At 64.0% G+C, this 109,796-nt stretch carries 114 protein-coding genes and 1 tRNA gene (1 of these 115 running past the window's edge); 78 read left to right on the forward strand and 37 right to left on the reverse strand.

From position 1 onward, the window contains the following. Positions 1–333 precede the first annotated feature (333 nt). Entirely contained in the window at positions 334–1,254 is a 921-nt protein-coding gene (locus tag ACFX5Q_RS09065) for a LysR substrate-binding domain-containing protein (protein ID WP_404277149.1), read from the reverse strand. A gap of 113 nt (positions 1,255–1,367) precedes the next feature. Between ACFX5Q_RS09065 and ACFX5Q_RS09070 the strand changes: the two genes are divergently transcribed. The 7 genes from ACFX5Q_RS09070 (at position 1,368) to ACFX5Q_RS09100 (ending at position 6,940) form a co-directional block, all read left to right on the forward strand. Beyond that, complete coding sequence (locus ACFX5Q_RS09070) at positions 1,368–2,669, forward strand: MFS transporter (protein WP_404277152.1); 1,302 nt, start codon at positions 1,368–1,370, stop codon at positions 2,667–2,669. Between the two features lie 141 nt (positions 2,670–2,810). After that, the gene (locus ACFX5Q_RS09075; RefSeq protein WP_404277154.1) at positions 2,811–3,995 is read left to right on the forward strand and encodes a cell wall hydrolase; all 1,185 of its coding nucleotides are present in this window, start codon (positions 2,811–2,813) and stop codon (positions 3,993–3,995) included. A gap of 268 nt (positions 3,996–4,263) precedes the next feature. After that, positions 4,264–4,659 carry an AtpZ/AtpI family protein gene (locus ACFX5Q_RS09080; RefSeq protein ID WP_404277156.1) on the forward strand — a complete coding sequence of 132 codons (396 nt, stop codon included), beginning with the start codon at positions 4,264–4,266 and terminating at the stop codon, positions 4,657–4,659. Between the two features lie 67 nt (positions 4,660–4,726). Next, a complete protein-coding gene (locus ACFX5Q_RS09085) occupies positions 4,727–5,485 on the forward strand; it encodes a F0F1 ATP synthase subunit A (protein WP_404277158.1) in 759 nt (252 codons plus the stop codon). Between the two features lie 66 nt (positions 5,486–5,551). After that, complete coding sequence (locus ACFX5Q_RS09090) at positions 5,552–5,776, forward strand: F0F1 ATP synthase subunit C (protein ID WP_006206606.1); 225 nt, start codon at positions 5,552–5,554, stop codon at positions 5,774–5,776. Positions 5,777–5,841: 65 nt separating this feature from the next. Beyond that, positions 5,842–6,438, forward strand: coding sequence for a F0F1 ATP synthase subunit B (locus tag ACFX5Q_RS09095; RefSeq protein ID WP_404277163.1), 597 nt, complete (start codon positions 5,842–5,844; stop codon positions 6,436–6,438). 10 nt (positions 6,439–6,448) lie between these two features. Next, positions 6,449–6,940, forward strand: coding sequence for a F0F1 ATP synthase subunit B (locus ACFX5Q_RS09100; RefSeq protein ID WP_404277164.1), 492 nt, complete (start codon positions 6,449–6,451; stop codon positions 6,938–6,940). Between the two features lie 118 nt (positions 6,941–7,058). Here the strand turns inward: ACFX5Q_RS09100 and ACFX5Q_RS09105 are convergent, their stop codons facing one another. Together ACFX5Q_RS09105 and ACFX5Q_RS09110 are read right to left on the reverse strand one after the other, a co-directional pair. Further along, positions 7,059–7,754, reverse strand: a complete 696-nt coding sequence (locus ACFX5Q_RS09105; RefSeq protein ID WP_404277165.1) for a ribonuclease HII — start codon at positions 7,752–7,754, stop codon at positions 7,059–7,061. 159 nt (positions 7,755–7,913) lie between these two features. After that, entirely contained in the window at positions 7,914–9,068 is a 1,155-nt protein-coding gene (locus ACFX5Q_RS09110) for a PA0069 family radical SAM protein (RefSeq protein ID WP_404277166.1), read from the reverse strand. A 150-nt stretch (positions 9,069–9,218) separates the two neighbouring features. On the opposite strand from ACFX5Q_RS09110, the gene ACFX5Q_RS09115 reads away from it, so the two are divergent. After that, positions 9,219–9,722: a glycosyltransferase family 2 protein gene (locus ACFX5Q_RS09115; protein WP_404277167.1), complete on the forward strand. Its 504-nt coding sequence runs from the start codon at positions 9,219–9,221 to the stop codon at positions 9,720–9,722. Between the two features lie 204 nt (positions 9,723–9,926). After that, on the forward strand, positions 9,927–10,898 hold the full coding sequence (locus ACFX5Q_RS09120; RefSeq protein ID WP_404277168.1) for a hypothetical protein: 972 nt from the start codon (positions 9,927–9,929) through the stop codon (positions 10,896–10,898). A 9-nt stretch (positions 10,899–10,907) separates the two neighbouring features. Here the strand turns inward: ACFX5Q_RS09120 and moaB are convergent, their stop codons facing one another. The 6 genes from moaB to ACFX5Q_RS09150 all read right to left on the reverse strand — a co-directional run bounded on the left by moaB (position 10,908) and on the right by ACFX5Q_RS09150 (position 14,666). After that, positions 10,908–11,459 (reverse strand): molybdenum cofactor biosynthesis protein B, encoded by a 552-nt coding sequence (gene moaB, locus ACFX5Q_RS09125; protein ID WP_404277169.1) that lies wholly within the window; start codon positions 11,457–11,459, stop codon positions 10,908–10,910. Further along, positions 11,446–12,342 carry a 4-(cytidine 5'-diphospho)-2-C-methyl-D-erythritol kinase gene (locus tag ACFX5Q_RS09130; protein ID WP_404277170.1) on the reverse strand — a complete coding sequence of 299 codons (897 nt, stop codon included), beginning with the start codon at positions 12,340–12,342 and terminating at the stop codon, positions 11,446–11,448. The genes moaB and ACFX5Q_RS09130 overlap by 14 nt, the downstream gene beginning before the upstream one ends. A 25-nt stretch (positions 12,343–12,367) precedes the next feature. Continuing rightward, positions 12,368–12,553 carry a hypothetical protein gene (locus tag ACFX5Q_RS09135; RefSeq protein ID WP_006201979.1) on the reverse strand — a complete coding sequence of 62 codons (186 nt, stop codon included), beginning with the start codon at positions 12,551–12,553 and terminating at the stop codon, positions 12,368–12,370. An 83-nt stretch (positions 12,554–12,636) separates the two neighbouring features. Further along, a complete protein-coding gene (locus ACFX5Q_RS09140) occupies positions 12,637–13,500 on the reverse strand; it encodes a S49 family peptidase (protein ID WP_404277171.1) in 864 nt (287 codons plus the stop codon). A gap of 141 nt (positions 13,501–13,641) precedes the next feature. After that, positions 13,642–14,442 carry a tRNA1(Val) (adenine(37)-N6)-methyltransferase gene (locus ACFX5Q_RS09145; protein ID WP_404277172.1) on the reverse strand — a complete coding sequence of 267 codons (801 nt, stop codon included), beginning with the start codon at positions 14,440–14,442 and terminating at the stop codon, positions 13,642–13,644. After that, on the reverse strand, positions 14,442–14,666 hold the full coding sequence (locus ACFX5Q_RS09150) for a DUF2007 domain-containing protein (protein WP_404277173.1): 225 nt from the start codon (positions 14,664–14,666) through the stop codon (positions 14,442–14,444). Before ACFX5Q_RS09150 ends, ACFX5Q_RS09145 begins: the two co-directional genes overlap by 1 nt. A gap of 161 nt (positions 14,667–14,827) precedes the next feature. Between ACFX5Q_RS09150 and ACFX5Q_RS09155 the strand changes: the two genes are divergently transcribed. The 8 genes from ACFX5Q_RS09155 (at position 14,828) to ACFX5Q_RS09190 (ending at position 23,936) form a co-directional block, all read left to right on the forward strand. Then, entirely contained in the window at positions 14,828–15,844 is a 1,017-nt protein-coding gene (locus ACFX5Q_RS09155) for a polyprenyl synthetase family protein (RefSeq protein WP_006201983.1), read from the forward strand. Between the two features lie 81 nt (positions 15,845–15,925). Then, positions 15,926–16,594, forward strand: a complete 669-nt coding sequence (locus ACFX5Q_RS09160; protein ID WP_404277174.1) for a GntR family transcriptional regulator — start codon at positions 15,926–15,928, stop codon at positions 16,592–16,594. A 161-nt stretch (positions 16,595–16,755) separates the two neighbouring features. Next, complete coding sequence (locus tag ACFX5Q_RS09165; RefSeq protein WP_404277175.1) at positions 16,756–17,355, forward strand: biotin transporter BioY; 600 nt, start codon at positions 16,756–16,758, stop codon at positions 17,353–17,355. 6 nt (positions 17,356–17,361) lie between these two features. Further along, positions 17,362–17,778: a DUF1284 domain-containing protein gene (locus ACFX5Q_RS09170; protein ID WP_404277176.1), complete on the forward strand. Its 417-nt coding sequence runs from the start codon at positions 17,362–17,364 to the stop codon at positions 17,776–17,778. 179 nt (positions 17,779–17,957) lie between these two features. Next, complete coding sequence (locus ACFX5Q_RS09175; protein WP_404277177.1) at positions 17,958–19,733, forward strand: tetratricopeptide repeat protein; 1,776 nt, start codon at positions 17,958–17,960, stop codon at positions 19,731–19,733. A gap of 175 nt (positions 19,734–19,908) precedes the next feature. Next, positions 19,909–20,883: a glycine--tRNA ligase subunit alpha gene (locus ACFX5Q_RS09180; protein ID WP_006201989.1), complete on the forward strand. Its 975-nt coding sequence runs from the start codon at positions 19,909–19,911 to the stop codon at positions 20,881–20,883. Between the two features lie 402 nt (positions 20,884–21,285). Then, entirely contained in the window at positions 21,286–23,454 is a 2,169-nt protein-coding gene (glyS, locus tag ACFX5Q_RS09185; RefSeq protein WP_404277178.1) for a glycine--tRNA ligase subunit beta, read from the forward strand. A 155-nt stretch (positions 23,455–23,609) separates the two neighbouring features. Further along, on the forward strand, positions 23,610–23,936 hold the full coding sequence (locus ACFX5Q_RS09190; RefSeq protein ID WP_404277179.1) for an ATPase: 327 nt from the start codon (positions 23,610–23,612) through the stop codon (positions 23,934–23,936). Between the two features lie 89 nt (positions 23,937–24,025). Here the strand turns inward: ACFX5Q_RS09190 and ACFX5Q_RS09195 are convergent, their stop codons facing one another. Both ACFX5Q_RS09195 and ACFX5Q_RS09200 read right to left on the reverse strand, forming a co-directional pair. After that, positions 24,026–24,415, reverse strand: a complete 390-nt coding sequence (locus ACFX5Q_RS09195; RefSeq protein ID WP_404277180.1) for a hypothetical protein — start codon at positions 24,413–24,415, stop codon at positions 24,026–24,028. A 139-nt stretch (positions 24,416–24,554) separates the two neighbouring features. Continuing rightward, on the reverse strand, positions 24,555–25,037 hold the full coding sequence (locus tag ACFX5Q_RS09200) for a hypothetical protein (RefSeq protein WP_404277181.1): 483 nt from the start codon (positions 25,035–25,037) through the stop codon (positions 24,555–24,557). 165 nt (positions 25,038–25,202) lie between these two features. Here ACFX5Q_RS09200 and ACFX5Q_RS09205 point away from each other — a divergent pair, with 165 nt between their 5' ends. From ACFX5Q_RS09205 to ACFX5Q_RS09215, 3 genes are all read left to right on the forward strand, one after another. Next, positions 25,203–26,168, forward strand: a complete 966-nt coding sequence (locus tag ACFX5Q_RS09205) for an L-threonylcarbamoyladenylate synthase (RefSeq protein ID WP_404277182.1) — start codon at positions 25,203–25,205, stop codon at positions 26,166–26,168. Between the two features lie 18 nt (positions 26,169–26,186). After that, positions 26,187–27,617, forward strand: a complete 1,431-nt coding sequence (locus ACFX5Q_RS09210) for an FAD-binding oxidoreductase (RefSeq protein ID WP_404277183.1) — start codon at positions 26,187–26,189, stop codon at positions 27,615–27,617. Between the two features lie 183 nt (positions 27,618–27,800). Then, on the forward strand, positions 27,801–28,367 hold the full coding sequence (locus ACFX5Q_RS09215; protein WP_404277184.1) for a DUF6101 family protein: 567 nt from the start codon (positions 27,801–27,803) through the stop codon (positions 28,365–28,367). Positions 28,368–28,583: 216 nt separating this feature from the next. On the opposite strand, the gene ubiA is transcribed toward ACFX5Q_RS09215, so the two are convergent. Both ubiA and ACFX5Q_RS09225 read right to left on the reverse strand, forming a co-directional pair. Then, positions 28,584–29,567: a 4-hydroxybenzoate octaprenyltransferase gene (gene ubiA, locus ACFX5Q_RS09220; protein ID WP_404277185.1), complete on the reverse strand. Its 984-nt coding sequence runs from the start codon at positions 29,565–29,567 to the stop codon at positions 28,584–28,586. A gap of 51 nt (positions 29,568–29,618) precedes the next feature. Further along, positions 29,619–30,530 carry a LysR family transcriptional regulator gene (locus ACFX5Q_RS09225; RefSeq protein WP_404277186.1) on the reverse strand — a complete coding sequence of 304 codons (912 nt, stop codon included), beginning with the start codon at positions 30,528–30,530 and terminating at the stop codon, positions 29,619–29,621. A gap of 90 nt (positions 30,531–30,620) precedes the next feature. On the opposite strand from ACFX5Q_RS09225, the gene ACFX5Q_RS09230 reads away from it, so the two are divergent. Beyond that, complete coding sequence (locus ACFX5Q_RS09230; protein ID WP_404277187.1) at positions 30,621–31,412, forward strand: phytanoyl-CoA dioxygenase family protein; 792 nt, start codon at positions 30,621–30,623, stop codon at positions 31,410–31,412. Between the two features lie 162 nt (positions 31,413–31,574). After that, the gene (gene purD / locus ACFX5Q_RS09235; protein ID WP_404277188.1) at positions 31,575–32,858 is read left to right on the forward strand and encodes a phosphoribosylamine--glycine ligase; all 1,284 of its coding nucleotides are present in this window, start codon (positions 31,575–31,577) and stop codon (positions 32,856–32,858) included. A 127-nt stretch (positions 32,859–32,985) separates the two neighbouring features. Here purD and ACFX5Q_RS09240 read toward each other — a convergent pair whose 3' ends face one another. Then, the gene (locus ACFX5Q_RS09240; protein WP_404277439.1) at positions 32,986–34,101 is read right to left on the reverse strand and encodes a glycoside hydrolase family 25 protein; all 1,116 of its coding nucleotides are present in this window, start codon (positions 34,099–34,101) and stop codon (positions 32,986–32,988) included. 131 nt (positions 34,102–34,232) lie between these two features. Continuing rightward, positions 34,233–34,469, reverse strand: a complete 237-nt coding sequence (locus ACFX5Q_RS09245; RefSeq protein WP_404277189.1) for a hypothetical protein — start codon at positions 34,467–34,469, stop codon at positions 34,233–34,235. 194 nt (positions 34,470–34,663) lie between these two features. Between ACFX5Q_RS09245 and ACFX5Q_RS09250 the strand changes: the two genes are divergently transcribed. The 6 genes from ACFX5Q_RS09250 to ACFX5Q_RS09275 all read left to right on the forward strand — a co-directional run bounded on the left by ACFX5Q_RS09250 (position 34,664) and on the right by ACFX5Q_RS09275 (position 40,515). Beyond that, positions 34,664–36,433 (forward strand): acyl-CoA dehydrogenase, encoded by a 1,770-nt coding sequence (locus ACFX5Q_RS09250; protein ID WP_404277190.1) that lies wholly within the window; start codon positions 34,664–34,666, stop codon positions 36,431–36,433. 19 nt (positions 36,434–36,452) lie between these two features. After that, positions 36,453–37,208, forward strand: a complete 756-nt coding sequence (locus ACFX5Q_RS09255; protein WP_404277191.1) for a crotonase/enoyl-CoA hydratase family protein — start codon at positions 36,453–36,455, stop codon at positions 37,206–37,208. A gap of 242 nt (positions 37,209–37,450) precedes the next feature. Further along, complete coding sequence (locus ACFX5Q_RS09260) at positions 37,451–38,770, forward strand: hypothetical protein (protein WP_404277192.1); 1,320 nt, start codon at positions 37,451–37,453, stop codon at positions 38,768–38,770. Beyond that, complete coding sequence (locus ACFX5Q_RS09265) at positions 38,763–39,356, forward strand: hypothetical protein (RefSeq protein WP_404277193.1); 594 nt, start codon at positions 38,763–38,765, stop codon at positions 39,354–39,356. Before ACFX5Q_RS09260 ends, ACFX5Q_RS09265 begins: the two co-directional genes overlap by 8 nt. Beyond that, a complete protein-coding gene (locus ACFX5Q_RS09270) occupies positions 39,356–39,931 on the forward strand; it encodes a hypothetical protein (protein WP_404277194.1) in 576 nt (191 codons plus the stop codon). The genes ACFX5Q_RS09265 and ACFX5Q_RS09270 overlap by 1 nt, the downstream gene beginning before the upstream one ends. A 14-nt stretch (positions 39,932–39,945) precedes the next feature. Next, positions 39,946–40,515 (forward strand): hypothetical protein, encoded by a 570-nt coding sequence (locus tag ACFX5Q_RS09275; protein ID WP_404277195.1) that lies wholly within the window; start codon positions 39,946–39,948, stop codon positions 40,513–40,515. Positions 40,516–40,537: 22 nt separating this feature from the next. Here the strand turns inward: ACFX5Q_RS09275 and pdxH are convergent, their stop codons facing one another. Continuing rightward, positions 40,538–41,167: a pyridoxamine 5'-phosphate oxidase gene (gene pdxH, locus ACFX5Q_RS09280; RefSeq protein WP_404277196.1), complete on the reverse strand. Its 630-nt coding sequence runs from the start codon at positions 41,165–41,167 to the stop codon at positions 40,538–40,540. Between the two features lie 28 nt (positions 41,168–41,195). Between pdxH and ACFX5Q_RS09285 the strand changes: the two genes are divergently transcribed. The 4 genes from ACFX5Q_RS09285 to ACFX5Q_RS09300 all read left to right on the forward strand — a co-directional run bounded on the left by ACFX5Q_RS09285 (position 41,196) and on the right by ACFX5Q_RS09300 (position 44,318). Then, the gene (locus ACFX5Q_RS09285) at positions 41,196–41,657 is read left to right on the forward strand and encodes an RT0821/Lpp0805 family surface protein (protein WP_404277197.1); all 462 of its coding nucleotides are present in this window, start codon (positions 41,196–41,198) and stop codon (positions 41,655–41,657) included. 101 nt (positions 41,658–41,758) lie between these two features. Then, positions 41,759–42,688: a DnaJ C-terminal domain-containing protein gene (locus ACFX5Q_RS09290; protein ID WP_404277198.1), complete on the forward strand. Its 930-nt coding sequence runs from the start codon at positions 41,759–41,761 to the stop codon at positions 42,686–42,688. A gap of 109 nt (positions 42,689–42,797) precedes the next feature. Beyond that, positions 42,798–43,616, forward strand: a complete 819-nt coding sequence (gene fabI, locus ACFX5Q_RS09295) for an enoyl-ACP reductase FabI (RefSeq protein WP_404277199.1) — start codon at positions 42,798–42,800, stop codon at positions 43,614–43,616. A 114-nt stretch (positions 43,617–43,730) separates the two neighbouring features. Next, complete coding sequence (locus tag ACFX5Q_RS09300) at positions 43,731–44,318, forward strand: histidine phosphatase family protein (protein ID WP_404277200.1); 588 nt, start codon at positions 43,731–43,733, stop codon at positions 44,316–44,318. 10 nt (positions 44,319–44,328) lie between these two features. Here ACFX5Q_RS09300 and ACFX5Q_RS09305 read toward each other — a convergent pair whose 3' ends face one another. After that, positions 44,329–44,583: a DUF1344 domain-containing protein gene (locus ACFX5Q_RS09305; protein WP_006204310.1), complete on the reverse strand. Its 255-nt coding sequence runs from the start codon at positions 44,581–44,583 to the stop codon at positions 44,329–44,331. A gap of 183 nt (positions 44,584–44,766) precedes the next feature. On the opposite strand from ACFX5Q_RS09305, the gene aroC reads away from it, so the two are divergent. Beyond that, positions 44,767–45,867, forward strand: coding sequence for a chorismate synthase (gene aroC / locus ACFX5Q_RS09310; protein ID WP_404277201.1), 1,101 nt, complete (start codon positions 44,767–44,769; stop codon positions 45,865–45,867). 30 nt (positions 45,868–45,897) lie between these two features. Further along, on the forward strand, positions 45,898–46,998 hold the full coding sequence (gene ribB / locus ACFX5Q_RS09315) for a 3,4-dihydroxy-2-butanone-4-phosphate synthase (RefSeq protein ID WP_192183645.1): 1,101 nt from the start codon (positions 45,898–45,900) through the stop codon (positions 46,996–46,998). Between the two features lie 55 nt (positions 46,999–47,053). Here ribB and ACFX5Q_RS09320 read toward each other — a convergent pair whose 3' ends face one another. Next, entirely contained in the window at positions 47,054–48,277 is a 1,224-nt protein-coding gene (locus ACFX5Q_RS09320) for an MFS transporter (RefSeq protein ID WP_404277202.1), read from the reverse strand. A gap of 122 nt (positions 48,278–48,399) precedes the next feature. On the opposite strand from ACFX5Q_RS09320, the gene ACFX5Q_RS09325 reads away from it, so the two are divergent. The 10 genes from ACFX5Q_RS09325 to ACFX5Q_RS09370 all read left to right on the forward strand — a co-directional run bounded on the left by ACFX5Q_RS09325 (position 48,400) and on the right by ACFX5Q_RS09370 (position 57,195). Further along, on the forward strand, positions 48,400–49,017 hold the full coding sequence (locus ACFX5Q_RS09325) for a TetR/AcrR family transcriptional regulator (RefSeq protein ID WP_404277203.1): 618 nt from the start codon (positions 48,400–48,402) through the stop codon (positions 49,015–49,017). A gap of 106 nt (positions 49,018–49,123) precedes the next feature. Further along, on the forward strand, positions 49,124–50,119 hold the full coding sequence (locus ACFX5Q_RS09330; RefSeq protein WP_404277204.1) for a hypothetical protein: 996 nt from the start codon (positions 49,124–49,126) through the stop codon (positions 50,117–50,119). 71 nt (positions 50,120–50,190) lie between these two features. Then, positions 50,191–51,117 (forward strand): histone deacetylase family protein, encoded by a 927-nt coding sequence (locus ACFX5Q_RS09335; RefSeq protein ID WP_404277205.1) that lies wholly within the window; start codon positions 50,191–50,193, stop codon positions 51,115–51,117. Positions 51,118–51,120: 3 nt separating this feature from the next. Beyond that, entirely contained in the window at positions 51,121–51,372 is a 252-nt protein-coding gene (locus tag ACFX5Q_RS09340) for an exodeoxyribonuclease VII small subunit (RefSeq protein ID WP_192183651.1), read from the forward strand. A gap of 46 nt (positions 51,373–51,418) precedes the next feature. Beyond that, the gene (locus ACFX5Q_RS09345; protein WP_006204318.1) at positions 51,419–51,685 is read left to right on the forward strand and encodes a DUF2277 domain-containing protein; all 267 of its coding nucleotides are present in this window, start codon (positions 51,419–51,421) and stop codon (positions 51,683–51,685) included. A gap of 9 nt (positions 51,686–51,694) precedes the next feature. After that, the gene (locus ACFX5Q_RS09350; RefSeq protein ID WP_404277206.1) at positions 51,695–52,615 is read left to right on the forward strand and encodes a pirin family protein; all 921 of its coding nucleotides are present in this window, start codon (positions 51,695–51,697) and stop codon (positions 52,613–52,615) included. Between the two features lie 63 nt (positions 52,616–52,678). Further along, positions 52,679–54,637, forward strand: a complete 1,959-nt coding sequence (gene dxs, locus ACFX5Q_RS09355; protein WP_404277207.1) for a 1-deoxy-D-xylulose-5-phosphate synthase — start codon at positions 52,679–52,681, stop codon at positions 54,635–54,637. A gap of 149 nt (positions 54,638–54,786) precedes the next feature. Beyond that, the gene (locus ACFX5Q_RS09360; RefSeq protein WP_404277208.1) at positions 54,787–55,080 is read left to right on the forward strand and encodes a hypothetical protein; all 294 of its coding nucleotides are present in this window, start codon (positions 54,787–54,789) and stop codon (positions 55,078–55,080) included. A gap of 112 nt (positions 55,081–55,192) precedes the next feature. Continuing rightward, on the forward strand, positions 55,193–55,957 hold the full coding sequence (locus ACFX5Q_RS09365; protein WP_404277209.1) for a TlyA family RNA methyltransferase: 765 nt from the start codon (positions 55,193–55,195) through the stop codon (positions 55,955–55,957). Continuing rightward, positions 55,954–57,195 carry a class I SAM-dependent RNA methyltransferase gene (locus ACFX5Q_RS09370; protein WP_404277210.1) on the forward strand — a complete coding sequence of 414 codons (1,242 nt, stop codon included), beginning with the start codon at positions 55,954–55,956 and terminating at the stop codon, positions 57,193–57,195. Before ACFX5Q_RS09365 ends, ACFX5Q_RS09370 begins: the two co-directional genes overlap by 4 nt. 8 nt (positions 57,196–57,203) lie before the next feature. Here ACFX5Q_RS09370 and tldD read toward each other — a convergent pair whose 3' ends face one another. Both tldD and ACFX5Q_RS09380 read right to left on the reverse strand, forming a co-directional pair. Further along, on the reverse strand, positions 57,204–58,616 hold the full coding sequence (gene tldD, locus ACFX5Q_RS09375) for a metalloprotease TldD (RefSeq protein ID WP_404277211.1): 1,413 nt from the start codon (positions 58,614–58,616) through the stop codon (positions 57,204–57,206). A 135-nt stretch (positions 58,617–58,751) separates the two neighbouring features. After that, the gene (locus ACFX5Q_RS09380; protein WP_404277212.1) at positions 58,752–59,297 is read right to left on the reverse strand and encodes an invasion associated locus B family protein; all 546 of its coding nucleotides are present in this window, start codon (positions 59,295–59,297) and stop codon (positions 58,752–58,754) included. A gap of 387 nt (positions 59,298–59,684) precedes the next feature. Here ACFX5Q_RS09380 and coxB point away from each other — a divergent pair, with 387 nt between their 5' ends. The 13 genes from coxB to ACFX5Q_RS09445 all read left to right on the forward strand — a co-directional run bounded on the left by coxB (position 59,685) and on the right by ACFX5Q_RS09445 (position 69,925). Beyond that, the gene (coxB, locus tag ACFX5Q_RS09385; protein ID WP_404277213.1) at positions 59,685–60,590 is read left to right on the forward strand and encodes a cytochrome c oxidase subunit II; all 906 of its coding nucleotides are present in this window, start codon (positions 59,685–59,687) and stop codon (positions 60,588–60,590) included. A 38-nt stretch (positions 60,591–60,628) separates the two neighbouring features. Beyond that, positions 60,629–62,281, forward strand: coding sequence for a cytochrome c oxidase subunit I (gene ctaD / locus ACFX5Q_RS09390; protein WP_404277214.1), 1,653 nt, complete (start codon positions 60,629–60,631; stop codon positions 62,279–62,281). A gap of 73 nt (positions 62,282–62,354) precedes the next feature. After that, positions 62,355–63,299, forward strand: a complete 945-nt coding sequence (locus ACFX5Q_RS09395; RefSeq protein WP_404277215.1) for a heme o synthase — start codon at positions 62,355–62,357, stop codon at positions 63,297–63,299. Between the two features lie 2 nt (positions 63,300–63,301). Then, on the forward strand, positions 63,302–63,463 hold the full coding sequence (locus tag ACFX5Q_RS09400) for a hypothetical protein (protein ID WP_404277478.1): 162 nt from the start codon (positions 63,302–63,304) through the stop codon (positions 63,461–63,463). An 8-nt stretch (positions 63,464–63,471) separates the two neighbouring features. After that, a complete protein-coding gene (locus tag ACFX5Q_RS09405) occupies positions 63,472–64,095 on the forward strand; it encodes a cytochrome c oxidase assembly protein (protein WP_404277216.1) in 624 nt (207 codons plus the stop codon). Position 64,096: 1 nt separating this feature from the next. Then, positions 64,097–64,978, forward strand: coding sequence for a cytochrome c oxidase subunit 3 (locus tag ACFX5Q_RS09410; RefSeq protein WP_404277217.1), 882 nt, complete (start codon positions 64,097–64,099; stop codon positions 64,976–64,978). A gap of 84 nt (positions 64,979–65,062) precedes the next feature. Beyond that, the gene (locus ACFX5Q_RS09415; RefSeq protein WP_404277218.1) at positions 65,063–65,554 is read left to right on the forward strand and encodes a murein L,D-transpeptidase family protein; all 492 of its coding nucleotides are present in this window, start codon (positions 65,063–65,065) and stop codon (positions 65,552–65,554) included. Between the two features lie 3 nt (positions 65,555–65,557). Beyond that, a complete protein-coding gene (locus tag ACFX5Q_RS09420) occupies positions 65,558–65,944 on the forward strand; it encodes a DUF983 domain-containing protein (RefSeq protein ID WP_404277219.1) in 387 nt (128 codons plus the stop codon). Beyond that, entirely contained in the window at positions 65,941–66,696 is a 756-nt protein-coding gene (locus ACFX5Q_RS09425) for an SURF1 family protein (RefSeq protein WP_404277220.1), read from the forward strand. Before ACFX5Q_RS09420 ends, ACFX5Q_RS09425 begins: the two co-directional genes overlap by 4 nt. A gap of 70 nt (positions 66,697–66,766) precedes the next feature. Further along, complete coding sequence (gene ispH / locus ACFX5Q_RS09430) at positions 66,767–67,777, forward strand: 4-hydroxy-3-methylbut-2-enyl diphosphate reductase (protein ID WP_006206336.1); 1,011 nt, start codon at positions 66,767–66,769, stop codon at positions 67,775–67,777. A gap of 7 nt (positions 67,778–67,784) precedes the next feature. Further along, entirely contained in the window at positions 67,785–68,747 is a 963-nt protein-coding gene (locus ACFX5Q_RS09435; protein WP_404277221.1) for a homoserine kinase, read from the forward strand. Between the two features lie 5 nt (positions 68,748–68,752). Beyond that, positions 68,753–69,283 (forward strand): ribonuclease HI, encoded by a 531-nt coding sequence (rnhA, locus tag ACFX5Q_RS09440; protein ID WP_404277441.1) that lies wholly within the window; start codon positions 68,753–68,755, stop codon positions 69,281–69,283. Positions 69,284–69,322: 39 nt separating this feature from the next. Beyond that, positions 69,323–69,925: a histidine phosphatase family protein gene (locus ACFX5Q_RS09445; protein ID WP_404277222.1), complete on the forward strand. Its 603-nt coding sequence runs from the start codon at positions 69,323–69,325 to the stop codon at positions 69,923–69,925. Positions 69,926–69,927: 2 nt separating this feature from the next. Here ACFX5Q_RS09445 and ACFX5Q_RS09450 read toward each other — a convergent pair whose 3' ends face one another. The 3 genes from ACFX5Q_RS09450 to ACFX5Q_RS09460 form a co-directional block, all read right to left on the reverse strand. Continuing rightward, on the reverse strand, positions 69,928–70,404 hold the full coding sequence (locus ACFX5Q_RS09450) for a DUF2938 domain-containing protein (protein WP_404277223.1): 477 nt from the start codon (positions 70,402–70,404) through the stop codon (positions 69,928–69,930). Positions 70,405–70,503: 99 nt separating this feature from the next. Then, a complete protein-coding gene (locus ACFX5Q_RS09455; RefSeq protein WP_404277224.1) occupies positions 70,504–70,980 on the reverse strand; it encodes a peroxiredoxin in 477 nt (158 codons plus the stop codon). 124 nt (positions 70,981–71,104) lie between these two features. Further along, positions 71,105–71,911 carry a protein-disulfide reductase DsbD domain-containing protein gene (locus tag ACFX5Q_RS09460; protein WP_404277225.1) on the reverse strand — a complete coding sequence of 269 codons (807 nt, stop codon included), beginning with the start codon at positions 71,909–71,911 and terminating at the stop codon, positions 71,105–71,107. Between the two features lie 215 nt (positions 71,912–72,126). Here ACFX5Q_RS09460 and ACFX5Q_RS09465 point away from each other — a divergent pair, with 215 nt between their 5' ends. Further along, entirely contained in the window at positions 72,127–72,735 is a 609-nt protein-coding gene (locus ACFX5Q_RS09465; protein ID WP_040584182.1) for a YqgE/AlgH family protein, read from the forward strand. A gap of 3 nt (positions 72,736–72,738) precedes the next feature. Here the strand turns inward: ACFX5Q_RS09465 and ACFX5Q_RS09470 are convergent, their stop codons facing one another. Genes ACFX5Q_RS09470 through thrC form a run of 4 tightly spaced genes read right to left on the reverse strand, consistent with a single transcriptional unit; the run spans position 72,739 to position 78,947 of the window. Next, positions 72,739–75,627, reverse strand: a complete 2,889-nt coding sequence (locus ACFX5Q_RS09470; RefSeq protein WP_404277226.1) for an EAL domain-containing protein — start codon at positions 75,625–75,627, stop codon at positions 72,739–72,741. Positions 75,628–75,630: 3 nt separating this feature from the next. After that, a complete protein-coding gene (locus ACFX5Q_RS09475) occupies positions 75,631–76,227 on the reverse strand; it encodes a GNAT family N-acetyltransferase (protein WP_404277227.1) in 597 nt (198 codons plus the stop codon). A 15-nt stretch (positions 76,228–76,242) separates the two neighbouring features. Next, entirely contained in the window at positions 76,243–77,535 is a 1,293-nt protein-coding gene (locus ACFX5Q_RS09480; RefSeq protein ID WP_120014271.1) for a pitrilysin family protein, read from the reverse strand. A 14-nt stretch (positions 77,536–77,549) separates the two neighbouring features. Continuing rightward, positions 77,550–78,947, reverse strand: a complete 1,398-nt coding sequence (gene thrC / locus ACFX5Q_RS09485; protein ID WP_404277228.1) for a threonine synthase — start codon at positions 78,945–78,947, stop codon at positions 77,550–77,552. Between the two features lie 128 nt (positions 78,948–79,075). Here thrC and ACFX5Q_RS09490 point away from each other — a divergent pair, with 128 nt between their 5' ends. Next, positions 79,076–79,798: a hypothetical protein gene (locus ACFX5Q_RS09490; RefSeq protein ID WP_404277229.1), complete on the forward strand. Its 723-nt coding sequence runs from the start codon at positions 79,076–79,078 to the stop codon at positions 79,796–79,798. A gap of 30 nt (positions 79,799–79,828) precedes the next feature. Here ACFX5Q_RS09490 and ACFX5Q_RS09495 read toward each other — a convergent pair whose 3' ends face one another. Then, complete coding sequence (locus ACFX5Q_RS09495) at positions 79,829–80,518, reverse strand: HAD family hydrolase (protein ID WP_404277230.1); 690 nt, start codon at positions 80,516–80,518, stop codon at positions 79,829–79,831. A gap of 191 nt (positions 80,519–80,709) precedes the next feature. Between ACFX5Q_RS09495 and ACFX5Q_RS09500 the strand changes: the two genes are divergently transcribed. After that, positions 80,710–81,843 (forward strand): site-specific DNA-methyltransferase, encoded by a 1,134-nt coding sequence (locus ACFX5Q_RS09500; RefSeq protein ID WP_404277231.1) that lies wholly within the window; start codon positions 80,710–80,712, stop codon positions 81,841–81,843. 1 nt (position 81,844) lies between these two features. On the opposite strand, the gene ACFX5Q_RS09505 is transcribed toward ACFX5Q_RS09500, so the two are convergent. Both ACFX5Q_RS09505 and mutY read right to left on the reverse strand, forming a co-directional pair. Further along, on the reverse strand, positions 81,845–82,459 hold the full coding sequence (locus ACFX5Q_RS09505; RefSeq protein ID WP_404277232.1) for an HAD family hydrolase: 615 nt from the start codon (positions 82,457–82,459) through the stop codon (positions 81,845–81,847). Further along, the gene (gene mutY / locus ACFX5Q_RS09510) at positions 82,456–83,649 is read right to left on the reverse strand and encodes an A/G-specific adenine glycosylase (RefSeq protein ID WP_404277233.1); all 1,194 of its coding nucleotides are present in this window, start codon (positions 83,647–83,649) and stop codon (positions 82,456–82,458) included. The genes ACFX5Q_RS09505 and mutY overlap by 4 nt, the downstream gene beginning before the upstream one ends. 48 nt (positions 83,650–83,697) lie before the next feature. Between mutY and ACFX5Q_RS09515 the strand changes: the two genes are divergently transcribed. The 3 genes from ACFX5Q_RS09515 (at position 83,698) to smc (ending at position 88,660) form a co-directional block, all read left to right on the forward strand. Continuing rightward, positions 83,698–84,207, forward strand: coding sequence for a DUF721 domain-containing protein (locus ACFX5Q_RS09515; protein ID WP_404277234.1), 510 nt, complete (start codon positions 83,698–83,700; stop codon positions 84,205–84,207). Between the two features lie 142 nt (positions 84,208–84,349). Continuing rightward, positions 84,350–85,093, forward strand: coding sequence for a DsbA family protein (locus tag ACFX5Q_RS09520; protein ID WP_404277235.1), 744 nt, complete (start codon positions 84,350–84,352; stop codon positions 85,091–85,093). Positions 85,094–85,201: 108 nt separating this feature from the next. Then, on the forward strand, positions 85,202–88,660 hold the full coding sequence (gene smc / locus ACFX5Q_RS09525; protein WP_404277236.1) for a chromosome segregation protein SMC: 3,459 nt from the start codon (positions 85,202–85,204) through the stop codon (positions 88,658–88,660). 50 nt (positions 88,661–88,710) lie between these two features. Here smc and ACFX5Q_RS09530 read toward each other — a convergent pair. Together ACFX5Q_RS09530 and ACFX5Q_RS09535 are read right to left on the reverse strand one after the other, a co-directional pair. Continuing rightward, positions 88,711–88,785: transfer RNA gene (locus ACFX5Q_RS09530), tRNA-Gln, on the reverse strand. 121 nt (positions 88,786–88,906) lie between these two features. After that, positions 88,907–89,251, reverse strand: coding sequence for a VOC family protein (locus ACFX5Q_RS09535; RefSeq protein ID WP_404277237.1), 345 nt, complete (start codon positions 89,249–89,251; stop codon positions 88,907–88,909). Positions 89,252–89,500: 249 nt separating this feature from the next. Between ACFX5Q_RS09535 and ppdK the strand changes: the two genes are divergently transcribed. The 3 genes from ppdK to ACFX5Q_RS09550 all read left to right on the forward strand — a co-directional run bounded on the left by ppdK (position 89,501) and on the right by ACFX5Q_RS09550 (position 94,351). Then, positions 89,501–92,185 carry a pyruvate, phosphate dikinase gene (gene ppdK, locus ACFX5Q_RS09540; RefSeq protein WP_404277238.1) on the forward strand — a complete coding sequence of 895 codons (2,685 nt, stop codon included), beginning with the start codon at positions 89,501–89,503 and terminating at the stop codon, positions 92,183–92,185. Between the two features lie 105 nt (positions 92,186–92,290). Then, entirely contained in the window at positions 92,291–93,481 is a 1,191-nt protein-coding gene (locus ACFX5Q_RS09545; protein ID WP_404277239.1) for a glycosyltransferase family 9 protein, read from the forward strand. A gap of 132 nt (positions 93,482–93,613) precedes the next feature. Further along, positions 93,614–94,351, forward strand: a complete 738-nt coding sequence (locus ACFX5Q_RS09550; protein WP_404277240.1) for a polysaccharide deacetylase family protein — start codon at positions 93,614–93,616, stop codon at positions 94,349–94,351. 63 nt (positions 94,352–94,414) lie between these two features. Here the strand turns inward: ACFX5Q_RS09550 and ACFX5Q_RS09555 are convergent, their stop codons facing one another. After that, complete coding sequence (locus ACFX5Q_RS09555) at positions 94,415–94,804, reverse strand: DUF427 domain-containing protein (RefSeq protein WP_404277241.1); 390 nt, start codon at positions 94,802–94,804, stop codon at positions 94,415–94,417. Positions 94,805–94,929: 125 nt separating this feature from the next. Then, on the reverse strand, positions 94,930–95,286 hold the full coding sequence (locus ACFX5Q_RS09560; RefSeq protein ID WP_404277242.1) for a hypothetical protein: 357 nt from the start codon (positions 95,284–95,286) through the stop codon (positions 94,930–94,932). Between the two features lie 185 nt (positions 95,287–95,471). On the opposite strand from ACFX5Q_RS09560, the gene ACFX5Q_RS09565 reads away from it, so the two are divergent. Together ACFX5Q_RS09565 and ACFX5Q_RS09570 are read left to right on the forward strand one after the other, a co-directional pair. After that, complete coding sequence (locus ACFX5Q_RS09565; RefSeq protein ID WP_404277243.1) at positions 95,472–97,100, forward strand: fatty-acid--CoA ligase; 1,629 nt, start codon at positions 95,472–95,474, stop codon at positions 97,098–97,100. 82 nt (positions 97,101–97,182) lie between these two features. Continuing rightward, on the forward strand, positions 97,183–97,968 hold the full coding sequence (locus ACFX5Q_RS09570; protein ID WP_404277244.1) for a DUF1499 domain-containing protein: 786 nt from the start codon (positions 97,183–97,185) through the stop codon (positions 97,966–97,968). Between the two features lie 71 nt (positions 97,969–98,039). Here the strand turns inward: ACFX5Q_RS09570 and ACFX5Q_RS09575 are convergent, their stop codons facing one another. Next, complete coding sequence (locus ACFX5Q_RS09575; RefSeq protein WP_404277245.1) at positions 98,040–99,038, reverse strand: LacI family DNA-binding transcriptional regulator; 999 nt, start codon at positions 99,036–99,038, stop codon at positions 98,040–98,042. A 213-nt stretch (positions 99,039–99,251) separates the two neighbouring features. Between ACFX5Q_RS09575 and ACFX5Q_RS09580 the strand changes: the two genes are divergently transcribed. The 5 genes from ACFX5Q_RS09580 to ACFX5Q_RS09600 all read left to right on the forward strand — a co-directional run bounded on the left by ACFX5Q_RS09580 (position 99,252) and on the right by ACFX5Q_RS09600 (position 103,962). Then, entirely contained in the window at positions 99,252–100,295 is a 1,044-nt protein-coding gene (locus ACFX5Q_RS09580; protein WP_404277246.1) for an ABC transporter substrate-binding protein, read from the forward strand. Positions 100,296–100,324: 29 nt separating this feature from the next. Then, entirely contained in the window at positions 100,325–101,362 is a 1,038-nt protein-coding gene (locus ACFX5Q_RS09585; RefSeq protein ID WP_404277247.1) for an ABC transporter ATP-binding protein, read from the forward strand. Continuing rightward, entirely contained in the window at positions 101,359–102,243 is an 885-nt protein-coding gene (locus ACFX5Q_RS09590) for an ABC transporter permease (protein ID WP_404277248.1), read from the forward strand. The genes ACFX5Q_RS09585 and ACFX5Q_RS09590 overlap by 4 nt, the downstream gene beginning before the upstream one ends. Further along, positions 102,236–103,027, forward strand: coding sequence for an ABC transporter permease (locus tag ACFX5Q_RS09595; RefSeq protein ID WP_404277249.1), 792 nt, complete (start codon positions 102,236–102,238; stop codon positions 103,025–103,027). The genes ACFX5Q_RS09590 and ACFX5Q_RS09595 overlap by 8 nt, the downstream gene beginning before the upstream one ends. A gap of 74 nt (positions 103,028–103,101) precedes the next feature. Further along, positions 103,102–103,962 carry a 5'-methylthioadenosine phosphorylase gene (locus ACFX5Q_RS09600; protein ID WP_404277444.1) on the forward strand — a complete coding sequence of 287 codons (861 nt, stop codon included), beginning with the start codon at positions 103,102–103,104 and terminating at the stop codon, positions 103,960–103,962. 4 nt (positions 103,963–103,966) lie between these two features. Here the strand turns inward: ACFX5Q_RS09600 and ACFX5Q_RS09605 are convergent, their stop codons facing one another. After that, positions 103,967–104,887 (reverse strand): MBL fold metallo-hydrolase, encoded by a 921-nt coding sequence (locus ACFX5Q_RS09605; protein WP_404277250.1) that lies wholly within the window; start codon positions 104,885–104,887, stop codon positions 103,967–103,969. Between the two features lie 114 nt (positions 104,888–105,001). Here ACFX5Q_RS09605 and ACFX5Q_RS09610 point away from each other — a divergent pair, with 114 nt between their 5' ends. The 5 genes from ACFX5Q_RS09610 (at position 105,002) to rfbD (ending at position 109,287) form a co-directional block, all read left to right on the forward strand. After that, a complete protein-coding gene (locus ACFX5Q_RS09610; protein WP_192183690.1) occupies positions 105,002–105,595 on the forward strand; it encodes a biotin transporter BioY in 594 nt (197 codons plus the stop codon). Positions 105,596–105,834: 239 nt separating this feature from the next. Further along, positions 105,835–106,716: a glucose-1-phosphate thymidylyltransferase RfbA gene (gene rfbA, locus ACFX5Q_RS09615; protein WP_192183691.1), complete on the forward strand. Its 882-nt coding sequence runs from the start codon at positions 105,835–105,837 to the stop codon at positions 106,714–106,716. Continuing rightward, the gene (gene rfbC, locus ACFX5Q_RS09620; protein ID WP_404277251.1) at positions 106,717–107,271 is read left to right on the forward strand and encodes a dTDP-4-dehydrorhamnose 3,5-epimerase; all 555 of its coding nucleotides are present in this window, start codon (positions 106,717–106,719) and stop codon (positions 107,269–107,271) included. A gap of 25 nt (positions 107,272–107,296) precedes the next feature. After that, positions 107,297–108,394 carry a dTDP-glucose 4,6-dehydratase gene (gene rfbB, locus ACFX5Q_RS09625; protein WP_404277252.1) on the forward strand — a complete coding sequence of 366 codons (1,098 nt, stop codon included), beginning with the start codon at positions 107,297–107,299 and terminating at the stop codon, positions 108,392–108,394. Continuing rightward, the gene (gene rfbD / locus ACFX5Q_RS09630) at positions 108,391–109,287 is read left to right on the forward strand and encodes a dTDP-4-dehydrorhamnose reductase (RefSeq protein ID WP_404277253.1); all 897 of its coding nucleotides are present in this window, start codon (positions 108,391–108,393) and stop codon (positions 109,285–109,287) included. The genes rfbB and rfbD overlap by 4 nt, the downstream gene beginning before the upstream one ends. An 82-nt stretch (positions 109,288–109,369) precedes the next feature. Here rfbD and ACFX5Q_RS09635 read toward each other — a convergent pair whose 3' ends face one another. Further along, on the reverse strand, positions 109,370–109,796 hold the 3' portion of the coding sequence (locus ACFX5Q_RS09635) for an ABC transporter ATP-binding protein (RefSeq protein WP_404277254.1). The gene runs 317 nt beyond the window's last position; 427 of the gene's 744 nt are visible here — the last part of the coding sequence; the start codon falls outside the window, past its right edge; it ends in the stop codon at positions 109,370–109,372.

Consider the following 109,796-nt stretch of genomic DNA (forward strand, 5'->3'; position numbering starts at 1 on the left):
CTGCACTCGCGGCTCGCTCCGGATCAAAGAAACTCGCCATCGTCGCTGTCGCCAGAAAACTTCTGATCACTCTCAACGCCATCATTCGAGACAAAACCGCATTCGCATGAACATAGTTGCCATGCCGTGACGTCTGAGCGTCACTACCGTCCAGAATTCTGCTCCGCTGCATCCTTTGCGCGAGGTAACGGCATGGATCCCAGGGTCTTCGCGACGGAGCTCCGCTCCTGCTTCGCCCTGGGATGACGAAGTTGATGGGCTGCGGCCAACCTCCAGGGTACGGTGGGTTGGCGATTGACCAGTTTCGAACTGTGAAACCACCTCGTTAAGAGACTAAGCGACTTCCCGCAGCACCTCATCCGCCTCCGCACTTTCGGGCAGCGCCTGCAGCGTCGCCTGCAACAATATGTCGGCAAGGCGCGCCGCAACGGGATCGAGTTCGGCCTCCTTTTGATGCAGGACCAGCGCCATTTTCGGCAGCGCGGGCAGTCCAACCGCCTGTGGCGCCATTGCCCTGACATTGGCGGGCAGGCCGATATCGGTGCGGATCGTCAGTCCGAGCCCGGCGGCGACCGCCGCCCAGATGCCGCCAAGGCTGGGGCTGGAAAAGGCCATCCGCCACGACAGGCCGGCGCGGTCGAGCGTTTCCGTCGCCACCGTGCGCAGCAGGCAAGGCGCTTCCAGCGCCACCAGCGGCAGCGGCTCGCCTTGGCGCAGCCCGGCCTCGATCAGCCGTGCCATGCCGATCCAGCGCATCTGCACCTCGGCGACATGCCGGCTGTAGGGCAGCGTCGCGCCATTGTGCCAGGCCAGCGCAATGTCGAGGCTGCCCGCCGTGATCCGCTCGGCAAGTTCGTGGCTGCGTGCGATCCGCGCCTCGATCTTGACCTTGGGATGGGCGCGGGCGAAGCGCCCCAGCACTTCCGGCAGCACCGCTTCGCCGAAATCCTCCTGCAGCCCGAGCCTTACCCAGCCTTCCAACTCGACGTCGTGGATGGCCGACGCCGCCTCGTCGTTGAGCTCGATCAGCCGGCGCGCATAGCCCAGCATCGTCTCGCCGGCTTCGGTCAGCGCCAGGCCGCGCCCGGACTTACGGAAGATCGGTGTCGCCGCCTGCTCCTCCAGCTTCTTCAGTTGCGCACTGACCGCCGAGGTCGAGCGCCCCAGGCGATCGGCGGCCTTGGCGAAACTGCCAAGCTCCATGCCGGTGACGAAGCTTCTGAGGACGTCGAGGTCGAAGGTTACGCGTCGCATGATAACAATCCTGTTTTTCGGGAATGAATATCAAAAACTTCCCGATATTCAGGATGAAGCTATGGCGGTAGAGACGGTGCGTCAAGATCCTAGATCATCACAGGAGCCGCGCCATGTCGGTCATCGCCACACACGCAAACCGCCTCCAGGGCAGGCCTCGGCCGGGCATCGTCACGTCTGCCAACAAGGCTTCTCCCGATAGGAATCACCGCTGGAAGGTGCTCGGCATCGGCGTCGCCGCCAATGCCAGTTTCTCCACCATCTTCAGCGGCATTCCGGCAACGGCGGTGTTCATGCGCCAGGGCTACCACCTCGGCAACGGCCAGCTCGGCCTTGCCCTCGGCCTTCTCGGATTGGGGGTTGCGCTGAGCGAACTGCCCTGGGGAGTGCTCACCGATCGCTGGGGCGATCGCGGCGTGCTGCTGACCGGGCTTGGCGCGACCGCGGCCTGGCTCCTGCTCATGGCGTTCTTCATCGTGCCGTCGGCATCGCATGTTCCAGACGTTGTCGTGCTTGCCGCCGGCCTGCTGGTTGCAGGTCTGCTCGGCGGCAGCGTCAACGGCTCCAGCGGCCGCGCCATCATGGCCTGGTTCCACGAAGGCGAGCGCGGCTTTGCCATGAGCATCAGGCAGACCGCCGTGCCGCTCGGCGGCGGGCTCGGTGCGCTTGTCCTGCCGTCGCTGGCCTCGGCCTACGGCTTTGCCGTGGTCTTTGGTCTTCTGGCGTCGGCATCGGCGGTCTCGGCCTGCTTCGCCTGGCTTTGGCTGCATCAGCCGCCGGCGGGAGACGATGCCGGCAACGTCGTTGCGGCAAAACCAGCCGGTCCGGCGCCGCTGCGCAACATCGAGGTCTGGCGCCTCGCGACGGCAATCGGCCTGCTGTGCTTTCCGCAGGTCGCGGTGCTCACCTTCGCCTCCGTCTTCCTGCACGATTTCGCCGGCATGGGCACGCTGGTGATCAGCGCCAGCCTCGCCGCCGTGCAGGTCGGCGCCATGGTCCTGCGCGTCTGGAGCGGCCGCTTCACCGACCGCCATGGCAATCGCCGTTCGTTCCTGCGCCTGTGCAGCGCGCTGAGCGCGCTCGCCTTCGCTGCCCTTGGCCTGCTGGTCCTGGCGGCTGCCGCCACGCCCGGCTGGCAGACCGTGCTGATGCCGGCCGTCGCCATGGTGCTGGTCGTTGCCGGCATCTCGGTTTCCGCCTGGCATGGTGTCGCCTATACCGAGCTCGCCACCCTTGCCGGCGCCAGCCGTGCCGGAACGGCGCTCGGCCTCGCCAACAGCTTCGTCTTCATCGCCTTCTTCCTGGTGCCGGCGGGCATTCCCGGACTGCTGCTCGTCTCGTCGTGGGCGGGAGTATGGCTGGCGGCGGGCGTCTGCGCGATGATCGCCTGGCCGATTTTCCTCCGGCCGGCCTGATTTCCTGCATGGTTGGGGCCGCAAGGTTCGCCCCGTTTCGGATCAACATCAAAAAAACACGATCGAACCCGTTAACGCCCCATCAAGGTTAATGCATCATTTTGGCTCTCCAGAGGGTCAGTTGCGTTTCTGGAGAGTTCCGTGCATCGACGTGTCTTGAAACGGCTGGCCGCCGTCGCCGGTGAGAAAAAACGTTCCTTCCTATCTCCTTTCATCATCGGGCTCGGCATCTGGGTCGGCTTTCCGACCGTCATTGCCTATCAGGACATGACCAGCCTGGTCTCCGGCCTGGAGAAGCCGAACGCCCGCTGGAACGCCTATGTCGAAAAATCCGTCGCCGGTTCGGTGCACGCCGCCGAAATGCCGTTCGTCGATTCCGTCTCCACCGGCTCGATCTCCGGGTCGGGCGTCAAGTTGCCCGGCATCGGCAGCGTATCGTTTCGCGGCAAGGGCAATGTCGCCGGCACGACACCCGACGAGGATCGTATCGCGCGCGCCGACAAGAAGGGCCGCATCGTCCAGATCTCGCCGGTGGCGCCGCCGAAGAACTTCAACGCCGGCTCGATCTTCGAGCGCACCTCCTCGCTGCTGCGCCCGAGCATGGACAGTGGCCTGAAGCTCGCCTTCGCCAAGCCTGGCATAAAAGGCAAGGAAATCCAGATCGCCCAGGCCTTCCATATCCGCGAGGAGGAGAAGCCCGATCCCGGCGTCCCGGCCATGCTGGCGGCTCTCGTCAACAATGACAAACCGGATGTGCTGGCCACCGCCTATGCGCAGGCCGAACCCGATTACGCCAAGGCCTCGCCCTTCGAGGCCCTGCTGCAGGACGAGCAGCCGAACAACGGCCGCTTCATCCCGCCGATGAGCAAGGGCGATCACTCTTGGATCCAGAACCCGCTGCCGGCCAGCGTCTTCTCCAAGAAGGAGCAGGCATGCCTTGCCAACGGCATCTACTTCGAGGCGCGCGGCGAATCCGTGCGCGGCCAGGCCGCCGTCGCCCAGGTCATCCTCAATCGCGTTCGCAACCCGGCCTATCCGAATTCGATCTGCGGCGTCGTCTACCAGAACGACCACTGGTACAATCGCTGCCAGTTCTCCTTCGCCTGCGACGGCCGCAAGAAGCGCATCGAAAATCCTGTCGCCTACAAGACCGCCCAGGATGTCGCCATGGCCGTCACCGCCGGCAAGATCTTCATTCCGGAAGTCGGCTCCTCGACCCATTATTACGCCAACTATGTCCATCCGGGCTGGGCGCGCACGATGAAGAGGATGACCAAAATCGGCCTGCATATCTTCTATCGTACCTATGGCGGCGGCTGGAGCTGAGTATTCCCTGAACAGGCGTTCGCGGCGACCCGAAGAGGCGTCAAGGCCCGGCGGCCAAAGACCCATCGCTGCAAGGATTCGGCAGGTACATGCCCGCAACTGCGGCGGGCACGATGTCGCACCTAAATAAGTGATTGATTTAGCTAGGAAAAATACATCACATTGAAGTTCGGCCCGTGGCTTGACGGGCGCGGACCCTCTAACTATGTTGCCGGCGACTTTGGTAGCGGACGGACGGCGACGATCTGACCGGGCAGGGGGGGTTGCGATGGCCGACAAGAATGGGCCAGACGGAACCGGAGAAACCGGCCGCGGCAAACAGCACGAACCCGACATCCGCGATGACGATCTTGAGCGCCGCCGGCGCGATCTTGAAGCATCGCTTGCGACAAGACGGCCGGACCGGCTCGAGGGGAAAGACGCGAAAGCGGGCAGTGTGGCCGGATATGGCCAAGCGCTCAAACTATCCAGCGAGTTCATCGCCGGCATAGTGGTGGGCGTCGGCCTTGGCTGGTTCTTGGACCGAGTGGCGGGAACCTCGCCATGGGGTCTGATCGTCGGCCTGCTGCTGGGTTTTGGCGCCGGCGTGCTCAATGTCCTGCGCTCGGCGGGACTGGTGGCGCAATTCGGACAGGGCGATAAAACGCGCGATCCGAAAGACTAGGACGAGGCGCCGTCAAAGGCGCGAAACAGGACACTGAAGCCGCATGCGGCTTTGACGGGGATGTAAAGTGGCTGCTGACAAGGTCGATCCGATCCACCAGTTCCATATCGTCAAGCTGATTCCGATCAACATCGGCGGCTACGATCTGTCCTTCACCAATTCCGCGCTGTTCATGGTCGCGACGGTCGCCGTCGCATCGGCCTTCCTCTACCTGACCACCGCAAGCCGCAGCCTGGTTCCGGGCCGCCTGCAGTCGGTTTCGGAGATGGCCTACGAGTTCGTCTCCAACATGCTGAGGGACGCGGCGGGAACGCAAGGGTTGAAATTCTTCCCCTTCGTCTTTTCGCTGTTCATGTTCGTGCTGGTCGCCAATCTGCTTGGCCTGTTTCCCTATTTCTTCACCGTCACCAGCCACATCATCGTCACCTTCGGCCTCGCCGCGCTGGTCATCGGGACCGTGGTCGTCTACGGCTTCATGAAGCATGGCCTCGGCTTCCTGAAGCTGTTCGTGCCGCATGGCGTGCCGGTGTTCCTGCTGCCGCTGGTGGTACTGATCGAAGTGATCTCCTTCGTGTCGCGCCCGGTCAGCCTCTCGGTTCGTCTGTTCGCCAACATGCTGGCCGGCCATATCACGCTCAAGGTGTTCTCCGGGTTCGTCGTCAGCCTGAGCGCGCTCGGCGCGGTCGGTTTCGCCGGTTCGGTTCTGCCGCTGGCCATGGCCGTCGCGCTGACGGCGCTGGAACTGCTGGTCGCCTTCCTGCAGGCCTACGTCTTTGCCGTGCTGACCTGCATGTATCTCAACGACGCCCTGCATCCCGGGCACTGACACCAAGTTTCCGGCATTGCCGCCGGATGGAAATGCAACGGAATTACAGATCCAAAGGAGTTTGAAATGGACGCAGAAGCAGCAAAGTACATCGGCGCTGGTATCGCTTGCCTGGGCATGGGCGGCGCGGGCATTGGCCTCGGCAACATCTTCGGCAGCTACCTGGCGGGCGCTCTGCGCAACCCCTCGGCCGCCGATGGCCAGTTCGGCCGCCTGATCTTCGGCTTCGCCGTGACCGAAGCTCTGGGCATCTTCTCCCTTCTCATCGCGCTTCTGGCCCTGTTCGGCTGAGCACTCGGGAAGATTGGGCAGGCCGGCCGCGATCCTGCGGCAGGCCTGATATCAGGGGATAGTCCATGTTCGTGACATCTGCCTTTGCAGAAGAGTCAGCGCCGGCTGCCGAAGGCACCGCCGGTGCGGGAGCCGAAACGCATGCCGGCACCGCGGTGCCCGGCGAGGCGCACGGCACCTTCCCGCCATTCGATCCGGCGACCTTCCCGTCGCAGCTTCTGTGGCTGGCGATCACCTTCGGGCTGTTCTACCTGTTCCTGAAGCGGGTGGTGATGCCGCGCCTCGGCGGCATCATCGATGTCCGCAACGACCGCATCACGCAAGACCTCGACCACGCCGCCAAGCTGAAGGGCGAGGCCGACGCGGCCGTTGCCGCTTACGAGCAGGAACTGGCCGAAGCCAAGACCAAGGCCAACGCGATCGGCCAGCAGGCCAACGACGCCGCCAAGGCCGAGGCCGAGACCGCGCGCAAGAAGGTCGAGGCTGCCCTCGACAAGAAGCTCGGCGAGGCTGAGGCCAGCATCGCTTCTATCAAGGCCAGCGCCATGAAGGAAGTCGGCTCGATTGCCGAGGACACCGCTTCGGCGATCGTCGAGGCGCTTGTCGGCGGCAAGGCCAGCAAGGCCGAGATCGCGGCCGCGGTCAAATCCGTGGCCCGGTGAGGAGCGCATCATGGACGCCACATCTCTCGCGACAGTCTGGGCTACGGTTGCCCTGGTCATCTTCCTCGGCGTTGCCGTCTACATCAAGGTGCCGGGCCTGATCGCCAAAGCGCTCGACGCCCGCGCCGCCAAGATCAGCAATGAGCTCGACGAAGCCCGCCGGCTGCGCGAAGAAGCCCAGCAGCTGCTTGGCCAGTATCAGAAGAAGCGCAAGGAAGCCGAGCAGGAGGCCGCCGACATCGTCGCCGCCGCCAAGCGCGAAGCCGACCTGCTCGCCGCCGAGGCGCACAAGAAGACCGAGGACTACGTCGCGCGCCGCACCGCACTTGCCGAGCAAAAGATCGGCCAGGCCGAGCGCGAGGCAGTCGCCGAAGTCCGCGCCAGCGCCGTCGACATCGCCGTCGAAGCGGCGCGCGCGTTGCTTGCCGGCAAGATCGACGCCAAGGCCGGCGCCGACCTGTTCAAGGCTTCGCTGCAGGACGTGAAGGCCAAGCTGAACTAAGTGGTCTTCGAGCCGCTAGCATGAAGCCGCCCGGGCGACCTGGCGGCTTTTTTGTTTTGCGGGGCGGCTGAGCGCGTAATCTCCCCCACGAGGGGGGAGATCGGCTGTCGCCGCCGCCTCATTCCAACCCAGCGAAGCTCTCTTCTTCGACCACCTCAGCTCCGCCCAGCCGGAACGGCGCAAACGACACACGGTGCAGCCGCGCCACCGGGCCGTGTGCTTCGATCGCCGTGCGGTGGCGGGCCGTGGCATAGCCCATATGGACCTCGAAGCCGTAGCGGTCGTGGTGGTTGCCGCAGCTACACATCATGCGGTCGCGCATCACCTTGGCGACGATCGAGGCGGCGGCGATCGACTGCGAGCGCTGGTCGCCCTTGATCAGCGCGCGCCCGGCGCATGTGAGGCCCGGCGGCACGTCACGCCCGTCGGCCAGCGCCAGCTTAGGCTGCACGGAAAGACCGGCGACCGCGCGGCGCATCGCCTCCAGGCTGGCCTTGAGGATATTGCTGCCGTCGATGCCTTCGGCGCTGATCGAGGCCATCGAGACGGCTACGGCGGATCCGAGGATCCTGGCGAACAGCGCCTCCCGCTGCAGGTGCGTCAGGCGCTTGGAATCGTCGAGCCCTTCCGGGATGTTGGCGGGATTGAGCACCACCGCCGCCGCGACGACCGGCCCGGCCAGCGGTCCGCGACCGGCCTCGTCCATCCCCGCCACCGGCCACAGGCCTTCGGCCATCGCCTTCGTCTCGAAGGAGAAGTCGGGCTTCTCGACGATTTCGAAAAGAAGCGGAGAATCGGAACGCGCGCGAGCCATGTTGCGGCGAGATTCGCATCGGCTCCGATTCTCCGCAAGTCCCTCCGGGTCGGGGTGGGGCGCCGGACCGGGAGGGCACCGTCTGCAGGCCGGGGGGGACAGGCCGGACCGGATTCTTTTCTCATGCACCGGCCGGCGAAGGCCGGTGCGCGATCTTCCTTAAAGCAGCATCAACTGCTCCGTGGCATTGGCCGCGGCGACGAACTGGTCGGTCCTGAGCGTCCGCCGCTCGGCGTTGAGGCCGAGCCGCTTGGCGGTGATCTCGAAGCGGCGGCCGATCTGCCAGGCATAGGGTCCCGCACCCTTCATGCGCTTGCCCCATTCCGAATCGTAGTCCTTGCCGTCGCGCATCGAACGGATCAGCGACATCACGTGGCGGTAGCGGTCGGGATAGTGGCGCAGCAGCCAGTCCTTGAAGATCGGCGCCACCTCCAGCGGCAGGCGAAGTATGACGTAGCCGGCCTCGCGCGCGCCGGCGGCGCGTGCCGAATCGAGGATGCGCTCCATCTCCGGATCGGTCAGGCCGGGTATGATCGGCGCCACCATGACGGAGGCCGGAATGCTTGCGTCCGAAAGCTGTCGGATCGCCTCCAGCCGCTTGGTCGGCGTCGACGCGCGTGGCTCCATCGTTCTGGCCAGCATCCGGTCCAATGTCGTCACCGACAGCGCCACCTTGGCCAGCCCGCGCTCGGCCATGCGCGACAATATGTCGATGTCGCGCGTCACCAGCGCCGATTTGGTGACGATGCCGACCGGATGGCCGCGGGCTTCCAGCACTTCGAGGATCTCGCGCATGATCCGGTACTGTTTCTCGATCGGCTGGTAGGGATCGGTATTGGTGCCGATAGCGATGGTGCGCGGCTGGTAGCCGGGCTTCGACAATTCCTTGTCGAGCATCCGTGCCGCGTCCGGCTTGGCGAACAGCTTCGATTCAAAGTCGAGCCCCGGCGACAGGCCCATGAAGGCGTGCGTCGGCCTGGCGAAGCAGTAGACACAGCCATGCTCGCAGCCACGATAGGGGTTGATCGAGCGGTCGAAGGAAATGTCGGGCGACTCATTGCGGGTAATGATCGTGCGCGGCTTCTCGACCTGCACCTCGGTCTTGAACGGCGGCAGTTCCTCCAGCGAATTCCAGCCGTCGTCGAAGACATGCCGGCTGACCGGCTCGAAGCGGCCGGACGGATTGATGCCGGCGGAGCGGCCGCGATTTCGGTCCGGCCGCACGCGCATGCCGCTCTGCTCGATCATCGCATTCGCCATCTCGGCTCTCCCGGCCCCAAAGGCTGCAATGTCGGCACGCACGATCTGTTCCATCTTTGCCCTCTCCCAGGGACTGTCAGCAGGCCGTCGAATCGCTCTGTTCATGAAACTATTCCTATTTTGTCGATGAGAACAAAGCAAGAACTTTTTATGCCGCGATGCAAAAACTGGCGCGGCCTACGGCTTTCCGCTATTCGGCTAACCATGCTCAGTGTTCTCATCGAAACCATGAACGACGAAGAGGGCCTTGCCCGCACGCTCGCCTCGCTGATCGGCGGCGCGGTCGAAGGCGTGGTGCGCGATGTGATCGTCTGCGACAACGGCTCGACCGACCAGACGCACCGTGTCGCCGAGCATGCCGGCTGCCACTATGTCGCCGGCGGCATCGCGGCCGGCATCAGGCAGGCCAAGGGCGACTGGCTGCTGTTGCTGGAGCCTGGCGCGCGGCTTTCGGAAGGCTGGATCGACGAGGTTGTCGCCCACACCGCGAGGCAAACCATGCCGGCGCGGTTTGCGCGGGCGCGCGGCAGCCGCACGCCGTTCCTGGCACGCGTCTTTTCGGGCAACCGGGCCCTGGCCGAGGGGCTGGTGATCAGCAAACGCCAAGCCACAGCTCTGTCGAAAAGCGCCCGCGGCGCCGAGGCCATCGCGCGCGGCCTTGCGACCAGGAGGCTCAACGCGGAGATCTGGGTCGCGCCGTCGAAGTGAGGCTCTTTTGCCCTGCCTTCGCGAACGGACGGAGCTTCACTCGTTTCCACACTACGGGAATTTATTGCAGGCGCGTTGTCTATTGTGCATTGCACAAAACATGGCGTGGGCGTAGCATTCCCTTCATGCGGGACAATCGGGTTTGGGTAATGCCGGAGCGGTGAGCAACGCTGCGTCGGCGCCGCATTCATACCCGAGGACCCGATGACCTTTACAAGCCCTGACAAATCCGGCGCCGCCAGCTTGGAGGCAATTGCGCGAAATGGCAGCATGTTGCGCCGTATGGCCGCGCGCATCCCGACCTATCTGACCGACCTTCGCGAGAATCCCGCCTGGCTGCCAATGTTCGTCCTCGCCCGCACCATGCCGGGGCGGCGCCTGCACTGGCTTGGTGCCAAGCAGGCCAAGCCGGCACGCAACACAGATACGATGTTTGCCGGCGTCGACCGCGCCGCGGCCGTCGGCGCATTGAAAGCGGACGGGCTGTTTTCAGGGCTGGTGCTGCCGCAGGCCATTCACGAGGAAATCGCCGCTTTTGCCGAGCGCACGCCGTGCTTCGGCAATTTCGATCGTCGTCTCGAATTCATGCCGGGCGAGCATGCCGAGGCCGAAAAGCGTTTTGGCCGCCCATTGCTCAGCGGGCATTTTTTCGAACGTATCCTCGATTGCGATGCTGCTTTGGCCATTCAGCGCGACCCGCTGCTGCTTGATATCGCCGCGCACTATCTCGGCGGCCAGGCGAAGTTGATCACGACGCGCGTCTGGTGGAGCTTTCCGACCGGCGCGGCCTCGGATGCCGACAAGAACCTGGCGTCGCTCGGCAAATACCACTTCGACCTCGACGACTGGCGGATGCTGAAATTCTTCTTCTATCTCAAGCCCGTCGATGCCGACACCGGTCCGCATGTCTATGTCCGCGGCAGCCACAAGCGCCGCGCCGTAAAGCATCAGCTGACGCTGCTCGTCGGCCATCCGGCGCAGGACGTCCTCGACGTCTACGGCGACGACAGCCCGGTGACGCTGACCGGAGAAGCCGGCCTCGGCTTCGTCGAGGATCCGTTCGGTTTCCATATGGGTACCGTGCCGACGCGCACGCCGCGTCTGATGATGGAAGTCGGCTTCGGCGTCTCGGCGCCGTCGCGCCGTCGCTTCCACGGCGAGCCGGTCATCCGCTGATCCGGGATCTTATCCGGTCTTGCCGCGCCTGAGATGCTCGTCCAGGCGGGGCATGATCTCGACGAAGTTGCAAGGCATGTGCCGGTAGTCGAGCTGCGGCTTCAAAATGCCGTCCCAGGCGTCCTTGCAGGCGCCGGGCGAGCCCGGCAGCACGAAGACGAAGGTGGCGTTGACGACGCCGCCGGTCGCCCGGCTCTGGATCGTCGAGGTGCCGATCTTGTCGTAGGAGATGCGGTGGAACACTTCGGAAAAGCCGTCCATGCGCTTTTCGAAGATCGGCTCCAGCGCCTCCGGCGTCACGTCGCGGCCGGTGAAACCGGTGCCGCCAGTGGTGATGACGACATCGATGTCCTTGTCTTGCGACCAGCCAAGCACCTTGTCGCGGATCTTGTCGCGGTCGTCGGTGACGATGTCGCGGGCGGCAAGGATGTGGCCGGCCTCCGCGATGCGGTCGGCCAGGGTCTGGCCGGACTTGTCGTCGGCAAGGCTGCGCGTGTCGGAAACGGTCAGAACCGCGATGCGCACCGGAATGAAGGGGCGTGTCTCGTCAATCCTGGCCATGGGCGTCGGCCTCCATGCTTCGCGTCGCGGCAACGAACCAGTCCGGATGGCGGCTGCGTATGTCGAGTGCGGCGCGCTTGGCGACATTACCTGTTTCGAACAGTCCGAAGCAGGTGGCGCCGGAGCCCGACATGCGGGCAAATCCCGCCCCGGCCTTGTTCAGCACCGACAACGCCTTGCCGATGGCCGGCTGGATCGCGCGGGCTGCCGGTTCGAGATCGTTGCGCGTGATCTCCAGCCAGTTGCGGATGCTGTGGAAGTCGATCGTGCGCGGCAGCGGCGGCAGCATGTCATTGTCCCGGCTGGCAAGCGCGTTGAACACCTCGGCCGTGGAGACGGCGGTGCCTGGATTGACCAGAACCAGGCCAAGCGCCGGAAAATCCGGCACGCTCGACAGCTCGTCACCGATACCACGCGCGACCAGGGGTTTTGCTGCCAGGCACATGGGAATGTCGGCACCAAGCGCAAGGCCGATGTGCGCCAGTTCGGCGTCATCGATATCCAGTGCCCAGGCATGGACGAGCCCGCGCAGCACCGCCGCCGCATCGCTCGATCCGCCGCCGACGCCTGAGGCAACCGGCAGGTTCTTTTCCAGCCTGATGGCGACAGGCGGCGTCCGCTGCAGGCCGGCTTCCTGCCGCAGCGCCTCGCGTGCCTTCACCACCAGATTGCTGTCGTCGAGCGGGACTGCGGACGCGTACTTGCCGGACACCGAAAAAATATCGCTGTCGGCGCGCTCGATCTCGACCCTGTCGCCGAAGCGGGTGAAGACGGCGAGGCTCTCGATCAGGTGATAGCCGTCGGCGCGCCTGCCGGTGACATGCAGCGCCAGGTTGATCTTGGCGGGCGCAAGCCATATCCGGGCTTCGGCCTCGGCGTTCAATGTGTCGGCTGCAAGGGAAATGCTTTCAGTCCTTGGCCAGGCGGTATTCGCCGGTCTTGGGGTCCTTGACCAGCGTTCCCATCGTACCGTTGGCCGCCTGTTTTTCGGTGCGCCGGATCTTGGCCGTCACCCGTTCGGCTTCCCTGACGAAGGAGCGGTAGCCGACATAGGCAAGCACGCCAACGGCGACGAAGAAAATGATCTGCGGCATCTCAAAACTCCTCCCTCGAAAAGGCGGCGAAGGCGGCCGGTCGGGTCGGTCAAGCGGATATGCTAGACGTTTTCACCGTTTTTTCAAAGCCCGAAGCGCGCCCACAACGCGCGCTCTTCCGCCGCATCGATAATGCCGCTGGCAGCCGCTGCGGCAATGTCGGGCGCCGAAAAGCCGCTGCGCGAGCCGAACAGACCGAAGCGGCCGAACAGGCCGCGCGGCGCCGTGATCAGCTTGAGCTGGGTCTTCGGCCCGAAGCGGGTCTTGAGCACGGTGCGCATATCGCCCAGCGCGTCGACAAGGCCGAGCTCAAGACCTTTCTTTGCGGTCCAGAACAGGCCGGTGAACAGGTCCGGGTCGTCCTTGAGCCTGGTGCCGCGCCGCTCCTTGACGAGGTCGATGAAGGTCTCATGCACCTCGAGCTGCAGCGCTTTCAGCCGCTCGACGTCTTCCTTCTTCTCCGGCTTGAACGGGTCGAGCACGGCCTTGTTCTGGCCGGCCGTGTGCACGCGGCGCTCGACGCCGATCTTCTTCATCAGTTCGGGAAAGCCGAACGAGGCCGACACCACGCCGATCGAGCCGACGATGGAGGAGGGGTCGGCGAAGATCTCGTCGCCGGCGACCGCGATCATGTAGCCGCCCGATGCCGCGACGTCTTCGACGAAGACCAGCACCTTCTTGTCCTTTTCCGTCGCCAGGTCGCGGATGCGCTTGAAGATCAGCCGCGACTGCACCGGCGAACCGCCAGGCGAATTGATCGAAATGGCGACGACTGGCGCATCGAAGGAAAACGCCTTTTCGATTAGGCCGGCGGTCGATGCCAGCGACAGGCTCGGCCGGAACTGGCCGCCGCCGGGCATGATGGTCCCCTGCAGCCGGATGACCGGAACGGTGACGACACTGGAGCGCCAGGATTTCGGCAGCAGGCGGTTCAAAAGGCGTTTCACGAGGGGAGGATCTCCGGGGCAATGTGCAAAGAGCAAGATAAGGTCAGGTTCGGTCAATTCTTTTTTTCGGACGGCGCGGCAATCTTGCTCCGGGCATGTAGGGATTTTCCGGCCAACAGCAATGCCACGTGGCCGGCAGGATCAATCGCCGAACAGCGACGCCAGTCCGTTGTTGATCATCTCGGTCCGTTCCGCTGGTCCGTTGCCCGATTCACCATGCAGCATCAGCGGCGGGCGGATCGACAGCTTTCCGCGCGCGCCGAGCGCTGCCCTGACGACGATGCGGATCGCCGCCGCCTCGGGGCGAGGGTGGACAGAGAGCATTTCGGCATCGCCGAAGCGGCCCTCGATCGCGTCGAGAAGCGCGCCGAGCTGCTCCGGCCGGGCAATGACGGCCAGCCCGCCGCGCGGCCTCACGACCGCTGCTGCACTGCGGATCCAGCTCTCGAACAGCCCGTCCTCCATGACATGGGCCTGCTTGCGCAGCGGGTCGGGCGTGGCGCGATCCTCGGCGGCGTTGAAGGGCGGGTTCATGATGACGAAATCGAAGGAATTGTCGGCAAGGCCGGCGTCGCCTCTCGACTTGCCCGACAGCGTGACATCGGCGGCCAGCACCGAGGCGCGATCGCCGAGATGGGCATTGCCGGGATGGGCAAGCGTGGTCGCCGCGTATCCCGCCATTTCCTCGGAGCGTTCGACCAGCACGGCCCGGGCAGAAGCACAGCGCGACAGCACCGCCAGGCCCGCAGCGCCGGCGCCGGCGCCGAAATCGGCAAGCCGGCCGGCGAAGGAGGATGGCACGGCAGCGGCCAGCATCATGGCGTCCATGCCGGCGCGGTGCCCACCCGACCGGGGCTGCACCAGCCAGAAGCGGCCGCGATGGAAGCCGTCGACCGTGTGGGCCGGCGTGTCCGGAACAAGGGCGGCGGGTGAAGCGGACATTATTCTCGGCGGATCTCGTTGGCGATGCCGGCATCCGTCAGAATGCGCCGCGCCGCCTCCGCCTGGTCGGCGTCGACCATGACGCGCCGGGGCAGGATGCCGATCGAACCATCGAGCACGCTCATGTTCTGGTCGGCGACGAAACAGGCAATGCCGGCGTCGCGCATCAGCGATTCGACAAAGGAGATGATCACGGCATCGTTGGTGCGGATGAGTTCTATCATCGGACGAAAATCGCAGGTTGCGGCGTTCCTGTAAACGTGGGCGATCGCCTTGCCGGTTGCAACCGCGCCAATTCGCCTCTTGCCGTGCCCGTGGGTGCCGCCCTAGAGTCCATCCGGGACAGGGTGCCGTCGTGCGCATGGAATAGACGGGAGTGTTTGTGGTGGGTGTCGTTCTCAACATCGAAAACGGGAAGCGGGAAGCCGCCTCCATCAAGGACCTGATCGACCTGACGGCGGCCGATATGGGGCGCGTCAACGAACTCATCCTGTCGAAGGCCGGCTCCGACGTCGAAATGATCCCGGAGGTCGCCAACCATTTGATCTCGTCCGGCGGCAAAAGGCTGCGGCCGATGCTGACTTTGGCCGCAGCCCAGATGTTCGGCTATTCCGGCGAAGGCCACGTCAAGCTCGCCACATCGGTCGAATTCATGCACACGGCCACGCTTTTGCACGACGATGTCGTCGACGAGAGCGGCATGCGCCGCGGCAAGAAGACCGCGCGCATGATCTGGGGTAACCAGGCCAGCGTGCTGGTCGGCGATTTCCTGCTCGGCCAGGCGTTCCGCATGATGGTCGATGTCGGCTCGCTGGAAGCGCTCGACATCCTGTCGAGTGCGGCCTCGATCATCGCCGAGGGCGAGGTGATGCAGCTTGCCGCCGCCAAGAACTTGGAGACCACCGAGGACGAGCATTTCGCCGTCATCAAGGCCAAGACCGCGGCGCTGTTCTCGGCCGCCGCCGAAGTCGGCCCGGTGATCGCCCAGGCAACGCGCAACGATCGCGCGGCACTGCGCTCCTATGGCATGAATCTCGGCCTTGCCTTCCAACTCATCGACGACGTGCTGGATTATGGCGGCTCCAGCAAGGAGCTGGGCAAAAATGTCGGCGACGATTTCCGCGAAGGCAAGGTGACGCTGCCGGTGATCCTCGCCTACCGGCGCGGCACCAAGGCCGAACGCACCTTCTGGAAGCGCGCCATCGAGGACAATGTCACCGACGATGCCGGGCTGGAAAAAGCGATCGGCCTTATGACCCGCCACGGCGCCATCGCCGACACCATCGGCCGCGCCCGCCATTTCGGCGAGATCGCCCGCGACGCGCTCGCGCCGCTGGAGGCGACGCCGCAGAAATCGGCACTGATCGACGTCATCGATTTCTGCATCAGCCGGGTGAACTGAGGTCCGCGCCGAGGCAACTTTGCCGCGAAATCCGCAACGGCCGTCTCGACAAGCCGTCGCGATGCAAATTATCTATAAATCATGGCAAAGACCGCAGACGACACCATCGCCGTCCGTATCAGCAAGGTGCTGGCGGACCGCATCATATCGGGCGCTATCGAACCGGGCGCCCGGCTGCGACAGGACCATATCGCCGAGGAATTCCAGACCAGCCATGTCCCGGTGCGCGAAGCGTTCCGGCGTCTGGAGGCGCAAGGGCTGGCGATCGGCGAGCCGCGCCGTGGCGTGCGTGTCGCGTCTTTCGACCTTGGCGAGGTCAGGGAAGTTGCCGAAATGCGGGCGGCACTCGAAGTGCTGGCGCTGCGTCATGCCGCGCCGCACCTGACCGCAGCCATTCTCGATCTCGCCGAGGAGGCGACCAAGGCCGGCGACAAGTCTCGTGACGTCCGCTCCTGGGAGGAAGCCAACCGCACCTTCCACCGGCTGATCCTTCAGCCGTGCGGCATGCCGCGACTGCTTGCCACCATCGACGATTTGCACGCGGCAAGCGCCCGCTTCCTGTTCGCCGCCTGGCGCTCGGAATGGGAAATCCGCACCGACCAGGACCACCGGGCGATCCTGAGCGCGCTCCGCCAGGGCAATGCCGAATCGGCCGCCGCCACCCTTGGCCGGCATGTGCAGTGGATCGGCCAGAAGCCGGTCAAGACGGCCTCCGGCAGGACCCGCGACGCCTTCGCTATCGTCGGCTAGGGATCGGAAAATCAGCTGAAGACCAGCGCCGGGCGCAAATGCCCAATGCGATCTCGGAGCTTTTTCGGGGCGAGGGCTTGCCATCGCGCCGTAAATATGGATTTGATAATAGATCAAAAGCAAAAATTATCTATAATTTCAAAACAGCCAGGGAAGCCGCCGTGACCGACATCGCTTTTTCGTCCTCAAAGCCGTCCTTCAGCCCGCTGCGCCTGCAAGACCGCTCGCTTGGCTGGCAGGCTGGCGCCGTCGTCCTCGGCACGTTCTTTCTGGCGCTGTCGTCCTACATCGAAGTGCCGATGGTGCCGGTGCCGGTGACCATGCAGACCTTCGCAGCGACGCTGATCGGCGCGCTCTATGGCTGGCGGCTTGGCGCCATCACCATCACTGCCTGGCTCGTCGAAGGCGCGGTCGGTTTCCCGGTGCTGGCTGGCGGTGCTGCCGGCGTGCAGCATTTCCTCGGGCCGACGGGGGGCTATCTCTTCGCCTTCCCGCTCACCGGCGCGCTCGTCGGCTGGCTGGCCGAGCGCGGCTGGAATGGCAACCGGGTGATGCTGGCCTTCGCCGCGATGGTGCTCGGCAATCTCGCCTGCCTGGTCCTCGGCACGGCGTGGCTTGCCGTCATGATCGGCGCCGAACAGGCCATCACCTTCGGCTTCCTGCCCTTCATTGTTGGCGGCTTGCTGAAGTCCGCACTCGGCGCCGCCACGCTCAAGTTGTTTGCAGGCAACAAGACGAATCCGGCCAAAACCGCATCATAGCCGGCGATGACCGTCAGGCTGCGCGCCCATCATCTGCTTTGCGTGCTGACCTATGTCGGCAAGGGATACAGCGCCGCCTTCATCGCCAACTATGACGGCATCGCCGAGCGCCTTCGCCGGGGCGAGGACATCCTGATCGTCTGGGGTCCGGACGATATCTGCGCCCCGTTGCTCGGCGAGCCGGAACCGCACTGCCTGCGCGAAAGTGCCGCCGAGCGGGACCGGCTGGCGGCACGCGACGTGGAGCAATTGCTCGCCCGGCCGATCCGGGTCGGCGCCCGCCTGAGCCTTGACGCGGCAGCCCTGGCCCGCATGCGCGCCGCCTTTTCAGCCGGCCTGACGCGTGAGGCCTGCCAGGGCTGCGAGTGGGCCGGCCTGTGCACCACTGTTGCCATCAACACCTATCGCGATACCAGGGTGTAGGGTCCGCGTCCGCAATCTGCTATGATGCGTCGTCGCCATGGTTTGTTGATCGGGTGACCCGATTGTGAATTCGACCCGGATTGAAGCCTGACCCCAAAAAGGCCATGCTTTGCCCGGAAAAGTACGAGTCTATGGCGGTCCCGCCGACTTGGGGATTGCGTCTGGCTGAAAGGGATACGATGCGGCAAGGACGTGCGCGCTGGCTCACAGGGCTGGCAATTGTGGCGGGCATGGCGATCTCGGCTCTGCCGTCGCATGCCAAGGAAACCAGCGAGCCGGTCAGGATCACATCTTTCTCGGGGGCCTATCTCGCCGCGCGGATCGCCGAGGGCGACAACGACCTCGATAGCGCCATCGCCTACTACAAGCAGGCGCTCGCCTTCGCGCCCGGCGACACGGCGCTGCAGCAGAGCCTGATGCTGTCGCTGATCGCGCAAGGCCGCTTCGAGGAATCCCTGGTCTATGCCGACAAGCTCAAGGAAGTGCCCGATGTCGAGCGCTTCTCGCGCATGGCGCTGGCTATTGATTCCTTCCACAAGAAGGATTTCACCAAGGCGCAATACTGGCTCAAGCTGTCGCTCGAATCCGATCTCGACCGGCTTCTGTCCGGGGTGATGAGCAGCTGGGCCATGGAAGGCGCTGGTGAGCCCGGCGACGCCATGGCGTTCATCGACAAGCTGCAAGGGCCGGACTGGTTCGGCCTGTTCAAATCCTACCATCGCGCTTTGATCGCCGACGTCGCGGGCCTGCCCGAAAAGGCCGATCAAATCTACGCCGCGACCTTGGCAGACACTGCCGCCGGCGGCGCTGCGCCCGAGACGTGGATGCGCAACGCGCAGGCCTATGCCTCCTTCCTGTCCCGCAAGGGCGACAAGGCCAAGGCGCTTTCGGTTCTCGACCAGGCCGAGGCGTTTGCGCCGGGCAAGCTGGAAATCACGACGCTTCGCGACAGGATCAACAAGGGCGACAAGATCGAGCCTCTCGTCGCCGGCCCATCCGAGGGTGCCTCCGAGATCCTGCTTGACCTCGCCACTGCGCTCAACCGTGGCGGCGGCGAGCCGTTCGTCCGCCTCTATCTGCAATATGCGCTGGCGCTCAAGCCCAACAGCGATGCCGCCCTGGTGCAGCTCGCCGCTGTCGCCGAGCAGCTGAAGGACGGTGAGGGCGCGATCGCGCTCTATCGCCGTATTCCCAATTCTTCGCCGCTGAAGGAACTTTCCGACCTGCAGCTCGGCCTCAACCTCGCCGATCTCGACCGCCACGAAGAGGCGATCGCTCATCTGAAAGCCTTCGTCGACAAGCATCCAGGCGACATGCGTGCCTATCTGGCGCTTGGTGGCGTCTATTCCTCCAAGGACGATTTCCGCTCCGCCGCCAATCTCTACGACAAGGCGGTCGAGGTGCTGAAGACGCCGACCAGCGCCAACTGGAACATTTTCTACCAGCGCGGCATCGCCTATGAGCGGCTGAAGGAATGGCCGAAGGCGGAGCCGAATTTCCGCAAGGCGCTGGAACTGCTTCCCAACCAGCCTCAGGTTCTGAACTATCTCGGCTATTCCTGGGTCGACATGAACATGAATCTCAAGGAAGGCCTGGCGATGATCCAGAAGGCCGTCGATCTGCGGCCAAGCGACGGCTACATCGTCGATTCGCTGGGTTGGGCCTATTTCCGCCTTGGTAGGTTCGACGACGCCGTGCGTGAAATGGAGCGTGCCGTGTCGCTGAAGCCGGAAGATCCGGTGCTGAACGACCATCTCGGCGACGCCTACTGGCGCGTCGGCCGCAAGCTGGAAGCCACTTTTCAGTGGAATCAGGCGCGCGACCTGAAGCCGGACCCCGATGTGCTTGCCGCCGTGCAGCAGAAGCTGTTGAAAGGCCTGCCGCCGATCGAATCCAACACGGCGCAGGAGACTCCGAAGGTCAAGCCGGAGCCGACGCCCGCGCCGAAGGGGTAAGGATCTCGACATTGTCTGCAAAACGGGGCTCGTTGAGCCCCGTTTTTGTTTTCAGAAGAGCTGGAACCGCCGAGGTGCTGGCGCCGATACCCCGGGAGGGTGGCCCGACGAAGTCTGGTCGGGAGAGTGGCGCGCGGTACCCCGCCTTGACGCTCGCCGGCCCGGCAACTAGGGAATGCTTCATTCCGCGCTTTCCGAGGCCGCCGTGACGATCGACATCCCAACCCATATGCATCCCAGCCGCTCCTTCCAGGGGCTGATCCTGACCTTGCACAATTATTGGGCGGACTATGGTTGCGTCATCCTCCAGCCTTACGACATGGAGGTCGGCGCCGGCACCTTCCATCCGGCAACGACGCTGCGCGCACTGGGGCCAAAGCGCTGGAACGCCGCCTACGTGCAACCCTCGCGCCGGCCCAAGGATGGGCGCTACGGCGAGAACCCGAACCGACTGCAGCACTACTACCAGTATCAGGTGATCCTGAAGCCCAACCCGCCCAATTTGCAGGAGCTCTATCTCGGCTCGCTCAAGGCGATCGGCGTCGACCCGCTGCTGCACGACATCCGCTTCGTCGAGGACGACTGGGAAAGCCCGACGCTGGGCGCCTGGGGGCTCGGCTGGGAGTGCTGGTGCGACGGCATGGAAGTCTCGCAGTTCACCTATTTCCAGCAGGTCTGCGGCATCGAATGCGCGCCGGTGGCGGGCGAACTCACCTACGGGCTGGAGCGGCTGGCCATGTATGTGCAGGGCGTCGACAATGTCTACGACCTCAATTTCAACGGCCGCGACGGCGCCGAGAAGGTCACCTATGGCGATGTCTTCCTGCAGGCCGAGCAGGAATATTCGCGCCACAATTTCGAACATGCCGACACGGCGATGCTGCTCAGGCATTTCGAGGACGCCGAAACCGAGTGCAAGGCGCTGCTCGATGCGGGCGCGCCGGCTTCGAACGACAATCTGGCGATGCACCGCATGGTCCTGCCGGCCTACGACCAGTGCATCAAGGCCAGCCACGTCTTCAACCTGCTCGACGCCCGCGGCGTGATTTCAGTCACGGAGCGGCAAAGCTACATTCTGCGGGTGCGTAATCTGGCGAAAGCCTGCGGCGAGGCGTTCTTGCTGACGCAGGCTGGCGGGCTGGCCGCCTGAGATCAGACGCGCTTCATCATTTCGAGAGGCGCGGCGATCGGGGAGAGGATCTGGCCACTCGGGCCTGCCATTGTCCGCAGCGCTTGCCTGACACCCGGCATCGAGAAAGCACCGTGAGCCTGCGCGGCGAAGCAAGCGCTAAGTGCGAGGATCTGCAAAAGTCTTGATGCCGTTTTCACGATCGTTCAGCCAATAGTTCCCTGCCTGAGCGTTGGTCGCTTCAGCGCTGCGTTTGGTTCATGGGAATTTTCTGCCCTAAGGACGGGCGGGCTCCCTCCGTCCCGACAACAGCCATGAAAATTTCCGGAAATAGGTCGAACAGGCGATCGGCATGCAGGGTGACAGCGGCCAGCCGAGTTGCTATGCCCCGCCCCGGACCTTCTTGCCGCGCGAGCCCTTGCTATGCCTGACCTGCTTCTGGAACTTCGCTCCGAGGAAATCCCCGCGCGCATGCAGCGCAAGGCGGCGGGCGACCTCAGGAAGATGCTGACCGACGGTCTGGTTGAGGCCGGGCTGACCTATGAGGCGGCGCGCGAGTACTGGACGCCGCGGCGGCTGGCGCTCGACATTCGCGGCCTGACCGCGCGCTCGAAGGACATCCACGAAGAGATCAAGGGCCCAGCGACCTCGGCGCCGGAACAAGCGGTCCAGGGTTTTCTGCGCAAGGCAGGCCTTGCCTCGATTGCCGAGGCGCATGTCAACTCCGACCCGAAGAAGGGCGATTTTTATGTCGCCCACATTTCGAAGCCGGGCAGGGCGGCGGAGGCGATCATCGCCGAACTGGTGCCGGGCATCATCCGCGGCTTCCCCTGGCCGAAATCGATGCGCTGGGGGCCGGCCTCGGCAAAGCCGGGCTCGTTGCGCTGGGTGCGGCCGCTGCAGTCGATCCTCTGCACCTTCGGTCCTGAGACCGAAGAGCCGGTGGTGGTCGATTTCGAGATCGACGGCATCCGCTCGAGCAACGTCACCTACGGCCACCGTTTCCATGCGCCGGGCGAAATCACCGTGCGCCGCTTTGACGACTACGTGTCGAAGCTGGAAGCGGCCAAGGTCGTGCTCGACGCCGACCGCCGCAAGGAGATCATTCTGGCCGATGCGCGCAACCTCGCCTTCGCCAACGGCCTCGACCTGGTCGAGGATGAGGGGCTGCTGGAGGAAGTGTCCGGCCTGGTTGAATGGCCGGTCGTGCTGATGGGCGAGTTCGAGCAGGATTTCCTCGCCATTCCCGCCGAGGTCATCAGGCTCACCATCCGCGCCAACCAGAAGTGCTTCGTCAGCCGGCCGCAGGGCGCCGTCGAGGATCTGTCCAACCGCTTCATCCTCACCGCCAACATCGAGGCGAAGGACGGCGGCAAGGAGATTGCCTACGGCAACGGCAAGGTGGTGCGCGCGCGCCTCTCCGATGCGCTGTATTTCTGGAAGACCGATCAGGGCGATCTGCCCGATCTCGACCAGCTCAAGGCATCGGCGGAGAAGTTCGGGCTTGATCTCAAAAAGCCGCTCGACCAGCGCATGGCCCGCCTCGACCATCTCGGCGTCACCTTCCACGCCAAGCTCGGCACGCAAGGCGAGCGCGTGGAGCGGATCAAGAAGCTGGCCGAAGAGTTGGCGCCGATCGTCGGCGCCGATCCCGCGCTGGCGCGCCGTGCAGCCATGCTTGCTAAGGCTGATCTCACAACCGAGGTGGTCGGCGAGTTTCCGGAATTGCAGGGCGCCATGGGCCGCAAATATGCGCTGCTGCAGGGCGAGCATCCTTCCGTCGCCGCTGCCATCGAGGAGCACTACAAGCCGCAAGGCCCGTCCGACCGCGTGCCGACCGACTCTGTTTCAATTGCCGTGGCGCTCGCCGACAAGCTCGACACGCTGGTTGGCTTCTGGGCGATCGATGAAAAGCCGACGGGGTCCAAGGATCCCTATGCGCTGCGCAGGGCGGCACTGGGCGTGGTGAGGATTGTGGTCGAGAATGGCATCCGGCTGCCACTGACACCCACCTTCGAAAGCGCCTACGAAGTGGCGGATTATCTCGCGTCGAAGGCTGGCGGGGCCAATGGCTCCGACCTCCTGTCGTTCTTCCACGACCGCCTGAAGGTCTACCTCCGCGACCAGGGCGCACGGCATGATCTGATCGATGCTGTCATCACGCCGCAGTCCGACGACCTCCTGCAGATCGTCCGCCGCGTCGAAGCGCTCGGCTCCTTCCTCGACAGCGAGAATGGAAAGAACCTGCTGGCCGGAACCAAGCGCGCGGCGAACATTCTGGCGGCCGAGGAGAAGAAGAAAACGCAGGTCGCCGAGACTGTTGAGCCGGCGCTGTTTCGCGAGGATGCCGAGAAAATGCTGTTTGCGGCGGTGAATCAGGCCGAGAGGCAAGCCGGCGAAACGATTCAAAACGAAGACTTTTCCGCCGCCATGCTGGCGCTTAGTGTTTTGCGTGAACCGGTTGATTCATTCTTTGAACGCGTTCTCGTGAATGATGAGGATCAGGCCGTGCGCGCCAACCGCCTGGCGTTGCTTGCCCGCATCCGCGCCGCGACCGGTAAGGTCGCGGACTTCTCCAGGATCGCCGGCTAGAGCATGATCCCGAACCTCGGTTCGGGCAAAAGTCATGCTCAAACAAAGCAGCTGAAAAATTCTGGCCGGCCGGCCATTCGAGCCGACTTACAGTCATATGGCGATGATCTCCCCGTGGCAGAACTGACATGTTCCCCAACCCCACGGAGGCTCCCATGAATTCCGCTCACGACATCGAAGTGACTGAAGAGACGCCGGCCGCCGCCGAGGCGACCGAATCCGCTTCCGACAACATCCTCGACCAGGCTGCCGCCGCCGCGGTTGAAGCCGCCGATCCGTCCGACGACGAGGAGGATGGCGACGACGAAGACGGCGAGGACGCCGGCAAGAAAGCCACCCTCTCGGACGACGAGGATGAGGACGGCGAGGACGAAGACGAAGACGAAGACAGCGTGAAGGCCGAAGGCGGCGACGCTGGCGAAAAAGACGAGTCCGAGGACGAAGAGAACGAAGAGGACGACGACAAGGAAGAGGCGGCCTGAGCCATTTCCGCAGGCCGAGTTGCGAAGAGGGCGGCGCTTGTGCGCCGCCCTCTTTGCGTTGTCTTCCAAAGCTGACTTGGTCAGTCTAGTCAGTCCTCCAGGATGCTGACACGCACGCTGCGTGAATAGACATCGACCTGGATCAGCGGTTCGCCATTGACGATGGCGCGCCTTGTCGAGGAACTCATTGCGCCGCCGCGCTCCAGCATGCGTTGCAGATCCGCGCGGTCGTCATTGCTTTTGAACCAGCCGTCGCCCTCGTCGTCGCTGTCGCGTCGGTGGAACTTGTGCCAGTTGGCGCGGTCCTGCCTCACCATCTGCGCGGCACTGTCCAGCGCAAAGCCGTCGCTGGCGTGATGGTCGCGTTCGGAAATGCGCGCGACATAGGATCCGAGCATGTCGTCGGCCTTCGCCGCACTTGTGCCCAGCGCCGACGCCAGCAACAGCCCGGCGACGGCAAACGCTCTTGCCTTGTTCATGAATGCCCCCTTTGAAACCCCGACTTCGCCTGCCGGAGCCGCTCGAGCAAATTCGAGCCGGCCGCGACAAAGAGACTGGAGAAGAGGATCGCATTCCGGATGCCTACGCCGGACAACCCGACCCGCCTCCGCCGGCAGCTTACATGGCTTTTCCGACAGGGGCTATCGGTGACGGCTGCGCTGCTGTCGGTTCTGGCTGCGGCGCGGGTTGTTGCTCGCCGTTCGAGGCAGTCGCCGCCGGCTTGCCGTCTGGCGCGGGTTTGGTGCCTGCCGCGGGCTTGGTGTCTCCCGCTGCCGGTTCGGCGGCGGCAGTGGCCTTGGCCGGTGCGGCGGCGGGCGTTGCGAAGGCGCCGCCGACGATGCCGCCGCGAATGATCATCGGGCTCTGTATGTGAGGCTTTTCGGGGATCGCCGCCACCTTCTCATTGGTGACGTCGGGCACGGCCTCGCCCAGCGCCACGACCGATGGCGCCGAGGCGATCTTCATCGGCTCGGCCGCTCCGAGCTTGACCACGGATGGCGTCGAGGTCGACGCGCCGAGGACGAGAATGGACGAGGCATGCGCCCCGCCGGCCGTTGCCGCCAGACCGATGCCAAGCATTGCAAGCATGCGCTTCGACACGATGAAAACTCCCCAAACCCTTGGAGCCGGCATCCTATTCCCGGGGGATTGATGCCCGCTTGCACGAAAGCGTAGCATTTTAGGGATTGATAATTCGCCAACGCCCGGACTTGCCCCGTGGACGCCGCCGTATTACGCAGCCCGGCATCTGCAGAGGTGACGAGATTGGCTGAGATACTTGCCGTCGGCGAGGCGATGGAGCGGGCGCTGGCGCTGCTTGAAGGCGGCGATGTCGTCGCCATCCCGACCGAGACCGTCTACGGGCTGGCCGCCGATGCCACCAACGGCATCGGCGTCGCGCGCATCTTCGAGGCCAAGGGTCGCCCGCGCTTCAACCCGCTGATCGCTCATGTCGCCGATATCGCCATGGCCGAGCGCATTGCCGTCTTTGATCCGCTGTCGAAAAGGTTGGCCGAGGCATTCTGGCCGGGGCCGCTGACGCTGGTGCTGCCGCAACGGTCCGGCAACGGCATCCATCCGCTGGTCACGGCAGGGTTGGACACGATCGCGTTGCGCATGCCCCGGGGTTTTGGCGGCGAGCTGATCGCCAGGCTCGGCCGCCCGCTGGCCGCGCCCAGCGCCAATTCTTCGGGCAGGATCAGCGCCACCACGGCGGAGGCCGTGGCGGCCGACCTCGGCGCGAAAATCAGGCTGGTCGTCGATGGCGGTGCGACGCCGGTCGGGCTGGAATCCACCATCGTCAAGGTCGAGGGCGAAGACTTGCGCTTGCTGAGGCCCGGCGGCGTTGCTGCCGAGGACATCGAGGCGGTGGCCGGCGTCAAGCTGCTGCGCGGCGCGGTCACTGGCATCGAGGCGCCCGGCATGCTCGCCTCGCACTATGCGCCAGGTGCCGCGGTGCGGCTCAATGCGGGCCAAGTCGCCGGCGGCGAAGCGCTGCTCGCCTTCGGCAAACGCCGCGCCGGAGGTTGGCAGGATGCCATCGCCCTGCGCAACCTGTCCGAGAGCGGCGACCTGCGCGAAGCGGCCACCAACCTGTTTGCCCATCTGCAGGCGCTCGACCAGAGCGGCGCCACGACCATTGCCGTCGAGCCGATCCCGTTCGACGGGCTGGGCGAGGCGATCAACGACCGGCTCTTTCGTGCCGCCGCCCCACGTGACAAGGCCGATTGAGGGCCATAGTTTCTGCCCATGAACGACGCCCCCTCCGATCTCGCCCCCGCCCTCATCGACCGCTTCGCCGCAATCGTCGGCGAGAACTATGCGTTGCGCGACCAACGTGATATCGCGCCCTACCTCACTGAGCGCCGCGGCCTGTGGCACGGCCGGACGGCGCTGGTGCTGCGGCCGGGCAGCGTCGAGGAGGTCAGCCGCATCATGCGGCTGGCGACCGAGACCGCCACGCCGGTCGTGCCACAGAGCGGCAACACCGGGCTGGTCGGCGCTCAGGTGCCGGACGCTTCAGGCCGCGAGATCGTGTTGTCCTTGTCGCGGCTCAATCGCATCCGCGAGATCGATGTCTTTTCTAACACCGTGACTGTCGAGGCCGGTGTTATCCTGCAGACGCTGCAGGAAGCGGCCGACGCTGCCGGCCGGCTGTTTCCGCTGTCGCTGGCAGCACAAGGCTCCTGCCAGATCGGCGGCAATCTGTCGTCCAACGCCGGCGGCACCGGCGTGCTTGCCTACGGCAATGCGCGCGAGCTCTGCCTCGGCGTCGAAGTGGTGCTGCCGACCGGCGAGGTGTTCGACGATCTGCGCAAATTGAAGAAGGACAACACCGGCTACGATCTGAAGAACCTGTTCGTCGGCGCCGAAGGCACTTTGGGCATCATCACCGCCGCCGTGCTGAAACTCTTCCCCAAGCCGAAGGGTAGGGAAGTGGCATTCGCCGGCCTGTCGTCACCCGAGGCCGCGCTCTCCCTGTTCGGCCTGGCGATGGACCGGGCCGGTGCTTCGCTCACCGCGTTCGAGCTGATCGCCAAGAGGCCTTACGACTACACGCTGAAGCATGCGCAAGGCGTTACCCGGCCGCTGGCAGGGGACTGGCCCTGGTATGTGCTGATGCAGGTGTCCTCGGGCCGTTCGGAAGAGGACGGCAGGGCGCTGATCGAGGAGGTGCTGTCGGCCGGGCTGGAGCAGGGCATCGTCGACGACGCGGTGATCGCGGCAAGCCTGGCCCAGGGCGACGCCTTCTGGAATTTCCGCGAGGTGCTGCCCGAGTGCCAGAAACCCGAAGGCGCCTCGATCAAGCACGACATTTCCGTGCCGATATCATCGATCCCCGAATTCATCGGAAAAGCCGCCGTCGCGGTCGCTTCGATCAGCCCCGATGCGCGCGTCGTCTGCTTCGGCCATATGGGCGACGGCAACCTCCACTACAACATCTCCCGGCCGGTGGATGGCGACGACGAGGCCTTCCTCGGTCTCTACCACACCATGAACAAGGCCGTGCACGATGTCGTGCGCTCCTTCCACGGCTCGATCTCGGCCGAGCATGGCATCGGCCAGCTGAAGCGCGATGAACTGATCGCTACGGCGCCGCCGATGGCGATCGATTTGATGCGTCGGGTCAAGGCTGTCTTCGACCCGGCCGGCATCATGAATCCCGGTAAGGTTATCTGATCCTTCCAACATGTTGTGTTGGTTGCATTCCGATAACCATCGCCTGAGATCAGCAAAATTTAACCGACTTTCTTAAGCGCGGCGGTAAGAAGCCGGCGCTAATATTCCTGCATAAACGAGGCCGGAAAAACCGGCCCGGAGAGAACCGGAAAACGGCCCTCAGGAGTAACAGGAAGGCAATCGATGAACACTGGACTGAAGCCAGTCTGGGCCGGACGTAACATGCGTCTCGACCCATTCCGCCTGCCGCAGATGGTGACCTATGCGACGCGCGACGACTATGGCGACGTTACCTTCACCATCGACCAGCGTGGCGCCGTCATTCGCCGCATGCTGGAGATGAGCGGCGTGCCGGCGATCATCGCGCTGCCCGCCAACGCGTTTCGTGGCGTCGCCGCCCGCGCGATGGAGGATCCGGATGGCAACGTCACAGTGACGCTCGAGCTCCTGCACAATGATCCGATGCTGTCGGTGCCGCTGCTGGTGGCCGACGATCTCGACGACGTCGCTGCCGACTGGCGCGCCTGGGCCGACGCCTACCGTCTGCCGATGCTGCTGATCGAGGCCGACGGCATCGCCCGCACGCTGGAGGAATCGCTCGGCGCCGCCATCAAGGCGCTGCCGCCGCAGGACCGCCGCAAGGGCCGCGCCTCGACCATGCGCCGTCCGCGCTTCCTCGCCCGCCGCAGGGCCGGCGATCTCGGCCTCAGGCTGGTCGTCGACGGCCAGGAGATTATTGCGCGGGAGTAGGCTTGGCGCCTTCCTTCTCCCCCTGTGGGAGAAGGTGGCCGAGCGAAGCTCGGTCGGATGAGGGGTGTTCCAGCTTGGCGGAACGCTCCGCCTAGACGCTGACTGACTAACGGCGGCGATACCCAGCCAACGCCTCATTCCTTCCAACACCCCTCATCCGTCTCGGCGCTGCGCGCCGATCCACCTTCTCCCACAAGGGGAGAAGGAAACAAGCCCTTACACCAGCGGCTTCAACGCCACCCAGAGCGAACCGCCGATCAGGCCGAGGAAGATCAGCCAGCCGACCTGGTTGTTCGACCTGAACAACCGCAGGCATTGGTCAGGATTGTCGATGTCGAGCACGGCGATCTGCAGTGCCATATGCGCGCCGGCGGCGATCAGCCCCGCCAGCGCCGGCACCGGCGCCTGTGCCGAGGCGAAAGCGATGGCGAAGCAGATGAGCGCCCCGCCGTAGAGCCCGACCAGCCAGATCTTGGTGTTGTCACCGAACAGCCGCGCGGTCGAGCGCACGCCAACGATGGCGTCGTCTTCCTTGTCCTGATGCGCATAGATCGTGTCGTAGCCGATCACCCACAGGATCGAGCCGATATAGAGCATGATGGCGGGGCCATCGAGATCGCCGAATTCCACCGCCCAGCCCATCAGCGCGCCCCAGGAAAAGGCGAGGCCAAGCACGAATTGCGGCCAGTTGGTGAAGCGCTTCATGAACGGATAGATGGCGATCACGGCGAGCGAGGCGATGCCGAGCGGAATGGCAAAGCTGTTGAACTGCAAGAGCACTGCCAAGCCCACCAGCGCCTGGATTACGAGGAACACCCAGGCCTGCTTGCGCGTCACCTTGCCTGCCGGCAGCGGCCGCGACCGCGTGCGCTCGACCTGGTTGTCGATGTCCTCGTCGACCAGGTCGTTATAGGTGCAACCGGCGCCGCGCATGGCGATGGCGCCGATCAGGAACAGCAGGAGATACCAGGGCGCGGGTAGCAGCGTCAGCAGCGGATCCGCGGGGCGGGGATAGGCACTGGCGGCAAGGGCGGCAGACCACCAGCACGGCCACAACAGCAGCTGCCAGCCGATCGGCCGATCCCAGCGGGCAAGCTGCGCGTAGGGCCAGAGCCAGCGCGGCAGCGCCCGGTAGGCCCAATGGCCGCTCGGCGCATCGGCGACACGGCCCTGGGCTGCTTTCGACTGGATGGGTTCCATGCTGCTGGAGTGGCAGCAGCGATGGGCGCCGTCAAGCGTCAGGCGAAACCATCACCCGGTGAAAACATCGTGACCAAAGAACCATTCCTTCGCCACCTCGGTGAACGTCAGCGCCGCCTTCGACAGCCGCTGGCGCGTGTCGTGGGCAAGGATGATGCGTTGCATGGGCAGCGGATCGGACAGCGGCTTGCACACCAGCGGCAGGCCGTCATAGCTCATGTCGCCATGCGGCCTGGTGTAGCTGACGGCGACGCCGAAGCCGTTGGCCACCATGCTGCGCTGCAGTTCGAACGAACTCGTCGTCGAATGGGCGGTGGGCGACAAGCCACGGCTTAAGAACAGGTCCAGCATGTGCTGCCAGCTGTGCGGCTGGTCGGTGGTGATCAGCGGATGCGCCGCAAGGTCGGCGAGGCTGACCGTCGGCTGACTGGCCAGCGCATGGCCCTGGGGCAGAAGCGCATGCGGTCGCAGCTCGTGCAGCAGGATGCGGGCGAAATGCGCCGGCAGGCCGAGATCGTAGGTGAGGCCGAGATCGATGGCGGAATCGCCCAGCCGCCGTCCCAGCGTCTCGAAGGTCTCGTCGCGGACGATGACGGTGACGGCAGGACAGCGCTGCGCAAACGAGCGTATCAGCGCCGGCGCGAAATGGGGCGCCAGATCCTCGAAACAGCCAAGCACCAGTTCGCCGGCGACATCGTCGTCACGCGTCCCAAGCCCTATCAGTTCGTCTGCTTCGGCGAGCACCTGTTTTGCCTTGGCCACCGCGCCGCGGCCGAACGAGGTCAGCGCAATGCCGCTGCCGCGCTGGCGCACGAACAATTTCTGGCCGAGCGTCGCTTCGACATTGTCGATCGCCACCGAGATCGACGGCTGTGAGACGTTCAGCATCCTTGCGGCCGCGGTGACGCTGCCATGGCGCGCCACGGCGACGAGATAACGCAGCTGGGTGAGGGTCAGGTTCATAGAGAAAAACTATAAGCGAAATGACAAGTTATTATTTTACGCGATGTTCTGGGGCTGCGATAGTCGGGCCATCAACCAAGGAGAATTGCGATGGCCGCCCAGATCGATGCTGAGACAATCGCCGATTACCAGCGCGATGGCGCGGTCTGCATCCGCGGCGCCTTCAAGGACTGGGTCGAGACAATTGCCGCCGGCATCGAGCGCAACATCCAGAACCGCAGCGCCATCGCCTCCGACATCGCCAACGGCCGCGGCAGCTTCTTCGACGATTACTGCAACTGGGAGCGCATTCCCGAATTCGTCGACGTGGTGCGGAACTCGCCCGCCGCCGAACTGGCGGCGGCTGTGATGCAATCGCGCAGCGCCCAGTTCTTCCACGACCATGTGCTGGTCAAGGAGCCGGGCACGCAGAAACCGACGCCCTGGCACCAGGACATCCCCTATTATTTCGTCGACGGACAGCAGACGGTGAGCTTCTGGATCCCCATCGATCCCGTCAAGGAGGCGACGTTGCGGCTGATCGCCGGCTCGCACAAATGGGACAAGATGATCCTGCCGGTGCGCTGGCTCGACGACAGCAATTTCTACGCCGGCGAGGGCGACTATTTGCCGGTGCCCGACCCCGACAAGGATTCCTCGATGAAAGTCCTCGAATGGGAGATGCAGCCGGGCGACGCCATCCTGTTCGACTTCAGGACCGCGCATGGCGCGCGCGGCAATTTGACCGCGGCCCGGCGCCGGGCGCTGTCGCTGCGTTGGGTCGGCGACGATGCGCGCTATGTCGAACGACCCGGCCGCACGTCTCCTCCCTATCTCGGCCATGACATGAAGCCCGGGCAGAAACTGCGCGAGGACTGGTTCCCGGTCGTCTTCCAGAGCTGACCGGCCGGATCACCTTCGTCAGGCGCGAACTTGCCTCCTCGATCCCATCGGCGGGCAATGTTCCCGTGCGCAATTGCTGCCAAAGTGTCGAGACGCCTTGACCCGTCGCCCCGAGACCAATAGCGGGTTCTGGACGAGGACGATCGGCAGCAAGAGGTAGCCATGAATGTTCTTCTTCTCGGCTCGGGCGGCCGCGAACATGCGCTCGCCTGGAAGATTGCCGCCTCGCCGCTGCTGACAAAGCTCTACGCGTCGCCCGGCAATCCGGGCATTGGCCGTGAAGCCGAACTGGTCAAGCTCGATATCGCCGACCACTCCGCTGTCGCCGCCTTCTGCCAGGAGAAGAAAATCGACCTGGTCGTGGTCGGGCCGGAAGGGCCGCTGGTGGCCGGCATTGCCGACGATTTGCGCGCATGGGGCATCCGCGTCTTCGGCCCGTCCAAGGCGGCGGCGCGGCTCGAAGGCTCCAAGGGTTTCACCAAGGACCTTTGCGCCAGGTACGACATCCCGACCGCCGCCTATGGCCGCTTTGGCGACCTGGTCTCAGCGAGAGCCTATGTTGAAAAGACGGGCGCGCCGATCGTTATCAAGGCCGATGGTCTGGCCGCCGGCAAGGGCGTCACCGTGGCCATGACGCTGGACGAGGCGCTCGCAGCACTCGACGCCTGTTTCGACGGCTCCTTTGGCGCGGCCGGAGCCGAGGTCGTGGTCGAGGAGTTTCTCACCGGCGAGGAGGCAAGTTTCTTCTGCCTGTGCGACGGCACCACCGCGCTGCCCTTCGGCACCGCGCAGGACCACAAGCGCGTCGGCGAGGGCGATACCGGCCCCAACACCGGCGGCATGGGCGCCTATTCGCCGGCGCCGGTGATGACGCCTGACATGGTCGAGCGCACGATGCGCGAGATCATCGAGCCGACCATGCACGGCATGGCCGAACTCGGCGCGCCGTTTGCCGGCATTCTCTTTGCCGGGCTGATGATCACGGACAAGGGACCGAAGCTGATCGAATACAACACCCGGTTCGGCGATCCGGAATGCCAGGTGCTGATGATGCGGCTGAAGGACGACCTGCTGGTGCTGCTCAACGCCGCCGTCGACAGCCAGCTTGCGCACAGCTCGGTGCGCTGGCACGACGAAGCGGCGCTCACCGTGGTGATGGCGGCGAGGGGCTATCCCGGCACGCCGGAAAAAGGCTCGGTCATCCGCGGCCTCGATGAAGCCGCCAGCGACGGCGCCCAGATATTCCACGCCGGCACCGCCATCAATGGCGGCGCGCTGGTTGCCAATGGCGGCCGGGTGCTCAATGTCACCGCGACCGGCGCAACCGTCGGCGAAGCGCAGAAACGCGCTTACGCCGCGCTCGACCGCATCGATTGGCCGCAAGGTTTCTGCCGCCGCGACATTGGCTGGCAGGCGGTGGCACGCGAAAAGGTTGGCGCCAACTAGAGCAATTCCAGGAAAAGTGCGTAGCGGTTTTCCGTCCGGAATTACGTAAAAACAAATACTTAGAGCGGGGCAGCGATTCTATCAAACGCTGAACCGCTCTAGGCTCGCGCACCCAGGTGGCAAGCCTTCAGCGCCTGCGACGATCCAGTTCCGTCGAGGCGGTGCTGACCGGGTCGGCCGCCACGGCGAAGGCGGCCTCGATCTGCGCGGTTGAACGCTGCTCGGTCCGCTTCCAGGCGACATAGTCGGCAATGCCGAAGCGCGGACGCCGCGGCACCGTCTTCACCACCGGCATGCGGAAGCCGTCGCGGAATCTCTGCCAGCGCGCGCCGAGCACCGAGACCATTTCCTCGAATGTCGGCGGTGTCGCCACATCGGCGTAGGTGATGGTGAATCTGCCGGCGAGCCCGTCCGCGCGCGAGACCGGCACAGGTATCGAGGCGAGATAGTCCGTCGGCACATCGATCAGCCCGCCGAAGGCCCATTGCGCGCGCAACTGGTCGCCGTTCATCGGCGCGACATTGACGTCGATGTCATTTGGCGTGCCCGCCACCCGGTAGGGACAGCGGAAGCGCCCGCAATTGGCTTGCGCCGAAAATTGCCAGAGTGCGTAACCCTGCCAGTTGCCCATCGGAAAATGCACGTCGATGTCGGGCTTGTAGCGGGCGTACCAGAGCGGCAGCCGCGACAGGAGCCGGTATTGGTAGCGGTTGTCGGCAATGTACTGGGCGGTCTTGCCGTTGGTGTAGAGCACCGGGAAGCGGCCAACACGCCGATGCACCTGACGCACGAACTCCTCGGCATCCTCCAGCGATATCCACTGCGTCGGGTCGTTGCCCTCGAGGTCCAGCGCCATCAGTTCGTCCGGCGCCGGCTCGGCGAAATCGATGAAATTGTTGGCTTGCTCGACGGGATTGCCGGGACGCGCAAGATGATAGGCGCCCCATTTCAGGCCGAGCGCCTTGGCCACCACCTTGCGCGTCTGGAACAGTTCGCGCGTCACCGCATGACGCTTCCACAGCGCCTTGCAGAGCCGCACTTCCGTCTCGTCACCCGAGCAGAAATAGGGCGGCGGCAACCCATCGGAGGCCTTGTTGATGAAGCCGACGACGCGCTTGTCGGTGGCAAGCTGCCCCCAGTCGATGGAATTGTATTCGTAGGCGTCGATCACCAGCGCGCGGTCGGCATTCTTCCACGGCTCGGAGAAATCCGAGGCCTTTGCTGCCAGTGTCAGCGCCACCATCGCCGCGAGAGCGAGCGCTGAGCGGCGAAGAAGATGCGCCGGCGTTTTCAAACAGGGAGTCCCCGCTGACCAAATACCGATGGTGAACCGCTATGGTTAAGGAATTGCTTTTGTAGCGCGGCAACCGACTGTCACCGGCGTATCAGCGGCTGGATCTCGAACGGATCGGGCGCCGGCTCCTGCGGCAGCGTTCCTTCGGCCGCGCGCTTGCGATGGTGGGCGAGAGAGCATTGCGGCGAGCACAATATGCCGCGATCCGACCAGTAGGCGGCGCCGTTCTCCAGTTTGCCATGATGATACCAGAACCCCGCAGCCCGGTAGGGCAGCCCGCATTCGATGCAGCGATAAGCGTCGGGTCTGGCGAGCATGGATGGGTTCCGCTCCGATCTGTCGCCGGCCGAATGCCGGGCTGACCCCGATTCTAATACGCGCCACCGCGATTGCAAAATCCGCGTGACAAAGTTTGACGTTTACGTAAAAAGAAGATGGGAGCGAAGGGCTAGTGGTTTTGCGGCCGCGCCGGCCCTAGGGTCGGCTGGCGGAAGCTGAGGAGGATAGCGGCATGTATCGGGCACCGGTCGAGGACATCGCCTTCACGTTGAAGCACGTGGCCGGCCTGAAGCCGGCGCTGGAGGCCGGCACGTTCGGCGATCTCGGCGAGGACCTTGTCGATGCCATCCTGGCCGAGGCCGGCCGCTTCGCCACCGACGAAGTGGCGCCGCTCTACAAGATCGGCGACGAGCGGGGCGCGGTGCTGAAAGATGCCGCCGTCACCATGCCGCCAGGCTGGAAGGAGCTTTACCGGCGCTGGATCGATGGCGGCTGGAATGCGCTCTCCGGACCGGAAGAGTTCGGTGGCCAGGGTCTGCCGACCATGCTCGGCGTCGCCGCGCTCGAAATGTGGAACTCCGCCGCCATGGCCTTCGGCATTGGCCCGACCCTGACCATGGGCGCGGTCGAAGCGCTCGACAAGCACGCGTCGGAGGCGCTGAAGGCCAAATATCTGGCAAAGCTCGTTTCCGGCGAGTGGATGGGCACGATGAACCTGACCGAGCCGCAGGCCGGTTCCGACCTCGCCGCCTTGCGCAGCCGCGCCGAGCCGGCCGGTGACGGCACCTACCGCATCTTCGGCCAGAAGATCTTCATCACCTATGGCGAGCACGATTTCACTGACAACATCATCCATCTGGTGCTGGCAAGGCTGCCTGATGCGCCGGCCGGCACGCGCGGCATCTCGCTGTTCCTCGTGCCGAAATTCCTGGTCGGCGACGATGGTGCCCTCGGCGCGCGCAACGACGTTTTCTGCTCCGGCCTGGAGCACAAGCTCGGCATCCATGCCTCACCCACCTGCACCATGATCTATGGTGACGGCTTCCAGGGGATCAAGCCCGGCGCCATCGGCTGGCTGATCGGCGAAGAGAACAAGGGCCTCGCCTGCATGTTCACCATGATGAACAATGCCCGGCTCTGCGTTGGCATGCAGGGCGTGGCGGTGGCCGAGACGGCGACGCAGAAGGCGATCGCCTATGCCAATGAGCGCCGCCAGGGCAAGGCATCCGACTTTGCTGGCGCGGGTATGGCGCCGATCGTCCATCACCCCGACGTGCAGCGCAACCTTCTGACCATGCAGGCGCTGACCCAGATCGCCCGAGCCATCAGCTACTCCTGCGCGCATGCCATCGACCGCGCCCGTGTCGCCGAGGGCGAGGCCGCCGCCAACTGGCGCGACCGCGCCAATCTGCTGACGCCACTGGCCAAGGCCTTTTCGACCGATGTCGGCGTCGATGTCGCGTCGCTGGGCGTCCAGGTTCATGGCGGCATGGGCTTCATCGAGGAGACGGGCGCTGCCGCCCTTTACCGCGATGCCCGCATCGCGCCGATCTACGAAGGCACCAACGGCATCCAGGCGATCGATCTGGTGGCGCGCAAGCTGCCGCTCGGCGGCGGCGAGCACGTGCATCGCTATATCGGCGAACTGAAGGCGGGAGCCGACGCGGTGCGGATCTCCAATGTCGAGGGCTTTGGCCGCACCGCCGATAGCCTGGATCAGGCGCTCGATGATCTATCCGAAGCCACGCGCTTCCTGCAGAAGTTGCTGGCGGAAGGACGCTCGGACGAGGCGTTGGCCGGCGCCACGCCCTATCTCCGGCTGATCTCGCTTGCCGCCGGCGGCGCCTATCTGGCGCAAGGTGCGCTTGCCGACCATGGCCGCGTCGCGCTCTGCCGCTTCTTTGCCGAAAACCTGCTTGGCGAGACGCGCGCCTTGAAGGAGCGCGTTGTCGGCGGCGCCGAAAGCCTTGCCGCAGCCGGCAAGACGCTCATTTCTGCCTGACGTTCACAAGGAAAAGACCGTGACAGACCATATCCTCGTCGAGCGCCAGGGCGCCATCCAGATCATCCGCATGAACCGTCCGGACAAGAAGAATGCCCTGACGCGCGCCATGTACGCGACAATGTCGGCTGCCCTTGCCGAAGGCGATGCCGATCCGGCGGTTCGCGTGCACGTCTTTCTCGGCGTGCCCGGCGCCTTCTCCTCCGGCAACGATCTTGCCGACTTCATGGTCATCGCCACCGGCGGCGAGGGCGGGACGGAGGTCTGGGATTTCCTGATTGCCCTGGCCAAAGTGGAAAAGCCCATAGTGTCGGGCGTCGACGGCATAGCGGTCGGCATCGGCACCACGATCAACTTGCATTGCGACCTGACCTTCGCCACCCAGCGCACAGTCTTCCGCACGCCCTTCGTCGATCTGGGCCTGGTGCCGGAGGCGGGGTCGAGCCTGCTTGCGCCGCGGATCCTGGGGCAGCAAGGCGCTTTCGCGCTGCTCGGTCTCGGCGAAGGCTTTTCCGCCGAGCGGGCGAAGGCCGCCGGGCTGATCTATGAGGTGGTCGAGGAGGGTGCACTGGAAGCTGCCGTGCTGGAAGCCGCCAGCCAGATCGCGGCCAAGCCGCCGCAGGCGCTGAAGATCGCGCGCGACCTCATGCGCGGCTCGCGCGAGGATCTCGTCGCCCGCATCAGCGTGGAAAGCGAACACTTCCGCGAGCGCCTGAAATCCGATGAGGCCCGCGCCGCGCTCACGGCGTTCATGATGCGCAAGAAGGCGGGCTGAGCCAGCTGCCCGCCGCTAAGCATTCGGCAAAAGCGGTGGGCACGGCAGAGTTGCGTCTGGTCTGGGGAAACTCGCGCATGGCGTGATTTTGGTCTGTACATGCAACGCCTCGCGCCCTATCTGACGAGTGGGCGGTTGGGGTGTCCTGCGAGGTGGAGAGGACATGACCAAAGACGTTGCCATCAATGCGCAATTTGCCGAAAATGATTGCCGGCGCCCATTGATGCGTTGAACGCCTCGATATGCTTGCCGATGCCGTAAAGCCGCTCGGGCTGACGCTCAAGCTCTGGTGGCGCTTCTGGCCGCAATTGGTCGCCATCGTTCTGCTGGGCATCGTGTTCGGCGACCTGTTCATGCAGGTCGCGGCGCGTACCGCCTTTCTCAACCACATGGCAGGGCTCGCCTTGCTGACGCTCGTCGCTTTGACTCAGCTCATCGTCACGGTCGCCATGTTCCAGACATTGCTGTCGGCGCTGCCCGCGACACGTGCCGCGCAACAGGCGGCACGCGATGAAAGCTCGGGCGAGACGCGCGGCGGCAGCGCGCGGCTGGCCCGCATGGTGACCGTCGCGCTGCTGCCCTTTTTCGCCTACTACGCCGCCTGGGGTTTTCTAGGCGATACGGTGCGGCAATATTCGCGCGTCACGCTCGACATGGCTCCGTTCGGTGAAAGCGCAGGCAACGTGCTCGATGTCCTCGATTCGCGATGGCTGGTCTTTTCCGTTGCGATCTCGTGGTTGGTCCGGCGCTTCGCCACCACGATGCAGAAACGCGGCGGCGGGCGCTCCTTCTGGCAGATCGTCGTGGTGATCTGCGAGACCAACTGGATCTTTATCGGTCTCTACGTGATCTCGCGCTGGAAGGACGAAATCCTCGGCTGGATCATGAGCCGCAACGTCTTTTCCGTCCTGCAGGCCACGGCGGACGGCATCGCCAGCCCAATCGCAAGCGCCTTCGCCGACCCAATGGTGCCCGTGGAGGTCACCTCCATCGACACGGCGACCAAGCTGATCAACCTGTTCTTCTTCATGCTGCTGCCGGTGATCTGGCTTGTGCTGGCCGCGCTCATCTACGGCTACGATGTCCGCGACGACAGGGAGCTGATGCGCGTGCACCAGCGCGTCGAACGTCTCGGCGAGCGTTATCGCGCCATCCCGAAATTCCTGCGCGACTTTGCCGAGCACTTCATCTCCGGCTATCGCTCGCGCTACCTGCCGATCGCCAATGGCGTGCGCATCACGCTGAGCTCCGGCGTCGTGCTGATCGTCACGCTGATCGTCGGCTATCGGCTGATCGACTGGCTGGCGGCCTGGGCGTGGCTGGGTATGACGCGCCTCATCGGCCCGCATGATCTAGACACCTGGCAGGTTCTTTCCGAGGCCATTTCGCTCTTGTTCGGCAGCCCGTTCCAGGACAGCTCGACCGGCATCCTCGTCGAGCCGCTTCGCATCTGCTTCCTCGCAGCGATCCTCGAAACCGCATTCGCGCTGCCAAAGCGCCAGACCGATGATGGCGCGCAACTGTCCGATCCGAAGGGCAGGGTCGAGGCCCACAATGTTTGAGAACGCCGGTTCCCGCCTGAAAGCTTGGCTGGTGGCCGGCATCGGCACCGCGGCAGCGTTGGCTCTCGCTGGTGTGCTGGGCGCGTTCGGCGCGAGGCACGAGCCGATGCAGCTCCTGGCGCCGACCGGCCGGATCGAAACTGGCCAGTGGCTGCTGCGGCCGCTCCGGGCCTATACCGCCGAAGGCGAGAACCTCTACGGCGCGCCGCTCAAGCCTGGGGCCAAGGCGCTGGTCTTCGAGGTCGAAATGACGAACCGCACGGCGAAGTCCAGCAAGGATTATTTCGATGTCCTGCAGGCGAGCCAGGCCACGGTCGATCCATCGTCCAAGCCTTTCATAGTGCTGACGCGCGATTCCACGCTCTCGCCGGAATTGCATCCCGGCATGCCCGAGCGCATGGCCTATATCTGGGAACTGCCGGGCGGGTCGGCTCCGCCGGCGAGCCTCGACCTGACGGTGATCCGCAAGACCTACAAGCAGCGCGACAACCTCTACGGCTTGCCAGGCTGGTTCAATCCGGCGCCGGCCGGCACGCTGACACTTCCCGTCGGCTCCGGGCCCGACACGGCGGACATCCAGCCATGATGCGCAAGACGGCCAACATCATCCTGCTGCTCGTTGCGGTGGCATTTTGCTACGGCCTGCAAATGTCGAAGCCACATTATGGTGACCTTATCGGACCGATCCCCGCGCACGGCAATGCGGGTGAGACGATCACCGGACGGAACTTTGAGGTGCGTGCGGAAAAGGTGGCATTCGCCCGGAACCTCAAGGTGGATCGCTTCGGTGAGACCAAGATCCTGACCACCGGTGGTGTCTGGGCCGTGGTGACGGTGGAGTTTACGGCGCGGAAGCAATCGACGTCCGTTGCGGTCGCGTCCTGGCGCGGTCCGACTGGCCTTAACTATGATCAGACCGAGCGGATGTCGTTTGCCGACGGGCTTCTTCCCGTGGCCATCGACCCCGGCCTGCCGAAGAAGGCAAGGCTGGTCTTCGAGTTGCGGCCGGACGAGGCCAGCAACGCGACCTTGCTGATTTCGGAAAAGCTGATGTCGGCGCTCGATTCGCAGGCAGAGATTTCGCTCGGACCGGTCGCCATCGCACCCGATGGCTTGCCTGCTGGCACAGTCGACACCTTGGATATGTCGCAGCCGATCTGAAGGACTGGCACGGAATGACAGCACAGGATCTGGTTCAGCAAAGTGGGCTCGGCGAGCGGAAATGGCGACGCCGCAGCCTTTGGGCGCTGCTTCTGCTGATCCCCTTGACCTTGGCCGTCGAGGCCTATGACAGCGTCAAGGCGCTGCTGGCCGACAATGACCTGTTTGCGCGCCGCGTCGCCTGGGGCCAGAGCGTGCATTTCGGCGGCAGCGACTGGAAACTGACCGACCTGCGCGGTGCCTTCGGCATGGCGAACCTGCCGCCGGATTCCGTGCCCGTGCTGGCTGACTTCTCGGTAAAGGTCGGCGATCCCGATCTGCAAAAACTCTGGCTTGGCTGCAAGGTGATGCTGATCGACGCCGCCGGCCGGCGCTGGGCGCCGACATCGGCGGTGACGCTGAAGGCGCCAGGCGACGTGCAGACCTGCACGTCGGCGATCTTCTCCGGCGCCAAGAGCGGCGACACCCTCAATTTGCGCGAGACCTTCCTGGTGCCGAAGGACGTGACGAAGACGATACGGCCGGCGGTCGGCCTCGCCAGCGAGCGGCCGCATTTCCTGCTGTTCCAACTGGAAAAGGATTGATTTCCTGCGCCCGTCCGAGGGGCTAGGGGTATAGTCGCGTCTTGTCCCAGCCGCCTGCGGCATTGCGCGAAAAGACGAGGCGGTCGTGCAGGCGGAATGGCCGGTCGTGCCAGAACTCGATCGTTTGCGGCACGATGCGGAAACCCGACCAATGCTTTGGGCGCGGAATCTCGCCGATCGGGTAGCGCGCCGTGTATTCGGCGACCGCCTTTTCCAGCGCGAAGCGGCTTTCCAGCGGCCGCGACTGTTTCGAGGCCCAGGCGCCGATGCGGCTGCCGCGCGGCCGCGTCGCGTAATAGGCATCCGCCTCGGCATCGCTGACGATCTCCACCGGTCCGCGCACGCGCACCTGCCGGCGCAGCGATTTCCAGTGGAAGCACATCGCCGCCTTCATGCTGCCAAGAATCTCGCGGCCCTTGGCGCTCTCGAAATTCGTGTAGAATACAAACCCGCCTTCATCGAACCCCTTGAGCAGCACCATCCGCACATCCGGCATGCCGTCGGCATCGACGGTCGCCAGCGCCACGCCGTTGGCGTCGTTGATCTCGCTCTTCGTCGCGTCGTCGAGCCAGGCGCCAAACAGTCGGAATGGCTCGGCAGCCTCGGTAAAGTCACCGGTTGTTAACTCAGTTTCGCTCATAGTTTTTCTCAAATTGTCACGATGGCTGGGAGGTTGCCGATTGTTGCGTATCGCGCAAGCTTTTGACAGCAGGCAATGGGGCGTTATCGCTTCGGCCAGCGCCAAAGCCGCGATCGTGATGGTCGCGTTGCCTCTTGCCGCTTGTGGCGCCGGCGGCTTCAGCCTGGAAAAGGCCGAGGTCGACCGTTCGATCCTGACCAGCAGCACACCTACTTCCGCCACCCCGACCGATCAGGACCGCGATTCGGACCAGACCACGATCGGCAATGCCGTGTCTTCCGCCGACATCGAGGAGCTCGGCGGCCAGGCGGTGCCATGGGCGAATGCAGGCACCGGCTCGCGTGGCTCGATCACCGAACTGGTCGAATTGAAGGACGCGGGCCAAACCTGCCGACGCTTTACCGCCTCGCGCGAGAGCTTCGACGGCGTCTCGCTGTTCAAGGGCGAATTGTGCATGGCCGGAGCCGGCGGCTGGCACATGCAGGACTTCAAGGCGCTCTGATTTTCCACCGCCATTTCTCTCCTTGCGCTACTGGAATTTCTTCCTATGCGAGCGCATATAGGGGGCAACCATGGACTCACTCCTTCTCCAGGGCAGGAAGCATGCGCGACCCCTATGAGGTCCTGGGCGTTGCCAAGAACGCATCGGCCAAGGACATAAAATCGGCGTACCGCAAACTCGCCAAAAAACATCATCCGGACCAGAATCCGAATGATCCCAAGGCGAAGGACCGTTTTGCGGCCGCCAACCAGGCTTACGAGATCGTCGGCGACGAAAAGGCCCGCGCCGCCTTCGATCGCGGCGAGATCGACGCCGACGGCAAGCCGCGCTTCCAGGGCTTCGAGGGCGCGGCGGGCGGTGGCGATCCGTTCGCAGGCTTCCGCCGCCAGCAGGGTGCCGGCGGTTCGCGATTCGAGTTCCGCTCGGGGCGTCCAGGCGGCGATCCGTTCGACGGCAACAGCGACATTTTCAGCCAGATCTTTGGCGACGCCTTCTCTGGCGCGCGCGGGCCGGGTGCGGGCGACCGCCGGCAGCCGGCGGCAGGCGCCGACCTCAACGTGACGCTCGACGTCACCGTCGAGGAGGCGGCCACCGCCGAGAAGGTGACGGCGATGTTCCCCGACGGCCGCAAGGTGGCGGTCAAGCTGCCGGCCTATGTCGAGGACGGCCAGACCATCCGCCTGAAAGGCCAGGGCGAGCAGGGGCCGGGACAGCCGGGCGACGCGCTGGTCAAGATCCGGTTCCGCCGTCATCCGCGCTACCGTCTCGAGGGCCGCGACCTGCATGCCGATCTGCCGGTGGCACTGGCCGATGCCGTGCTGGGCGCCAAGGTGGCGGTCGAAACGCCGACCGGCCGGCTGGCGGTCAATATTCCGGCATGGTCGAGCTCGGACAAGGTGCTGCGGCTGAAGGGCAGGGGCCTGCCGGAAAAAACCGGTGGCCATGGCGATCTCTACGCCCATGTCAGGCTGATGCTGCCAGAGGGCGGCGACAGCGAGCTCGAAGCGCTGATGCGCCGCCGAAAAGGCTGATCGAGAGAGTTTTCTCCGCTGGACTGTCCGTTTTGAACGCTTGAAGGGGCCCTGTGCCTGTGCGATAGGGCACTCCACAAAGCAGACATACTTTGCGGAGAGTGCTCACATGGCGGGTGGACAGGGCCTTATGGCTGGCAAGCGCGGGCTGATCCTCGGCGTCGCGAACAATCGGTCGATCGCCTATGGCATCGCCAAGGCCTGTGTCGATCACGGCGCCGAAATTGCGATGACCTATCAGGGCGAAGCCTTCAAGAAGCGCGTCGAGCCATTGGCGGCCGAACTCAACGCCCATGTTGCCGGCCATTGCGACGTCACTGATCCGGAAAGCCTCGATGCGGTGTTCGCCGACATCGCCAAGCACTGGGGCAAGCTAGACTTCCTCGTCCATGCCATCGCCTTTTCCGACAAGGATGAACTGACCGGCCGCTATGTCGAGACGACGCGCGACAACTTCCTGCGCACCATGGACATTTCGGTCTATTCCTTCACCACCATCGCCAAGCGCGCCGAGCCGCTGATGACCGATGGCGGTTCGCTGCTGACGCTGACCTATTACGGTGCCGAAAAAGTGATGCCGCACTACAACGTCATGGGCGTCGCCAAGGCGGCGCTCGAAGCCAGCGTGCGCTATCTGGCCGTCGACCTCGGCGCCAAGAAGATCCGCGTCAATGCCATCTCCGCCGGTCCGATAAAGACGCTGGCCGCATCAGGCATCGGTGACTTCCGCTACATCCTGAAGTGGAACGAGTACAATTCGCCGCTGAAGCAGACGGTCACCCAGGAGGAAGTCGGCGATTCCGGCGTCTATTTCCTGTCCGACCTCTCGCGCGGCGTCACCGGCGAGATCCATCATGTCGATTCCGGCTACCATGTCGTCGGCATGAAGGCGGTCGACGCCCCCGACATTTCGACCGTCAAGGACTGAAGCAATTCCAGGAAAAGTGTGTAACGGTTTTCCGTCCGGAATTGCGCAAAAACAAACGGTTAGCTTCCGACTGACCCCTTTCGACCAAGCCTGGCCCGAGCCTCGGAAGACCTGATGTATCCGCTCGTCTACTTTGTGCGCCACGGCCAGACGCAATGGAACGCCGAGTTCAGGCTGCAGGGGCAGGCCGACACCGATCTCAACCCGCTCGGCCGCGAGCAGGCGAGCCGCAACGGACAGCGGCTGGCCGAGCTCGTCCACAATCCCGAAGAATTCGACTTTGTCGCCAGCCCGATGCGGCGCACGCGCGAGACGATGGAGCGTCTGCGCGCGGCGATGAAGCTCGATCCGCTTGCCTATCGTACCGAGCCGCTGCTCGTCGAACTGAGCTTCGGCGACTGGCAGGGCTTCACTTTTGCCGAAATCGAGGCCAGGGATCCCGGTTCGACCAGGCAGCGCAGCCTCGACAAGTGGAATTTCCAGCCGCCGGGCGATGGCGCAGAAAGCTACCAGATGCTGCTCGAGCGGGTGAAGCCATGGTTCGACGCGCTCGATCGCGACACGGTCTGCGTGACCCATGGCGGCGTCGTGCGCGCGCTGTTTCGCGTAGTGCTGGGGATGTCCACGCGAGAGGCGGTCAGGATGGACGTGCCTCAGGATCGCCTGGTCCGGCTGCAGGGCCGGAGCCTGGAGTGGCTATAGGGCGCTAGACTTACTCTGTGTCCGGAAGTTCCATGTCGGTGACGACATTCTCGCCATTCGTCACGTCATAGGCGAGGACGATGTCCATGCCGGGCTTCAGCGCATCGAGATCGGTCTCGGCATTCAGCTTGTAGGACTTGCCGTCTTCCAGCGTCAGCGTCAGTGTATCCTTGTCGATCTTCTTGATCAGGCCTTCGGTCTGGCCGGCGAAGGCGGCAGTGGAAATCAGCAGGGTGGCGGCAACAGCGCCAATCAGGGTACGCATCGTCGTCCTCATTATCATTGCGCCGGCATGGGTAGCGGCGGATCCTCAACGGCGGATGGAAGAGAGCAGAAACCAACCGAATGTGTCAAAACTAAAACCGCCAGATCACAGTTTGACCACTGTGGAAAACGCCAATAGAAGGCAGGCTTGAACCGGCTCCGCCGCCGGGCAGGGCACTTCTCCATGTCTCACAACACGTTCGGCCACCTGTTCCGCGTCACCACCTGGGGCGAAAGCCATGGGGCGGCACTCGGCTGCGTTGTGGACGGCTGCCCGCCCGGCATCCGCTTCACTCAGCGAGAAATCCAGGCAGAGCTCGACAAGCGCCGGCCGGGACAGTCACGTTTTGTGACGCAGCGTCGCGAACCCGACGAGGTCAAGATACTCTCCGGCTTCATCTTCGACGAGGACGGCGAGACGATGATCACCACCGGCACGCCGGTGTCGATGCTGATCGAAAATGTCGACCAGCGCTCGAAAGACTATGGCGAGATCGCCCGCCAGTACCGGCCGGGCCATGCCGACTACACCTATGACGTCAAATACGGCCTGCGCGACTACCGTGGCGGCGGCCGCTCCTCCGCCCGCGAGACTGCGGCGCGCGTGGCGGCCGGCGCGCTTGCCCGCAAGGTCGTGCCCGGCATGGTGGTGCGCGGCGCACTGGTGTCGATGGGCGAAAAGTCGATCGATCGCGCCAACTGGAACTGGAATTTCATCGGCGACGCCGAAAATCCATTCTTCACGCCCGATCCGGCTTCCGTTCCCGTCTTCACCCAGTATCTCGACAGCGTCCGCAAAGCCGGCTCCTCGGTCGGCGCTATTATCGAGATCGTCGCCGACGACGTTCCGGCCGGCCTCGGCGCACCGATCTATGCCAAGCTCGACCAGGACATCGCGTCAGGCCTGATGTCGATCAACGCCGTCAAGGGCGTCGAGATCGGCAACGGCTTCGAGGCTGCCCGCGTCACCGGCGAACAGAATGCCGACGAGATGCGCATCGGCAATGATGGCAAGCCGGTGTTCCTGTCCAACAATGCCGGCGGCATCCTTGGCGGCATCTCGACCGGCCAGGCGATCGTTGCGCGCTTCGCCGTCAAGCCGACGTCGTCGATCCTGACGCCGCGCAAGTCGATCGACAAGGACGGCAAGGACGTCGAGGTCATGACCAAAGGCCGCCACGATCCTTGCGTCGGCATCCGCGCCGTGCCGATCGGCGAGGCGATGGTTGCCTGCGCGATCGCCGATCACTATTTGCGTCATCGTGGCCAGACCGGGCGCGTCTGACCTTCAACCTGCAAGCGGAAGCGAGCGTCGATGCCTTACGATCAGAAGAAAATCGTCGAAGCCCTGCGCGCCTTCGAACGCGGCGAGATCGTCGTCGTCATGGACGATGACGGGCGCGAGAACGAGGGCGACCTGATCGTCGCCGCCGTCCACTGCACGCCGGAAAAGATGGCCTTCATCGTCCGCAACACTTCCGGCATCGTCTGCACGCCAATGCCGCGCGAGGAGGCAAAACGCCTCAATTTGGCGCCGATGGTGGCCGACAACGATTCCGCCCACACGACGGCCTTCACGGTCAGCGTCGATTTCAAGCACGGCACCACGACCGGCATCTCGGCCGACGACCGTACGTTGACCGTGCGCAACCTCGCCAACGGCAATGTCGGCGCTTCCGATTTCGTCCGCCCCGGCCACATCTTCCCGCTGATCGCGCGCGAAGGCGGCGTGCTGATGCGCTCGGGCCATACCGAGGCCGCGGTCGACCTCTGCAAGCTCGCCGGCCTGCCGCCGATCGGCGTCATTTCCGAACTGGTCAACGATGACGGCACCGTCAAACGCGGCCCGCAGGTGCAGGCTTTCGCCGAGGAGCATGGCCTGAAGCAGATCTCGGTCGCCGATCTCATCGCCTACCGCCAGCGCAAGGAAACGCTCGTCGAGCGCGTCGCCTGCTCCGACATCGACACGGCGGGCGGCAAGGCGCAGGTCTTCACCTACACGCTGCCCTGGGATTCGATGCACCACGTGGCGATCGTCTTCGGCGACATCCGCGACGGTGAGGAAGTGCCGGTGCGGCTCCATTCCGAGGATGTGGTGAGCGACGTCTTCGGCACCAGCCACCGGCTGGACGGCGTCATGAAGGCGATGGGCGAGCGCAAGCGCGGTGTCATCGTCTATCTGCGCGAAGGCTCGGTCGGCGTTGCCCATCAGGAGCGCAAGCGCCCGGCGAGCGGCGAGCGCGAAGATCATGAAGAGGCGCGCCGCCGCGAGAACGAATGGCGCGAGATCGGCCTCGGCGCGCAGATACTCAAGGATCTCGGCATTTCCTCGATCAACCTGATCGCCTCGCGCGAGCGCCACTATGTCGGCCTCGAAGGTTTTGGCATCCACATCGCGAAGACCGAGATCCTGTGAGGATCGACCGCTAAAGGACAGCGCCCGGCCCGCTCGAAACCGGGCGCTTCGTGGATCATTCCGCGGGAACAGCGGCCGCTTCGCATCCGGCGAGATCGCAATCCGGCTCGCCAAGGCTGTGCTGGCCGATGAGCACGGTGGCCAGTGCGATTGCGCCCGCCACCACCGACACGAAAAACCCGCTCTGGGCGCCGAAGGCGTCCACCACCGCGCCGGCGGCGAAGGAGCCGAGCGCCATGCCGATGCCGATGCCCGTCGTCACCCAGGTAACGCCTTCGGTCAGCATCGCTGCCGGCACGCGCCGCTCGATCAGGCCGAATGCGGTGATGAAGGTCGGCGAGATCGCCACGCCACTGACGAAGACGGCCAGCGCCAGAAGCGGCACCGTGTCGGCGACGAGCAGTGGCAGCGTGGTGAGCGCGATGACGGCGATCGCAATTGCCAGTTGGCGTTGCAGCGGCACTTTCAGGTTCAGGGCGCCGATGACGATGCCGAGGACGAACGAGCCGAGTGCGTAGACGCCGATGATGAGGCTGGCGGCACCCGGCTGGCCCAGTTCCTTGGTGATCGCCACGGTGCTCACTTCGGTGGTCGCGAAGGTCGCGCCGATGAAGATCAGGGCGAAGGTGATGATCTGAACCGGCCGCAAGCGGATTGCCGAGCCATGAGAACCATGTTCCGCCGGACGCACGCGCGGCTCGGTCGAGCGTTGCAGGATGAAGGCCGTAGAGCCCAAGGCGAGGAACAATGTGCTGACCAGCATTCCCGCTTCTGGGAACAGGGCGACGCTCAAGCCCACCGAAAGCGATGCCCCGGCGATATACACCAGTTCGTCCGCCGCCGACTCGAAGGCGAAGGCTGTGTTCAGCTCCGGACGATCGCGGAAGATCTCGGTCCAGCGCGCGCGCACCATGGCCGGAATGCTGGGCATGGCGGCGGCCAGCAGCGCCGAGGCGAACAGCGTCCATATCGGCCAATGGCGGCTGGCTGCTGCAATCAGCACCACGAAAGCAAGCACGGAGATGATGGTGGTGGGCACGACAATCCGCGTCTGGCCGAGGCGGTCGACCAGCCGCGAGATCTGCGGCGCGACGAAGGCGTTGGCCAGCGCGTATGTCGCGGAGACGGCGCCGGCCAGCCAGTATTCGCCGTTCGTCTGCGACAGCATAGCGACGATGCCGATCGGCGCCATGGCGATGGGCAGCCGGGCAATGAAGCCGGCCGTGGCGAAGCCTTTGGTGCCGGGAGCACGAAAGATTTTCGAATAGGGATTTTGCATGGTCTGGCTTCCTCGACAATCGCAGGATCGACAATTACATACGTAGCGTATGAGTATTAGTTAGTGCATACGCCGCGTATGTCAATTGGCATACGCAACGTATGTTAATGGGGCCCAGAGCCATGCACAGACCCCGCAAGGAAATGATCGCCGAGACGCGCGCCAAGCTGATCACGGCCGCCCGCCATGCCTTCGGCACCATTGGCTATGCCGAAGCCTCGATGGACGATTTCACCGCCTCGGCCGGGCTGACGCGCGGCGCGCTCTATCATCACTTCGGTGACAAGAAGGGACTGCTGCAGGCGGTCATTGCCGAGATCGACGGCGAAATGGCGGCGCGGGTCAATGAGGTGGCGGCGCTGGCGCCGACCCGCTGGCAGAGCTTCGTCGACGAATGCACCACCTATATCGAGATGGCGCTGGAGCCGGAAATCCAGCGCATCATGTTCCGCGACGGTCCGGCGGTGCTGGGCGATCCGGCACAGTGGGCGAACGCCAATGCGTGCGCGGCTTCGATCACCAATCACCTGACTAGGCTGCAGGAGGAGGGAGTGGTCGTAGCCGACCTCGACCCCGAGACCGCCGCGCGGCTGATCAACGGCGCCAGCAGCCAGGCGTCTCAGCGGATCGCCAATTCACAAGACCCCGAGGCAACATCGAAGAAGGTGGTGGCGGCCTTCAAGCAGCTGCTCGAAGGCTTGCTCAAAAAGGCTGACGGCCCCGCCGACCAGCGTCGATAAGCCAAGGATGTGCACCGGTTTTGCGGCCGCGCGGCGCTACCCGAGATTGACAATCGCAAGGTTGAGATCATCCTCTGCGGCCATCTCTGAGGCGGGGGATTCGGCGATGTGGGACTTCAGCATCGGCAGGTCGGTGTCCATCATGATCAGGACATGGCCCTTCATCGTCTTCCGCATGATCGCCTATTTCGGCATCACGCTGGCCTACATTATGGCGACCGGCACCGGCGCCAGTGTCGGCTACGGCGTCGGCCACATCTCCACCGACCCCGACGGACCAATGTCCTTTGCGCTGTGGGGCGGCGTGGTCGGCTTCGGCGTCGTTTCGATCGCCGTCTACTGGATCCGCGAATACATCCTCTACATCGTCAAGGCCGGCCATATCGCGGTCATGGTCCACCTGATCGACGGCCAGGACGTGCCTGGCGGCCAGGACCAGATCTCCTATGCCAGGGCCGTGGTGACCGAGCGTTTCGCCGAGGCCAACGTCCTGTTCGTGCTCGACCAACTGGTCAAGGGTGCTATTCGTGCCATCACCGGCCTGATCGGCGGCATCGCCGCCTTCCTGCCCATCCCCGGCCTGAGCGGCCTGGTCAGCTTCATCAACACCGTCATCCGCATGTCGCTGACCTATGTCGACGAGATCATCCTTGGCTACAACATCCGCATCAATTCCACCTCGCCCTTCGAGACGGCCAGACAAGGCATCGTGCTCTATGCGCAGAACGGCAAGACCATGGTCAAGAACGCGATCTGGCTGTCGGTGATCATGTGGGGCGTGTCCTTCGTCATCTTCCTGTTGATGCTGGCGCCCGCCGGCGCGATCCTCTGGTTCATGCCGGGGCAGCTCGGCGGCTGGGCTTTCGTGCTGGCCATCGTCTTTGCCTGGGCCTTCAAGGCAGCCTTCATCGAGCCCTTCGCCATCGCCTCTTTGATGCAGGTCTATTTCAGCACCATCGAGGGCCAGGTGCCCAATCCTGACTGGGATCGGCGGCTGTCGGAAGCTTCCTCGAAATTCAGGGAACTCAAGGACAAGGCGCTGGCCTCGTTTGGCGGCTCGCGCTGGACGCAGCCGGCACCAACACCCAATAGCCCCACCTAATCCCTGTTGAACATCACGCGACGCAGGCGCGAAAACATGGTCAAAGCGCCCGCACGCGCCTATATCGGGGCATGGTCACCAGGCTCTACACCCACCCGATCTTCCTCGAACACCTGACGCCATCGGGCCATCCGGAGCGGCCAGACCGCTTGCGCGCCATAGAGCGCGTGCTCGACGACGAAGCCTTTGCCGCGCTCGACCGGGTCAAGGCGCCTGAAGGCGACGAGGCAACCATCCTCTATGCCCACCCCGAGGATTTCGTCGCGCGCGTCCGCGCCGCGATCCCCGAGACCGGCATCGTCTCGATCGACGCCGACACCAGCGCCAGCCCCAAAAGCTGGCAGGCGGCGGTGACGGCGATCGGCGCGGCCAATGCCGCCGTCGACGATGTCTTCGAGGGCCGCGCCGCCAATGCCTTCGTCGCCGCGCGGCCGCCCGGCCACCATGCCGAGAAGACCACGGCGATGGGCTTTTGCCTGTTCAACACCGCGGCGATCGCGGCGCGTTACGCGCAAAGGAAGCATCAGGCCGAGCGCGTTGCCGTGGTTGACTGGGACGTCCATCACGGCAACGGCACGCAGGACATTTTTTGGGACGATCCGTCGGTGCTCTATTGCTCGACGCACCAGATGCCGCTTTATCCCGGCACCGGCGCGAAGAACGAGACGGGCGCTGGCAACATCGTCAACGCGCCGCTGGCACCACGCACCGGCAGCGAGGTTTTTCGCGATGCCTTCCTGTCGCGCGTCCTGCCCGCGCTCGACGATTTCGCCCCCGACCTGATCATAATTTCTGCCGGTTTCGACGCGCACCATCGCGATCCGCTGGCCGAGATCAACCTGACCGAGGAGGATTTCGACTGGGCGACCGGCCAGCTGATGGAGCGTGCCGGGCGTCACAGCGGCAACCGGCTCGTCAGCCTGCTCGAGGGCGGCTACGATCTGCAGGGATTGGCATTTTCGGTCGCCGCCCATGTCGGGCGGCTGATGAAGGGATAAAGTATGGCAGGCGAAGGCAACGACGACGTCAAGGCGATGAGCTTCGAGCAGGCGCTCGACGCGCTGGAAAAGATCGTCGACGATCTGGAGCGCGGCGACGTGCCGCTCGACCAGTCGATCCGCATCTACGAGCGCGGCGAGGCGCTGAAGGCGCATTGCGACCGGCTGCTGAAGGCGGCGGAAGACAAGGTCGAGAAGATCAGGCTGTCGCGCGACGGCAAGCCGGTGGGAACGGAGCCGCTGGACGCCGACTAGTCGGAATGGGGGCGGGGCAAGGGAAAACAGGCAAGGAGTTCAAGCGATGTGCAGAAACATCAAGACCCTGTTCAACTTCGAGCCGCCGGCGACGAATGACGAGGTGCATGACGCAGCACTGCAGTTCGTGCGCAAGCTGAGCGGCTCAACCAGACCCTCGAAGCGCAACGAGCATGCCTTTAACCATGCCGTCGAGGCGATCGCAGCCGCTGCGCGCGAGCTGCTCGATTCGATGGAAACCACGCAGGAACCGCGCAACCGTGAGGAAGTGGCGGCCAAGGCGAAAGCCAAATCCGCGCTTCGCTTCGCCTGAGGAGACCTGATGAGCTTCTTTCCTGGCAACGATCCCACGCCTGGCGATGCCTTCGCCTGCGACCAGATCGAGCTGATGGTCATTCCGAATGCCAAGGACATTGGCGGTTTCCAGGTCCGTCGCGCCTTGCCGACCGCCAGGCGGCGGCTGGTCGGTCCCTTCATCTTCTTCGACCGCATGGGCCCGGCCATCCTGCGCGCCGACCAGTCGCTCGACGTGCGCCCGCATCCGCATATCGGGCTGTCGACGGTGACCTATCTGTTCGACGGCAAGATCAGGCATCGCGATTCGCTCGGCACCGAAATGGTAATCGAGCCCGGCGACGTGAATTTGATGACCGCCGGGCGCGGCATCGTCCATTCCGAGCGCACGCCGGAGGAGTTGCGCGGCGCGCCGATGTCGATCTCCGGCCTGCAGACCTGGCTGGCGCTGCCCGACGGCAAGGAGGAGGTCGCCCCGGTCTTCGAGAACACGGCCGCCCTTCATTTGCCCGAGATCGATGCCGAAGGCATCAGTGGCCGTGTCGTCATCGGCGCGCTTTCGGGGCTGCGCTCGCAAGTCGGCACGGCCTCGGAGACGCTCTATGCCGATCTGAGGCTGGCGCCTGGCGCCAGCGTGAAAATCCCCGCCGATGCCGAGGAGCGCGCCATCTACACACTGGAAGGCGAGGTTTCGATCGCCAGCGACCGCTTCCCGGCCGAGCGGTTGCTTGTATTCAAACCCGGCGACGAAATCGTCGTGTCGTCGGAGACGGGCGCCCATTTCATGCTGTTCGGCGGCGCCTCGCTCGGCTCCAAGCGCTACATCTGGTGGAATTTCGTTTCGTCGTCGAAGGAACGCATCGAACAGGCGAAAGAAGAATGGAAGACAGGCCGCTTCGACATCGTTCCTGGAGATGAGGAAGAATTCATTCCGTTACCGAACAATTAACGCCAGAGCTACCCGCGTCACTGACACGCATTTACATTCGCCGGCGGGCGGCATATTTCGCCCATGATCGACGCGCATGAACTTCAGGTTTCAGCAGGCCCTTTAACAGTGAACGCAACGCTGCATACGCCGCTTCTCGACAAGGTCCGCATTCCGGCCGACCTGCGCACGCTTGACGAAGGCCAGCTGCCGCAGCTGGCTTCGGAACTGCGCGCCGAACTGATCGATGCCGTTTCGCACACTGGCGGCCATCTTGGCGCCGGCCTTGGCGTGGTCGAGCTGACGGTGGCGCTGCACTATGTCTTCAACACGCCGGACGACCGGCTGATCTGGGATGTCGGCCATCAGGCCTATCCGCACAAGATCCTGACCGGCCGCCGCGACCGCATCCGCACATTGCGCCAGGAGGGCGGCCTTTCCGGCTTCACCCGCCGCGCCGAGAGCGAATACGACCCGTTCGGCGCCGCGCACTCCTCGACCTCTATTTCCGCCGGCCTAGGCATGGCGATGGCGCGCGACCTGTCGGGTGGCCGCAACAACGTCATCGCCGTCATTGGCGACGGCGCCATGTCGGCCGGCATGGCCTATGAGGCCATGAACAATGCCGGCGCGCTCGACGCCCGCCTGATCGTCATCCTCAACGACAACGACATGTCGATCGCCCCGCCGACCGGTGCGATGAGCGCCTATCTGGCGCGTCTTGCCTCCGGCAAGGCCTATCTCGGCCTGCGCGATTTCGGCAAGAAGCTGACCTCCTATCTCGGCAAGCGCGCCGATCGCGCCATCACGCGGGCGGTCGAGCACGCGCGCGGCTACGTTACCGGGGGCACGCTGTTCGAGGAGCTTGGCTTCTACCACATCGGCCCGATCGACGGGCACAATCTCGAGCACCTGATCCCGGTGCTGAAGAACGTCCGCGACAATGGCGACGGCCCGGTGCTGATCCATGTCGTGACCCAGAAGGGCAAGGGCTATGGCCCGGCCGAGGCCGCCGCCGACAAATATCATGGCGTCAACAAGTTCGACGTCATCACCGGCGCGCAAGCCAAGGCGCCTGCCAACGCGCCGAGCTACACCAAGGTCTTCGCCGAAAGCCTTGTCCAGGAAGGCCGCGAGGACGACCGTATCGTCGCAGTCACCGCCGCCATGCCTAATGGCACGGGCCTCGATCTGTTCGGCGAGGCGTTTCCGACCAGGATCTTCGACGTCGGCATCGCCGAGCAGCACGCCGTGACTTTTGCCGCCGGCCTCGCCACCGAAGGCTATAAGCCCTTCGCCGCCATCTACTCGACCTTCCTGCAGCGCGCCTACGACCAGGTCGTCCACGACGTGGCGATCCAGAAGCTGCCGGTGCGCTTTCCCATCGACCGCGCCGGTTTTGTCGGCGCCGATGGCGCCACCCATTGCGGCGCCTTCGACACCACCTTCCTGGCGACGCTGCCGGGTTTCGTCGTCATGGCGGCGGCCGACGAAGCGGAGTTGCGCCACATGGTGCGCACCGCCGCGCACTATGATGACGGCCCCATCGCCTTCCGCTATCCGCGCGGCAATGGCGTCGGCGTCGACATGCCGGACCGCGGCTCCGTGCTCGAAATCGGCAAGGGCCGCATCGTCAGGGAAGGCACCAAAGTGGCGCTGCTGTCCTTCGGCACGCGCCTGCAAGACTGTCTGCTGGCGGCCGAGGAGCTAGGTGCCGCCGGTCTTTCCACCACCGTCGCCGACGCCCGCTTCGCCAAGCCGCTCGACGAGGATCTGATCCGCCGGCTCGCTCGTTCGCATGAGGTTCTGGTGACGGTGGAAGAGGGCGCTGTCGGAGGCTTCGCCAGCCACGTGCTGCAGTTCCTCGCCCATGAAGGCTTGCTCGAAAGCGGGCTCAAGGTGCGTCCGCTGGTGCTGCCGGACGATTTCACCGACCACGCCAAGCCCGAGAAGATGTACGCCGACGCCGGGCTGGACTCGACCGGCATCGTGCGCACCGTCTTTGCCGCGCTCGGCCATACCGCGCACGCACAACGCGCCTGAATTAAAATCTCAAGCCTCTGAATCAGTTTGCCGGCTTGCGGTTGTAACGCCCTGTTTACGCTGCCATTTGGCGTTTTGCTTACCGTGTCTTTTGGCCGTTTCTCAACGCCGCCCTGCTAGAAGGTAGTCCGGCAGGGGGACGACAAGGAATGAAAACGCTTTTGTACGGCATGGCCCTTTCGGCCGTCATCGCAGCACCTGCGATGGCCGAAACGCGCTACGATCGCAATCTCGAAAAGGCGGCGATGGACATCGTCGCCGGCAAGATGGGCGGCATCCGCGGCGGCTTCTCCTACAAGCAGCGGCCGCAATTCGTCATCGGGCCGGACGCTGTCGCGACGCCGGCGGTTACTGCCGAACGTCCGGGCAGGCAGGCTTCCGGCGACCGCAATGACGGTCTGGCGCCGGCGGTCGAGCGGCCGGTTTCGCGAACCATCTTCTGAAGCAATTCCAGGAAAAGTGCGTAGCGGTTTTCCGTCCGGAATTGCGTAAAACAAAGAGACCACCTCTTTCCAACATCCTTGCGTTCATCACCGGCTTTCGCCATGAAGGCCGATGAACTCCCCTCTGCCAGCCAGCACGCGCCAGCGACTCGACGAACTGCTCGTCGAACGCGGCTTGTTCGCTAGCCGCTCTCGTGCCCGCGACGCGATTGAGCGCGGCACGGTGACGGTCGATGGCACCATTGCCCGCAAGCCTGGCCAGACCGTCCTGCCGCAATACCTGATCGCGATCGACGACCCGGCGCAGGGGTATGTGTCTCGCGCGGCGCTGAAGCTGATTGCCGGGATCGACCATTTCGGTTTCGATCCCGCCGGCTGCGAAGCGCTCGACATCGGCGCCTCGACCGGCGGCTTCACGCAGGTGCTGCTCGAACGCGGTGCGGCGCATGTCACGGCGATCGATGTCGGCCATGGCCAGATGCATGCCGACATCGCAGGCGATCCACGCGTGACGGTCATCGAGGGCCTCAATGCCCGCGACCTCACCGTCGGCGATCTCGGCGGCCGCATTCCGGATTTCATCGTCTGCGATGTCAGCTTCATTTCGCTGAAGCTGGCGCTGCCGCCAGCCCTCGCATTGGCCGGCAGCGGCGCTCGCGCGGTGCTTCTGGTCAAGCCGCAATTCGAGGCCGGCCGCGCGGCGATCGGCAAGGGCGGCCTGCTTAAGGATCCCTATGACGCCGGCCGCGTTGCCGGCGTGCTGCAGGACTGGTTCGACAGCATGCCCGGTTGGCGCTCGCTGGGGCTGCATCTGTCGCCGATCGAGGGCGGCGACGGCAATCGCGAATTCCTGCTTGGTGGGATCAAAGATCGATGAGCGCGCGCTTCACCATCGCCAGGCTGGGCTCGCAAGGCGATGGCGTCGCCGAGACCGAAACCGGCGAGGTTTTCATTCCCTTCACGCTGCCCGGCGAAACCGTCAACGCTGCGCGCGAAAAGGATCGCGCCACGCTGATGTCTGTGCTGGAGGCTTCACCGCTCAGGATCGATCCGGCCTGCCGGCATTTCACCGAATGCGGCGGCTGCGCCGTCCAGCATCTGGAAGCCGAAGCCTACCGCCAGTGGAAGCGCGACAAGGTCGTGCATGCGCTGAAGAGCAAGGGCATCGTTGGCGATATCGGCGCCTTGGTGCCGTGCGCGCCGGCGACGCGCCGCCGCGTCGTCTTCTCCGCCCGGCGCACCGGCGCCGGCGTGCGGCTGGGTTTCGTGCGCGCGCTGTCGTCGGAAATCATTGCCATAGAGGAGTGTCCGATCTCGCTGCCCGTGATCGTCGCTGCGCTCGATCGTCTTAAGAGACTTGCCGAACTGGTCTGCGCCACCACCAGATCGTTCCACATGACGGTGACGGTCACCGGGTCCGGCCTCGACGTCGCGGTCCACGAATCCGGCAAGCTCGGCGAGAATCAGCGCCGCATCGCCTCGAACTTCGTCATCGCCGAGGGGCTGGCCAGGCTTTCGGTCGACGGCGAGATCATCGTCGAGCCGAAAAAGCCGGTGGTGCAGTTTGGAACCGTGGCAGTCGCGGTGCCGCCGGGCGCCTTCCTGCAGGCCACCGAGGCGGCTGAGCAGGCCATGGCCGATATCGTCGGCCAGCATCTGTCGCGCGCCAAGAAGGTCGCCGACCTTTTCGCCGGTTGTGGCAGCTTCGCGCTACGCCTGGCCGCGAAGTCGGAGGTCCACGCGGCAGAAGGCGACGCGCCGGCACTTGCGGCGCTCGACCGCGCCTTCCGTTTCGCCAATGGCCTGAAGCGGGTGACCAGCGAACGCCGCGATCTGTTCCGGCGTCCGCTCACCTTCAAGGAACTCAATGCCTTCGACGGTCTTGTCTTCGACCCGCCGCGTGCCGGCGCCGAGGATCAGTCGAAGCAGATCGCCCGCTCCGACGTGCCGTTCGTCGCCGCGGTATCTTGCAATCCGGTGACGCTGGCGCGGGATTTGCGCATCCTGCTTGACGGTGGCTACGCGCTGAAAAGCGTAACCCCGATCGACCAGTTCCTATGGTCGCCGCATGTCGAGGCGGTGGCGCTGTTGGAGAAGCCGAAGAAAAGGCGGTAGTTCGCGCGTCAGACCCGCGTGCCGCCGACCGTCATCTGGTTCATCCTGAGATGCGGCTGGCCGACGCCGACGGGCACGCCCTGTCCGGCCTTGCCGCACATGCCGATGCCGTTGTCGAGCTTCATGTCGTTGCCGATCATCGACACCCGGTGCATGGCATCCGGCCCATTGCCGATCAGCATCGCGCCCTTGACCGGCTGCGTCACCTTGCCGTTCTCGATCATGTAGGCCTCAGTGCAGCCGAACACGAACTTGCCCGAGGTGATGTCGACCTGGCCGCCGCCGAAGGAGACGGCATAGATGCCGTTCTTGACCGAGGCGATGATCTCGTCCGGCTCCATGTCGCCCGAGGTCATGTAGGTGTTGGTCATGCGCGGCATCGGCTGGTGCGCGTAGCCTTCGCGCCTTCCGTTGCCGGTCGCCTTCATGCCCATCAGCCGGGCGTTCTGGCGGTCCTGCATGTAGCCGACGAGCTTGCCGTCCTCGATCAGCACATTGCGGGCCGATGGCGTGCCTTCGTCGTCGACGGTCAGCGAACCGCGCCGTTCGGCAATAGTCCCGTCATCGACGACGGTGACGCCTTTGGCCGCCACCTGCTGGCCGAGCAGGCCGGCGAAGGCCGACGTCTTCTTGCGGTTGAAATCGCCCTCCAGCCCGTGGCCGACGGCCTCGTGCAGCATGACGCCCGGCCAGCCGCTGGAGAGCACGATGTCGAATGTGCCGGCAGGCGCCGGGATTGCCTCAAGATTGACCAGCGCCTGGCGCAGCGCCTCCTTGGCGGCATGCTTCCAGCTCTCCTCGACCAGGAACTCGCCGAACGCCTTGCGCCCGCCCATGCCGTAGGAGCCGCTCTCCTGGCGGTCGCCGCTGCCGACGACGACGGATACGTTGATCCTGACCAGCGGACGGACATCGCGCACCATCTGGCCGTCCGCGCGCAAGATCTCGACATGTTGCCAGGAAGCGGCGAGCGAGGCTGTTACCTGGCGCACGCGCAGATCCTCGGCGCGCAGCCAAGCATCGATTTCCTGCAGCAGCTTGGCCTTGGTCTCGAAAGAAGGCGAGGGGATCGGGTTCTCCTCGCCATAGAGATGGCGGTTGGTGCGCGCCGGTGCGGCGGCAAGCGTGCCGGAATAGCCGCCCTTGACCGTCGAAACGGCGTCGGCAGCCCGCAGCAGCGAGGCTTCGGAAAGGTCGCTCGAATGCGCATAGCCACTGGCCTCGCCGGCAACCGCGCGCAGACCGAAACCCTGGTCGGTGTTGAAATTGGCGGTCTTCAGTCGACCATTGTCGAGCATCAGCGCTTCGCTCTCGCTGTATTCGAGGAACAACTCGCCGTCGTCGGCACCGTTGATGGTCTCTGCGACAATCTGTTTGATGCGATCGTCGGAAATATCGAATTGGCCGATCAGGCTGTTCATGGCAGGTCCGTCCGCGGGAGGATTGGGCGTTTTCCCCGATGTAGGCGCGAAGGCGCGCCGAGACAATCGGCAATGGCGCCAATCACAATGACGTCAGACGGGTGGCGCCAACGCAATGGCGATATTTGTCGCGGATCAGGGCAGCGCGGCGAAGCCTTCGGCAAAGCCCTTGAGGTCGACCGGAATGCCGATGCCTTCCTCAGGCGTCTGGAAGACAATGAAGGTGGCCGAGGTGCCGGTCTTCAGCGTATCAAGCAGCGGCTTTTCGAGAATGACCTCGGCATAGCAACCGTCTTGGAAGCAGCGCACGAAATAGGCCCGGCCGATATCCTTGCCGTCGACATTGAGGCCGAGACCGTTGGGCAGCAGCACGCCGAGCGGCGCCAATACGCGCAGGATCTCGGCCTTGTTGTCGGCGGTGCGCAGCACGACCACCGACAGCCCCATCTCTGGACGGTCTTCGGCGACGACGTTCTGCATCATCACGCATTGTTCTGAAGTCGCGCCGGCAGGTGTGTCGCAGATGATAGACCACGCGCCATGCGTCGAGCGCACCGTGCCGCTAGGCTGGGCGGCGTTGGCTGGGCCGATGCCCGACAGGCCGGTACCAAACAGGGCGGCAAGAAAAATGGCCTTAGCCAAAGTTCTCGAACACCCAAGTTTTGAAAGCCAAGAGATCATGACGGCTCCATTGCGAATCACGGCACTTTAAGCCGCGCCAAGGCCAAGTAAAGGACGAGACCGCCGCCCGTCCGCCCGGACACCGGCAATAATGCGCTTTTCCAAGCCAAATTCGCCCGAATTGCGACCGCCCGGCGCATGGTGCCAAGCATTCCGGAAAGTAGCGGTTGGCGTCTGCGCGTCAACGATTGACGAGAGGCGTCTTGCGGCCAAAAGCGACGGCCGAGGCTTGCGCGCAAAAATGCCGCACGGTTTCGGCGGCTCCTTTCTTGCGGAGGGAAATAGAGTATGGTTTGAACCACCCTTGGGACTGTCCGGGATTCCCATCCCGGCGTGGTTCGTTATTCTTGCGGTCCGATCGCGAGGAACTGGGAGATGATGAGGGCGATGAGAAAATTCCTAGCTGGCGCCAAGTCTCTAGCAAGCGCCAAGTCTCTGGCAAGTGCGGCAGCCGCTGCCATGGTCATGGCCGGTGCGAGCACCGCCCACGCGGCCCAGCCCCAGCCGTGGGAGATCGGTTTCCAGCCGCCCGCAACCGACATGATGCGGCAGATCGAGTGGTTCGGGAACTACACGATGTGGTTCATCGTTCCGATCACCATCCTGGTGCTCGTTCTGCTCGCCTACTGCATCTGGAAATTCCGTGCGAGCGTGAACCCAACCCCTTCGCAGACCAGCCACAACACGCTGATCGAAGTGATCTGGACGGTCGGGCCGGTCGTTATCCTGCTCTTCATCGCCATCCCTTCGTTCCAGCTGCTGACTGCGCAATACACGCCGCCTGAAGAAGCCAAGCTGACCATCAAGGCGACGGGAAACCAGTGGAACTGGGACTATGAGTACCAGGTCGACAAGACGCTCTCCTTCAACTCGGCCATCCTTCAGGACGGCGATCGCAAGGCCGCCGGCAAGGAAGATCGCAAGGTCTATCCGCGCCTGCTCGCCGTCGACAACGAGATGGTGGTGCCGGTCAACACCATGACCCGCGTGCTGGTCACCGCGACCGACGTCATCCATTCCTTTGCCATGCCCGCCTTCGGCATCAAGATGGACGCTGTTCCCGGACGCACCAACGAGACCTGGTTCAAGGCGGAAAAGGAAGGCCTCTACTATGGCCAGTGCTCGCAGCTCTGCGGCAAGGACCACGCCTTCATGCCGATCGCGATCCGCGTCGTCTCCGATGCGCAGTACAACACCTGGCTGGCGGCAGCCAAGACCGACCTTCCCGGTGCCAACAAGGCGCTGATGGCCGAGGTCGACGGCACAAACAAGGTTGCGGCCGCCGGCAACTGATGCCGCGACCGAAATAAGATCAGGGAACGGAGCCGAACATGGCAGACGCTGCAGCTCACGACGATCACGATCACAAGCCGTATCACGGCTGGGTCCGGTGGGTGTATTCGACCAACCACAAGGATATCGGTACGCTCTATCTGATCTTCGCGATCTTCGCCGGCATCGTCGGCGGCGCCCTGTCGGTCGTCATCCGCATGGAGCTGCAGGAGCCGGGCATCCAGATCTTCACCGGTCTGGCACAGATGGTCTACGGCATGAACGGCGATGCCGCGATCGACGGCGGCAAGAGTATGTACAACGCCTTCGGCACCGCGCACGCGCTGATCATGATCTTCTTCATGGTCATGCCGGCGCTCATCGGCGGCTTTGCCAACTGGATGGTGCCGATCATGATCGGCGCCCCGGACATGGCCTTCCCGCGCATGAACAACATTTCGTTCTGGCTGCTGCCGCCGGCCTTCATCCTGCTCATCGCTTCGGCCTTCATGCCGAGCGCGCCGGGCGCCTACGGCGTTGGTGGTGGCTGGACGCTCTATCCGCCGCTGTCGACCTCGGGTCAGCCCGGGCCGGCCATGGATCTGGCGATCCTGTCGATCCACATCGCCGGCGCCTCGTCGATCCTCGGCGCCATCAACTTCATCACCACCATCTTCAACATGCGCGCGCCGGGCATGACGCTGCACAAGATGCCGCTGTTTGCCTGGTCGGTGCTGATCACCGCCTTCCTGCTGCTGCTGTCGCTGCCGGTTCTGGCCGGCGGCATCACCATGCTGCTCACCGACCGCAATTTCGGCACCACCTTCTTTGTGCCGGACGGCGGCGGCGACCCGATCCTGTTCCAGCACCTGTTCTGGTTCTTCGGTCACCCGGAAGTCTACATCCTGATCCTGCCGGGCTTCGGCATCATCAGCCACATCGTCTCGACCTTCTCGAAGAAGCCCGTCTTCGGCTATCTCGGCATGGCTTACGCCATGGTCGCAATCGGTGCGGTGGGCTTCATCGTCTGGGCGCACCACATGTACACGACCGGCCTGTCGCTCGACACGCAGCGTTACTTCGTCTTCGCCACGATGGTCATCGCGGTGCCGACGGGCGTGAAGATCTTCTCCTGGATCGCGACGATGTGGGGCGGCTCGATTTCGTTCAAGACGCCGATGCTGTGGGCGCTGGGTTTCATCTTTCTGTTCACCATCGGTGGCGTCACCGGCGTCCAGCTGGCCAATGCCGGCCTCGACCGCTCGCTGCATGACACCTATTTCGTCATCGCCCACTTCCACTATGTGCTGTCGCTTGGCGCGGTCTTCGCCATCTTCGCCGGCTGGTACTACTGGTTCCCGAAGATGACCGGCTACATGTACTCGCCCGTCATCGCCAACACCCATTTCTGGGTGACCTTCGTCGGCGTCAACCTGATCTTCTTCCCGCAGCACTTCCTCGGCCTCGCCGGCATGCCGCGCCGCACCATCGACTATCCGGACGCGTTTGCCGGCTGGAACTGGGTGTCGTCCATGGGATCCTATATCTCGGCCGTCGGCGTGATGATCTTCCTCTATGGCGTGTTCGAAGCCTTCCAGAAGAAGCGGATCGCCGGCGCCAACCCATGGGGAGAGGGCGCAACGACGCTGGAATGGCAACTGCCTTCGCCGCCGCCGTTCCACCAGTGGGAACAGCTGCCGAAGATCAAGTAGGCGGCTGCTCGCGAATACGAAACCGCCGGCACGCCGGCGGTTTTGGCCAACGGAATGATGGACTTAAGTACGCATGGCCCTTGTCGACAAACCATTGATTGACGAAGCGGGCTTTCGCATGTCGGAAGCCACCGCGGGCGATTTCTTCGCCCTGCTGAAGCCGCGCGTCATGTCGCTGGTGGTGTTCACTGCCTTTGTCGGGCTGGTCGCGGCGCCCGTGACAATCAACCCGCTGCTGGCGGTGATCGCGATCCTGTCCATCGCCATCGGTGCCGGCGCCTCCGGCGCGCTCAATATGTGGTACGACGCCGACATCGATGCAATCATGACCAGGACCGCAAGCCGCCCCGTCCCTACCGGCCGCATCCAGCCCGGCGAGGCGCTGACCTTCGGCCTGGTGCTTTCCGTGCTGTCGGTGATGACGCTCGGCGTCCTGGTCAACTGGCTGTCGGCGAGCCTGCTGGCCTTCACCATCTTCTTCTACGCCGTCATCTACACGATGTGGCTGAAGCGCTGGACGCCGCAGAACATCGTCATTGGCGGTGCCGCCGGCGCCATTCCGCCCGTCATCGGCTGGGCCGCGGTGACCGGAACGATCAGCCTCGAAAGCCTTGTCCTGTTCCTGATCATCTTCCTGTGGACGCCGCCGCATTTCTGGGCGCTGGCGCTGTTCAAGTCCGAGGACTATGCCAGGGCCGGCATCCCGATGATGCCGAACGTCGCCGGCCAGGCTTCGACCCGGCGCCAGATCTTCGCCTACGCTCTGATTCTTGCGCCCATTGGCGTGCTGCCATGGGTTCTCGGCTTCACCACGCCGGCCTACGGTATCGCCGCGCTGCTGCTCGGCGCAGGCTTCGTCTGGTATGCGTGGAAGGTGCTGCGCATGAGCGACGGCGACCGCGAGATGAAGCCGGCCAAGGCATTGTTCGGCTACTCGCTGCTCTACCTCTTCGCCATCTTCGCCATTTACCTTGCCGACAGCGTCGTCAGTCGCGCGCTTGCCATCGGCGGAGCATGATCATGGTCGACAAGAAGCTCGAACTCATCACGTTGACGGAACGCCAGAGGAAAGCCCAGCGCAACCGCTCCGCTGCCATTGGGCTGGCGCTGGCGGTTCTTGTCGTCATCTTCTACGTCGCCACCATCGTGAAATTCGGTCATACCGGCGGCGCGTCGATGTGAGGCCGAAGATGACCCGCCAGACAGTCCCCGCAAAGAAAAACACCAACCGCGTTGTCGCGGGAGTCTGCATTGCCTTTTTCGCCGGCATGATCGGCATGGCCTACGCCGCCGTGCCGCTCTACGCGATGTTCTGCCAGGCGACCGGTTATGGCGGTACGACCAAACGCGCCACCCAGCAATACGCGAACCGCGTACTCGACCGCGATGTCGCCATCCGCTTCGACGCCAACATCGCCGGCGTTCCGTGGCAGTTCCAGCCGGTCACCCGTTCGATCACCATCAAGATCGGCGAGACGGTCCAGGCGCACTACACCGCGACCAACAAGTTCGACCGCCCCGTTACCGGCCGCGCGACCTTCAACGTGCAGCCGGAACTGGCGGGCCCCTACTTCAACAAGGTGGAGTGCTTCTGCTTCACCGACACGACGCTGAAGCCCGGCGAAACGCTGGACATGCCGGTCGTGTTCTACGTGGATCCCGACATCGTCAACGTGCCGGAACTGAAGGACTTGAAGACCATCACTCTGTCCTACACCATGTTCCCGGTCGAAAAGAACAAGCCGGTCGCGTCCTCAGCGCCGGCCGCAAGCAGCAACAAAGTTTCAGATACCGAAGCAAATCTCGGGGGTTGATATGGCCGACGCGCACGCAAAACCACAGCATGACTACCATCTCGTCGACCCGAGCCCGTGGCCCTTCCTGGGCTCCATCGGCGCGCTGGTGACCGCTATCGGCGGCGTCGCTTATATGCAGTATCTCAAGGCCGGCGATTTCCCGATCTTCGGCTACAACATCGCCAATCCGTGGCTGTTTTTCATCGGCCTCTTGATCGTTATCTACACGATGTTCGCCTGGTGGTCGGACACCATCAAGGAAGCGCATGAGGGCCATCACACCCGCGTTGTGTCGCTGCATCTGCGCTACGGCATGATCATGTTCATCGCTTCGGAAGTGATGTTCTTCGTCGCCTGGTTCTGGGCTTTCTTCGACGCCAGCCTGTTTCCCGGCGAGGTCCAGAATTACGCCCGCACCACCTTCACCGGCGGCGTCTGGCCGCCGAAGGGCCTCGAGGTCCTCGATCCCTTCCACCTGCCGCTCTACAACACCATCATTCTGCTGCTGTCGGGCACGACGGTCACCTGGGCGCACCATTCGCTGCTTCATGGCGACCGCAAGGGCCTGATCAACGGCCTGGTGCTGACCGTCGGCCTCGGCATCCTGTTCACCATGGTGCAGGCCTACGAATACATGCACGCGCCGTTCGCCTTCAAGGATTCCATCTATGGCGCCACCTTCTTCATGGCGACCGGCTTCCATGGTTTTCACGTCATCATCGGCACCATCTTCCTGGCTGTCTGCCTGCTGCGGGCCATGAAGGGCGATTTCACCCCCAAGCAGCATTTCGGCTTCGAGGCGGCGGCCTGGTACTGGCACTTCGTCGACGTGGTCTGGCTGTTCCTGTTCAGCGCGATCTATGTCTGGGCCTCGAACGGCGCGCTGATCGAAGGCCACTGACAGCTTTCGCTCGGAAATCGACAGGGCGGCCGCGGCGACGTGGCCGCCTTCTTCATTTCGGCATAATCATCGCCGATCGATGGTATGCGTTCGAGACACCTTTTTGTCATTTGTGCCGGCTTTGTCGCGGCAGCCCCAGCCTTCGCAATTGAACGCGTCGACCTGGTGCGCGTCGACAAGTCGGAGCGGCGGCTGGAACTCGTCGGCGACGGCAAAATATTGCGCACCTACGGCATCGCGCTGGGTGGCGACCCCGTCGGGCACAAGCACAGTGAAGGTGACCAGCGCACACCCGAGGGGCGCTATGTGCTGGATTGGCGCAACCCCGACAGCATCGCGCACAAGTCGATCCACATCTCCTATCCGAATGCCGAGGAGATGGCGGCTGCCAAGGCGGCCGGCGTCGAACCCGGCGGCATGATCATGATCCATGGCCAGCCCAACGGCTATGGCTGGTGGGGCTGGCTGCTTCAATTGGTCGACTGGACCGACGGCTGCATTGCCGTTACGGACTCCAATATGGATGAAATCTGGACCATGGTGGCCGATGGAACGCCAATCGAGATCGAGCCGTAGAGCATGAGCGACGACAAGGCGATCTGGCCACCCATCGAGCCGATCTCGGCCGGCCTGCACGGCCGCTGTCCGCGCTGCGGCGAGGGCCGGCTGTTTTCCGGGTTCCTGACCGTCGGCAAGCGCTGCATGAATTGCGGCCTGGATTATTCCTACGCCGATGCCGGCGATGGACCGGCGGTGTTCGTCATCCTGATCATCGGCTTCATTGTCGTCGGGCTGGCGCTCTGGGTGGAAGTGACGCTGAGCCCGCCGCTGTGGCTGCATCTGCTGGTCTGGATACCGCTGGCGCTGGTGCTGTGCCTGACGGCGCTCAGGCTGATCAAAGGCGTGCTGTTGACGCTGCAATACGCCAACAAGGCGGCCGAGGGCCGGCTGGACCGCGGCGAATGAGCCAAGCATCGGCCAAGAGTTCCGGCCGTTCGCGGCCGAAGACGGCATTGCTGCTCGGCCTCGGCCTGGTCGTGTTCGTCATCCTTCTGGCGCTCGGCACCTGGCAGATCCAGCGCCTGCACTGGAAGGAAGGTCTTCTCCAGACCATCGACCAGCGCACGCATTCGGCGCCGCGGCCGCTGGCCGAGGTCGAAACCCAGTTCGCTTCCTCTGGTGATGTCGACTACACGCCGGTGACGGTGTCGGGCACTTTCCTGCACCAGGGCGAGCGGCACTTCTATTCGACCTGGGACGGTGCTGCCGGTTTCGACGTCATCACGCCTTTGCAACTGGATGACGGCCGTTTCGTGCTGATCAACCGCGGCTTTGTTCCCTATGACCTCAAGGACGCCGCCAAGCGCCCTCTAGGGCAGGTGGCAGGCAAGGTGACGGTGACCGGGCTCGCCCGCAACCCGCTGCTGGCGAAGCCGTCGATGATGCTTCCAGACAACGATATCCAGAAGAACATCTTTTACTGGAAGGATCGCGATGCGATGTCGGCGAGCGCCGGCCTGCCGGCCGCAGCCCGGCTGGTGCCGTTCTTCATCGATGCCGACAAGACACCAAACCCCGGCGGCCTGCCGGTCGGCGGCGTCACCATCATCGACCTGCCCAACAGCCATCTGCAATACGCTTTCACCTGGTACGGCCTTGCCGCTGCCCTTGCCGGCGTCCTCATCTTCAGGCTTCGCCGTCCGGCGAAAGCGGAATGATCGTTGCCGCCGCCCTTGACAGGGCAGGGGTGCGCACCTCATTTCGGCTCTGAACAACCGGCCCGGATTCATGCTTCACACCACGACCAAGCCCCCATTGACGATCAGGCTCTGCCAGCCGCGCGGCTTTTGCGCCGGCGTCGACCGCGCCATCCAGATCGTCGTGCTGGCGCTGAAGAAATACGGCGCGCCGGTCTATGTCCGCCACGAGATCGTCCACAACCGCTACGTCGTCGAAGGCCTGCAGAGCCTGGGTGCCGTCTTCATCGAGGAACTGTCGGAGATCCCGGCCGAGCATCGCCAGAGCCCGGTCGTGTTTTCGGCGCATGGCGTGCCGAAATCGGTGCCGGCCGATGCGCAGGCCCGCAACCTGTTCTATCTCGACGCCACCTGTCCGCTGGTCTCCAAGGTCCACAAGCAGGCGATGCGCCACCAGCGGCTTGGCCGCCATGTGCTTTTGATCGGCCATGCCGGGCACCCTGAAGTGATCGGCACCATGGGTCAGCTGCCGGACGGCGCCGTCACGCTGATCGAGACCGAGGCGGACGCCGCGAAGCTTGCGCCTGCCGATCCCGAGGCACTCGGCTTCGTCACCCAGACGACGCTGTCGGTCGAGGACACCGCCGGCATCATCCGGGCATTGCAGGATCGCTTTCCCGCGCTGCATGCGCCGGCAGCGGAATCGATCTGCTATGCCACCACCAACCGCCAGGAGGCGGTCAAGGAAACCGCGGCGGGTGCCGATCTCTATCTGATCGTCGGCGCGCCCAACTCGTCCAATTCGCGGCGTCTTGTCGAAGTCGCGGAACGCGCCGGCGCCACGATGTCGCTTCTCGTGCAGCGCGCTTCTGAAATTCCGTGGAATGACATCGCCGGCATCTCGACGCTCGGCCTGTCGGCCGGCGCGTCGGCGCCGGAAATCATCGTCGACGAAATCATCGATGCCTTCCGCCAGCGCTTCGATGTGACGATCGATCTGGCGATCACGGCAACGGAAACGGAGGACTTTCCTGTCATGCGGGTTTTGCGCGATGTCGAACTGACGAAGGCCGACATGGCTTTCGTCAACGGAGCCGCGTGAACAGCCAATGGCGGTCTACACCGATGTCAGCGAGGGCGAGCTCGGCACGTTCCTGCAGGCCTATCCGGTCGGCGAACTCCTGTCCTACAAGGGCATTGCCGAAGGCACCGAGAATTCGAATTTTTTGCTGCACACGACGAGCGGTTCCTACATCCTGACGCTTTACGAGAAGCGCGTCGACAAGGCCGACCTGCCGTTCTTTCTGGGCTTGATGGGCCATCTCGCCAGGAAGGGCATTTCCTGCCCGCTTCCGGTGACCGCGCATGACGGCACCGTCATCGGTGCGCTGGCCGGCCGCCCGGCGGTCATCATCACCTTCCTCGAGGGCTTGTCGCTGCGCCGGCCGACGGCGGCGCATTGCGGCGAGGTTGGCAAGGCGCTGGCCGAACTGCATCTTGCCGGCCAGGATTTTTCGATGAGCCGGCCGAACGCGCTTGCCATAGATGGCTGGCGCAAGCTGTGGAACGCCTCCCATGCCCGCGCCGAGGAAGTCGAGCCGGGGCTGGCGGCGGAGGTCGATGCCGATTTCGCCGATTTCGAGCGCAGCTGGCCGAAGGACCTGCCGCAAGGCATAATCCATGCCGACCTTTTTCCCGACAATGTCTTCTTCCTCGGCGAGAAACTGTCCGGGCTGATCGACTTCTATTTCGCCTGCGACGATCTCTATGCCTACGACGTCGCCACATGTCTCAATGCCTGGTGCTTCGAGAAGGATTTTTCGTTCAACCTGACCAAGGGCACCGCGCTGCTGGCGGGTTACCAGAGCGTTCGGCCCCTGAGCCCCGAGGAGAAAGCCGCGCTGCCGATCCTGGCGCGCGGATCGGCGCTGCGCTTCATGCTGACGAGGCTCTATGACTGGCTGACTATTCCCAACGGCGGGCTGGTCATGAAGCGCGACCCGACCGAATATATCCGCCGCATGCGTTTCCACCGGGCGATCCGATCCCCTTCCGAATACGGGCTGACATGACTGACATCACCAAGCGGGTTGAAATCTTCACCGATGGCGCCTGTTCGGGCAATCCGGGACCCGGCGGCTGGGGAGCGATCCTGCGCTTCAACGGCAAGACCAAGGAACTGTCGGGCGGCGAGGCCGAGACGACCAACAACCGCATGGAACTGCTCGCTGCCATCTCGGCGCTCAATGCGCTGAAGGAGCCGTGCGCGGTCGACCTTCACACCGACAGCAAATATGTCATGGACGGCATTTCCAAGTGGATCCATGGCTGGAAGAGGAACGGCTGGAAGACCGCCGACAAGAAGCCGGTCAAGAACGGTGAGCTCTGGCAGGCGCTGGACGAAGCCAACAGGCGCCATCAGGTGACCTGGAACTGGGTCAAGGGCCATGCCGGCCATGCCGAGAACGAGCGCGCCGACGAACTGGCGCGCGAAGGCATGGCGCCGTTCAAGAAGGGCCTGTCAAGGCCTACAGTGACGCCGCAGCCAGCTGCACAGGCAAAGCCACCGGCGGTCGCAAAGGCGCGGCGTTCGAACCAGAGTTATTGAATTCGGGCGCCTCCGCTGACTGGCAGAAAGACCTCCATCGTGCCTGTCGCATACTATATCACGCATCCCCAGGTTCAGATCGATGCCGGCATTCCGGTGCCGCAGTGGGGGCTATCCGACATCGGGCGAGCGAGAGCCTCCGCAATGCTCGACCAGCCATGGGTCGGGTCGATCCGGCGTATCGTGTCGTCAGGGGAACGCAAGGCTATGGAAACCGCCGAGATCCTCGCAGGGCATCTGCGCCTTGCGGTCGAGGTCAGGGAACGTATGCATGAGAACGACCGGTCGGCAACGGGCTTTCTGCCGCCGCCGGAGTTCGAAGCCGTTGCGGACCAGTTCTTCGCCAATCCACACAGCAGCATTCGCGGATGGGAGCGGGCCATCGACGCCCAGCATCGTGTTGTGAGCGAGGTCGAAGCCGTGCTTGGCGCCAACGGCGCCGACGATATTGCCTTCGTGGGCCATGGCGGCGTGGGAACGCTGCTGCTGCTTTCTCTCAGCGGCCGGGAGATCAGCCGCGAAGCGGATCAGCCGGCGGGCGGCGGAAACTACTTCGCTTATGATATCGGAGCCCGCCGCGTTCTTCACGGTTGGCGACCGATCGATGGCGCGGTGCAACGCGTTGACGACCAATTCAGCTGAATTCAGCGGATCAGCAGCGCCGTGCCGTAGAGCCCAAGCGCGAACACGGTGTGCGACACCAGGTTGAGCGCCCGGATCTGCATCGGATTGGGGCGCTTTGAGGCTGCCCAACCGGCACCCATGCCGGGTGAGAGCAGGAACCAGCCGGCGCCGACGGTCACCATACCGAGGGTGAATGCCGGCAGGAAGGTCGGCGCGGCAAGCCACGCCGTTCCCGCAAGAAGGACGAGGATGATTCCATAGGCGATGCCGACGGCATAGTGGAAAGCCCAGCCCAGCGCCACTTCCTGTGCGTAGGTCGAGGCCTCCGCGATGTCGTCGTGAAACACCTTGTTCCTCAAGTGCCAGACCCAGCGGCCGACCGGCCCCCAGTTCGGCCGCGGCTGGCCAAAGGCCACATGAAGGAAGAAGGCCCAGATATCCATCAGCACCGTCGCGCCAATGCCGATCGCCATGCTGCGCCAGACAATATCGAACATCGCCGAAGTCCCCCCAAAAGTGAAAATCCAGAAGCACCTACACGCGCGCGACCGTCACGCCAAGGCGAACCTGACGACCTTCATGACTGCCCTGGAGGCTCAGAGCTGTCCCAGGATATGCGCCGCACCCGACTCGTCGACACCTGGCTTGGTCTCGACATTGAACGCGGTGACCTTGCCGTCGTCGACGATCATCGAAAAGCGCCTCGAGCGCAGCCCCATACCGTCGCTGGCGTAGTCGAGGCCGACCGACTTGGCAAAATCGCCATTGCCGTCGGCGAGATAGAGGATCTTGCCCTCGCCGCCGGTGAAGCGCGCCCACGCGCCCATGACATGCACATCGTTGACCGAAACGACTGCGATGGTGTCGACCCCACGCGCGAGGATAGCGTCATGGTTCTCCAGATAGCCGGGCAGGTGGTTGTTGCTGCAGGTCGGCGTGAAAGCGCCGGGAACGCCAAACAGCACGACCTTCTTTCCGGCGAAGATCTCGGCCGCCGTGATCGGCTTGGCGCCGTCGTTGGTCATCGTCTTGAAGGTCGCGTCGGGCAGCTTGTCGCCAACGGAGATGGTCATGGATGCCTCGTTCAATGTGTGGGGAAGGGACCTGTCCTTGCGATAGCGAAGTCGGGCGTCGCCCGCAACCGCCATGGCGCCTGGCGCAATGGATGTTACAGTCTGCGCATCTGCGGCTCTGCCATCACGGGAAAGGCAGCATGCCTTCGACCGCGCCTTCGGCACTTGTCAGCGTGTAGTAGAGGCCGCCATCGGTCGGTGTCGTCGACGGCCGGTCGAGGATTGGCACTGTGAACAACAGCTTGCCATCTTTCTCGCTGCGAACCGGGGCACCGAACATGTAGTCTCTTTCACCGGCGACGAAGAAGTCGGCGGCTTCCGGGTCGCCTGGAAAGCTCGCCTCGACGATCAGTGTCTCGTGGTCGCCGGGCAGCACGTTGATGCCGAAATCGGGCCGTGGAGCAGCCGGCAGGGTGGCAAGCGCCGCCTTCACCTGTGCAGCGTCCTTGGCATTGTCCGGATCGGCCCCGGGATCGACGCTGAGCCTTGTCTGCACCGGAATGCAGATCGTCTCGCAAATGCCGAGGAAAATGTTGGCGTCGATGACCGCCGGCTGATCCGGCGCCGACAGCGTGAAGGTAATCGGCAGCGAAACGGGATGGTCGTAGCCGGCCCACTTGCCGTAACCGTCGTCGTGACGTTGCGGCGGCGGAAACGAAAACCGCGCGTCGGAGATGTTGGTGCTGGCCGAGATGTCGATCTGCGGTGGCACGCCGGCGTCGCCAGGGTCGCGCCAATAGGTTTTCCAGCCGGGCTTGAGCGCAATGTCGAGCACGCCCTGGATACGTCCGGCTTCGTCGGGCTTGCCGCTGGTCACAAGCCGTACCTTGCCGCCCTCGCTGTTGTACCAGACCGAGGAGGAGGCCAAGGCCGGAAGGCCCGTTCCCAAGACGACAGCAGTGCTGGCGAGCAGGATTTTCAAGCTTTGCATGGCCGTGATTTGATCGTCCGTTCGTGGCAGCGCAATGATCTCATGACCCATTCGGTATCATATTTGCGTGACATCACAGCTAGGGTTGTTGGAGTTGGACTTTCAGCCCGACGATGCGCGATCCGCGAGTTCATCTGCTCCGGGCACGGTCGGCCGACCTCAAATCGCGCGAGGCGCATCTTTTCGGCGCCCCGGAAACGCGTTACCCTCACGTCATGGACTTGTTGCGCCACAAGAAGACGGCTGCTGGACGCGGCTTTCTCGACGACCAGTTCCTGATTGCCATGCCCGGCATGAAGGACGACCGTTTCACGCGCTCCGTCATCTACGTTTGCGCCCACAGCGACGAGGGCGCGATGGGCCTCATCATCAACCAGACGCAGCAGATGCTGTTTCCGGACCTTCTGGTGCAGCTCGGCATCATGAACGAGCAGGAGGCGATACGCCTGCCGGCGCAGGCGCGCGACTTCGTCGTGCGCAATGGCGGGCCGGTCGACCGCAGCCGCGGCTTTGTCCTGCATTCCGGCGACTACCGGGTTGAATCGTCGCTCAGCGTCTCCGACGACATCTGCCTGACCGCGACCGTCGATATACTGCGCGCCATTTCGTCGGGCCGCGGGCCTCGCCGCGCGCTCATGGCGCTCGGCTATTCGGGCTGGGGTGCAGGCCAGTTGGAAAGCGAGATCGCCGAGAACGGATGGCTGACCTGCCCGGCCAGCCCCGAGCTTCTGTTCGACGCCGACATCGAGCGCAAATACGACCGCATCCTCGCCTCGATCGGCATCGATCTGGCGCATCTCAGCCTGGCCGCCGGTCACGCCTGAACATCACGCCTGAGTAAGCGGATACTGTTCCTTCAGCGTCTTCAGCACTTGGTCGCCTGGCATCGGCGCGCCGAACATGAAGCTCTGCACATATTCGCAGCCCATCTGGCGCAGCTCCAGCGCATCGCTCTCGTCGGAGATGCCTTCGGCGACCACCGACAGACCAAGTTCGTGCGCCATGTGGACCATGGATTTCAGCAGCACCGCGCGCTTCGGCGTCTTATCGTCAACGAAGCTCTTGTCGATCTTGATGGTGTCGAAGGGGAAGCGCGTCAGGTAGGACAGTGACGAATATCCGGTGCCGAAATCGTCCAGCGACAGGCCGATGCCGAGCTGCTTCAGCTTGTTCAGCACATGCGATGTCTGCTCGGGATTGTCCATCACCAGCGATTCGGTAAGTTCCAGCCGGAAGCAGCGCGGCTTCAGATTGGCGCGCGCGATGACGGAGCGGACGTCGCTGACCAGATCGCGGCGGATGAGCTGGCGGCTGGAGAGGTTGACCGAAACCGACAGCGGCGCATCGCCGATCTGCTTTTGCCAGGTCGCCAGGTCCTCGGCCGCCTGCTGCATGGCGAACAGGCCAAGCTGCACGATCAGGCCGCAGTTTTCGGCGACGGGGATGAAATCCCCCGGCGGGATCATGCCGCGGCGGGGATGGTCCCACCTGAGCAGCGCCTCGAAGCCGGCGACGCTGCCGTCCTCCAGGCGCACGATCGGCTGGTAGGCGAGCGTGAATTCGCGCCGTTCGATGGCGCGGCGCAGGTCGGATTCGAACTGCAGCCTGTCGGTGCCGACAGTGCGGAAGGCGGGCCGGAACGGCTCGATCCTGTCGCCGCCGAAGCGCTTGGCCTGGTGCATGGCAAGCTCGGCGTCCTTGACCATGTCCTCGGCCGAGGTCTGCGCCGTGGTCCAGGTGATCAGCCCGATCGATGCGGTGAGCACGATCTCGCGCTTGGCGAAGGTGATCGGGTTGTTGATCGCATGCTTGATGGCGTCCGCCACTGCGGCGATTCGGGCCGGGTCCTGTTCCGACAGAAGCATCAGCGCGAACTGGTCGCCGGCAAAGCGCGACAGCGAATCCTTGGGCTTCAGCAGCCGGTGCAGCCGGCGCGCGATGGTCAGCAGGATCGTGTCGCCGGCCGAAATGCCCAGACCGTCATTGACCTGCTTGAAGCGGTCGATGTCGATGACGAAGACCGTCGGGCGCACCTTCTCCTCGGTGCGGGCGATCGAGATGATCGCCTCCAGCCGGTTCATGAACAATTCGCGGTTCGGCAGGCCTGTCAGATTGTCGTGCACGGCATCGTGCAGCAGCCTTTCCTCGGACTTCTTCTGCTCGGTCACGTCGACCATGGTGCCGACGCAGCGGATCACTTCGCCATCCGAGCCGATCACCGGCCGGGCGCGCAGCGAGAACCAGTGATAGTGGCCGTCGGCGCCGCGCAGGCGGAAATTCTGCGAGACCCGGCCGCGCCGGTGCTCCAGCACCACGTCGAGCGTGGTGCGGAATGTGTCGCGGTCGTCGGCGTGCAGGACTGGCAGCCAGTTGCGGGCGGCGCCGCCGAGGCTGTTGGGCGCCAGGCCAAGCTGCACGCTGACATCGGGTTTTGTCACCACGCGGTCGCGCAGCACGTCCCAGTCCCAGACGATGTCGCCTGATCCGGCGACGGCCAGCGCCTGCCGCTCGAGGTCGGAGAACAGGCCCTGATGCAGCGCGCCGCCGGCAAAGGCATGCTGCATGACGGTGAAGCCGATCAGCAGGATGATCAGGATAAGCCCGCCGCCGAGTGCCGGCTGGGCGATGTCGTTGTCGAGCATGCCGGTGATCGCCATCCACGACCCGCATAGCCATAACAGCACCATCACCCAACTGGGCACCAGCATGATGGCGCGGTCGTAGCCGCGTATGCCGAGGAAGATGATCAGGCCGAGCCCGGTCACCGCGGTGGCGGCGAAGGACAGCCTGGCGATGCCAGCCGCGACCGCCGGATCGATGATGGCGACGCCCGCGATCAGCACCAGCCCGAGGATCCAGACCAGCGCGCCGTAGCTGAAATGGCCGTGCCATCGGTTGAGGTTGAGATAGGCGAACAGGAACACCACGAAGGTCGCCGCAAGCGCCACCTCCGTTCCGGCCCGCCACATCTGCTCATTACCCGGCGATATCTCGATGACCTTGTTGAGGAAGCCGAAATCGACGCAGATATAGGCAAGCACCGCCCAGGCCAGCGCTGCGGTCGCCGGGAACATCGAGGTTCCCTTGACGACGAAAAGGATGGTCAGGAACAGCGCCAGCAGGCCGGCGATGCCGATGACGATGCCGCGAAACAGCGTGTAGGAATTGACCGAGTCCTTGTAGGATTCCGGATCCCACAGATAGACCTGCGGCAGTTTCGGCGAGGCGAGCTCGGCGATGAAGGTGATCACCGTGCCGGGGTTCAGCGTCACCCGGAACACGTCGGCGTCGGGGCTGGTCTGGCGGTCAAGCGCGAAGCCTTCGCTGGGCGTGATGGCGGCGATGCGGGTCGAGCCGAGATCGGGCCAGAAGATGCCCGAATTCACCAGCCGGAAATGCGGCGCCACGATCAGCCGGTCGAGCTGCTGGTCGGTGGTGTTGGCCAGCGCGAACACCGCCCAGTCGCCGGTCGAGCGCGCGTCATTGGCCTCGACCTCGATGCGCCTGACGATGCCGTCGGGTCCTGGCGCGGTCGAGACCTGGAAATTTTCGCCCTGGTTCCGGTAGATTTCGACGGCGCCGGACAGGTCGAGCGCCACGTCGTCGCGGGCGATCTTGATCGGCTCGACGGCGAAGGCCGAAGACGCCGTGCAAAGCGTCACGATCGTCGCCAAGAGGAGCGCGAACAACGAGCCGATTCGCAGGAAATTCGTCAAAAATCAGCCCTTCGTTCCAGCGCCCGGCGGATCGTCCGCGATCCGGGCGTAGAGGTAGTGGTCCTGCCAGATGCCATTGATCCTGAGATAGGATCGCAGAAGTCCTTCGCGCCGGAATCCGGCTTTTTCAAGCACGCGGATCGACCGGGCGTTGTCGGGAATACAGGCAGCCTCGATCCGGTGCAACCTCAGCGTATCGAAGGCGAATTGCGACACCAGCTTGACAGCTTCGGTCATCAGGCCGCGGCCGCCATAGCGCTCACCGATCCAGTAGCCGATATGGCCGCTTTGCGCGACGCCGTGGCGGATGTTGCCGAGCGTGATGCCGCCGGCAAGCTTGCCGCTGCTCTTCTCGAAGATGAAGAAGGCGATGGCCGTGCCTTGCGCATAGTCCTCGCGGTAGCGGCTGATGCGCAGCCGCCATGCCGTGCGGTCAAGCTCGTCAGTCGTCCAGCGCGGCTCCCACGGCTCCAGGAAGGTGCGGCTTTCGCCGCGCAGCGCCGACCATTCGCGGTAGTCGTTGGTCAGCGGCACGCGCAGCGTAATCCGGTCACCCTTCAGTGCCGGCAGATCGCGGCGAAAGAAAGGGAGCGCGAACATGGCGCTTGGGAGGTCTTAGACGGCGAGCTTGCGGGCCGTCGTCTGCGTGCCCGAAAGCGAATCGAGGATCGCCTCATAGGGCGCAAGCGTACCCACGGGGCCGACGGCGGTGAGCGTCGGCTTGGTCGAAAACAGTCGCGCCGACAGGTCGGTCAGCCGCTCGATGGTCAAGGCCGAAAGCCGCTCCATCAGTTCTTCCTTGGCGATCGGCCGGCCGAACAGGAGCAGTTGCCTCGCGATCTGCGAGGCGCGGCTGGCCGGGCTTTCGGCCGACATGATCAGCCCCGCGCGATACTGCGCCCGGGCCCGGTCGAGCTCTTCTTGCAGGATGTTTTCGCCTGCCTTCTGCAACTCGTCGATGATGACGGGCACCAGCTTGGCGATGTCGCTCTGCCCGGTCGCGGCATGGACGCCGAAGATGCCGGTGTCGGAAAAGCCCCAGTGGAAAGCATAGACCGAGTAGCACAGGCCGCGCTTTTCGCGGACTTCCTGGAACAGCCGGGACGACATGCCGCCGCCGAGGATCATCGACAGCACCTGCGAGGCGTAGAAGTCGCGCACATGGTAGGCGCGGCCCTCGAAGCCGAGCACGATCTGCGCATCCATCAGGTCGCGGTCCTCGCGGAAGTCGCCGCCAACATATTGCGCATATTGCGGAATGTTGCTCTCGGCCTTGGCGCGGAAGCCGCCCAGATGCTTCTCGACTTCGCGCACGAAATTGTCGTGCTTGATGTCGCCGGCGGCCACGACCACCATGCGCTCGGCGCCGTATTGGCGCTCGATGAAATTATGCAGCTGCTTGGAGGTGAAGGACTTGACGGTCTCCGGCGTGCCGAGGATGGAGCGGCCGATCGTCTGATGGCGGAAGGCGGTTTCGGTGAAACGGTCGAAGACGATGTCGTCGGGCGTGTCGTGCGCGGCGCCGATCTCCTGCAGGATCACATGCTGCTCGCGCTCCAGCTCCTCCGGGTCGAATTCGGACTCCTGCAGGATGTCGGCAAGGATGTCGACCGCCAGCGGCACGTCGTCGGAGAGCACCCTGGCGTAATAGGAGGTCGTCTCGACGCTGGTGGCGGCATTGATCTCGCCGCCGACATTCTCGATTTCCGAAGCGATTTCGAAGGCGGTGCGCCTTTTCGTACCCTTGAAGGCCATATGCTCGAGCAAATGGGCCATTCCGTGCTCTTCTTCGCGCTCATTGCGGGCGCCTGACTTGACCCAGGCACCAAGGGCAACGGATTCGAGACTTGGAAGGGTTTCGGTTGCGACTGTCAGGCCGTTCGACAGACGGCTTACCTCAACACCCATATGGCTAGTACTCCCTAACGCGCCGCCCGCGTGTGGCGTGTAACATAATCTTCCACCATTTTCAGGTCGGATGGAAGTACCGTGTATTTTTCGTCGGCTGACATCAAGGAGCCTAACCATGCGGGCAGGGCCGGCGACACGCCGCAGGCCTCTTCGACGGCGGCCGGAAACTTGGCTGGATGCGCGGTGCCCAGCACCACCATCGGGATGGCACTGACGGCCTTGCCGACCGCGACATGCATGGCCGCGGCTGTGTGCGGATCGAGCAGATAATTGCTGGCTTCGAGCGTCGAGCGGATAGTGGCGGCGACCTCGCCGACATCGGAGCGGCCGGCGTCGAATTCGGCTCTGATCCTGGCGATTTCGCCTGTTTCGATGGTGAAGGCACCGGACTGCTTGAGCCCGTTCATGTAGCGACGCACTGTCGCGGCATCGCGGCCTGCCGCCTCGAACAGCAGGCGCTCGAAGTTTGACGATACCTGGATGTCCATCGACGGCGATGTGGTGGCGAAGACGCCCTTGGTGCGGTACTCGCCGCTAGCAAGCGTGCGCGCCAATATGTCGTTGTCATTGGTGGCGATGATCAGCCGCTCGATCGGCAGCCCCATCCTCTTGGCGGCATAGCCGGCGAAGATGTCGCCGAAATTGCCGGTGGGCACGGTGAAGGACACCGGCCTGTCCGGCGCGCCGAGCGACAGCGCGGAGGAGAAATAATAGACGATCTGGGCCATGATGCGGGCCCAATTGATCGAATTGACGCCCGACAGCGAAACCCGGTCGCGAAAACCGTGGTCGTTGAACATGTCCTTCACGAGGCCCTGGCAGTCATCGAAATTGCCTTCAAGGGCCAGCGCATGGACGTTGGCGGCGGTCGACGTCGTCATCTGGCGCTGCTGCACCGGCGAGACCTTGCCGTGCGGGAAGAGAATGAAGATGTCGGTGCGGTTGCGCCCGGCAAAGGCGTCGATGGCGGCACCCCCGGTGTCGCCGGAGGTTGCGCCGACGATTGTTGCACGCTGGTCGCGCTCGGCCAGGACATGGTCCATCAGCCGGGCTAGCAGCTGCATGGCCACGTCCTTGAAGGCCAGCGTCGGGCCGTGGAAGAGTTCCAGCACGAAGGCATTGGCGCCGGTCTGCACCAGTGGGCAGACGGCCTCGTGACGGAAGGTCGCATAGGCTTCGCGCACCAGTTTCTCGAACACTGGCGCCGCGATTTCACCGCCGAGGAACGGCGTCAGCACGCGGATGGCGAGGTCGGGATAGGCAAGGCCGCGCATGGCGCGGATATCGGATGCCGAAAACTGCGGCCATTCGCGCGGCACATAGAGCCCGCCGTCGCGCGCCAGCCCGGCCAGCACCGCGTCGGAAAATCCAAGCACGGGCGCATCCCCGCGGGTACTCACATATTGCATCGTCACATTCCGTTCTTGCCGGGCGTTTCATTCACCGCAAGGTGGTTAATTTTCCGAGCCGGATCAGTCGCATTTTTGCCGCGCGGTTGATATACGTCACCAGCTTTGCGAGAGGGAAGTGCAGTTTCATGGCGTTTTATTCGTTCAACAACCGCTTTGTCGCGGGTCTGGCGCTCACCGGCTTTATGCTTGCCGCCGCCGGTTGCCAATCGAGCGACAATGGCGTTCTCAACCTCGGCTTCGGCAAGAAGGACACCCAGGCGCCACCCCCGCCGCAGGATCCCAAAGTGCTCGCCAGCCAGTTGCGGGCCTACTGCCCGAAGGTGACGTTGCGCGACGGCACGGCCTTCTTCAGCACCTATGCCAAGGGCTCCGCCAAGCCCAGGAAGAAGACCGACGCCGCCCAGGATGCCGCGGCTGCCGCCCAGCCGGCGCCCGACGGCACCATCGTCGATCCCGATCGCGATCCCGCCAAGGTCATCTACCAGGCCTCGATCACCGACGTCACCCGCGACTGCAGCAACGCCAACGGCCAGTTGTCGATGAAAATCGCCGTCGCCGGCAAGGTCGTTCCGGGACCGATGTTCGCGCCGGGCACGATCACCATGCCGATCCGCGTCGCGGTGATGCATGGCACCGAGGTGCTCTATTCGCAGATCCATCCCTATCAGGTCCAGGTCACCGACCCCTCTGCCGCCACGCAGTTTGTCTTCACCGACCAGAACGTCGTAGTGCCGGAGCCGACAGCGCAGGATTACCAGGCCTTTGCCGGCTATGACGAGGGCGCCCCGAAAGCCGCGACGAACAAGCCGAAGGGCAAGAGGAAGAGAGCCGCCCCCGCGACGAACTGACCCGCTTAAAAGCGGCTGCGGACTGCCCTTTCAGGCGTCCGCGGACCACTCAGACAAAGCGGCGATCACGCTTTTCAGCTCCGTCCAGCGGCGAATGACGGTTTCCGCGCCGGCCTCGGTCAGCGCGTCGGCATGGCCGGGATAGCTGTGCCCGGCGCCGGTGAAGCCGATGACGCGCATGCCGGCCGCCCTGGCGCCGGCGACGCCGTGCACGGAATCCTCGATGACGAAGGTGTTTTCCGGCTTCGCGTTGAGCTTTTCGGCGGCAAACAGGAACACGTCCGGAGCCGGTTTGGTTTTGCCGGTCGGTGTTTCCATCGCCGAGAAGATGCGGCCAGCGAAGAACGGCAGCAGATGCACTTTGTCCAGCATGAACTCGATCCGCTCGGAGCGTGAGTTGGAGCAGATGCAGCGCGGCACGGTCACCGCCGCGACCGCTTCGCGCACGCCGTCGATGGCGCGCACATCGCTTCGCAATTTGCGGTCGACCAGCTCTTCGGCACGGTCGATCAGCGAGACCTGGAACGGGATGGCGGACTTCTCCTCGACCCGCATCATGATGTCCTTGAAGGTCAGCCCGGCATAGGTCTCGGCAAGTTCCTCCGGCGATATCTCATAGCCGGCCGAGGTCAAAAGCTCGGCTTCGATGCGCGCGGCGATGATTTCGGAATCGACGAGCACGCCGTCGCAATCGAATATGACAAGGTCTGGCTGGGGCATGGCAATCCGAACAAGGGAAGGATGGTGGGCGGCCCGACAGGGCTCAGGCGGCGCGGCATACACCAACAGGCCGGGCTTCGCAAATTAACCGGACCTAGGCGGCCGAACCGGTTCCGCCCTTCACCGAATATTTACGCTGATCGGTAACCATAACAGGAAGTAAAACAGTAACGCGTGCCTTGGGTGTAACAATGTCAGCCGTGCGTCTTCTCGACGAGCTTTCCCACGCTCCCCAGCAATCCGAATGGCTGGACACGATCCTGAAGGGCGACTGCGTTGCGGCACTCGACCGGCTGCCCGAAAAATCGATCGACGTCATCTTCGCCGATCCGCCCTACAACCTTCAGCTCGACGGCGACCTGCACCGGCCCGACCAGTCCAAGGTCGACGCCGTCGACGACGATTGGGACCAGTTCGAGAGCTTTGAAGCCTACGACGCGTTCACCCGCGCCTGGCTGCTGGCGGCGCGCCGCGTGCTGAAGCCGAACGGCACCATCTGGGTCATCGGCTCCTACCACAACATCTTCAGGGTCGGCGCCCGGATGCAGGACCTCGGCTTCTGGATCCTCAACGACGTCATCTGGCGCAAGACCAACCCGATGCCGAACTTCCGCGGCCGCCGCTTCCAGAATGCGCACGAGACGATGATCTGGGCCTCGCGCGACCAGAAGGGCAAAGGCTACACCTTCAACTACGAGGCGCTGAAGGCATCCAACGACGACGTCCAGATGCGCTCCGACTGGCTGTTTCCGATCTGCACCGGCGGCGAGCGGCTGAAGAACGAGAACGGCGACAAATTGCATCCGACGCAGAAGCCGGAAGCGCTGCTGGCCCGCATCATGATGGCCTCGACCAAACCGGGCGACATCGTGCTCGATCCCTTCTTCGGCTCCGGCACCACCGGCGCGGTGGCAAAACGCCTTGGCCGCCACTTCGTCGGCATCGAGCGCGAGCAGGCCTATATCGATGCCGCCAACGAGCGCATCGATGCCGTCCGGCCGCTGGACGGCGAGGATCTCACCGTGCTTACCGGCAAGCGCGCCGAGCCGCGCGTTGCCTTTGTCAGCCTGATCGACACCGGTCTTATGCTGCCCGGCGCCACGCTCTATGACGCCAAGAAGCGGTGGGCGGCCAAGGTGCGCGCCGACGGCACCGTGGCCATCGGCGATAGCGCCGGCTCGATCCACAAGATCGGCGCCGAGGTGCAGGGGCTGGACGCCTGCAACGGCTGGACCTTCTGGCACTATGAGCGCAGCGGCGGCCTCACCCCGATCGACGAACTGCGCCGCATTGCCCGCCTCGGCATGGAGCGGGCAGGGGCCTGATTCAGCTCACCTTGATCCCAAGGCGCTCGAGGTCCGCCTTGAGCGTTTCGGCGTCGGTGAACAGCACCGCCTGCCAGCCGGCAGCCTTGGCGCCGTCGACATTCTTCTGGCTGTCGTCGATGAACAGCGTCGCTTCGGGTTCGAGGCCGAACGCGGCGACGTGATGATCGTAGATGGCGCGGTCAGGCTTGATCTGGCGGATGTCGCCCGACACTGTCACGCCGCGCGGATGGTTCAGAAAATCGAAGCGCTGCCGGGCTTCGGCAAGCGTGTCGGTGGCAAAATTGGTCAGCATGGTCACGTCATGGCCAGTGTCGATCAGCTTCTCCATGATGGCGACGCTGTCGTCATAAGCATGCGGCACCATGTCGTGCCAGTGGCGGCGGAAATTGCGAATATTTTCAGCATGATCGGGGTGTTCGGCGATCAGCAGCGCCTCCGCCTCTTCCCAGGTCCGGCCACGGTCCTGCTCGATGTTCCAGTCGCTGGTGCAGACATTGTCGAAAAACCACTTTCTCTCTTCGGCATCCGGGATCAGGCGGCTGAACGGGATATTCGGATCGTAATGGATCAGCACTCTGCCGATGTCGAAAACGATGTGGCGGATTTCAGTCATGCAGGCCTCTTTGCGGTATGTGGCGACGGCTTTTTCGTCGCGCCGGGTATCGCAGCCTCGATTGCCTTTTTCATGACAGTCGGCAACGCCTCGCCTGAAATGTCCGATGGCAGCGACCAGAAATGGCCGGCTGGGGTGTCGCCGCTCATCTGCGCATGAAAGACGTCGAGTTCGAGCGCGAAATGGGTGAAAACATGCGCGATCTGCCCGGCACGCCGCCAGTCGGCGGCAAACGGCGCCGCAGCCGCCGTAGTCGCGCCGTCCATCCGCGCCGTCCAGGCCGTTGTCGGCACCTCGGTCATGCCGCCGAGCAAGCCCTTGTCCGGGCGCTTGCGCAACAGGATGGCGCCGTCGCTTCTGACTGCCACGAACGCTGCTCCGCGCCGCAAGGGTTTTTCCGCCTTCGGCAAGCGAACCGGGAAGCGTTCGGGATCGCCTGAAAGAATGGCGCTGCAATCCGCCCGCAGCGGGCACAGCATGCAGCGTGGCCTACGCGGCGTGCAGATCGTCGCGCCGAGATCCATCATCGCCTGGGCGAAGTCGCCCGGTCTTTTGTCCGGAACCATGCGCTCGACAAGCGCGCGGATCTCGCCCTTCGCTTCGCTGAGAGGCGTTGCGATCGAAAACAGCCGGGAGACGACCCGTTCGACATTGCCGTCGACGACGGCCGCCGGTCGGTCGAAGGCAATCGCCGCGATCGCCGCCGCGGTATAGGCGCCGATCCCCGGCAGTTCCCTGAGGCTAGCTTCGCCGTCCGGAAAGCTGCCGCCACGCCGCGCCACGAGATCGGCGCAGGCCTTGAGATTGCGCGCCCGTGAATAGTAGCCGAGCCCGGCCCACGCCTTCATCACGTCTTCCGTCGACGCAGCGGCCAGAGCCTCGACATCAGGCCATTTCTCGACGAAAGCGCGAAAATAGGCTTTGACCGCCTCGACCGTGGTCTGCTGCAGCATGACCTCGGACAGCCAGACGCGGTAGGGATTGGGTTTTGTACCTGACGCCAGCGCGCGCGGCGCAATGCGCCACGGCAATTCGCGGTGATGCGCGTCGTACCAGGCAAGCAGGTGGGGCGCGATCCCACCAGATCCAGCTTTGCTGGTATCTCCCGACGCAGCTTTGCTGCTGTCCTCGGAGGCGGCCTTGCCGCTCTCCCCGGATGCGGTCTTGCGAGGCTGGGCGAGCGGTGCCATTGATCGGAACTGACCTGGCTAGGTTAGGGTGGTGACTGGAGAACGCACATGGCAGGGAAAAAGCCCTTCGGCAATCCCGTTCCGGTGAGCGATCTCGCGACCGAGATCCTTGATCCGGTGCTGCGCAAGCGCGCCGGCATCTCGATTGGGCTGGTCCAGTCATGGGAGGAGATCGCCGGACCCCGGCTTGCCGGCCGTTCGCGCCCCGAGAAGATCCAGTGGCCGCGCCGCCTGCATGAGGACGATCCATTCGAGCCGGCGGTGCTGGTCATCGCCTGCGAGGGCATGGCCGCGCTGCATTTGCAGCACGAGGCCGGCGAGATCATCAACCGCGTCAATGCTTTCCTCGGGTTCAATGCCATCGGCCGCATCAAGATCCTGCAGAAGCCGGTGCTGACCGAAAAAGCCCGGCCGAAACCGGCTCTCAGGCCGCTGACATCAGCCGAGAAGGCCAAATTGTCCGATACGGTCGGTAAGATCGAAGACGATGGCTTGCGCGCCTCGCTGGAACGGCTCGGCGCCACTATTCTTGGCGAAAGGAAACCGCGCGGGTCATGAACGCGTCATCTATCTCGCGCATTCGTGATCATGCATATAGTCTTTGGCGATTGGAATGGGGACAGCGATGCCTTAATTCGCGCTAACTCTCGCCTTTTCTAGCCTTTGCATTGCAAAATCCAACTATTGTCAGGTGATTCGCATGAACCGTTCCCCGTTTGGCCAAAGCTTGTCTCGCAGAAACCTCTTGTCTTCGCTGGCCGCCGTTCCGGCTGTGGTTCTGCTTGCCGCTTGCAGCGACTCGGATGAGGAGGCCAAAGCGGCGGATGTGAAGCCTGCCGCTCCCGCCACCCCTGCGACACCAGCCACGCCGGCCGCCGTCAAGGTGCCGGAAGCGCAGGGCACGGTCGACATGGCCGAACTGCTGAAGCCCGGCGCGTTGCCCGACAAGCAGCTCGGCAAGGACGACGCCAAGGTCACCATCGTCGAATACGCCTCGATGACCTGCCCGCATTGCGCGCATTTCAACGAGACGACCTTCCCTGAGTTGAAGACGAAATACATCGACACCGGCAAGGCCCGCTACATCCTGCGCGAATTTCCGTTCGATCCGAGCGCCGAGGCCGGTTTCATGCTGGCGCGCTGCGCCAAGGATAACTATTTCCCGATGGTGGACGTGCTGTTCAAGCAACAGGCCAACTGGGTTGGCGTCAACAACACCAAGGACGCATTGCTGCAAATCTCGAAGCTCGCCGGTTTTACACAGGAGTCCTTCGAGGCCTGCTTGACGGACCAGAAACTTCTGGACGATGTGAGAGCGGTCCAGAAGCGCGGCGCCGATGAATTCAAGGTCGACTCGACGCCGACCTTCTTCATCAATGGAAAGACCTACAAAGGGGCGATGTCGATTGAGGAAGTGTCGGCCATCCTCGACCCTCTGCTCTGACGTCCAGGCAGCGCCGAAGCGGCTGCGCTTCGGCGTGCGCACGCCTATGCCTTGCCGCGGGTTCAACCGCGGAATACTTCTGCTGAAACGGCTTGCGGGGCGGCGCGAATGAAGTTTTCGCGCCTTCGCCTTCTCGGTTTCAAATCCTTCGTCGAACCCGGCGAGTTCGTCATCGAACGCGGCCTGACCGGCATTGTCGGGCCGAACGGCTGCGGCAAGTCGAACCTCGTCGAGGCGCTGCGCTGGGTGATGGGCGAAAGCTCCTACAAGAACATGCGCGCGTCCGGCATGGACGACGTGATCTTTTCCGGCTCGGGAACGCGCCCGGCCCGCAACACCGCCGAAGTCACGCTTTTCCTCGACAACAGTGACCGCACCGCGCCTTCGGCCTTCAACGACGCCGATGAGCTGCAGGTGTCGCGCCGCATAGAACGCGAGGCCGGCTCGCTCTACCGCATCAATGGCAAGGAAGCCCGCGCCAAGGACGTGCAGCTTCTGTTCGCCGACCAGTCGACCGGTGCCCGCTCGCCCTCGATGGTCGGGCAGGGCCGCATCGGCGAACTGATCCAGGCGAAGCCCCAGGCGCGCCGCGCTCTGCTGGAAGAAGCGGCAGGCATTTCCGGCCTGCACACGCGTCGCCACGAGGCCGAGCTTCGGCTGAAGGCGGCCGAGCAGAACCTGGAACGGCTGGACGACGTCGTCGGCGAGTTGGAAAGCCAGATCGAAAGCCTGAAGCGCCAGGCGCGCCAAGCCTCGCGCTTCAAGAACCTGTCGGCCGACATCCGCAAGGCCGAGGCGACGCTGCTGCATCTGCGCTGGACGCTGGCCAAGACCCAGGAAGGCGAGGCGCGTTCGGCGCTGGCGGTTGCCACGACGCTGGTCGGCGACCGCGCCGCCGCCCAGATGGCGGCCGCAAGGGAGCAAGGCATCGGCGCCCACCGGCTGCCAGATCTGCGCGACGCGGAAGCTGCCGCTGCCGCTGCCTTCCAGCGCCTGTCGATCGCCAAGACGCAGATCGAGGAGGAGGCGGGCCGCATCCGTGCCCGCCAGGCCGAACTCGAGCGCCGGCTGCAGCAGCTTGACGGCGACATCGCCCGCGAGGAGCGGATGGTGCGCGACAACGCCGATATCCTCGAACGCCTTCGCACCGAGGAAGCTACGCTCAATTCCGAAAATGCCGGTGCCGCCGAGCGCGAGGCCACCACGCGTGGCGCCTTTGAGCAAGCGGCAGCCACGCTCTCGCAGAGCGAAGCGAAGCTTGCCGCGCTGACCGCCGAACGCGCCGAAGCGGCCGCCTCGCGCAACCAGATCGAGCGCACCTTGCGCGAGACCGCCGAGCGGCGCGACCGCTTCGCCCGCCAGCTTGCCGAGGTCGACCGCGAGCTGTCAGAGATAATTTCCAAGGTCGCCGGCCTGCCCGATCCCGCCGAGAAGCGGCTTCTGGTCGAGGACGCCCAGGCGCTGCTGGAACAGGCCGAGGCCAATGCGATATCGGCCGAACAGGCCGTCGCCGAGGCGCGCGCGGCCGAAAGTGCCGCCCGCCCGCCGCTGCAGGATGCCAAGGCCGAGTTGGCGCGCATCGAGACCGAAGCCCGCACGCTGGCGAAGATTTTGAATGCCGCGAGTGGCGATCTCTTCCCCTCCGTTCTCGAACAACTCAGCGTCGAGCGCGGCTATGAGACAGCGCTGGGCGCAGCGCTTGGCGAGGATCTCGACGTGCCGCTCGACCGCAGCGCCCCTGTGCATTGGGGCGAAAGCCAGGTTCAGCCCGGCGATGCCGCGCTGCCGGAAGGCATCAGGAGCCTTGCCAGCGTGGTTCGTGCCCCGGCACAGCTTGCCCGCCGCTTGGCGCAGATCGGCATTGTCGACGCCGCGGACGGCCGGCGGTTGCAGGCCCTGTTGGCTCCGGGACAGCGGCTGGTCAGCCGTGAAGGCGCGCTGTGGCGCTGGGACGGGCTGACCGCCAGCGCCGACGCGCCGACCGCGGCCGCGCAGCGGCTGGCCCAGAAGAACCGGCTGGCCGAACTCGACGCCGAGGCGGTCCAGGCGACCCTCGTCCTGCGCGAGGCCGAAGTAGCCCTTGCCTTGGCCGAGCAGGCGCTTCGCCAGACGAGCGAGGCCGAGCGCAATGCCAGGCAGGCGGGCCGTGATGCCCAGCACGGACTGGACGCCGCCCGTAACGTGCTGGCCGAGGCCGAAAAGGCCGGCGGCGAACTGGTGAGCCGGCGCGCTGCCCTCGACGAGGCGCGCGCCCGCGTCGTCGACAGCCATGAAGAGACGGCGGCCGCCTTCGTCGAGGCGGAAATGCTGCTGCAGAGCGCGCCCGATCTTGGCGACCTGCAACTGCAGCTCGAACAGTCCTCGGCCAATGTCGCAAAAGACCGTGCCACTCTGGCCGATGCGCGTGCCGTCCATGAAGGGTTGCGGCGGGAAGCCGAGGCGCGTGCGCGCCGCCTCGAAGCCATTGGTGCCGAACGCCGCAACTGGCTGGAGCGGGCCGAGAACGCCTCGACCCAGATCGCCGCCCTTGGCGAGCGCAAGGCCGAAGCCGAGACCGAGCGCGAGCGGCTGGCCGACGCGCCCGACGAGATCGATGCCAAGCGGCGCGCGCTGCTGTCGCAGCTCGCCGAAGCCGAGTCGCTGCGCCAGGCGGCGGGCGATCGCCTGCAGGAAGCCGAAAACAAGCAGGCCGAACTCGATAAGGCCGCAACGGCGGCGATCCAGTCGCTGGCCGAAGCCCGTGAATCCCGCGTCCGCGCCGAGGAGCGACTGACGGCGGCCGACGAGCGGCGGCTGGAGGTCGAGGCGCGCATTCAGGAAACGCTGAACACGCCGCCGCATCTGGTCATCCGCCATACCGGACTGGAGGCCGACGACCCGATGCCCGAAATGGCCGAGATCGAGCGCCAGCTCGACCGGCTGAAGATCGAACGCGAACGGCTCGGCGCTGTCAATCTGCGCGCCGAGGAAGAGCAGAAGGAACTGTCCGACCGGTTGGAGACCATCGTTTCCGAGCGCGAGGATATCATCGAGGCGATCCGCAAGCTCAGGCAAGCGATCCAGAGCCTGAACCGCGAGGGACGCGAGCGGCTGCTCGCCGCCTTCGAGGTGGTCAACGGCCATTTCCAGCGGCTGTTCTCGCATCTGTTCGGCGGCGGCACGGCCGAACTCCAGCTGATCGAATCCGAAGATCCGCTCGAGGCCGGGCTCGAGATCCTCGCCCGCCCGCCCGGCAAGAAGCCGCAGACCATGACGCTGCTCTCCGGCGGCGAGCAGGCGCTGACGGCGATGTCGCTGATCTTTGCCGTCTTCCTCACCAATCCGGCGCCGATCTGCGTGCTCGACGAAGTCGACGCGCCGCTCGACGACCACAATGTCGAGCGCTTCTGCAATCTCATGGACGAGATGGCCAAGACCACCGAGACGCGCTTCGTCATCATCACCCACAACCCGATCACCATGGCGCGCATGGACCGGCTGTTCGGCGTGACCATGGCCGAGCAGGGCGTCAGCCAGCTGGTCTCGGTCGACCTGCAAGCCGCCGAGGCGATGCGCGAGGCGAGCTGAGGTGGCCGGGCGAGCAGCCCGGATTTGATCTCATTTTTTGTTGGCAGGTTTGGCTGGGGCGCCAGGATTCGAACCTGGGAATGTCGGTACCAAAAACCGATGCCTTACCACTTGGCGACGCCCCAATAGCCATCAGAGTCGCTTGTGCGGCGCGTTATTAGCAGAGCAGCCAAAAAGCACAATGGCAATGAAGGGTGGTGTCGCCCACCTGATTTCGCAGTCCACAGCCGCGGCCAGGAGCGGCGTCTACTCGCTCCAGACCGCCATTTCGTTGCCGGCCGGATCGATGAAATGGAAGCGCCGGCCGCCCGGGAACGAGAAGATCGGCTTGATGATGGTGCCGCCGGCATTTTCGACGGCGGCGAGCGTTTCTTCCAGATCCTGGGAATAAAGCACGGGCAGCGGTTTGGCTGGGGCTTCGCCGGCATCGGCCTGAAAACCGCCGTCGAGCCCTTCGGCAAAGGCCGAATAGGTCGGCCCGTAATCGGTGAACGACCAGGAAAAGGCGGCGCTGTAGAAAGCCTTCACACTGTCCAGCGTACCTCCGGTCGCCGGCATTTCCAGATAGTCGAGTTTTCCGGTCAGTTTCATGACGCCGCTCCATACAATGTTCTTGTTATGTTCTATTCCGTTACCTCCGATGCCGCAAGTCTTTTGACGCAGCCTTCGCTTTAATCGGTTGTAGGGGTTTTTCTTAATCGATTGTAGGCGCTCGCCGACTTTGCCCTGCCTTGCCTTTCGCAGTGCAGCATCATATCGCTCGATCTAAGGCGCGTCGGAACCTGGGCCATCGTCCAGGTTCCGCCGATCTTTCCAATCTCCGGCATCTGGAGGGCGAGCATGACCAAGTGGGTTTACACCTTCGGCGATGGCGCGGCGGAAGGCCGTGCCGGCGACCGCAACCTTCTGGGTGGCAAGGGCGCTAACCTGGCCGAGATGTGCAGCCTCGGCCTGCCGGTGCCGCCTGGCTTCACCATCACCACCGAGGTCTGCAACGCCTATTACGCCAACGGCCGTACCTATCCGGCTGAGCTGGAATCAAATGTCACGGTGGCGCTGGACCATATCGGCCGGCTGACCGAGCGCCGTTTCGGCGACCCGTCGAAGCTGCTGCTGGTTTCAGTGCGCTCAGGCGCCCGCGCCTCGATGCCCGGCATGATGGACACCGTGCTCAATCTCGGCCTCAACGACGAGACCGTCGAGGCGCTGGCCGCCGATTCCGGCGATGCGCGCTTCGCCTATGACAGCTACCGCCGTTTTATCCAGATGTATTCCGACGTCGTCATGGGCCTCGACCATGACGTGTTCGAGGAGATCCTCGAGGACCAGAAGGCGAGCCTCGGCCACGAACTCGACACCGAACTGACGGCGCTGGAATGGCAGGGCGTGATCGCGCTCTACAAGGCCAAGGTGGAGGAGGAGCTCGGCAAGCCGTTTCCGCAGGATCCGAACGAGCAGCTGTGGGGCGCGATCGGCGCGGTGTTTTCGAGCTGGATGAACAACCGCGCCATCACCTACCGGCGCCTGCACGACATACCCGAAAGCTGGGGCACGGCGGTCAACGTCCAGGCCATGGTGTTCGGCAATATGGGCGATACCTCGGCCACTGGCGTCGCCTTCACCCGTAACCCTTCGACCGGCGAAAAGCAGCTCTATGGCGAATTCCTGGTCAATGCGCAGGGTGAGGACGTCGTTGCCGGCATCCGCACGCCGCAGAACATCACCGAAGCTGCCCGCATTGCCGCCGGCTCCGACAAGCCGTCGCTGCAGAAGCTGATGCCGGACGCCTTCCAGTCCTTCGTCACCATCTCCGACAGCCTGGAAAAGCACTACCGCGACATGCAGGACCTCGAATTCACCATCGAGCGCGGCAAATTGTGGATGCTGCAGACCCGCTCCGGCAAGCGCACCGCCAAGGCGGCGCTCAAGATCGCCGTCGAGATGGCCAGGGATGGCCTGATCACCAAGGAGGAGGCGGTCGCCCGCATCGATCCCGCCTCGCTAGACCAGCTGCTGCATCCGACCATCGATCCGAAGGCCGCGCGTGACGTGATCGGCATCGGCCTGCCGGCTTCGCCGGGCGCCGCCACCGGCGAGATCGTCTTTTCCTCAGGCGATGCCGAGGACGCCAAGGCGCAAGGCCGCAAGGCGATCCTGGTGCGGATCGAGACCAGCCCCGAGGACATCCACGGCATGCACGCCGCGGAAGGCATCCTGACCACGCGCGGCGGCATGACCAGCCATGCCGCGGTGGTGGCGCGCGGCATGGGCAAGCCTTGCGTGTCCGGCGCCGGCTCGCTGCGCGTCGACTACAAGACCGGCACGCTGATGGCGATGGGACAGACCTTCCGCAAGGGCGACATCATCACCATCGACGGCGGCAACGGCCAGGTGCTGAAGGGCGCGGTGCCGATGCTGCAGCCCGAACTGTCCGGCGATTTCGCCGCCATCATGGAATGGGCCGACGCCGCGCGCCGCATGAAGGTTCGCACCAATGCCGAAACCCCGCTCGATGCGCGCATGGCGCGCTCCTTCGGCGCCGAAGGCATCGGTCTCTGCCGCACCGAGCATATGTTCTTCGACGGCGACCGCATCGTCGCCATGCGCGAGATGATCCTGGCCGACACCGAGAAGGACCGGCGCGCCGCCCTTGCCAAGCTGCTGCCGATGCAGCGCTCGGATTTCCTCGAACTGTTCGAGATCATGGCCGGCCTGCCGGTGACCATCCGCCTGCTCGATCCGCCGCTGCACGAATTCCTGCCCAAGACTGAAGGCGAAGTGGCCGAAGTCGCCGCCGCCATGAACGTGTCGCCGGAAAAGCTCAGGCAGCGCACCGAAGCCCTGCACGAGTTCAATCCGATGCTCGGCCATCGCGGTTGCCGCCTGGCTGTCTCCTATCCCGAGATCGCCGAAATGCAGGCGCGCGCCATCTTCGAGGCCGCCGTAGAGGCCGGCCAGAAGGCCGGCGCGCTGGTGGTTCCCGAAATCATGGTGCCGCTGGTCGGCCTGGTGAAGGAGCTAGACTACGTCAAGGCGAGGATCGATGCCGTCGCCAAGAGCGTCATGGAAGAGACCGGCATCAAGATCGACTATCTCACCGGCACGATGATCGAACTGCCGCGCGCCGCGATCCGCGCCCATGTCATCGCCGAGGCGGCCGAATTCTTCTCCTTCGGTACAAACGACCTGACCCAGACCACCTTCGGCATCTCGCGTGACGATGCCGCCTCGTTCCTGGAGACCTATCGCCAGAAAGGCATCATCGAGCAGGATCCGTTCGTGTCGCTCGACATAGACGGCGTCGGCGAACTGGTGCGCATGGCGGCCGAAAAGGGCAGGGCGACCAGGCCCGAGATCAAGCTCGGCATTTGCGGCGAGCATGGCGGCGATCCCGCTTCGATCCGCTTCTGCGAGGAGGTCGGTCTCGACTATGTGTCGTGCTCGCCCTACCGCGTGCCGATCGCCAGGCTGGCCGCCGCGCAGGCAGCGGTGCTGGTGGCAAAGGCATCTGCGCCGCGCGCCTGATGGCCGCGACTATTGCCATGGATGACCGATCGATGACTGTCGATTGGCTCCGGCTGCGCGGTTGCCAACTTACGATTTTGTGAGCAAAGTCACGCGAAGTTGCGCGTGACGGTCCTCAATCTCGACATCGTTTCCGCCCAGTTTCCCAAGCCCGACCCCCGGTGCCCGAAACAGATGCTACAGTTTTCCCCCGCTCCCGTCCGCTCGATCCTGATCCTCCAGACCAAGTACATGGGCGATATTGTCCTCGCCTCCACGCTGGCGAAAAACCTGCAGCTCGAATATCCGGGCGTCGGGATCGTATTCCTCTGCGAGGCGCACTTCGCAAGTTTCCTTACCGCCCACGGCATAGCCTCCGACGTCGTCACCTTCAGCCGCGCGCGCCTGCGTGGTTCACCGCTGCAACGCGGGCGTGAGCTCTATTCGATGGTGCGCAGGCTGCGTCAGCACCGCTTCGACATGACGATCGACCTGAGCGATTCGAAAACCTCTCGGGTCGTCGTCAGGCTCGTCAACGCCAGGACCAGGGTAGGCTATCACCCGACTGACAGGCCCTTGCGCTGGTACGAGCGCAATCCGGCAAACATTCGGGTCACGCGGTTCGGCTACGGTGAAAGGCACTATCTCTACCGCTACCTTTCGCCGCTGGAGGCGCTTGAGATCGATCTGCGCGTCAGAACGCCTTCGATCAAGCCGCTGCCGCTGGAAACGGCTCGCGTCCAGGACTTACTGAACAGGCACGGGCTCCGGCGAAACGCCTTCGTCGCGGTGCATGCCGGAGCGAGCTTCCGCGGTCGGCAATGGCAGCCGGAGCGCTTCGCCGCCGTGATTGACGAAATCTCGCGCGAGACCGGGCTGGACTTCGTGCTTGTCGGCGGCCCGGACGAGCGCAAGCCGGCTGAACGGATCGTCGCCGGGACCGCATCGGCCGTCGTCAACCTCGTCGGCGTCCTGTCGCTCGAAACGCTGCTGGCATTGCTGGAGGAAGCGCGGCTGTTCCTCGGCAATGAGAGCGGCCCGATGCATATGGCCGCTGCGGCGGGAACCCCTGTTGTTGGCCTTTTCGGCCTGACAAGGCCAACACGCTGGGCGCCGGTCGGCGCGCCGAGCATTTGCCTCCAGCCTTCCATGCCGTGCGAATGCGTGGCGCGCGATCTGTGCCGTTCGCCGGACCCAAGCAAATCCTGCTGCGTTTGGCGCCTGGAGGTCGAGCCTGTCATCGAGGCCGTGCGCGAAATCCTGGCGCAGACCGACGTCGCTGTGCAACCGCCACCCGTGGTTCGCGCCACTCGCTGACAAGTCACACGCCAGGAAATTGTCGCCACGGCCGCTTTTGGCATGCGCGCCGTCCCGATTTTCGCCTTGATGCGGGTCTTCTTGGCGCGGCTCCCGCAGGGATCCGCTTCTATATCTGTCCGGAAATCAATCATGCGCCTGCTCGGAAAACATCTTTGCGCGATAGCGATCTCGGCCTGCACCGTGTCGGCAGGTCACACCGCACCGCTTCTCGAACCTACGCTGCATTTGACGCCGCGGGCCGGCAGCGGCCGCGTGGCGCTGACGCTGGACGCCTGCGGCGGCCAGACCGACACCAGGATACTCTCGGCGCTGGTCGACAACAGGATCCCGGCGACGATTTTCGTCACCGGCATCTGGCTGAAGCGCAATGAAGCGGCGATCGAGATCATGCGCGCGCACCCCGATTTGTTCGAACTGGAGAACCATGGCGGCCGCCATATTCCGGCAGTCGACACGCCGCGAAAAATCTATGGCATCCGCAGCGCCGGCAGTCCCGAGGCCGTGCTGGCCGAAGTCGAATCGGGCACCGCAGCCCTCGCCCGCACCGGCGAGCCGGCGCCGAAATGGTTTCGCGGGGCGACCGCCGAATACAGCCCATCCGCCATCGCCATGATCCGCAAGCTTGGCTTCAAGATCGCCGGCTTTTCGATCAACGGCGACGGCGGCTCTTTGCTGGGTGCGAAGGAAACCGCCCGGCGCATCGCCGCCGCCAAGGATGGCGACGTCATCATCGCCCATATCAACCAGCCCACCCATGCCGCCGGCGAAGGCGTGGTGCAGGGCCTGCTGTCGCTCAAGCAAAAGGGCCTGACCTTCGTGCGGCTCGATGAAGCCGATGGCGTAGGCAATGACGGCACCACCGACTGATCGGATCAGCCTGATTTGAGTCTCAACGCATGCACCCTTGGGTGAGTGCTCGACTCGGAACGCTTAGGCCGGCGTGGCTTCGATCGTCACCTTGCTGGGATAAAAGGCGCCGTGATTGCGGATCTCCGTCATCTCGTCGAAGGGGCGCTCATAGGCCCACATCGCGTCCTTGCCGGCCTCTCCAGCCGGCAGTGCGCTCCAATAGCTGGCATCTCCCTTGTAAGGGCAGTGCGTCGAGTGCTCGGTCTTGGCCAACCGGCTGAAATCGATGTCGTCGAAGGGAATGTAGAGAACCTGAGCATAGGGCGGCTCCGACAGGAGCTTTGCGGTCGTCGACGTGGCGATCACCGTTTCGCCGGCACGCACCCTGACAGTGCCGTGATAGGGCTCGATGGTGATCACCTTGTCAGGATTGCGCTGGAAGCCGGGTGCGGGATTTGCGATCTTGTCCATTGGCGGGTTTTCCTTGTCCGGCATGGGGCGCCGTCCGGAATAGGTGTGTCGGGCAAGCGCCAAGTGCAAGGCCAAGCCAAATCCACGCCTGGCCCGCGGTCAACTAGCCTTGTCCCGAGAAACTTTCAGGCTGCGGTCTTGAACACATCCATCAGCCCGGCATAGGCGGCAGCGATGCCGGCCACCGGATTGGTGCTTCTCGACGCCGTCTCGACCTTCAGCGCGCCGCCGACCGTTGGCAGGGTCAGCAGCAGGAACTGGCGGTTGCCGCCATCTCCCACGCATGCCGCTGCGACATGCTGGCCTTCGCCGCCATTGTCGACGCACATCTTGAACAGCAGCGTGCCGCCGACCGCCTCGAGGGCGCCGCCGACAACCTCGACGAATTCATCTTCGGAGACGGTTTTGGCGTCAGGCACCAAATCGGCCAGACTTTCGGCAAGTGTGTTTTCAAGTGCCTTGTCGTCGAGCTGCGCGTCCATGCGAACCTCTTCCATTCGCCAATCGCACCCCTACCCATTAACAGAGCTTAACGCCGACGATGGCCGGATTGTGGCGGTTTTCCTTGTCATTTCGGCCAATGCACCGGGATGGCTGGACAATCCGTCGGTTCGTCCCACAATGGGGCAAAAGCGTAGACGTGAAAAAGCGCAGGGGAGGAACAGACATGCTCGGATTGATGCAGGAATGGCCGCTGCTTTGCCACAAGCTGATCGACAATGCCGAACGCCAGCATGGCAGCCGCGAGATCGTGTCGCGATCGATCGAAGGGCCGATCGTGCGCACCACCTACGCCGAAATCCACCGCCTCGCCCTGAAAGTGGCGCAACGGCTTGAGCGTGACGGTTTCGCGCTTGGCGACCGCATCGCGACGCTGGCCTGGAACACGGCACGCCATATCGAGGCCTGGTACGGCATCATGGGGATCGGTGCGATCTATCACACGCTCAATCCGCGGCTCTTCCCCGAGCAGATCGCCTGGATCATGAACAACGCCGAGGACAAGGCAATCTTCGTCGACCTGACATTCGTGCCGCTGCTGGAGAAGATCGCCGGATCGGTCAAATCGCTGAAGCGTGTGATCGTGCTGACCGACAGCGCGCACATGCCCGAGACGGCATTGCCGAACGCCGTCGCCTACGAGGAATGGCTGGCCGAGACGGACGGCGACTTCGCCTGGAGGACCTTCGACGAAAACACCGCCGCCGGCATGTGCTACACTTCGGGCACGACGGGCGATCCCAAGGGCGTTCTCTACAGCCATCGTTCGAACGTGCTGCACGCCATGATCGCTGCCATGCCCGACGCCATGGGCATCTCGGCCCGCGACACCATCCTGCCGGTGGTGCCGATGTTCCATGCCAATGCCTGGGGCCTTGGCCAGAGCGCGCCGATGATCGGCGCCAAGCTGGTGATGCCCGGCTGCAAGATGGACGGCGCCTCGATCTACGAACTGCTCGATACCGAGAAGGTGACCTTCAGCGCCGCCGTGCCGACCGTATGGATGATGCTGCTGCAATATCTGGAGGAAACCGGCAAGAAACTTCCCCATCTGGGCAAGGTCGTCATTGGCGGCTCGTCCTGTCCGCGCGCAATCACCAAAAAATTCCAGGACAGTTACGATGTCCAGGTCATCCATGCCTGGGGCATGACCGAGATGTCGCCGCTCGGCACGCTGTGCACCATGAAGCCGGACTATGAAGGGCTGAAGGGCGAGGCGCGGCTCGATATCCAAGGCAAGCAGGGCTACCCGCCGTTCGGCGTCGAGATGAAGGTGACGGATGACGACGATAAGGCAATGCCCTGGGACGGCAAGACCTTCGGGCGTCTCAAGGTGCGCGGGCCAGCCATCGCACGCGCCTACTATGGCGGCGTCGGCGCCGAGCAGTTCGACGCCGAAGGGTGGTTCGACACAGGCGATGTCGCCCATATCGATCCGGGAGGCTACATGCAGATCACCGATCGCGCCAAGGACGTCATCAAATCGGGCGGCGAATGGATATCGACCATCGATCTCGAAAACCTCGCCGTCGGTCATCCCGATGTCGCCGAGGCGGCGGCCATTGGGGTTGCGCATTCCAAATGGGGCGAGCGGCCCTTGCTCGTCGTCGTGCGCAAGCCCGGCAAGGAGCCGAGCAAGACCGATATCCTCGATTTCATGAACGGCAAGGTGGCCAAATGGTGGATGCCCGACGACGTCGCCTTCGTCGGCGAAATTCCGCACACCGCCACCGGCAAGATCCAGAAGATCACCTTGCGCGAGCAGTTCAAGGACTATCGCCTGCCGACGGATTGATGGGCATGATGCGCCTTTCGGCTTCAAGCCTGAGCCAAAACGTTTTAAGTCTCGGTTCGGGTTTGGGGTGGTGCGGCTGAGAATGGTTAGTATTCCTGAACGACAGACGTCGAGGGCGGCCGGCTGGTCGCGGCGCACAGCGTCCTTTTCGCTGGTCCTGCTGCTCACAGTGCTCGTCGGCCACCGATTCGACCTCGTCGAAACGCCTGTTTTCCTCTGGGTATTGGCGATCGTCGCGCTGCTCGCCGCCTTTGCCCTTTTGTTCGCCGGACTTGCCTTCTCCAGGCTGTGGAATTTCGGCGACCGCGGCGGCCGCGATCTCTCCGTCGGCGCCCTGCTGGCGCTTCTGGTGCTCGCCCCTTACGGCGCCGCCGCCTATTGGGCGACGATTTCGCCGCCGTTGAGCGACATCTCGACCGATTTCGACGATCCGCCGGCGATCGACACGTCTGACCGCACCAAGGGCATGAACGTTCTATCGACGCCGACGCCAGGCGAGCAGATCCTGCAAGGCGATGCCTATCCTTTAGTCACCAGTCGCAGCTACAATTTGCCCTTCGAAACCGTCGTCGATGCAGTCGAGACCGTGCTCGACCGGCGCGACTGGCAGCTTCAGGCGCCATATCCTGAAACCGACGGGCAAAGCGAAGTGACGATCAATGCGCTCGCCAAAAGCTTCGTGCTGAGCCTTCCGGCCGATGTCGCGATCCGTGTGACCGACGACGGCGACACCGTCGTCGTCGACATGCGGTCCGCCTCGCGCTACGGCCAATACGACCTCGGCGACAATGCCGCCCGCATCGTGGAATTCCTCGGCGAACTGGACCAGGAGGTGGCCGGCCAGGTGGGCGCCGCACCGGCCGAGTGATGTCCAGAACACCTTGCCGCCGATCGGAATCGCCTGGGGCCGCAGAAATGCGGTTTGAATCTGCTGGCGGACTATTCGGCCGGCTCGAATCTGCCTTCCAGCAGGATTGTCGCGATCGGCCCAAGCGGATTGGCGATCTGGCTCTCCAGGATCTCGATGAGCTTGTGCCCGACATCTGCCATGTCGACGGAATGAACGCCGATCTTCGCCGGCAGGAACCGCGCCAGACGCGTGTTGTCACGGGTGACGATATGGATGTCGCGGCCCGGCTCAAGACCGCGCCTGCCGAGCGTGTGCAACGCTCCCAGAAGGCCCAGTTCGTTGGCGCATGCCAAGCCCGTCGGCGGATCTGCCGATGCCAGCAGGCGATCGAACCAGGCCGCGCTCGATTCCATCGTGAATGTCCCGTCACCGATCAGCGACTGGTCGATCGGGATGCCGGCCTCGGCCATCGCCCTTCGATAGCCGGCGAGACGCATGGCGCTCGCCTGATCTTTCTGCACGAGAAGTTGTAGGGCAATGCGTCGACAGCCCTTGTTCATCAGCCGCCGGGTCGCGTCGTAGGCGATCTGCTCATTGTCGATGTCGACATAGGGATACACGATGTCCAGGTCGGTTCTTCCAAACGCGACGAAAGGTATGCGCTGATCCAGCAGCAGCTTGACGCGCGGATCGCCCGAGACCATGCGCGTAATGATCAGGCCGTCCGCGCTACGCGCCTGAAGCAGGCGCTGCACGCTGTCGACGGGATCGTCGTCGGGCGTGGTGGAATAGATCGACAGGCTGTAGCCTGCCTGCCGCGCTGCCAGCGTCATGCCTTCGATCAAGGGAAGCTTCGCTAGATCGGACAGGTAGTCGCGTGTTTCCATCGGCAGCACGGCCGTCAGCGTCAGGGTTTGTCCGGTCTTGAGCGCGCGGCCGAAATGGTTCGGGACATAGCCGACACGCTTGGCCACCTCCTTGACCCGCGCCACGGTCGAGGGATGCACTTCCGGCCCGTCCTTCAGGGCGCGCGATACCGTGGTCACTGAAAGGGAAAGTTCCGCCGCGATCTGTTTTAGATTGGACATGTCGCCCGACTGATTTTGCGAAAGCGCCGGCTGATTTTGCTGAGCGTCGTAACGTTACCGGATTCGACCCGAGGATTAAATACAGGCCCCCGAAACTGAACGAGTCCGCCTGAATGCCACTTGACTCCGAGGCGTTTAACGACAATCGTAACGTTACGATTTCAAAAAAAGCCCACCTAAGGCGATATTTCGACCAATCCTGGAGGAGAACTCATGTCTAGGCTACTACGCATTTCGCTGGCAGCGATCGCAGTCTCGGCTGCCGTGCCCGTCTATGCCCAATCAGTCACCATCACGACCGCGGGCGGCGACTATGGCAACGCCATGAAGGAGGCCATGTGGGCCCCCGCTGCAAAGGAACTTGGCTATGATGTCCGCGAGGAGACGCAGAGCGACGGCCTGGCTGCACTGAAGATGCAGGTCACCGCGGGCGCGGTCACCACCGACATCATCCATCTCGGCTCACCGGAAGGCGCGCAGGCGGCCGCACAGTCGCTGCTGGAGCCGCTCGACTACAAGATCATCGAGCCCAACTCCGTGCCGGCCGGCGCAAGGTCCGACTACTGCTATCCGTTCGACTCCTATGGCACCGTCATGTCGTGGAACACCAAGACCTATGGCGAGACTCCGCCGAAGACCTGGGCGGAGTTCTGGGACGTCGCCAAATTCCCGGGCCGTCGCGCGCTGCGCGCCAATGCGCAGGACCTGATCGAAATCGCGCTGCTCTCCGATGGCGTGGCGCCGGCGGACGTCTATCCCGTGCTCAGCACGCCGGAGGGCCTGGATCGCGCCATCGAGCGGCTTGAAGCGATCAAGCCAAACGTCTCGGTCTGGTGGACCTCGGGAGCCCAATCCGCGCAGTTGCTGAAAGACGCCGAGGCGGATCTGGTCGTTACATGGAACGGACGGGCGCAAACCGTCAAGGCGGATGGCGGCGCGGTTGACTACACGTTCAAGGGTTCCGTCATCGGCACGGACTGCCTTGGCGTGCCGAAGGGAGCGCCGAACAAGGAAGCGGCCATGAAGCTGATCGCGGCGATGACGCAGCCCGCGCGCGTGGCCAAGCTGACCGATTTCATCGCCTATGGTCCGGTCAATCCTGCTGCCTACGAGGGTGGCCTCATCCCGAACGACCGTTTGAAGACCCTGGCGACCGCGCCTGAAAATGCCGGCACTTCGGTGTTCTCGAACGCGGACTGGTGGGTCAAGAACGGCGAGGCCGCCCAAAAGGCCTTCGACGAAATGATGAACCACTGAGTCGCGAATTCATCCGCTTCGAGCCCGTGATGAAGTCGCTCCCGATCACCATCGACAGCGTGCGCAAGGCCTATGGGTCCTACGTCGCGCTGGACGATGTCTCGCTCGACGTTCGGGCTGGCGAATTCCTCACTTTGCTGGGGCCGTCCGGGTCGGGCAAGACCACGCTGCTCATGGCTCTGGCCGGTTTTGTCCGTCCCGATTCCGGCAAGCTCCTGTTGGCGGATCGCGACATCACCCGCCTGGCCCCCAACAAGCGCGACATCGGCATCGTATTCCAGAACTACGCCCTGTTTCCCCACATGAACGTCCTGGCGAATGTCGAGTATCCGCTAGCGCTGCGCAAGACGCCGAAAGCCGAGGCCCGGCAGCGGGCGCTTGACGCTTTGGCCCGTGTGAAGCTGGAGGGCCTGGCGGAGCGCAACATCGCCGCACTGTCCGGCGGCCAGCGCCAGCGCGTGGCGCTGGCGCGGGCCATCGTCTTTGAACCACGCGTGATGTTGATGGACGAGCCGCTGTCGGCGCTCGACAGGAATCTGCGCGAAACCATGCAGTACGAGATCCGGCGTCTGCACGATGATCTGGGGATCACCACGATCTATGTGACGCATGACCAGCGCGAAGCGCTGACCATGTCCGACCGGGTTGCGGTGATGAATTCCGGCCGCATCCAGCAGATCGACACACCGCAGCAAATTTATGATCGTCCATCGACCCGCTTCGTCGCTGAGTTCATGGGCGAGGCCAATATTCTGGTCCCGGGGTCGGTGCGCACAATCGACGGCGGCGGTGCGTCGCGCGAGACCCTGATGATCCGCGCGGAAAGCTTCCACCTTGATGTCAAGCTCGCCGGGCAAGATGGAGTGGCGCTTGAGGGAACGCTGCGCGCCAAGGCGTTTCGCGGCGAGAACTGGCTTTTGACGCTGGCGCCCGACGCTGGGCAGGAGGTTCTTGTCTGCATTCCGTCGGCGCTTGCTGGCGGCTGCGCCGAGCTTGCCGCCGGTCAGCGGCTGACCGTATATGCCTCGGCAGCGAAAGTTCACGCGATACCGGGAGCAACAGCGTGACCGTCGCCGTCGATTCCGCGCTCGCGGCCGATGCGCGAAGCGAGCGGCGTTTCTTCCTTGCGCTGTCACTCCCGGCGCTTTTCATCGTTGGACTGGCGGCGATACTGCCCATCCTGTGGATCATCCGGCAATCCTTCCTGACCACCGGTGGTGACTATACGGTCGGCAATTACGAGAAGGTGCTTTCGAGCGGGCTGACATGGTCGGCACTGGCAACAACCGTTGAGCTGTCCCTGGGCACGCTGGCGTTCTGCATCCTTCTCGGCACCCCCCTGGCGCTCGCTCTGGCCAGTGCTCGGCCAAGGGTGGCCAATGTGCTGATGGCCTTCGTCATGCTGCCGTTGTGGACTTCCATTCTGGTGCGCACCTATGGCTGGCTCGTGCTGTTGCGGCGCGAAGGCCTGATCAACGCGGCTTTGGAAGGTTCGGGCCTGACAGCGGAACCATTGCCGCTGGTTAATAACTTCACCGGAACGCTGATCGGCATGGTTCACTACATGCTGCCGCTGTTTCTGCTGCCTGCCTACGCCGCGATGCGCGATATCGACGCCAACCTTGTTCGCGCGGCGGCGAGCATGGGAGCCACTCTCGGGCACGTCATCCGCACAGTCATTCTGCCGCTTTCGGCGGGCGGCATCTTCTCGGGTTCTATGATCGTCTTCATCTACACCATAGGTTTTTTCATCACGCCGGCGGTGCTTGGCGGCGGCAAGGTAAATCCTCTCTCCATCCGGATCGAGCGCACGCTGTCGACCTTCCAGGACTGGGGGTCGGCGAGCGTCCTGGGCATTCTGCTCTTCGTTCTCATGGCGCTGATCGGTGTTATGTTCCTGGCGGCACGGCGACTGATGCGCAACAAAGTGGGCGCGGCCCATGCTTGAAGCCTATCCGGACAACAAGCTTGCCCTCATCCTCCTGTGGGGCTTTTCCGCGCTCGTGATGGCGTTCCTGATGCTGCCGACGCTGGTGGTCGTGCCGCTCTCCTTTTCAGCGTCCGATCTTCTCGAGTTTCCGCCACGCGCATACTCGTTGCGCTGGTACGAGAATTTCTTCGGTTCGACGACATGGATGGCCGGGCTCAGGACGAGCCTGATCCTCGGGACATTGACGGCGATGGTCGCAGTGCCCCTGGCGCTGCTGGCCTGCATCTCGATCATCCGGATCGGCGGAAAGACCGCCTTGGCCATTCAGGGCGTTCTGCTCACCCCCTCCATCGTGCCGGGGATCCTGCTTGCCATCGGCCTGTTCTTCGTGCTGGCGGCGCAAGGTCTGGTCGGAACGCTGTTTGGCGTGCTGGTCGGACATGTGGTGCTGGCCATTCCGGTCGCGTGCATTGTGCTGTTGCCCGCTCTGGCCCGCTTTGACTGGAACCAGGTCCAGGCGGCGCGCAGCCTTGGCGCGGACTGGGCGAGGGCCATTGGCGGAATAATTGTTCCGCAACTCCGGATCAGCCTGTTGTCGGCGACATTGATGGCCTTCCTGACCTCGCTGGACGAGTCCGTCATTTCGATCTTCGTCGCAAGCGGCCGCAACAGCACGCTGCCGAAGCTGATGTTCCTGTCGCTGCGCGATCAGATCGATCCGACCATCGCGGCGATATCAACATTGTGGACCGCCATTGTCGTGGTCGTCGTTCTGATCGTGACCCTTCGCCAAGAATCCTGACCGAGACTGGAAACATGCCTGCCAATCATCACGCAGCCGACGATCTGACGGATCAACCAACGGACATACCCCAGGTGGGGTTGGCGATCATCACCGGCTCGGCAAACTGGGGGCTTGCCTTCCCGGAAGATGTCCAAGTTGACGGAGTGCGCACCTTGCGGCGCGACATGAGTTTCGAAACGCCTTTCGGCCGCACCGACAACTGGAAGCTGCTCGAGTTCGAAGCGTCGATTACCGCCGAAGGCAAACCGAAACGTGCCTTGTGCATGTATTCGCACGGCAATCCCCGCGACCATATCGATCATTCCTGCCATCGCCGCGCGTTCTGGGTGTTGATGCAAGCGGGTGTCCGGCAAGTCTTGTCCTGCTCGACCATTGGCGCCGTCAACAAGGCGATCAAGCCCGGCGACATGGTGGTGAACGCCGATATTATCGAGCTGACGCAGACCCCGTTCTCACTGCTTCCCGGCCGCCAGAGCTTCGACTGCTCGGGCAAGCAGATCGTATGCCCAAGATGTGCGGCAGTTCTGGTCGAAACCGCCCGCCGTCATTGGCCAGCCGAATGCCGCGTTCATGGCATCGAGCAGCAGTTGGTCGCCGCCCACTGTTACGGGCCGCGGCTGACAAGCCCGGCCGAAGCCCTGGCGTTTCGAAGCATGGGGGCGGATGTGCTTAACCATTCGATCGCCCCTGAAGCGACCTTGTCGCGCGAGATCGGCGCCTGTTTCGTCCCTTGCGCGTTCGTAACGGCGGGCTTCAACGAGTATATGGACCGCAATCGCCAGAAATTGCTGCAGGAGGACGTGTTGCCGAACCTCTCCATGACAGCCTCGCGTGTCGCGCTGGAAACCGCCGCACGACTTCCGGCCGATCCGGAATGCTCTTGCCAGGGTTTGAAGTCGCCTCAACCGGAAGAACGCTCCAGCCGTTTCTGAGGTGTCAGGGAAGGTCCTGGCCAACCGGCCTAAAAATGCCGTCGATGGCCGGGTCACCATCAGTGGCGACAAGGCCGCGCGCCACCAGATCCTCCAGATGCGCAAGCACCGACAGGCCGGCGGCGCCATGCAGGCGCGGGTCGGTGTCGCGATAGATTGCCGCAACCATCTCCTTGATCGTCCTGTCGCCGCCCCGGATGCGCTCCAGGATCGCCCGTTCGCGCATCTTGCGGTGCGTCTTCAGGCCGCGCATGAAGCTGCGCGGCGCCGTCACCGGACCGCCGTGACCTGGTAAAAGCAGACGGTCGCCGCGTTCGATCAGGCGGTCGAGCGATGTCATGTAGTCGGCCATGGCGCCGTCCGGCGGCGCCACGATCGAGGTCGCCCACGCCATCACGTGATCGGCCGAAAACAAGACGCCGCTTCCTTCCAGCGCAAAGGCCGCGTGATTGGCGGCATGGCCCGGCGTCAGCACCGTTTTGATCGCCCAGCCGTCGCCATCGACCAGCGTGTCGTCTTGGAGCGCCATGTCCGGGGCGAAAGCCATGTCGGCGCTGGCGTCGAGCGGGTTGATCTCGCCGATGCGCAGCGGCCGCGCCGGGCGATGCGGCCCCTCCGCCAGCACGATCGCCCCGGTGCGCTCCTTCAGCCGGGCCGCCAGCGGTGAATGGTCGCGATGTGTGTGGCTGACGAAGATGTGGCTGACCGGCCGCTGCCCGATGGCTTTGAGCAATGTCTCGAGATGCGTATCGTCATCCGGTCCGGGATCGATGACCGCCAGCGTGTCCCGCCCGACAAGGTAGCTGTTGGTTCCGTGAAAGGTGAACGGGCTCGGGTTTCGGGCGGTGATGCGCTGGATGTCTGGCGCGACGGTTACGGCCTGGCCGTAAGCAGGATCGAAGCTGGTGTCGAACTTAAGGGCCATGAGGGGCGGGGAGCTCTGTTCCTGAGGTGGCAAAACCGATTGCCGCATAACACGGAAGCCAATATAGGAAAATGCGAGGCCGCATGTTGGCGGCTGTCCGGAATGGGGAAGACCATGGCAATTGCAACGACGATGCGTCCGCTTGTTTCTCTGGCTCTGCCTGAAAAAGGCGCGACACGCCTCGCGACGCAGCTGTTGCTGGCGATTGCCGGCACGCTGCTGCTGACCTTGTCGGCCAAGGCGAAGGTCGTGCTCGGCCCCGTCGATATTTCGCTGCAGACGCTGGCCGTCCTCCTGATCGCCTCGGCATTCGGCCTGCGCCTCGGCGTCGCCACGCTGCTTCTTTACATGGCCGAGGGTGCCATGGGCTTCCCGGTCTTCCAGGGCACGCCGGAAAAGGGCATCGGCCTAGCCTATATGGTGGGCCCGACCGGCGGCTATCTTGCCGGCTTCGTTGTCATGGCCGCCATCGTCGGCTGGGCTGCCGACCGTGGCTGGGATCGTCACCCGGTCAAGCTTTTCAGTGCGATGCTGGCCGCCGAAATCGTCATGATGGCGATGGGCTTTGCCTGGCTGGCGCTGCTGATCGGCGCGGAAAAGTCATGGCAGTTCGGCGTCGTGCCTTTCATCGTCGGCGACCTGATCAAGGTGGCGCTCGCAGCCAGCCTGGTCCCGGCAGTATGGTCGCTGCTGCCGAAGCGGCCCTGACATTTATTAAATGAAAGCCAGCCGGCGGAGATCCCACCGGCTTTTTCATGCCTTGGCCACTGCCAGGTGGTGGCGGAAATAGGTGGCCGGTTCCTCCGGCCAACTTTCGGCTGCGGCTCGTTTCGCCAGCGAGATCACCAGGCGCGACCAGCAGCGAGATTGACAAGCCATTGCGCGAAACCTAAGCACGGGCAACTTGATGTCAGGGGCGGGGCCCTCGGTAATTCAAGGAGAGCTTGTTGAAAGGAATTATCCTTGCGGGAGGCAGCGGAACACGTCTTTATCCGCTAACATTGGCAGTCTCTAAGCAAATCCTGCCAATATACGATAAGCCGATGATCTATTATCCGCTGAGCGTGCTGATGCTCGCCGGTATCAGGCATATATTGATCATCTCAACTCCACGTGACCTGCCAGCTTTCCGGGAATTGCTCGGCGACGGCTCGGAGTTCGGGCTTGAGTTCTCCTATGCGGAGCAGCCGCATCCCAACGGGCTCGCCGAAGCCTTCATCATCGGCCGTGAGTTCATCGGCAAGGACAACGTGTCGATGATCCTTGGCGACAACATCTATTTCGGCGAAGGGCTGTCGCAGCTTTGCCGCACGGCGGCGGCCCGCGAAAGCGGCGCGTCGGTATTCGCCTATCATGTCGACGATCCGGAACGCTATGGCGTGGTGTCGTTCGACAAGCTCAGCGGCACCGCCCTGACGATCGAGGAAAAGCCGCAGAAGCCAAAATCCAACTGGGCCGTCACCGGCCTTTACTTCTACGATAATGACGTCGTCGACATCGCCTCGACGATCCGGCCCTCGGAGCGCGGCGAGCTTGAGATCACGGCGGTCAACAACGTCTATCTCGAACGCGGGCACCTGCACGTCCATCAGCTCGGCCGCGGCTATGCCTGGCTCGACACGGGCACCCATGACAGCCTGCATGAAGCCTCGTCTTTCGTGCGCACGATCGAGCACCGCCAGGGCATCAAGGTCGCCTGCCCGGAGGAGATCGCCTTCGAACAGGGCTGGCTGACGGCAGACAAGGTGCTGCAGCGCGCCACCCGCCTCGGAAAGAACGAATATGCCGCCTATCTACGCAGGCGCGTCACCGACCTGACGGAGAACTAGGTGCTGGAGGTAAGGCAACTCGGTCTCGACGGCGTGCTGGAGATCGTACCGAAGCGGCACGGCGACGCGCGCGGCTTTTTCATTGAAACCTGGAATGCCGAGCGCTTCGCCGAGGCCGGCATCGACCTGCGCTTCGTGCAGGACAATCACTCCTATTCCGCCGCCGCGGGCGTGGTGAGGGGGCTGCACTACCAGCTTCCGCCGCGCGCCCAGGACAAGCTGCTGCGCGTCATCAGAGGTAAGATCCTCGACGTCGCGGTCGACATCCGTCGCGGCTCGAAAAGCTTCGGAAAATGGGTCGCCCTCGAAGTCTCGGCCGAGAAGGGCAACCAGATCCTGGTGCCGAAGGGCTTCGCCCACGGTTTCATCACGCTCGTGCCGGATACCGAGGTTCTTTACAAGGTCACCGATACCTATTCGCCCGCGCATGACCGGTCGATCCGTTTCGACGACGCCGCAATCGGCATTGAATGGCCGGCGATATCGGGCGGGTTCCAGCTTTCGGACAAGGATCTCAAGGCGCCGCTCCTTGCCGTCGCGGAGGTGTTCCCATGAGGACTGTTCGTGGAAGGAGAGCGGCATGAACTTCCTGGTGACTGGCGGCGCCGGCTTCATCGGCTCGGCCGTGTGCCGGCATTTGTGCGCCAATCCGGCCTACCGGGTGACCAATCTCGACAAGCTCACCTATGCCGGCAACCTCGCCTCGCTGCGGCCGATCGAGAATGCGCACAATTACCGCTTCGAGCAGGCCGACATTTGCGACGAGCGGGCGGTGCTCGACATATTGCGCCGTGACGACATCGACATCGTCATGAACCTCGCCGCCGAGAGCCATGTCGACCGCTCGATCGACGGTCCAGGCACCTTCATCGAGACCAATATCGTCGGCACCTACCGGATGCTGAATACGACCCTGGAATACTGGCGCGGCTTGCCGGAGGACCGCAAGGCCCGCTTCCGCTTCCACCATGTCTCGACCGACGAGGTGTTCGGCGATCTTCCCTTCGACGGCGGCATGTTCGTCGAGGAGACGCCCTATGCGCCGTCCTCGCCATACTCCGCCTCCAAGGCGGCGTCGGACCATCTGGTGCGCGCCTGGCATGAGACCTATGGCCTGCCGGTGGTGCTTTCCAACTGTTCGAACAATTACGGCCCCTATCATTTCCCCGAAAAGCTCATTCCGCTGGTCATTCTGAACGCGCTCGACGAAAAGCCGCTGCCGGTTTACGGCGCCGGCGCCAATGTGCGCGACTGGCTGTTCGTCGAGGATCACGCGCGCGCGCTCGAGCTTGTCGCGACAAAGGGGCAAGCGGGCGAGAGCTACAATGTAGGTGGCAATTCCGAGCGCACCAATCTGGGCGTCGTCGAGACCATCTGCGATCTTCTCGACCTGAGAAGGCCGCGCGCCGGTGGCAAGCGCTACCGCGACCTGATCTCCTTCGTCACCGACCGCCCCGGCCACGACCGCCGCTATGCCATCGACGCCTCCAAGATAAGCCGTGACCTCGGCTGGTCGCCAAAGGAGAATTTCGACAGCGGCCTGGCAAGGACGGTCGACTGGTTCCTCGAGAACAAATGGTGGTGGGGACCGATTCGCGAGCATCGCTATGCCGGCGAGCGGCTGGGCCAGAGCCCGGTTGAAGACAGCCCGGCTGAAGACAGGAAGGGCGCGGCGTGAGGCTTGTCGTCACCGGACGCGAGGGCCAGGTCGCTACCAGCCTGTGCGAGGTGGCGCGCGCGGTCACGGGCGTGGAGGTGATCGCCGTCGGCCGGCCGGCGCTCGACCTGGCGCGGCCCGAGACCGTATTCGAGGCGCTGGCGGCGGCAGGTCCGGACATCATCGTTTCGGCCGCTGCCTACACCGCTGTCGACCAGGCCGAGGACGAGCCTGACCTGGCCTTCACGGTGAATGCCGTTGGCGCGGGCAAGGTGGCGGAGGCAGCGGCGCGCCTCGGTGTTCCTGTGATCCACCTGTCGACCGACTATGTTTTCGACGGTGCAAAGGACAGCGCCTATGTCGAGACCGACGCGAGCGCGCCGCTCGGCGTCTACGGCGCCTCCAACCTTGCCGGCGAAAAAGCCGTGGCGGCGGCCAATCCGCGCCACCTCATCCTGCGCACGGCCTGGGTCTACAGCCCCTTCGGCAGGAATTTCGTCAAGACCATGCTCAGGCTTGCCGCCGATCGTGACGAGATTTCGGTGGTAGCCGACCAATGGGGAAATCCAACCTCAGCACTCGACATCGCCGACGCCGTTGTGCATGCGGCGGCGATGCTGCAGGGCGACAGCAACTTTGCCGCCTACGGCGTCTATCACCTGGCGGGCAGCGGGGAGACGAACTGGAGTGGCTTTGCCCGCCAGATCATGGACACAAGCCAGGCGTCTGGCGGCCCTCATGCGCGGGTACGCGACATCGCGACCAGTGACTATCCGACCAAGGCAAAGCGCCCGGCCAATTCGCGGCTTTCCAGCGCGAAATTCGCGGCCACGTTTGGATGGACCGCGCCGGCGTGGCGGGGGTCGACGGAGAAGGTGGTGCGCCGGCTGATGGATGGCGAGACGAGGCAGTGATTGGGCGCGTGAACGAGCTCGGTCGTTCGAGCATTGCATGATGGGACGCCGCAGGAGGCGGCGAAAGCTGACGCCACGACCGCTATCGGCCGAAATACTCATCCGCAATCGCTTTAGCCGGGCCATCCATTCTTACCCGGCCGTGCTCCAGCCAAATTAATCGATCGCAATTCCCTAGCAGCAATTCCCTCGAATGGCTGGCCAAGATCAGGATCTTGGTCGAGCTCACGATCTCGTTGAGCCGTTGTCTTGCTCGATCCTTGAAGTCTTCATCGCCTGTCGAAAGCCACTCGTCCATGATCAGAATTTCGGGTCGGATTGAAGTTGAAGTCGCGAAAGCCAACCGCAGCTGCATCCCTGAGGAATATGTACGGAAGGGCATGTCCAAAAAGTCTCCAAGCCCTGAGAACTCTGCAATTTCATCGTATCTCGAGCTAAGTTCCTTCGCCGTCATGCCCATCATTGCGGCCCGCAATTTGATATTTTCACGCCCTGTAGCTTCGGGGTCT

The organism is Mesorhizobium sp. IMUNJ 23033, assembly GCF_044778005.1.
Taxonomy (GTDB): domain Bacteria; phylum Pseudomonadota; class Alphaproteobacteria; order Rhizobiales; family Rhizobiaceae; genus Mesorhizobium; species Mesorhizobium amorphae_A.

What these genes read in the sequence shown, in the direction of transcription:
- ACFX5Q_RS09065 (WP_404277149.1), bottom strand. Translation starts at nt 1,254, where the DNA reads ATGCGACGCGTAACCTTCGACCTCGACGTCCTCAGAAGCTTCGTCACC.
- ACFX5Q_RS09070 (WP_404277152.1), top strand. Translation starts at nt 1,368, where the DNA reads ATGTCGGTCATCGCCACACACGCAAACCGCCTCCAGGGCAGGCCTCGG.
- ACFX5Q_RS09080 (WP_404277156.1), top strand. Translation starts at nt 4,264, where the DNA reads ATGGCCGACAAGAATGGGCCAGACGGAACCGGAGAAACCGGCCGCGGC.
- ACFX5Q_RS09090 (WP_006206606.1), top strand. Translation starts at nt 5,552, where the DNA reads ATGGACGCAGAAGCAGCAAAGTACATCGGCGCTGGTATCGCTTGCCTG.
- ACFX5Q_RS09095 (WP_404277163.1), top strand. Translation starts at nt 5,842, where the DNA reads ATGTTCGTGACATCTGCCTTTGCAGAAGAGTCAGCGCCGGCTGCCGAA.
- ACFX5Q_RS09100 (WP_404277164.1), top strand. Translation starts at nt 6,449, where the DNA reads ATGGACGCCACATCTCTCGCGACAGTCTGGGCTACGGTTGCCCTGGTC.
- ACFX5Q_RS09105 (WP_404277165.1), bottom strand. Translation starts at nt 7,754, where the DNA reads ATGGCTCGCGCGCGTTCCGATTCTCCGCTTCTTTTCGAAATCGTCGAG.
- ACFX5Q_RS09110 (WP_404277166.1), bottom strand. Translation starts at nt 9,068, where the DNA reads ATGGAACAGATCGTGCGTGCCGACATTGCAGCCTTTGGGGCCGGGAGA.
- ACFX5Q_RS09115 (WP_404277167.1), top strand. Translation starts at nt 9,219, where the DNA reads ATGCTCAGTGTTCTCATCGAAACCATGAACGACGAAGAGGGCCTTGCC.
- ACFX5Q_RS09120 (WP_404277168.1), top strand. Translation starts at nt 9,927, where the DNA reads ATGACCTTTACAAGCCCTGACAAATCCGGCGCCGCCAGCTTGGAGGCA.
- moaB (WP_404277169.1), bottom strand. Translation starts at nt 11,459, where the DNA reads ATGGCCAGGATTGACGAGACACGCCCCTTCATTCCGGTGCGCATCGCG.
- ACFX5Q_RS09135 (WP_006201979.1), bottom strand. Translation starts at nt 12,553, where the DNA reads ATGCCGCAGATCATTTTCTTCGTCGCCGTTGGCGTGCTTGCCTATGTC.
- ACFX5Q_RS09145 (WP_404277172.1), bottom strand. Translation starts at nt 14,442, where the DNA reads ATGTCCGCTTCACCCGCCGCCCTTGTTCCGGACACGCCGGCCCACACG.
- ACFX5Q_RS09150 (WP_404277173.1), bottom strand. Translation starts at nt 14,666, where the DNA reads ATGATAGAACTCATCCGCACCAACGATGCCGTGATCATCTCCTTTGTC.
- ACFX5Q_RS09160 (WP_404277174.1), top strand. Translation starts at nt 15,926, where the DNA reads ATGGCAAAGACCGCAGACGACACCATCGCCGTCCGTATCAGCAAGGTG.
- ACFX5Q_RS09170 (WP_404277176.1), top strand. Translation starts at nt 17,362, where the DNA reads ATGACCGTCAGGCTGCGCGCCCATCATCTGCTTTGCGTGCTGACCTAT.
- ACFX5Q_RS09175 (WP_404277177.1), top strand. Translation starts at nt 17,958, where the DNA reads ATGCGGCAAGGACGTGCGCGCTGGCTCACAGGGCTGGCAATTGTGGCG.
- ACFX5Q_RS09180 (WP_006201989.1), top strand. Translation starts at nt 19,909, where the DNA reads ATGCTTCATTCCGCGCTTTCCGAGGCCGCCGTGACGATCGACATCCCA.
- glyS (WP_404277178.1), top strand. Translation starts at nt 21,286, where the DNA reads ATGCCTGACCTGCTTCTGGAACTTCGCTCCGAGGAAATCCCCGCGCGC.
- ACFX5Q_RS09190 (WP_404277179.1), top strand. Translation starts at nt 23,610, where the DNA reads ATGAATTCCGCTCACGACATCGAAGTGACTGAAGAGACGCCGGCCGCC.
- ACFX5Q_RS09195 (WP_404277180.1), bottom strand. Translation starts at nt 24,415, where the DNA reads ATGAACAAGGCAAGAGCGTTTGCCGTCGCCGGGCTGTTGCTGGCGTCG.
- ACFX5Q_RS09210 (WP_404277183.1), top strand. Translation starts at nt 26,187, where the DNA reads ATGAACGACGCCCCCTCCGATCTCGCCCCCGCCCTCATCGACCGCTTC.
- ACFX5Q_RS09215 (WP_404277184.1), top strand. Translation starts at nt 27,801, where the DNA reads ATGAACACTGGACTGAAGCCAGTCTGGGCCGGACGTAACATGCGTCTC.
- ubiA (WP_404277185.1), bottom strand. Translation starts at nt 29,567, where the DNA reads ATGGAACCCATCCAGTCGAAAGCAGCCCAGGGCCGTGTCGCCGATGCG.
- ACFX5Q_RS09225 (WP_404277186.1), bottom strand. Translation starts at nt 30,530, where the DNA reads ATGAACCTGACCCTCACCCAGCTGCGTTATCTCGTCGCCGTGGCGCGC.
- ACFX5Q_RS09230 (WP_404277187.1), top strand. Translation starts at nt 30,621, where the DNA reads ATGGCCGCCCAGATCGATGCTGAGACAATCGCCGATTACCAGCGCGAT.
- purD (WP_404277188.1), top strand. Translation starts at nt 31,575, where the DNA reads ATGAATGTTCTTCTTCTCGGCTCGGGCGGCCGCGAACATGCGCTCGCC.
- ACFX5Q_RS09240 (WP_404277439.1), bottom strand. Translation starts at nt 34,101, where the DNA reads ATGGTGGCGCTGACACTGGCAGCAAAGGCCTCGGATTTCTCCGAGCCG.
- ACFX5Q_RS09245 (WP_404277189.1), bottom strand. Translation starts at nt 34,469, where the DNA reads ATGCTCGCCAGACCCGACGCTTATCGCTGCATCGAATGCGGGCTGCCC.
- ACFX5Q_RS09250 (WP_404277190.1), top strand. Translation starts at nt 34,664, where the DNA reads ATGTATCGGGCACCGGTCGAGGACATCGCCTTCACGTTGAAGCACGTG.
- ACFX5Q_RS09260 (WP_404277192.1), top strand. Translation starts at nt 37,451, where the DNA reads ATGCTTGCCGATGCCGTAAAGCCGCTCGGGCTGACGCTCAAGCTCTGG.
- ACFX5Q_RS09265 (WP_404277193.1), top strand. Translation starts at nt 38,763, where the DNA reads ATGTTTGAGAACGCCGGTTCCCGCCTGAAAGCTTGGCTGGTGGCCGGC.
- ACFX5Q_RS09270 (WP_404277194.1), top strand. Translation starts at nt 39,356, where the DNA reads ATGCGCAAGACGGCCAACATCATCCTGCTGCTCGTTGCGGTGGCATTT.
- ACFX5Q_RS09275 (WP_404277195.1), top strand. Translation starts at nt 39,946, where the DNA reads ATGACAGCACAGGATCTGGTTCAGCAAAGTGGGCTCGGCGAGCGGAAA.
- ACFX5Q_RS09290 (WP_404277198.1), top strand. Translation starts at nt 41,759, where the DNA reads ATGCGCGACCCCTATGAGGTCCTGGGCGTTGCCAAGAACGCATCGGCC.
- fabI (WP_404277199.1), top strand. Translation starts at nt 42,798, where the DNA reads ATGGCGGGTGGACAGGGCCTTATGGCTGGCAAGCGCGGGCTGATCCTC.
- ACFX5Q_RS09300 (WP_404277200.1), top strand. Translation starts at nt 43,731, where the DNA reads ATGTATCCGCTCGTCTACTTTGTGCGCCACGGCCAGACGCAATGGAAC.
- ACFX5Q_RS09305 (WP_006204310.1), bottom strand. Translation starts at nt 44,583, where the DNA reads ATGCGTACCCTGATTGGCGCTGTTGCCGCCACCCTGCTGATTTCCACT.
- aroC (WP_404277201.1), top strand. Translation starts at nt 44,767, where the DNA reads ATGTCTCACAACACGTTCGGCCACCTGTTCCGCGTCACCACCTGGGGC.
- ribB (WP_192183645.1), top strand. Translation starts at nt 45,898, where the DNA reads ATGCCTTACGATCAGAAGAAAATCGTCGAAGCCCTGCGCGCCTTCGAA.
- ACFX5Q_RS09320 (WP_404277202.1), bottom strand. Translation starts at nt 48,277, where the DNA reads ATGCAAAATCCCTATTCGAAAATCTTTCGTGCTCCCGGCACCAAAGGC.
- ACFX5Q_RS09325 (WP_404277203.1), top strand. Translation starts at nt 48,400, where the DNA reads ATGCACAGACCCCGCAAGGAAATGATCGCCGAGACGCGCGCCAAGCTG.
- ACFX5Q_RS09330 (WP_404277204.1), top strand. Translation starts at nt 49,124, where the DNA reads ATGTGGGACTTCAGCATCGGCAGGTCGGTGTCCATCATGATCAGGACA.
- ACFX5Q_RS09335 (WP_404277205.1), top strand. Translation starts at nt 50,191, where the DNA reads ATGGTCACCAGGCTCTACACCCACCCGATCTTCCTCGAACACCTGACG.
- ACFX5Q_RS09340 (WP_192183651.1), top strand. Translation starts at nt 51,121, where the DNA reads ATGGCAGGCGAAGGCAACGACGACGTCAAGGCGATGAGCTTCGAGCAG.
- ACFX5Q_RS09345 (WP_006204318.1), top strand. Translation starts at nt 51,419, where the DNA reads ATGTGCAGAAACATCAAGACCCTGTTCAACTTCGAGCCGCCGGCGACG.
- ACFX5Q_RS09350 (WP_404277206.1), top strand. Translation starts at nt 51,695, where the DNA reads ATGAGCTTCTTTCCTGGCAACGATCCCACGCCTGGCGATGCCTTCGCC.
- dxs (WP_404277207.1), top strand. Translation starts at nt 52,679, where the DNA reads ATGATCGACGCGCATGAACTTCAGGTTTCAGCAGGCCCTTTAACAGTG.
- ACFX5Q_RS09360 (WP_404277208.1), top strand. Translation starts at nt 54,787, where the DNA reads ATGAAAACGCTTTTGTACGGCATGGCCCTTTCGGCCGTCATCGCAGCA.
- ACFX5Q_RS09365 (WP_404277209.1), top strand. Translation starts at nt 55,193, where the DNA reads ATGAACTCCCCTCTGCCAGCCAGCACGCGCCAGCGACTCGACGAACTG.
- ACFX5Q_RS09370 (WP_404277210.1), top strand. Translation starts at nt 55,954, where the DNA reads ATGAGCGCGCGCTTCACCATCGCCAGGCTGGGCTCGCAAGGCGATGGC.
- tldD (WP_404277211.1), bottom strand. Translation starts at nt 58,616, where the DNA reads ATGAACAGCCTGATCGGCCAATTCGATATTTCCGACGATCGCATCAAA.
- ACFX5Q_RS09380 (WP_404277212.1), bottom strand. Translation starts at nt 59,297, where the DNA reads ATGATCTCTTGGCTTTCAAAACTTGGGTGTTCGAGAACTTTGGCTAAG.
- coxB (WP_404277213.1), top strand. Translation starts at nt 59,685, where the DNA reads ATGAGAAAATTCCTAGCTGGCGCCAAGTCTCTAGCAAGCGCCAAGTCT.
- ctaD (WP_404277214.1), top strand. Translation starts at nt 60,629, where the DNA reads ATGGCAGACGCTGCAGCTCACGACGATCACGATCACAAGCCGTATCAC.
- ACFX5Q_RS09395 (WP_404277215.1), top strand. Translation starts at nt 62,355, where the DNA reads ATGGCCCTTGTCGACAAACCATTGATTGACGAAGCGGGCTTTCGCATG.
- ACFX5Q_RS09400 (WP_404277478.1), top strand. Translation starts at nt 63,302, where the DNA reads ATGGTCGACAAGAAGCTCGAACTCATCACGTTGACGGAACGCCAGAGG.
- ACFX5Q_RS09405 (WP_404277216.1), top strand. Translation starts at nt 63,472, where the DNA reads ATGACCCGCCAGACAGTCCCCGCAAAGAAAAACACCAACCGCGTTGTC.
- ACFX5Q_RS09410 (WP_404277217.1), top strand. Translation starts at nt 64,097, where the DNA reads ATGGCCGACGCGCACGCAAAACCACAGCATGACTACCATCTCGTCGAC.
- ACFX5Q_RS09415 (WP_404277218.1), top strand. Translation starts at nt 65,063, where the DNA reads ATGCGTTCGAGACACCTTTTTGTCATTTGTGCCGGCTTTGTCGCGGCA.
- ACFX5Q_RS09420 (WP_404277219.1), top strand. Translation starts at nt 65,558, where the DNA reads ATGAGCGACGACAAGGCGATCTGGCCACCCATCGAGCCGATCTCGGCC.
- ACFX5Q_RS09425 (WP_404277220.1), top strand. Translation starts at nt 65,941, where the DNA reads ATGAGCCAAGCATCGGCCAAGAGTTCCGGCCGTTCGCGGCCGAAGACG.
- ispH (WP_006206336.1), top strand. Translation starts at nt 66,767, where the DNA reads ATGCTTCACACCACGACCAAGCCCCCATTGACGATCAGGCTCTGCCAG.
- ACFX5Q_RS09435 (WP_404277221.1), top strand. Translation starts at nt 67,785, where the DNA reads ATGGCGGTCTACACCGATGTCAGCGAGGGCGAGCTCGGCACGTTCCTG.
- ACFX5Q_RS09450 (WP_404277223.1), bottom strand. Translation starts at nt 70,404, where the DNA reads ATGTTCGATATTGTCTGGCGCAGCATGGCGATCGGCATTGGCGCGACG.
- ACFX5Q_RS09455 (WP_404277224.1), bottom strand. Translation starts at nt 70,980, where the DNA reads ATGACCATCTCCGTTGGCGACAAGCTGCCCGACGCGACCTTCAAGACG.
- ACFX5Q_RS09460 (WP_404277225.1), bottom strand. Translation starts at nt 71,911, where the DNA reads ATGCAAAGCTTGAAAATCCTGCTCGCCAGCACTGCTGTCGTCTTGGGA.
- ACFX5Q_RS09465 (WP_040584182.1), top strand. Translation starts at nt 72,127, where the DNA reads ATGGACTTGTTGCGCCACAAGAAGACGGCTGCTGGACGCGGCTTTCTC.
- ACFX5Q_RS09475 (WP_404277227.1), bottom strand. Translation starts at nt 76,227, where the DNA reads ATGTTCGCGCTCCCTTTCTTTCGCCGCGATCTGCCGGCACTGAAGGGT.
- ACFX5Q_RS09480 (WP_120014271.1), bottom strand. Translation starts at nt 77,535, where the DNA reads ATGGGTGTTGAGGTAAGCCGTCTGTCGAACGGCCTGACAGTCGCAACC.
- thrC (WP_404277228.1), bottom strand. Translation starts at nt 78,947, where the DNA reads ATGCAATATGTGAGTACCCGCGGGGATGCGCCCGTGCTTGGATTTTCC.
- ACFX5Q_RS09490 (WP_404277229.1), top strand. Translation starts at nt 79,076, where the DNA reads ATGGCGTTTTATTCGTTCAACAACCGCTTTGTCGCGGGTCTGGCGCTC.
- ACFX5Q_RS09495 (WP_404277230.1), bottom strand. Translation starts at nt 80,518, where the DNA reads ATGCCCCAGCCAGACCTTGTCATATTCGATTGCGACGGCGTGCTCGTC.
- ACFX5Q_RS09500 (WP_404277231.1), top strand. Translation starts at nt 80,710, where the DNA reads ATGTCAGCCGTGCGTCTTCTCGACGAGCTTTCCCACGCTCCCCAGCAA.
- ACFX5Q_RS09505 (WP_404277232.1), bottom strand. Translation starts at nt 82,459, where the DNA reads ATGACTGAAATCCGCCACATCGTTTTCGACATCGGCAGAGTGCTGATC.
- mutY (WP_404277233.1), bottom strand. Translation starts at nt 83,649, where the DNA reads ATGGCACCGCTCGCCCAGCCTCGCAAGACCGCATCCGGGGAGAGCGGC.
- ACFX5Q_RS09515 (WP_404277234.1), top strand. Translation starts at nt 83,698, where the DNA reads ATGGCAGGGAAAAAGCCCTTCGGCAATCCCGTTCCGGTGAGCGATCTC.
- ACFX5Q_RS09520 (WP_404277235.1), top strand. Translation starts at nt 84,350, where the DNA reads ATGAACCGTTCCCCGTTTGGCCAAAGCTTGTCTCGCAGAAACCTCTTG.
- smc (WP_404277236.1), top strand. Translation starts at nt 85,202, where the DNA reads ATGAAGTTTTCGCGCCTTCGCCTTCTCGGTTTCAAATCCTTCGTCGAA.
- ACFX5Q_RS09535 (WP_404277237.1), bottom strand. Translation starts at nt 89,251, where the DNA reads ATGAAACTGACCGGAAAACTCGACTATCTGGAAATGCCGGCGACCGGA.
- ppdK (WP_404277238.1), top strand. Translation starts at nt 89,501, where the DNA reads ATGACCAAGTGGGTTTACACCTTCGGCGATGGCGCGGCGGAAGGCCGT.
- ACFX5Q_RS09550 (WP_404277240.1), top strand. Translation starts at nt 93,614, where the DNA reads ATGCGCCTGCTCGGAAAACATCTTTGCGCGATAGCGATCTCGGCCTGC.
- ACFX5Q_RS09555 (WP_404277241.1), bottom strand. Translation starts at nt 94,804, where the DNA reads ATGGACAAGATCGCAAATCCCGCACCCGGCTTCCAGCGCAATCCTGAC.
- ACFX5Q_RS09560 (WP_404277242.1), bottom strand. Translation starts at nt 95,286, where the DNA reads ATGGACGCGCAGCTCGACGACAAGGCACTTGAAAACACACTTGCCGAA.
- ACFX5Q_RS09565 (WP_404277243.1), top strand. Translation starts at nt 95,472, where the DNA reads ATGCTCGGATTGATGCAGGAATGGCCGCTGCTTTGCCACAAGCTGATC.
- ACFX5Q_RS09570 (WP_404277244.1), top strand. Translation starts at nt 97,183, where the DNA reads ATGGTTAGTATTCCTGAACGACAGACGTCGAGGGCGGCCGGCTGGTCG.
- ACFX5Q_RS09575 (WP_404277245.1), bottom strand. Translation starts at nt 99,038, where the DNA reads ATGTCCAATCTAAAACAGATCGCGGCGGAACTTTCCCTTTCAGTGACC.
- ACFX5Q_RS09580 (WP_404277246.1), top strand. Translation starts at nt 99,252, where the DNA reads ATGTCTAGGCTACTACGCATTTCGCTGGCAGCGATCGCAGTCTCGGCT.
- ACFX5Q_RS09585 (WP_404277247.1), top strand. Translation starts at nt 100,325, where the DNA reads ATGAAGTCGCTCCCGATCACCATCGACAGCGTGCGCAAGGCCTATGGG.
- ACFX5Q_RS09595 (WP_404277249.1), top strand. Translation starts at nt 102,236, where the DNA reads ATGCTTGAAGCCTATCCGGACAACAAGCTTGCCCTCATCCTCCTGTGG.
- ACFX5Q_RS09605 (WP_404277250.1), bottom strand. Translation starts at nt 104,887, where the DNA reads ATGGCCCTTAAGTTCGACACCAGCTTCGATCCTGCTTACGGCCAGGCC.
- ACFX5Q_RS09610 (WP_192183690.1), top strand. Translation starts at nt 105,002, where the DNA reads ATGGCAATTGCAACGACGATGCGTCCGCTTGTTTCTCTGGCTCTGCCT.
- rfbB (WP_404277252.1), top strand. Translation starts at nt 107,297, where the DNA reads ATGAACTTCCTGGTGACTGGCGGCGCCGGCTTCATCGGCTCGGCCGTG.